Raw genomic sequence first — 113,276 nt, forward strand, 5'->3', positions numbered from 1 at the left:
TCAGCTTGACCGTGACGCCCGGCCGCGTCGCCACGAAGCGCGCGATGACCGGAGGCAGCCAGGAAATGCTCGGCCCCGGGTGGCTGGCGATGGTGAGCGAGCCGGCCCGGGTTTCGTGGATGTCGTGCGCCGTGCGCGACAGCTGGGCGTGCCGGTCCAGCACCTCGGCGACCTCCCCGACCAGCGCGATGGCTTCGGCCGTCGGCGTCAGCCGGCGGTGCTCGCGAACGAACAGCGCATAGCCCACGGCCTCTTCCAGTTTGTTGAGCAGGGTGCTGACGGCGGGCTGGCTGATGCCCAGAACCTGTGCGGCAAGGGTGGCGGAGCCGCGCTCCATGACGGTGCGAAAGACCTCAAGCTGCCTGATTTCGAGCATATCCATATGAATCTATTATGGATTGAAAACCCAGCAAAATCAATGGATCGAAAAACACGGCGCGGCGAGGATGGCACGCAGATTGCAAGGTAGATTCAACTTCAATATGTGAGCCGTGATGACGTCCGACGCAGATTTCCCCAACCTCCTCATGTCGGCCCGCGGCGTCGTCAAGACGTTTCCCGGCGGCAAGCCGGTGCTGCATGGCATCGACTTTTCCGTGGCCCGCGGCGAAGTCGTTTCGCTGATCGGCTCCAGCGGCTCCGGCAAGACGACCCTGCTGCGCTGCCTGGCGATGCTCGAGACGCTGACCGAAGGCGAGGTGTTCGTCGAAGGCCAGCGCGTCGCCTGCCCCAAACCCGGCCGCGACATCGCCCGGGCCGCCAGGGCGGTGCGGGCCGACGTCGGCATGGTGTTCCAGCAGTTCAACCTGTGGCCGCACCTGTCGGTGATGGAAAACGTCATCGAGGCGCTGATCCGCGTGCGCCGCATGGACCGCGACGCCGCCGTGAAAAAGGCCGAGCCGCTGCTCGACAAGGTCGGCCTGCTGGGCAAGCGCGACGACTACCCCAGGCGCCTGTCCGGCGGCCAGCAGCAGCGCGTGGCCATCGCCCGCGCGCTGGCCATGACGCCCAAGATCCTGCTGTTCGACGAGCCCACCTCCGCGCTCGACCCCGAGCTGCGCCAGGAGGTGCTGCTGGTGATGCGCGAGCTGGCCCGCGAGGGCATGACCATGCTGGTGGTCACCCATGAGATGGGCTTCGCCAGCGACGTCTGCTCGCGCGTGGTCTTCATGGATGCCGGGCGCATCGTCGAAGACGCGCCACCGGGCCAGTTCTTTTCCGCGCCCGCCACCGAGCGCGCCCGCAGGTTCCTCAGCCAGCTTTCCTCCTGAATTCCTCCGTCCGAATTTCCTACCGAATTTCTTCCCGAAAAGGCTTCGCCATGTCCATCTCCTCCCCAGTCTCCTTCCTGCGCAAGACGGCCCTCGTGCTGCTGGCGGGCGCCGCCGCGCTGTCCGCCGCGCCGGCGTCGGCCCAGCAAACGCAGTCGCGCCTGTTCGAGATCACCAAGAGCAGGAAGCTTCCCGTGTGCATCTACCCGCTGTACTACGCCATCTCCTTTCGCGACACGAAGACCAACGCGCTGACCGGGCTGGACATCGACATGGCCAGGGAGCTGGGCAAGGAGCTCGGCGCCGAGGTCGAGTTCGTCGAGTCCGGCTTCGGCACCTTCATCGCCGACCTGCAATCCAACAAATGCGCGATCGGCATGTTCGCGCTCGGCGTGACCACCAAGCGCGCGCAGGCGGTCGAGTTCAGCAAGCCCTACATGAACGCGTCGGTCTACGGCGTGGTGCGCAAGGGCGGCAAGGTCAAGACCTGGGCCGACATCGACAAGCCCGGCGTCAAGGTGGCGGTCCTCCTGGGCAGCTACATCGAGACCTACATGAAGGGGTACCTGAAGAAGGCCACCATCGTCTCCATCCAGCCGCCGGCGACCCGCGAGGCCGAGCTGTCGGCCAACCGCGCCGACGTGATCCTGGTGGACTACCCGACGGTCCTGCGCGTGAAGCAGGAATTCGACTGGGCCCAGAGCGTGGAGCCGCCGAAAAAGCTGGCCCCGACCCCGGTCGCCTATGCCATTCCCCAGGGCGACCAGATCTGGCTGAACTTCGTCAACCAGTTCATCGACATCACCAAGATGGACGGGCGGCTGGCGGCCATCGCCAGGAAGTACCAGCTCGACGGCAACGTCGCGCCCTGAGGCAAGCCGGCCATGCACTACGCATTCCGCTGGGATGTCATCCCCAACAACCTGGACTTCCTGCTCTCCGGCCTCGGCCAGACACTGCTGATCTGCGCGTGCACGCTGCTCGCCTCCATCTTCGGCGGGCTGGCCATCGCGCTGCTGGACATGTCGCGCCACCGCGCCCTGCGCTGGTTCGGCATGGGCTTTGGCGAGGTCATCCGCAACACGCCGATCCTGGTGCAGATCCTGTGGGTGTACTACGTGCTGCCGATGGTGTTCGACATCTCCATCGACGCCCTGCCGGCCGCCATCATCGCGCTCTCGGTCTACTCCTCGGCGTTCCTGTCGGAGGCGTACCGGGCCGGCATCCAGGCGGTGCCGCTGGGCCAGCGGGAGTCGGCGCTCGTGCTGGGCATGAGCCCCTGGCACACCTTCCACCGCATCGTGCTGCCGCAGGCGGTGCGGCTGACCCTGCCGGCCATCGCGGCCAACTTCGTGCAGCTCATCAAGTACTCGTCGCTGGCCTCGGTGATCTCGGTCAGCGAGATCACGCGGCGGGGCATGGAGCTGTCCGCCACCGCCTTCCGGCCGCTGGAGATCTTCACCTTCATCGCCGTCGTCTATTTCGTCATCTGCTGGCCGCTGGCCATGGCCATCCGGCTCTGGGAACGGCGCCTCGCGCATCAATGAACATGCAAAATCAATCGGAAATCCAGGCTGCCCAAGCGCTGGAGAGCGAACTGCTCGCCGCCGTCGCGGCGCGCCGGGACCTGCTCGTCGACATGACCCGCGCGCTGGTGGCGGCGGCGTCGCCCAATCCCCCGGGCGACGTGTCCGCCGCGGCGCACGCGGCCTTCGGCCTGCTGAGCGCGATCCCGGGCGTGGCGATCTCGCGCCACGAGACCGCGCCCGGCATCGTCAACCTGGTGGCCCGCATCGACAGCGGCAAGCCCGGGCGCCGGCTGGTGTTCAACGGCCACCTGGACACCTTCCCCATCGGCGAGGACCTCGGCTGGACCGTCCCGCCGCTGGGCGGCGTGGTGCGCGACGGGCGCCTGTACGGCCGCGGCGTGTCGGACATGAAGGCCGGCATCGCCGCGTCGATCGCCGCCGCCACGGTGCTGGCCGAGCGCCGCGGCGACTGGTGCGGCGAGGCCGTCGTGACCCTCGCCGGCGACGAGGAAAGCATGGGCGTCCTCGGCACGCAGTGGCTGCTGGACAACGTGCCCGAAGGCCGCGGCGACGTCATGGTCAGCGGCGACGTGGGCTCCCCGCTGGTGGTTCGCTTCGGCGAGAAGGGCCTGTTCTGGATCGAGATCAGCGCCACCGGCGAGCCGGCCCACGGCGCCCACGTGCACAAGGGCGTCAATGCCATCGACCGGCTGCGCGTCGCGCTGGACGCGGTCAAGCGGCTCGAGTCGCTGGCCGTCGACGCGCCCGCCGAGATCGGGGCGGCCATCGCGGTGGCGGCCCCCGTGTCCGAGCCGATGTCGGGGGCCGGCGAGAGCGAGGTGCTGCAGCGTGTCACCGTGAACATCGGCACCATCGACGGCGGCGTCTCGCCCAACCTCGTGCCCACGCTGGCCCGGGCCCAGGGAGACATCCGCCTGCCGGTCGGCGTCAGCACGCGGCAGGTCATCGAATGCCTGGACCAGTGGCTGGGTCCGATGGAAGGCGTCAGCTGGAAGGTGGTCCAGCGCTACGAGCCGAGCTTCACTTCACCGGACCATGAAATCGTCCGGCGCGCCTTGTCGGCATCCGCGCGGGTGACGGGCGGCGCGCCGGTGGCCAACATGCGCGTGGGCGCCTCGGATGCGCGCCTGTACCGCGCGGCCGGCGTGCCGACCGTCGTGCTGGGCTGCACGCCGCATGGCATGGGCGGGCCCGACGAGCACGTCTACATCGACGAGCTGGTGAGCGTCGCGCAGATCCACACGCTGATCGCGTTCGGCTACCTGGGCCAGGCCGCCGCGGCATAGCCGTTCCGGCAGCGGGGGCGGCACGAACCGCGGTCCCCGCTACTGCGGCGCCAGCGGCACCAGCTCCACCCGCTCCCGGCTCTCCTTTTCCACCGCCTTGCGCGAATAGACCAGCGGGAAATACTCGCCCCTGGCCCACAGCGGCGCGAGGTCGCGGTAGTGCGGGCTGGCCGGGTTGCCCGACTGGCCCGGCGTGTTGATCACGCGCGAGGCGTCCCAGTTGCCCACGTCCAGCACCATGCGGAACGACGCGCCGGCGGTGAGCTGGAAATCGCTGTTGCGATAGCTGGTGTTCATCGGCGTGAAGGACGAGCCGCCGATGGGGCCGGCGTTGACGTCGTAGCGCTGGCGCGCGGCCGCGTCGAGGATCGGGTGCAGCGGGTGGTCGAACACGGCGGCGTGCAGCTTGCCCCATTGCCAGGCCCTGGGGTCGGGGCCGAGCTTGCGCTCCACCTCGGTCATGGCGCTCTTGAGCGAGCTCACGATGGCCTCGTTGCGGCGCTCCAGCGGCATCCACGGCTCGGGCCGCTCCAGCACCGCCAGCACGCGGCTGGCGTCGCCGTAGCCGGCCAGGCGCGCGCCGTCCGGCGAGAGCGCCGCGCGCACCACGGCCGGGCGCAGGTACTTGCTGAACCACACCTCGAACAGCGCCGCCGGCGCGCTGTCGGCGCGCTCGTTGCCGTCCCAGCCGCGCAGCAGGTCGAGGCCGCGCTGCGCCTGCGCGTCGTCGCTGCGCACGTTGGCCAGCACGGCCACCGCGCGCAGCGCGGGCAGCGAGACGGTGTCGTTCTGCCAGGCCATGCTGTCGGCCAGCGACGAATGCGCGTTGGCCGCGACCAGGCTCTTGAGCCGGCGCGCGCGCGCGGTGTCGCTCCACTCGTAGCCGATGCCGAGCCGGGCGGCGGGATGCCTGGGCGGGATGTTGTTCTCGTTGGCCGTCACCACGTAGCCCGCGCTCGGGTTGAAGGCCCACGGCAGCTCGTCCATGTTGCGGTAGCCGGCCCATTCGTAGCGGCCGTCGCCGGGCACCGGCATGAGGCCGTCCCAGTTCGGGCGGATCGGCGTCAGGCCGCCGGGCAGCCAGCCGATGTTGCCGTCGCGGTCGGCGTAGACCTGGTTCTCGCCGGGCGCGCCCCAGCGGTTCATGGCGGCGCGGAACTGGTCCCAGTTCTGGGCGCGCATGTAGTCCATCGAGCCGAAGTACGGCGCCATGCCGAAGTCCAGCCACGCGGCGCGCAGCACGTAGGCGCGGCCGCTCTTGGCGTCGGCGTACAGCACCGGGCCGTGGCGGGTGAAGTCGATGCCGACCTTGCGCGGCGCGGCCTCGCCCTTGACGGCGATGTCCTCGGTCACGGTCTCCATCGGCTCCCAGCGGCCGCGGTAGCGGTACTCGCGCGGCTGCGCCGGGTTGGTCTCGTAGACGTAGAGGTCTTCCTGGTCCATGTAGAAGCGCGTCAGGCCGAAGCCCACGGTGTCGTTGTGGCCGATCGAGATGCCGGGCAGGAACGGCTCGCCGGCGCCGATCACGGACAGTCCGGGCGCGTTCAGGTGGCTGATGTAGCGCAGGCTCGGCGCGCCCTGCGCGCGGTGCGGGTCGTTGGCCAGGATCGGGCGGCCGGTGGCGGTGCGCGCGCCGGCGATGACCCAGTTGTTGGAGCCGAGGCTGCGCGCGGTGTCGCTGTTGCTGTCGAGCACCGCGTAGAGCGCCTCGTGCGGGATGTCGCCGGCCGCGGCCGAGGTCCACCACTCCTTGGGAAAGCGCGGCGCGGCGGTGGCCAGGTCGTAGGCGCGGCGCAGCTCGGCCACCGGCAGCGCGCACGGGTCCAGGCCCTCGGGCAGCCGGGGCGTGACCGGCGGGTCCAGCTCGCGGCGCACCCAGTCGGCGCGCACCGCGTCGGGCTTCACGTGGCAGTAGATCTGCGCGCGGTCGATCTCGCCGGTGAGGTTGAGCGTGAGGCCGTGGTGGCGGATGCGCACGATGTCCTCGGCGCGCCAGCGCGCGGGCTTGTAGTTGAGGATGCGGAATTCGGGCGGCAGCAGCTCGGGGCGCGCCTCGGTCTGCGCCACGAAGGCGTTCACGCCGGCCACGAAGGCCTCGGCCACGCGCTTGGCGTCGGAGCCGTAGGCCAGCCACTCGCGGTACATGTCGCCGCGGAACAGCACCGCGCGCGCCATGCGGTCGCCCTCCACGTAGGCCGCGCCGAAGTCCCTGGCCATCTCGCCCAGGCCGCGCTTGCGCCACAGGTCGATCTGCCAGAGGCGGTCGCGCGCGGCCATGAAGCCCTGCACGTAGAAGGCGTCGTACAGCGTGCCCGCGTAGATGTGCGGCACGCCCCAGCGGTCGATCAGGATGCTGGCCGGCTTCTCCAGCCCGGCCACCTGGTAGCGCTCGGTGCCGGATGCCGCGGCCGCGTTGTTGGCCGCCGCCGGCACGGCCTGCGCGGCGCCGGCGCCCAGGACGGCACTCAGGCCAAGGACGGCGGCAAGGCGGCGGGCACGGCGGACCATCTGGAATCTCCTCGGAATGGCGGGAACTGCATGCTGGGCGGCGCGCCCGGCGCGCGGCGAAATGTCGCCAAGGATAGCGGAAGACGGCACGCGCGGGCGAAATCCGGCGCGGTGCCGGGCCCGCGCGGCAGGCCCCGGCGGGCCTTGCGCGCGGCTTGTGCGCGGCTTGTGCGCGATGTTTTATCCCGCAAAACTTTGATGCAGCGCAGAATGACGCCCCGCGTCCGGGCGTCTATAACCTGGGAACCGGTTTCACTCCCCGAAACTACCCATCCCGGAGCCTGTGCGTGACGGTCCCCACGACCTCCCTCCAGAAAGCCTGCAAGCTGCTGCGCGCGCTGTCCGACCCGCGCAATACGCGGCTGACCGACCTCGCCGCGGTCACGGGCGTGGACAAGGCTTCGGCGCTGCGCCTGCTGGACACGCTGGCGGCGGAGGGTTTCATCGCGCGCGACGCCGACACCAAGGCATTCTCGCTCGGCCCCGAATGGCTGGCGCTGCGCGCGGCCAGCGTGCGCCGCATCGACCCGCGCGCCGCCGCGCGGCCCGCGCTGATCCGGCTGGCGCAGGCGTTCGAGGACACCGCCATCCTGTCGGTGCCGAGCGGCTGCGAGTCGGTCTGCCTGGAACTGCGCCCGGGCACCTTCCCGATCCGCGCCAACTATCTCGACGTGGGCAGCCGCCGTCCGCTCGGCGTGGGCGCCGGCAGCCTGGCGCTGCTGGCGGCGCTGCCCGATGCCGAGGTGGAAGCCACCGTGCGCGCCATCGCGCCGGCGCTGCGGCGCTATCCGCGCATCGACGGCGCGCTGCTGCTGCGCGAGGTGCAGGCCACGCGCGCGCGCGGCTACGCGGTGCTGCTCGACGTGGTGGTGGAGCGCATGGGCGGCATCGCCATCGCGCTGCCCGGCCCGGACGGCTACCCGCTCGGCGCCATCAGCATCGCCGCGCTCAACGAGCGCATCACCGAACGCGAGCCGGCGCTGGCGCGCGCGCTGCGGCGCGAGGCCGAGGCCGTGTGCGCGGCCTGGCTGCCGGCGGCGCAGGGCGGCCCGGCCGGATCATCCACCGCGCGGCGGCCACGCAAGGCCGGCGCCGCGCGCGTCCAACCACAACCGGAGGCATAGCGCATGCGCTGGAAACAACGACCGCAGGGATCCAACTGGGGCGATTTCGGGCCCGACGACCAGCTCGGCCGCGTCAACCTGATCGGCCCCGAGCAGGTCCGCAAGGGCGCGCTCGAAGTGCAGGCCGGGCTGTCGTTCTGCCTGTCGCTGCCGCTCGACTACCCGGGCGGCAACAAGCTCAACCCGCGCCGCCACCCGCCGGTGCTGCGCCCGACCTTCCGCGACGACATCCCCTACGTGAACTTCCCGCTGGCCAAGGTCGATGCCGCCGCCACCGACGTCATCAGCGACGACCAGGTGCTGCTGTCGCTGCAATACTCCACGCAGTGGGACTCGCTCGCGCACGTGGGCGCGCTGTTCGACGCCGACGGCGACGGCCGCGCCGAGCGCGTCTACTACAACGGCTACCGCGCCAACGAGCACATCGTCGGCCCGGTGGACTACGCCGAGGACGACCATTTCGCCGCGCACGCCTGCGGCCACGAGCACAGCGAGGCGCGCGCGCTCGGCATCGAGAACTTCGCCGTGAAGGGCATGCAGGGCCGCGGCGCGCTGGCGGACCTGGCGCACCACTACGGGCTGGACTTCCGCAACGTCGGCTACGACGACCTGATGCGCGTGCTCGAAGCCGACCGCGTGGAGGTGGAGCGCGGCGACATGCTGCTGCTGCGCACCGGCTTCGCCGAGGTGGTGCTGTCGATGCGGCGCGAGCCCGACGAGAACGTGCTGCACCACGCCTGCTGCGCGCTCGACGGCCGCGACAACCGCCTGCTGAACTGGATCACCGATTCCGGCATCGCCGCGCTGATCGCCGACAACTACGCGGTCGAGCGCTACCCGGCGCTGCCCGCGCCGGCCGGCGAGACGCACCACCCGCTGCTGCCGCTGCACCATCACTGCCTGTTCAAGCTCGGCCTGCCGCTGGGCGAACTGTGGTACCTGCAGGAGCTGGCCGCGTGGCTGCGCGCCAACCGGCGCGCGCGCTTCCTGCTCACGGCGCCGCCGCTGCGGCTGCCGGGCGCGGTGGGCTCGCCCGCCACGCCGATCGCGACGGTCTGACCGGACCCGCGCCTCAAGAAATCAAGAAAAACACGGGCCATGCAGGCCCCACGCTGGAGGAGACAACCATGAACCGCAACCATCCGTGGCTGCGCCGGCCGCTCGGCGCGCTGGCGCTGGCCGCCGCCCTGCTGTGCGGCGCCGGCCAGGCCGTGGCGCAAGCCGCCAAACCCGGCATTTCCGACGACGAAGTCAAGATCGGCCTGATCCTCGACATGAGCGGCCTGTATGCCGACGTGACCGGGCGCGGCAGCGCCGTGGCCGCGCAGATGGCCATCGACGACTTCGGCGGCAAGGTGCTCGGCAAGAAGATCGAGCTGGTCGTGACCGACCACCAGAACAAGGCCGACATCGCCGCCAGCAAGGCGCGCGAGTGGTTCGACACCGGCCACGTCGACGCCATCCTCGACGTGGCGGCCTCCGCGCCCGCGCTGGCGGTGCTGGAAGTGGCCAGGCAGAAGAACCGCATCGTGGTGTTCTCCGGTCCCGGCACCGAGCGCATCACCAACGACCTGTGCACGCCGGTGTCGGTGCACTACGCCTACGACACCTACGCGCTGGCCAACTCCACCGCGCGCGCGGTGGTGCAGCGCGGCGGCAAGACCTGGTTCTTCCTGACCGCCGACTATGCCTTCGGCCACACGCTGCAGGAGTCCGCCACCGCCGTCATCAACGAGACCGGCGGCAAGGTGCTGGGTGCGGCGCGCCACCCGATCGGCGCCAGCGACTTCGCCTCCTACCTGCTGCAGGCGCAGGCCAGCAAGGCGCAGGTGGTGGGCCTGGCCAACGCCGGCGGCGACTCGGTCAACGCCATCAAGGCGGCCAGCGAGTTCGGCCTGACCCGCGGCGGCAACCAGCGCATGGCCGGGCTGCTGCTGTACATCAACGACATCCACGCCATCGGCCTGAAGACCGCCTCCGGGCTGCTGCTGACCGAAGGCTTCTACTGGGACATGAACGACGCCACGCGCGCATGGTCGCGCCGCTACTTCGACAAGCTCAGGAAAATGCCGAACATGAGCCAGGCCGGCACCTACTCCTCCGTCATGCACTACCTCAAGGCCATCCAGGCCGCCGGCACCGACGAGACCGCCGCCGTGATGAAGCAGATGAAGGCCATGCCGATCAACGACTTCTTCGCGAAGAACGGCCGCATCCGCGAGGACGGCCGCATGATCCACGACATGTACCTGTTCGAGGTCAAGACGCCGGCCGAGTCCAAGTACCCGTGGGACTACTACAAGCTGCTGGCCACGGTGCCGGGCGACCAGGCCTTCATCCCGCCGGCCAGGTCGCAATGCCCGCTGATGAAGCGCTGAACGGAACGCCCATGCTCAATCCCGCTTACCTGCGCGGCGCCGGCAATACGCGCTTCGGCCGCATCGAAGGCAGCACGCCGCTGACGCTGATGGCCGCCGCCACCGATGCCGCGCTGGCCGACGCCGGCCTGGCGCGCGCCGACATCGACGGCGTGCTGTGCGGCTACGCCACCACGCTGCCGCACCTGATGCTGGCCACGCGCTTCTGCGAGTACGCCTCGCTCGATCCCGCCTACGCGCACGGCGTGGCCTCGGGCGGCGCCACCGGCGGCGTGATGGCCATGCTGGCGCGCGAGCTGGTGCGCGCCGGGCGCTGCCGCCACGTGCTGGTGGTGGCGGGCGAGAACCGCCTGAGCGGCCAGAGCCGCGACCAGTCCATCCAGACCCTGGCCCAGGTCGGCGAGCCGGAGATGGAGGTGCCCAACGGCGCCTCGGTGCCGGCGTACTACGCGCTGCTGGCCTCGCGCTACCTGTTCGAGACCGGCCTGCGCGCGGACGACCTGAGCGGCTTCGCGGTGCTGATGCGCGAGCACGCGGCCGGGCATCCCGACGCCCACCTGCGCGAGCCGTTGACGCCGGAGGCGGCGCGCGCCGCCCGGCCCATCGCCTCGCCGCTGCGGCTGTCGGACTGCTGCCCGATCTCCGACGGCGCGGTGGCGGTGGTGATCTCCGCCGAGCCCGGCGGCGGCCGGCCGGTGCGCATCGCCGGCGCCGGGCAGGCGCACCGCCACCAGCACCTGAGCACGCTCGACAGCGTGCTCGCCACCGGCGCGGCCGACGCGGCGCGGCGCGCGCTCGGCGAAGCCGGCAGCACGGTCGCGGAGGTCGATTACCTGGCGATCTACGACTCCTTCACCATCACGCTGGCCATGCTGCTCGAGGAACTCGGCGTGGCGGGGCGCGGCGAATCGCCCGGGCGGCTGGCCGCCGGCGACTTCGGCCGCCACGGCGCGCTGCCGCTCAACACGCACGGCGGGCTGCTCGCGTTCGGCCACTCGGGCGTGGCGGGCGGGCTGATGCATCTTGCCGAAGCCGGGCGGCAGCTCGCGGGCAAGGCCGGCGCGCGGCAACTCCCGCCGCGCAGGCGCGCGCTGTTCCACGCGGACGGCGGCGTGCTGTCGTCGCACGTGAGCCTGGTGCTGGAGGCGCAATGACCACGCCGCTCGCCAGTCCCCTTGTCTTCTCCCCCACTTCGCGGGAGAAGGCAGCAAACCACCTGCAACGCATAGCGCCACCGCAAGACCAGCCATGACCACCGACCAAGCCGACCATCCCTACCAGTCCGGCCTCGATGCCGGCATCGTGCGCTACCAGGCCTGCGACGACTGCGGCGCGTGGCAGCCCTTGCAGCGCCACGCCTGCCGCGCGTGCGGCGGCACGCGCCTGGGCTGGCGCGACGCGGCGGGCACCGCCACCATCCACTCGGTCACGGAGGTCGCGCGCGCGCCGACCGATGCGTTCCGCGCGCTGGCGCCCTACACGCTGGTACTGGCCACGCTCGACGAAGGCCCGCGCGTGATGGCGCATGCCGAGCCCGGCGTGGCCATCGGCGAGCGCGTGCGCGCCGGTTTCCTGCGGCACGGCGAACGCACGTTGCTGCGCTTCCTGCGCGAATAGCACGCGGCGCGCGCCGGCCGGCGCGCGGCGCTTCCATCACAACCGAGGAGACCGACATGAACCGAACCTTGCCGCTTCGGCGGCCCGCGCTCGCCCTGCTGGCGGGCGCCATCGCCCTCTCGGGCGCATTGCCCGCGCCGCCGGCGCGGGCGCAGGCCTGGCCCGCCAAGCCGGTGCGGCTGATCGTGCCGTACCCGCCGGGCGGCCCCACCGACATCGTGGCGCGCGTGGTCGGGCAGAAGCTGGCCGACCAGCTCAAACAGCCGGTGGTGGTGGAGAACCGCCCCGGCGCGGGCGGCAACATCGGCGCGGAAGCGACCGCCAAGTCGGCGCCCGACGGCTACACGCTGCTGGTGGCCACCACCGCGCACGCGATCAACATGACGCTGTTCAGCAAGCCCGGCTACAGCACGCAGAAGGATTTCGCGCCGGTCTCGCTGCTCACGCGCGGGCCGCTGGTGCTGGTGACGGCGCCGGCCACGCCGGCCGGCAGCGTGGCCGAGCTGATCGCGCTGGCCAAGGCAAAGCCGGGACAGGTCAGCTTCGCCAGCTCGGGCAACGGGCAGTCCACCCATCTTGCCGCCGAGCTGTTCAACAGCATGGCGGGCACGCGCATGACCCACGTGCCGTACAAGGGCAGCGCGCCCGCGCTGACCGACGTGATGGGCGGGCAGGCCACCGTGATGTTCGACACCATGCTCTCGGCCATGCCGTTCGTGCGCGACGGCCGGCTCAAGGCGCTGGCGATCACGGGCGCGGCGCGCTCGCCCGCCGCGCCCGACCTTCCCACCGTGGCGCAGGCCGGCCTGCCCGGCTACGAGGCCACCGCGTGGAATGCGCTGCTGGCGCCGGCCGGCACGCCGCCCGCGGTGGTCGGCGCGCTCAGCAGCGCGCTCAAGACCGTGCTCGAGCAGGACGATGTGCGCGCCAAGTTCGCCACGCAGGGCTTTGCCGCCGAGTGGACCTCGCCCGCCGCCACCGGCCAGTTCCTCGCCCGCGAAATCGACAAATGGGGCAAGGTGGTCAAGGCCTCCGGCGCCACCATCGACTGACTCTCCCGCTTCTCTTTGCTGCCACGCCGCAATCCACCATGAACCAGACCCTGCAAGCCCTGCTGGCGCCGCGCTCGATCGCGGTGATCGGCGCCTCCGACCACATCCACAAGATCGGCGGCCGGCCCATCTACTACATGCGCGAGCACGGCTACGCCGGCAAGCTCTATCCGGTCAACCCGCAGCGCGACACCATCCAGGGCCTGCCCGCGTTCGCCTCGCTCGACGCGCTGCCCGAGGTGCCCGAACTGGCCATCATCGTGGTGGGCGGCGAGGCGGCCGTCGCCGCCGTGCGCGACTGCGCGCGCCTGGGCGTGGCCGCGGCCATCGTCATCGCCTCGGGCTTCGGCGAGGCCGGCGCGGAAGGCCGCCGCCAGCAGGACGAAATGGTGCGCGTGGCCGCCGGCGCCGGGCTGCGCCTGGTCGGCCCCAACAGCCAGGGGCTGGCCAACTTCGGCACCGGCACCATCGCCAGCTTCTCCACCATGTTCATCGAGGTGCCGCCGCAGGACGGCCCGGTGGCCGTGGTCAGCCAGAGCGGCGGCGTGTGCGCGATGGTCTACGGCCTGCTGCGCGGGCAGGGCATCGGCGTGCGCCACATGCACGCCACCGGCAACGAGGCCGACCTCACCGTCAGCGAACTGGCGCTGGCCGTGGCGCACGACCCCGACGTGAAGCTGATCCTGCTGTACCTGGAAAGCCTGACCGACCCGGCCGTGCTGGCCGAGGCCGCGGCGGTGGCGCGCCGGCGCGGCGTGCCGATGGTCGCGGTGAAGGCCGGGCGCTCCAGCGCGGGCCAGCGCGCGGCGGCCTCGCACACCGGCGCCATCGCCAACGAGGACCGCGCGGTGGGCGCCTTCCTGGCGCGCCACGGCATCTTCCGCGTCGACGACGCGCACGCGCTGGCGCGCTGCGCGCCGCTCTACCTGCGCGGCTGGCAGGCCGCCGGGCGCCGGCTGGTGGTGGTCAGCAACTCGGGCGCGAGCTGCGTGATGGCCGCCGACGCCGCCGAGCCGCTCGGCCTCGCGCTGGCGCCGCTGTCGGCCGCCACCCAGGCCGCGCTGGCCGAGCGCCTGCCCGGCTTCGCCGCCACCGCCAACCCGGTCGACGTGACCGCCGCGCTGCTGACCAACAGCGGCCTGTTCGGCGACGTGCTGCCGGTGGTCGCCGCCGACCCCGCCGCCGATCTGGTGCTGCTCGACATCCCGGTGGCGGGCATGGGCTACGACCTGCCGCGCTTCGCGCGCGACGCCGCCGGCTTTGCCGACAGCGCCGGCAAGCCGATCGCCGTGGCCGCGTGGCAGGCGCCGGTGGCGGCCGCGTTCCGCGCCGCCGGGGTGCCCACCTACGCCAGCGCGGCCGACGCGCTGGCCGCCTTCGCGCAACTGGCCACGCACCAGCGGCAGTTGCGCGAGACCGCGCAGGAAGACGGCGCGGCGGCCGCGCACCGGCCGCCCGCGCGCGCCAGGGCCCGCGCGGCGGCGGACGCACCGGCGCAAACCCTCAGCGAAGCCGCCAGCCTGGCGCGCCTGGCCGCGGCCGGCATCCCGGTGGTGGCCCACAAGCTGTGCCACGGCGTGGACGAAGCGGTGGCGGCCTGGCGCGAATTGAAAGGCCCGGTGGCCGTCAAGGCCAGCTCGCCGCAGGTGCCGCACAAGAGCGAGCACGGCCTGGTGGCGCTCAACTGCAACGACGAGCACGCCGTCGCGCACGCCTACATCGTCCAGACCGACATCCTGCGCAAGATGGGCGCCGCCTGCGAAGGCGTGGTGGTCGCGCGCATGGAGCGCGGCCAGCGCGAATGCATGGTCGGCGCGCACTGGGACCCGGTGTTCGGGCCGGTGGTGGTGGTCGGCGACGGCGGCAAGTACGTCGAGGTGCTGCGCGACACCGCCGTGCTGCTCGCGCCCTGCAGCGAAGCCGCGGTGGCGCGCGCCGTGGCCGGCCTGCGCATCGCGCCGCTGCTGGCCGGCGTGCGCGGCGAGAGCGCCGTGGACGTGGCCGCGCTGTGCCGGATCGCCGCGCGCGTCGGCCGGTTGATGCACGAGGCCGGCGGCGCCATCCGCGCGCTCGACCTCAACCCGGTGATGGTGAGCGCGGGCGGGGCGGTGGTGGTGGACGCGCTGATGGAGGTGGCGGGCTGAGGCGCGATGCGGGCGGCAGGCCCGCGTCGGAGCAATCCGATTCCGGCCATTGTCAAATGCGAACAGACCGGATTTTCCGTTGCTTGCCGCGTGCATCGGGCCGCGTCCGCTCATTAGAATGAGCGGACGATTCAGTCCGGATGCACGCAATGGAATTCACCGCCGGGGAAGTTCCCCACCAACTCATCCTGTTCGGCCCGCCGGGCACGAGCAAGAGCCATACCGCGCTGCACGTGCTGGCCGGCGTGCTGGGCGTGGACAAGGACGACATCTTCCCCGTCACCTTCCACCCCGAGTTCGGCTACGGCGATTTCGTCGCCAGGCTGATGCCCATGTCGCGCCGCGACGGCGGAGTCAGCCGGATCGAATACAGCGTTCACGCCGGGCCCTTCATCGAGGCGCTGGGCCGGGCATACGCGGCGCCCGACAGGAAGATCCTGCTGCTGATCGACGAGATCAACCGCGGCAACTGCGCCGAGATCTTCGGCGACGTGTTCCAGCTGCTCGACCGCAATGACGATGCCTGGTCCAGCTACGAAGTGATGGCGTCCGAGATCGTCATGCAGGCGCTGCGCGACAAGTTCGACGGCGCCGGCAGCGGCGACGGCAACGTCGCGGCCGTGTACGGGAAGAAGAAGCTGCGCCTGCCGCCGAATCTCCATCTCGTCGGCACCATGAATTCGAGCGACGAATCGGTGTATTTCATGGACACGGCATTCAAGCGGCGCTGGCACTTCCAGTTCGTGCCCGTGGATTTTGCCACGGTGCCGGCAACGCAGAAGGCCGCGCTGCTGGAAAACGGCACCATGCCGGCGCCGGACTGGGAGGCGTTTCTCACCGCGCTCAACCGCTTCATCGTGGCCAAATGCCAGGCGGCCAAGCTCGACGACAAGCTGGTCGGGCCGTGGTTCATCAAGGCGCGCAGCGCGGGGCGGCTGGTGGACAAGTATCCGGCGGATCTGGATGCGTTGAAATCCCTGGCGCCGAAGGTCACGATCTATCACAAGGGCGCGGACTACAGCCGCCAGTTCGACGATCTGTTCGACGCGTTCGCGGACCGGCTCGATGCCGGCCCGCGCGGCGCCGTGCTGGATTTCGCCGGCTACGATTCCACCTCGACCCGCAGGATCGGCAAGATCCCGTTCGAGCCGAGCTCGCACTACTACTACGCCAGGAAAACGAAGCCCGCGACGATGGAAGACGGCCAGCTCGTCATCGAGGATTTCGTCGAGGCGCTGGGCCAGCTCGCGCTGGCGCCCCGCATCAGCCGCCACGACATCGCCGGCAAGCTGTGCCTGTACCTGTGGGACAACGTGTTCGACCGCGACCGCCGCCCGCTGTGCGAGGTGATCGGCTGCGGCCGGGAAGCGCTGCGCACCTTCGGCGATTTCGCCGGCAAGGTGGACGCCTTCGTCGGCGGGATCATGCGCGACTACGGCGAGCGGCCGGAGACGGCGGCGGCCGCCGGCGCCACGAGCGCCAGCAACGACGAGGACCGCGGGAACGACGAGGACGACGAGGACGGCGAGGCGGAAGCGGCGGCCGATGCTTGATTTCTCCACGCTGACGGTCGAGGCGGCCGGCGGCTACGTCGGGCTGGAGCGCAGGCAGGGCCGGGCCGTGCTGCGCCTGCCGTACCACCTGTCGCACCTGGAGCGCGAGCCGGTGCGCGCGCTGGCGATGCTCTACAAGGTGCTCGGCGTGTTCAGGACCACGGACAAGGCGGCCGGGCGGCTGGCGCCGGTGGACGGCATCGAGCACAACGGCGCTTCGGTCCGGGGCACGCGGGACGAAGGCGTGTCGTTCCATGACACGCTGGGGCTGGAGGCGCTGTTCCAGGCCTTCGATCCGCTCGGCCTGCTGAGCCTGGTCGAGCGGCGCGGGCGCACCAGCCGCGTCGACTACGGCAAGCTCCACCGGCATCTGCATCGCGCCGTCTATCTCGACGACGGCGCGCCGTTCGTCGAATACGCGAGCGGCCCGCGCCGCGAGCTGCGGCTGGCCGCGCACGATCTGGTCGGGCTGTACTGCTTCGTCGCCGGCGATTTCTACACCGGCTTCCTCGACCTCGCGCCCGGGCAGGCATGGGGCGACTTCAGCGGCGAGGCGCTGGCGCAGGCCGCCGATTTCCGCCACCGCTTCCTGCACGCGGACAGCGGCCTGTTCGGCGGCGACGCCTTCGTCGCCACCGACACGCGCGAGCGCCTGCGCGAGATCCTCTTCCGCATCGAGCGGCAGACCCCGTTCAAGAGCCAGGTCTTCCTCACGCTGTTCGACGGCCTGCGCCGCTACCTCGAGCAGGGCTGGCTGGCCGACCGCGACGACGGCATGGTGTGGGGCATCGGGGATTTCTGGTCGGTGTGGGAGTCGGCCTGCCTGGCGCACGCGCTCGCGCGGCATGCGCCCGGGGACATCTTCACCTGCGACTACCAGCACCTGCCCGCGGCATTGCTCACACGCGAGCGCGAGCAGGCGTGGCAGGCCAGCCGCGAGGCGGTCTTCGCGCGGAACGAATACCGGCGCCGCCCGGACCTGGTGGTGCGGCGGGACGGCGGCTATCGCATCGCCGACTTCAAATACTATGCGGAGCTTGCCGCGCGCCGGCCGAAGCCGGACGGCGCCGCGTCGGCCAGGCAGGTGGCGGACTTCGACAATATCGAGCTCTACGGGCTGCTGCTGCGCGACCATCTGCATCGCACCGGCCAGCCCGGCGCGGCGCGGGTGGCGCTGGAATTCTGGCTACCGGCGGCGGCGCGCCACGAGCGCGCCTTCACGCGCGCGCCGGCGTGGTCGCCGCCGCTGCGCGTGGTGGGCCAGCCCGTCGCGGCGCTGCTGGACGACTACGCGAAGCTGTTCCGCGTGCAGCCCGCGCGGCGGTAGCCGCGCGCGGCGTCAATACACGTCGCGCCGGTAGCGGCCTTCCTCGCCCAGGCGCAGCAGCGCCTCCTCGCCCAGCACTTCGGCCAGCGCGTCGTTGACGCCGCCGGCCATGCCCTTGAGGCTGCCGCACACGTAGATGGCGGCGCCGTCTTCCACCCACTCGCGCAGCGTGCCGGCGTGGGCGCGCACGGCGTCCTGCACGTAGCGCAGCGCGCCGCCGTCGCGCGAGTAGACCAGGTCCATGCGCTCCAGCACGCCGCCCGCCTGCCACGCGGCGAGTTCGTCGTGGTGGAAGGCGTCGTGCTGCGCGGTGCGCTCGCCGAACAGCAGCCAGTTGCGGTGGCGGCCGGCGGCGGCGCGCGCCTTGAGGTGGGCGCGCAGGCCGGCCAGCCCGGTGCCGTTGCCGATCAGGATCAGCGGGCGGTCGTCGGCGGGCGGGTGGAAGCCGCGGTTGGCGCGGATGCGCAGCGCGATGGCGGCGCCGGGCGCGGCGTGCTCGGTCAGCCAGCCGGAGGCGAGGCCGAGGCGGCCGTCGTCGTGGCGGGTCTGGCGCACCAGCAGTTCGAGGCGGCCGTCGGCGGGCAGCGAGGCGATCGAGTATTCGCGATGCGGCAGCGGCGGCAGCGTGTCGACCAGCCGCTGCGGCGCCACGCCGGCGAGCGCGGCGAGGTGCGGCTCGGGCAGCACGATGCGGGTGGCGAGCGCCTGCGCCAGCGTGGCGTCGGCGCCGTCGCAGCGCACCGGCGTGGCGCCGTCGAGCCTGAGCTTGCCGAGCACGCGCGCGACCTCGGCCGGCGACAGGCGCGGGCCGATCTCGGCGATGTCGCCGGCCTGCCAGCCCGGCGCGGGCGCGCCGGCGGGCGGCGCCAGGGCGAGGTGGAAGGCCGGCGCGCCGGGGCTGCCGGCGTTGAGCAGGCGGCGCTCGGCCAGTTGCCAGTCGGCGTAGCGCGGCTTGTCCCAGTCGGCGATCTCGACGCCGCCGCCGAGCGCGCTGAGGTGGTTCTGCCAGTGGCGCAGCGCGCCGGGGTCGCCGTTGTCGACCTCCACCATGTCGAACAGCGCCTGCGCGTGCTGGCGCTGCAGCCACGCCGAGAGCGCGTGGCCGAAGGCGCAGAAGCTGGCGTAGCTGCGGTCGCCGAGCGCGAGGATGCCGTAGCGCAGCTCGCGCAGGCCGCCCGCGCCGGCGGCGGCGCTCAGGCGGCGCGCGAAGCCGGCGGCGCTGTCGGGCGCGTCGCCCTCGCCGGTGGTGCTGACCACGAACAGCACCTGCGGGCAGCGGGCCAGGCGCCCGGCTTCCACCTGGTCGAAGGACAGGCATTGCGCGGGCACGCCGGCGTCCTGCAGCGCCTGCGCGGTGTGCTGCGCGACCTGCCCGCCAAACCCGCTCTGGCTGGCGTAGATCACCAGCGTGGCGCCTTCGCGCGGCGCCGGCAGCGCCCGCGCCAGGCGCGCGCGGTGCCGGCCGATCACGGCGGTGCTCAGGCCGAGGTAGGCCAGCGCCACGCCGGCCGCCATGCCGGCGCGGCTGGGGGCGAGGAAACCCAGCGCGATGCCGGCCAGCCCGGCCGCCGCGCCGAGCGCGATCGCGACGCGCAGCACGCGGAGCCGCCGGGTGGTGCGGCTGGCGCTGTCGGCGCCGTCCGCGCCGTCGGCGGGATGGCGCCGGGGCGGCGCGCCAGCGGGCGCGTCGATCGGCAGGGAGGAGGCGCTATCGGGCGTGGTCATGCCAGCATGGCCGCGAAGGCCGGGGAGAGTCGTTCATCGAAGCCGCCGCTGCGGCGGACCAGGAAGCGCGCGGCCAGCGCGTGGCGGCGCGCGAACACCATGCCGGCTTCGGGGCCGAGCACGGTCAGCGCGGTGGACAGCGCGTCGGCCATCATGCATTGCGCATGGAGCACCGTGACCGAGGCCAGCGCGTGGCTGGCGGGATAGCCGGTGCGCGGGTCGAGCGTGTGGGCATAGCGGCGCCCGCCGCTGTCGAAATAGCGCCGGTAGTCGCCCGAGGTGGCCACGGCCAGGCCGTGCAGCGCGACCAGCGTGGCGGTGCCCGCCGAGGCCTCGGCGGGCGGCGTTTCCAGCTCGACCCACCACGGCAGGCCGTCGGGCTTGACGCCGTGGCCGCGCAGCTCGCCGCCGACTTCCACGAGGTGGCTGGCGACGCCCTGCGCGTCCAGGTAGCGCGACACCGCGTCGACGCCGAAACCCTTGGCGATGGCGCAGAAATCCAGCCGCACGCCGCCGGGCTGGCGCGCGCGGCGGTGCTGCGCGTCGAGCTCGATGCGCTGCCAGCCGCACCGCGCGCGCGCCTGCTCGATCTCGGCCAGCGCCGGCGCCGTGTCGCGGCGCGGCGCCGGGCCGAAGCCCCACAGGTCGACCAGCGGGCCGGCGCTGGGGTCGTAGGCGCCGCCGCTGTCGCGCGCCACCTGCAGCGCGGCCTGCAGCACGGCGAAGCAGTCTTCGGGCAGCGCCTGCCAGGTGCCGGGCGCGGCGCGGTTGAAGCGGCTGAGGTCGGAGCCGGCTTCCCAGTTGCTCATCTGCGCGACCACCTGCGCCAGCACCGCGCGGATGCCGGCGCCGAGCGCGGCGGCGTCCGGCGCGCGCGCCGGCGCGGCCCACGCCACCGACCACGTGGTGCCCATGCTCTCGCCGTGCAGCCGCTGCACGCGCGCGGCGGCATCGGGCGCGGGCGGCGCCGCGCCGAGCGAAACGGGAATCAGGACACGCTGCATGCGGGTGAACTTGCTCAAGACGGGACTGCGAAAAACGCAAAAAGCCCGCTGGGGGCCTGTGGCTTGCGCGGGCCGCCGGACTTGCGCCGGGCGGCCCGCTCGGGCGGAGCGCTGCTTACTGCGGCAGCACTTCCACGGTGGCCGCGTAGCTGGCGCGGCGGGTCTTGGCTTCCTTGACGGCGGCCTTGTCGTCGCGCACCTCGGCTTCCATCCAGTACATGCCCGGCGCCGGCCACTTGACGCTGAACTTGCCGTCGGCGTCGGTGGTGAGCGCGATCTCCTGCAACTGGTCGCGGTAGCGGATGCCGCCCGGCACCACGGCCACCTTGACGTTGGCGGCGGGCTTGCCGTCGAGCAGCAGGCGGAAGCTGGCGGCGTCGCCGGCGACGAGATCGTTCGGGTGCGTGACCGGCGCCAGCTCCAGGCCGACGCCGGTGGTCTGCAGCACCCTGGCGCTCGGCTTGCCGGCGGTGACGAAGGCTTCCACGCGGCTGTCGGCCTGCGTCACTTGCAGGTCCTGGGCGCCGGCCGGCACTTCCTTGGCGAAGGTCTCGGCCGTGCCGCGCCAGCGCTTGGTCTGGCCGTTGCCGTCCTTGTAGCTGGCGAACAGGCCGCGGTTGACCACCGCCACCTTGTAGGTGCCGGGCTGGGTCAGGTGCACGTCGAAGGTGCTGCGGTAGCGGCCGGTGCCGGCGTTCTCGACCTTGGCGGCGGCGCCGTCGGGCGCGGTCACGGCGAGGTTGTCCAGGCGCAGCGGGAAATGCTCGAAGTAGAACAGGTCGTTCGACACGGCGGCGTCCACGGTCACCCACGGATCGCTGCCCGACAGCACGGTGGCCGACGGCAGCAGCCACTGGCGGTGGGCGTGGGCGGCCAGCGGCATCAGCGCGGCCAGGGCCAGCGCGGCGGCGCGGACGGACAGTTTGGTGGCGATAGTCTTCATCGTCATGCTCCTAGAAGTGCGGCCAGAGATCGGAAACGGAATAAGGCGGGCGGGCGGGCGCGCGGGCGCGTCAGGGCTTGAGGTCGACCGTGACGGTGCCGAGCTCGTGCGCGCCCGCGGCCTTGGCCGAGGCGGCCGCCTTGGGCGGCCACGCGAACGGCACGCGCAGCAGTTCGCGGCCGCCCACTTCGCGCGCGGCCTCGACCACCAGTTGGTAGTCGCCGGCCGGCAGCTTGCCCAGCGGCGCCTTGCCGTCGGTGAAAGTGAGCGTGTGCTCGCCGGCGGCGCGCGTGGCGCCCGAGATGCCGTCGGCCGGCATCTGCATGTCGCGCCCGGCCTTGCGCCACCACTGGCGCATGTCCTTGAGCCACTTGGTGCCTTCGCCGTCCTTGTGCTTGACGTCGTACCAGACCGCCAGCGTGGCGGCCGGGCTCTGGTCGGCGCGCTCGATCCAGATCGAGACGTAGGGCTTGTGGTATTCCGCGACGTTCAGGCGCGGGATCTCGACCTTGACGTTCATTTCGGCCGCCACGGCCGGCGCGGCGAACGGTGCCGCGGCGAGGCCGGTGAGAGTGACGGTGAGCAATCGGCGCATAGCGAAACCTCGTTGTTAGCTGCTGAAGGTGAAGGTGGAAAGCGTTGAAAGCGGTTGAATCCGGTTGCGGGCGATGACAGGCGCCTGGAAGGCCCGCGCGTTCAGTGAATGAACAGCAGGGCCAGCACCAGCGGCGCCGCCAGCCCCAGGCCGACCAGCGGCCACGTCGCCATGCGCCCGCCCGCGTGCAGCTTGAGCAGGAACAGCCCGGTGACGCTGAAGATCAGGCAGGCCGCGGCGAACACGTCGAGGAACAGGCTCCAGGCGCGGCCCGTGTTGCGGCCCTTGTGCAGGTCGTTCAGGTAGGAGATCCAGCCGCGGCTGGTCTGCTCGTACTGCGCCTCGCCGCTGTCCAGCGCCAGGCTGACCCAGGCGTCGCCGCCCGGGCGCGGCAGCGCCACGTAGACCTCGTCGCCCGACCACTCGGCCTCGCGGCCGGCGGCGTCGATGTCCAGCGTGCCCGCCAGCCACGCCGCCAGCTGCGGCGGCACCGGGCCCTTGTCGCCATGCTTGACCTGGCGCAGCGCGTCGGTCAGCGCGGCCGGCGCGTTCGCCGTGCGCGTGACCACCTTCGGTTTTGCCTCGATCTGGCCGGCGTGGTTGAGCGTGAATCCGGTCACGGCGAACAGCAGCATGCCGATCAGGCAAAGCGCCGAGCTGATCCAGTGCCACTGATGCAGGTGTTTGAGCCAGAAGGCCCGGCGTTGCTGGCCCGCGCCCAGCGTGGTTTCGGTCATATCGGTGTTCCGGCGCGCGGCAAGCTCCCCGTGCCTTCCTGGGTGGCGCCCGTGGGGCCGCCTCGTCCGGCGCGCGCGCGTCGCGCCGCCATGCAAGGTGACGCTTCAGGCAAACAAGCCGAAAGGATAATGGTTCTCATTTGAAACCGCAATGGCTGGCGGGACAGGATCGGTGACAACCGGATTACAGGAGCTTACAGGGTGCCGGCGAGAACACATCGGGATCGTTTGTGCGGCAGTGCACACTTACCCTGTACCCCGCCGCGAGGCTTGATGCACTTGAGGAAACCACCTAGTCGCGCCGCGTCAAGTTTGGCTTTGCAGCAGCCGTTATGGCGTCTGTGGAGTGAGTCGATATCTAAAAAGACGAGGAGAGGAAAACATGCTGGCGCGTCTTAGCCTGAGGAAGAAACTGCTGTTGCCGTTGCTGCTGAGCTGGCTGTGCCTGCTCGGCCTGACGCTGTGGGATGCCTGGCAGATGCGCGACCTGCGCCTGGAGGAACGCAAGCTGGACCTGGTCCATGTGACCGATACCGCGCTGTCGGTGGTGCAGGAATACGAGGCGCTGGGACGCAGCGGCAAGCTGCCGATGGAGGAAGCGCGGCAGCAGGCGCTGGACCGCGTGCGCGCGATGCGCTTCGGCGAGGACGGTTATTTCACGCTGATGCATTCGGACATGGTGGTGGCGATGCACCCGTTCAAGCCGGAGATGAACGGCAAGAACATGAGCGACCTCAAGGACCCCGACGGCACCTACCTGTTCCGCGAGATCGCCGCCATCGGCAAGGGCGTGGGCCACGGCTACGTGCATTACCTGTGGGCCAAGCCCGGCGCCGAGGCGCCGCAGCCCAAGCTGAGCTACGTGGCGATGTTCAAGCCGTGGGACTGGAACTTCATCGCCGGGGTCTACCTGGACGACATCGACGCGGCCTTCCGCCATGCGCTGCTGAAGTCGCTGCTGTTGCTGCTGGCCATCGGCACCGTCATGACGGTGGTGGTGATGCGCATCGCCAACGGCCTGCACAGGCAGCTTGGCGGTGAGCCGGCGCTGACTTCGCAGATCGCCGCGCGCATCGCCGAAGGCGACCTCGCCGGCGAGGTGCGCACCGCGCAGGGGGACCGCCACAGCGTGCTGTTCGCCATGCAGCAAATGCAGGGCCGGCTGACCGGCGCCATCGGCAGCATCCGCGGCTCGGCCGACTCGATCGCCAACGCGGCGCGCGAGATCGCCGCCGGCAACTCGGACCTGTCGCGCCGCAGCGAGGAGCAGGCGGCCTCGCTGGAGCAGACCGCGGCCAGCATGGAGCAGCTCACCGGCACCGTGCGCCAGAGCGCCGACAACGCGCGCCAGGCCAGCCGGCTGGCCGAGGGCGCCTCGGAGATCGCGGTGCGCGGCGGCGAGATCGTCGGCCAGGTGGTCAGCACGATGGGCGAGATCAAGGCGGCCTCGGGCAAGGTGGTGGACATCATCGGCGTGATCGAGGGCATCGCCTTCCAGACCAACATCCTGGCGCTCAACGCCGCGGTGGAGGCGGCGCGCGCCGGCGACCAGGGCCGCGGCTTCGCGGTGGTGGCCGGCGAGGTGCGCAGCCTGGCCCAGCGCAGCGCCACCGCCGCCAAGGAGATCAAGGGGCTGATCGGCAACTCGGCGCAGCGCGTGGACGACGGCGCGGCGCTGGTGGAGACCGCCGGCCAGGCCATGCACGAGATCGTGGAAGCGGTCAGGCGCGTGACCGACCTGATGGGCGAGATGCGCGCGGCCACCGAGGAGCAGACCGGCGGCATCGAGCAGGTCAACCAGGCGGTCACGCAGATGGACCAGATGGCGCAGCAGAACGCGGCGCTGGTGGAGCAGGCGGCCGCCGCCGCGGCCTCGCTGGAGGACCAGGCCGACGCCCTGCACAAGGCGGTCGGCGCGTTCCGGCTGGCGGGGGCCTGACGGCAGCGGCGGCGGATCGGACGGCAAATCGGGCCGCGCAATCAAGCCACGCAATCAAGCCACGCAATCAGGCCGCGTAGACGGCCTCGAACGACTTGAAGCCCTTGACTTCGATCGGGTTGCCGAACGGGTCGTAGAAGAACATGGTCCACTGCTCGCCGGGCTCGCCCGCGAAGCGGACCTGCGGCTTGAGCACGAAGTCGATGCCGGCGGCTTCCAGGCGGTCCGCCATCGCGCGCCAGTCGGGCAGCAGCAGCGCGATGCCGAAGTGCGGCATCGGCACGAGCTTGTCGCCCACGCGGCCGGTGCACGCGGTGGTCAGCGGCTCGCCGAGGTGCAGCGACAACTGGTGGCCGAAGAAGTCGAAGTCGACCCAGGTCTGGGTGCTGCGCCCTTCGGTGCAGCCGAGCACCTTGCCGTAGAAGCGGCGCGCCTCGTCGAGGTCGCGGATGTTCAGGGCCAGGTGGAATACGCTTTGCAGCGCGGTGACGTTATCGGAAGGCATGGTCGGGCAAGCTCATCAAGTGGAATGGTTCAGACAGAATTGTCGCAGGGCCGCGGGCATCTCGACCGGCCTTTCCGAGACCTTGTCGACCCAGACCCAGGTCACGCAGGCGCTCGCGTATGCCGCGCCCGATCCCGCGTCGGCGATCTCGAAGGTCAGGCCGACGCTGCTGCGGCCGACGTGGCCGCAGCCGACGCGGATGTCGAGCTCGCACGGATAGCCGACCGGCGCGCGGTACACGCAGCCGAGGCTCGCCACCACCGGCATCATGCCGGGGGCCTCGCGCGCCAGCGCCAGGCGCGCGGCGAGCTGCATGCGGGCTTCCTCGACATAGCGCAGGATGGTGACGTTGTTGACGCGGCCGTCGGCGTCGAGGTCGCCCCAGCGCGCCGCCAGCCGCAGCGTGAACAGGGCCGGCGGCGGCGGCGCGCCATCGTCGGCCAGCTTCAGCATGGCGCGCCCGGCGCCGCCGCCGGCATGGCGCGGCGCCGCCTCATACGATGCCCGCCTCGCGCAGCGCGGCGATCTCGGCCGCGCCGTAGTGCAGCTCGCCGAGCACGGCGTCGGTGTGCTCGCCGCGGTCCGGCGCCGAGGTCCGCACGCGGCTGGGCGTGCGGCTGAGCGTGAACGGCTGGCCGACCACCTCCACCGTGCCGAGCCGCTTGTGCTCCACCGGCTGCGCGATGCCCAGGTGCCGGACCTGCGAGTCGGCGAACACCTCGTCCATCGTGTAGATCGGCCCGGCCGCCACCTGCCCTTCTTCCATCGCCGCCAGCCATTCGGCCGAGGTGCGCTGGCGCGTGATCTCGGACAGCTCGGCGTTGAGCGCGTCGCGGTTGTCCGAGCGCCCCTGCTCCGTGCTGTACGGCTCGCGCTCCATCAGGTCGGGCCGCCCCAGCGCCTTGCACAGCCGCAGGAACATGGCCTGCTCGCCGGCCGCGATGTTGATGTGCCCGTCGCGGGTCGGGTACACGCCGGTGGGGATCGAGGTCGGATGGTTGTTGCCGGGCTGGGTCGGAATCTCGCCGAGGAACAGCCAGCGCGCGGCCTGGAAATCCAGCATGGCGATCATCGACTGCAGCAGCGACACCTGCACCCACTGGCCCTGCCCGGACGACTCGCGCTCCAGCAGCGCGGTCATGATCGCCATCGCGCAATAGAGCCCGGAGCCCACGTCGGCCACCGCGATGCCGGTGCGCATCGGCCCGTGCGCCGGGTCGCCGGTGACGGACATCAGTCCGCCCATGCCCTGCACGATGTGGTCGAAGCCCGGCCGGCGGGCGTAGGGGCCGTCCTGGCCGAAGCCCGAGATGCTGGCGTAGACGATGCGCGGATTGATCTTGCGCAGCGACTCGTAGTCGATGCCGAGCCGGAACTTCACGTCCGGGCGGAAGTTCTCGGCCACCACGTCGGCATTCTTGACCAGCTCGTAGAAGATCTCCCGGCCCTTCGGCTCCTTCAGGTTGATGGTGAGCGAGCGCTTGTTGCGATGCAGGTTCTGGAAATCGGGGCCGTCGCGCAGGCCGCCCCAGCCGTCGCTGACCTCCATGTGCTCGGGGCTCTCGATCTTGATCACGTCCGCGCCCCAGTCGGCGAACTGGCGCACGCAGGTGGGGCCGGCGCGCACGCGCGTGAGGTCCAGCACGCGGAACCGCTTCAGCGGCCCTTCCCTGCCCGCGGACTGGCCGGCGGGTTGATCCACTGGCTGGCCGGCCGACTGCGGCGCGGCATGTGGCTTGATTTCGGCATTCGCGTTCATCTCGTTGCCCTCATTTTCCGGTGAAGGCCGGCGCGCGCTTCTGCGCGAACGCGGCGCGGCCTTCCTTGTAGTCGTCGCTGCCGAAGCACGTGTCGATCAGCGCCTGCGCGGCCGTCATGTCGGTGGCGCGCGCCGCCGCCTCGAGCTCCAGGTAGGCGCGCTTGATCGCGCGCAGCGTCAGCGGCGCGTTGGCGGCCACGGTCTCGGCGTAGGCCAGCGCGTGGCGCTCGATGTCGGCCAGCGGCACCACCTCGTGCACCAGGCCCATCGCCAGCGCTTCCTGCGCGTTGTAGCGGCGCGCGCTGAAGAAGATGTCGCGCCCGCGCGCGGGGCCGACGATGCGGTTGAGCCGGATCTGGCCTTCATAGCCGTAGCCCACGCCGAGGCGCCCCGCCGGAATGGCGAAGCTGGCGGTGTCCGAGCAGATGCGGATGTCGCAGCTCGCGGCGAAGTCCAGCCCGCCGCCGATGCAATAGCCCTTGATCAGCGCGATGGTCGGCTTGGCGCACTGGTAGATCGCGTCGTAGGCGCGCTCGCTGGTCTGGTGGTAGTGGTGGTTCTGCGCGGCGCTGTCGCGCACGGCGCCGAACGCCGAGATGTTGGAGCCCGCGGCGAAGGCCCGCTCGCCGGCGCCCTGCACGATCACCGCGCGGATCTCGTCGTCGTCCTCGAACGCGCGCATCACGCCGGGCACGGCCTCGGCCATGTCCATCGAGATGGCGTTGTGCTTCTGCGGGTCGTTGAAGACCAGCCAGCCGATGGCGCCGCGCTTGCTGGCGACGATCTTTTCAGTCTGCGTGTTCATGTTGCCTCTCGTGGCTGGCCGCCGGCGCGCCGGCGGCGGATTGCGGTTCGGACTTGCCGGCGGGCGCGGGCTGGGCCAGCTGCACCAGCAGGCTGAGGCTGGCGTCCACGCTGGCGCGCGCGCCCTCGGGCAGGATCAGCGTGGAGCTGGCTTCCTGCACGATGGCCGGGCCGGCGATGGCCTGCCCCACGCCGAGCGCCTCGCGCTCGTAGACCGGCACCTCGGCGTACTGGCCGCGCCCGCCCAGGTACATGCGGCGCGTGCCGCGCGCGGCCTGCGCGCCGGAGATCGACGCCATCTTCACGTTCAGCTCGCTTTCCTGCGGCGTCACCGACACCGCCACGCGGATGTTGACGATCTCGATGTCGCCGGCCGGCGGCACCTGGCCGAAGGTCTGCAGGTAGCTGCGCAGGAAGGCATCGCGGATGGCCTGGTAGGTGGCGGCGCCGTAGGGGCCGGCCGGCAGGTCGGTGATGACCTCGAAGCCCTGGCCGGCGAAGCGCAGGTCGGCCGCGCGCTGCCTGGCCGCGCCGCCGCTCTGGCCCGGCAGCGTGGCGTCGATCACGGCGCAGGCGTCCTGCTCGATGCCGCGGTAGGCCTGCTCGAGCGCGTCCCAGTCGACGCGCTCGAGCGTCCAGCCCACGCTGAGCATGCGGTCGATGCGGGCCGGCGCCATCAGCAGGCCGAGCGCCGACGCCACGCCCGCGCCCGGCGGGCACAGCACGCGCTCGATGCCGAGCCGGGCCGCCACTTCGCAGCCGTGCAGCGGGCCGCCGCCGCCGGTCAGCAGCAGCGCGAACCTGCCGGCGTGGTGGCCGCGCTCGGCCACGTGCACGCGCGCGGCAGCCGCCATGTTCTCGTTGACGATGGAGTAGATGCCCCAGGCGAAGTCTGCCACCGACAGCCCCGAGGCCTCGGCCAGCGGGCGCATCGCGTCCTCGGCGCGGGCCACGTCGATGGTCATGGTGCCGCCCGCGAACGAAGCCGGGTCGAGGAAGCCGAGCACCAGGTTGGCATCGGTCACGGTCGGCTGCGTGCCGCCGCGCCCGTAGCACGCCGGCCCCGGCGTGGAGCTGGCGCTCTCGGGACCGACCTTGAGCAGGCCCAGCGCGTCGAGGTGCGCGATGCTGCCGCCGCCCGCGCCGATCTCGATCAGCTCGATGGTGGAGATCGACAGCGGCAGGCCGCTGCCCTCGGTCAGCCGCTTCTCGCGGCTGGCCTCGAAGTGGTGGGCGATCACGGGCACGCCGCCGTCGATCACCGCCAGCTTGGCGGTGGTGCCGCCCATGTCGAACGCCAGCACGTCGCCGATGCCGGAGCGCGCGCCGAAGAACGCGCCGGCCAGCGCGCCCGCCGCGGGGCCCGACTCGAGCAGCTGGATCGGCACGCGCTTGGCTTCCATCACGTGCGTGAGGCCGCCGTTGGACAGCATCATGAACAGCGGCGCGGCAATGCCGAGCGCCCCGATCTCGCTGGTCAGCCGGTCGAGATAGCCGTCGGCCAGCGGCTTCACGTAGGCGTTGGCCACGGTGGTGGAGGTGCGCTCGTACTCGCGGATCTGCCGCGACACCTCGGACGAGATCGACACGAACAGCTCGGGGTACGCCGCCTGGATCGCGGCGCGCGCCATTTCCTCGTGGACCGGATTGGCGTAGGCGTGCAGGAACACGATGGCGATGGAGGTCACGCCCGCGGCCGCCAGCCGGCCGGCCTGCGCCACCGCCTGGGCCGGGTCGAGCGCCAGCTCCACGCTGCCGTCCGGGCCCAGACGCTCGTCGACTTCGAGCCGCAGGCTGCGCGGCACGATCGGCCTGGGCAGCTCGATATGGAGGTCGAACAGCTCGTACTTGTGCTCGCGCGCCATCTCCAGCGTGTCGCGGAAACCCGCGGTGGTGATGAGCCCGGTGAGCGCGCCCTTGCGCTCGATCAGCGCGTTGGTAAACAGCGTGGTGGCGTGGATCACGCGATGGACGTCGGCGAACGCCATGCCTTCGCGCCCGAACAGCGTCTTCACGCCGCGGATCACGCCTTCGTACGGCGCGCTCGGCGTGGTCAGCTCCTTGTGCGAGACCGAGGTCTTGCCCACGCTGTCGTAGACCACGATGTCGGTGAACGTACCCCCGATGTCGATGCCGAGGGAGTAGCTTGCTGCTGTCATTGAGTTTCCCCTGTTTGCTTCAGGTGCTTCATGTGCTTCGTATGCTTTGGATGCCTGGCGTGGCGCGCCTCGGGACACGCTTCGGGACACGCCTCACGGCGCGCTGACGTAGCCGTCGAGCCGGTCGCGCTCGCGCAGCGCGTCGTCGCGCTCGGCGGGCGGGCCGAAGCCGCCTCCGCCGGGCGTGAGCAGCTCCACCGCCTGCCCCGGCGCGAGCACGTGCTGCACCTTCGGGTTGACCGCGACGCCGTCGATGAGCACCGCGCCGGGCTTGCCCGGCTCGCCGCCGTCCAGGCCCTGCGCCGCCGCCTCGGCGCGCGTGCGCTCGGCCATGAAGCTGACCACGATCGGCGTGCGGTTGCGGTTCTCGAAGGCGATCACCTGGCCGGTGCCGCCGCGATGCTTGCCGGCGCCGCCGCCGTCGGCGCGCAGCTCGCGCCTGAGCACCCGCAGCGGCGACATGCGCTCGATCATCTCCACCGGCGTGGACGAGATGTTGCTCGGCCAGGACAGCACGTTGGCGCCGTCCTGCTTGTGCGAGCCGCCGTAGCCGCCGTTCATGAAGAACAGGTTGGTGAAGGGCGTGCCGCTCTCGCGCACGCCGGACAGGTTCACGCACCACAGCGGCGAGCCCACCGCGGCGATGGCGCGCTCGGGCATGGCCTCGGCCAGCGCGCCGATCACCATCATCGGCACGAAGTGGCCGATCAGCGCGCGCGCGCCGCCGGCCGCGGGCGGCTTCGAGTTGAGGATGCAGCCCTCGGGCGCGGTCACGCGGATCGGCGCCATCACGCCTTCGTTGTTGGGCACGTTCGGCAGCAGCACCGCGCGCAGCCCGTAGCAGGTGTAGGCGATGGTGTAGGCCAGGCAGACGTTGATCGAGCGCGGCACCTGCGCGTCGGTGCCGGTGTAGTCGACCGTGATCTCGCCGTCCTTGACCGTCATGGTCAACTCCAGCCGCACCGGCTGGTCGAGCCCGTCGCTGATCGCCGTGCGGCGGTACACGCCCTCGGGCAGGCGGCGGATCGCCTCGCGCATGGCCTGCTCGGAGCGCGCGTGGATCTCGCCGGCCAGCTCGCCGAGCGAATCGAGCCCGCGCTCGGCCATCAGGTCGAGCACGCGGGTCTCGATCATGCGCAGCGCGGTGAACTGCGCGAACAGGTCGCCCATGACCTGGTCCGGCTCGCGCACGTTCTTGCGCAGGATGGCCTCGAAGGTGGCGTCGATCTCGCCCTTGCGCACCACCTTCATGATCGGGATCTGCAGGCCTTCCTCGAACACCTCGCGCGCGTCGGCCGAGCGGATGCGCCCGCCGATGTCCGGCGCGTGCGCCACCGAGCCGGCCCAGCCCACCACCACGCCGTCGCGGAAGATCGGCTTGGCCACCGAGATGTCGGGCAGGTGCCCGGTGCCCTGCCAGATGTCGTTGGTGATGAGGATGTCGCCCGGCTCCAGCGTGTGCAGCGGGAACGCCGCCAGGAAATGGCGGATGGTGCGCGGCATCGTGTTCATGAACGACGGAATGCTGTTGGTCGCCTGGGCGATCGAGGCGCCGTCCGCGGTGGTCAGCACGCACGCGAAGTCGTTGGACTCGCGCACGATGGTCGAGAACGAAGTGCGCACCATCGCGGCGGCGGCCTCGTCGACGATCGAGATCATGCGGGTCCACAGCAGCTCCAGTGTGACCGCGTCAAAGCGTTGACTCATTTTTTTCCCCTGGCGCGGCGGCGCCATCGTGGTGCCGCCGCAGGTTGGTTGACACAAATCGAATGTACCGATTTAGACTATGTATTCCCAATGCTGTTTTGCCGGTACGGTATTCCAGATGAACATAGACTCGCCGCCCGACCGCGCCGCCCCCGCCAGGCCGGTCACTACCGCCACGCTCAAGATCCACGAGCTCGAGGCGTTCCGCGCCGTGATGCTGCGCGGCACCGCCACCGAGGCCGCCGTGCTCATGCACACCACCCAGCCGGTCATCAGCAAGCTGATCGCGCGCTTCCAGCACAGCATCGGCATCCAGTTGTTCGAGCTGCGCAAGAGCCGGCTGGTGCCGACGCCCGAGGCGCACATCCTGTTCAAGACCATCGAGCGCACCTACGTGGGCCTGGACCACGTGGCGCAGGCCATCGCCGAGCTGCAGGGCGGCCACAGCGGGCGCCTCATCATCGGCAGCCTGCCCTCGTTCGGCATGGGCCCGCTGGCCGGCATCACCGCCGAATTCCTGCAGGCCGAGCCCAATCTCGAGGTGCTGATCGAAACCGTGAACTCCAGCCTGATCCGCCACAGCGTGGTGTCGGGCAAGGTCGACCTGGGCATCGCGCTGAAGTCGGTCGATACCGCCGGCGTGCGCGCCGAGCCGCTGGTCTCGGTCAACACCGTGTGCGTGATGGGCAAGGGCCATCCGCTCGGCGCCAGGCGCGAGATCGGCGTGGCGGACCTGCGCGGCCAGCCGCTGATCCTGCCGTCGCGCGACAGCGCGTCGCGCGCGGCCATCGACCAGGTGTTCGGCGAGGCCGGCATCACGCCGCGCGTGATCGCCGAGACCTCGTATGCGATGACCATGTGCCTGCTCGCCATGCAGGGCAACGGCGCGGCGCTGGTGAGCCCGTTCGCCGCCATGCACCTGCGCAAGGCCGGCCTGGTGGTCAAGCGCTTCGTGCCGCGCATTCCGGTCGAGCTGCTGCTGCTCACGGCGCTGGACACCTCGCCGTCGCGCATCGCGGCGCGCTTCATCGAGCGCATGCACCGCTCGCTCGACCGCTTCGAGGAAGTCTGGGGCTGACACCGGCATGATGCGCGGCGCCGGCATCAGTTCGCCACGATGTGCGCTTCCTTGATGACCTTGCCGAACTTGGCGGTCTCGGCGGCGATGAAGGCATTGGTGGCGCTCACGTCCTTGTTGCCGGGAATCACGCCCATCTCCGCCAGGCGCGGCTGCATGTCGGGCGCCTGCATGATCTCGCGGATGTCGTGGTTGAGCTTGCGCACGATGTCGTCGGGCGTGCCGGCCGGCGCGGCGATCGTAAACCACGCGGTAAACACGTAGCTCGACAGGCCGTCCTCGCCGATGGTCGGCACGTTGGGCAGGCTGGCGGCGCGGCTGGGGCCCGTCACCGCCACCGCGCGGATGGCGCCCGAGTTGATCAGCGGCAGCGCGGTGGGCAGGTTCTCGAACATCATCTGCAGGCGGCCGCCGACCAGGTCGGTCAGCGCCGGGCCGCTGCCCTTGTACGGCACGTGCGAGATCTTCGCGCCCGACTGGTACTTGAACAGCTCGCCCGCCATGTGCGTCGACGAGCCGTAGCCGGCCGAGCCGAAGAACAGCGTGTCCGGGTGCGAGACGCTGTCCTTGATGATGGCCCCGGTGTCCTTGAGCTTCACGTTCTTCGAGACCACCAGCACGTTGGGCATGGCCGCCAGGATCACGATCGGCTTGAGCTCGGTCGACGGGTTGTAGTTCAGCTTCGGATAGACCTGGTACGTCGAGTGGATGCCCATCGTGCCGAACAGCAGCGTGTAGCCGTCCGGCGCCGAGCGCGCCACGTTCTCGGCGCCGATGTTGCCGCCCACGCCGGGCCGGTTGTCCACCACCACGGTCTGGCCGTATTTCTCGCTGAGCTTCTGCGCGAGCAGGCGGCCCAGCACGTCGGCCGAGCCGCCCGGCGCGAGCGGCACGACCAGCCGGATGGACTTGTTCGGGTAGCCCTGCGCCGATGCCGGACAGGACGCGAGAATGCTGATCGACGCAATGAGGGCCAGCGCTATCTTCTTCATGGTTTCGCCTTGATGTGTGAGTTGCCGGGGAAAACCCGCGCGCGGCGCGGCGGGATTTCCGCTTCGGATGCGATCGATCTGGCGCGGGCCGGCGGCACGCGGCTTCCGGATTCGGTCCGGTATCTCGCGATCTGCGAAGCAATATATGGACGCACCCGGTGGCTGCCCAATTCTTTTAGGCGCGCAGGGTATGTCGCGCGGATATGCGCTCCGGCGCGCTGCCCGCATGCGGTGCGGCGCGCCGGAAATACCGCACCAGGAGAGGGCGGCGCGGGCGGCCCGCGCCCGCAATAGGTGCCGCCGGAACACGCGCCGGCGCGGCGGGAAAGCCGCTTTGCGCGGCCCGCGGCGAGGTTACGGCAACGCCGGCGCGGCGGCGTCGCCCGCCATCAGGTGGCGCGCCAGCAGGCCCGCGTGCGGCGTCAGCGCGGCGAAGTCGCGCGCGCACAGATGCAGCTGCCGCAGCGCCCACGGCTCCGACAGCGGCAGCAGCGCCAGCCCCGGGCGGCGCAGTTCCGCCGCGGAAGCTTCGGAAAGAACCGCGATGCCGACGCCCGCCTCGACCATCGCGCCGACATCCGCCACGCTGCGCAGCCGCACGCGATAGGCAAGCTGGCGCCCGAGCCGCGCCGCGCGCTCGCCGAGGTGGATCTCCAGCGCGGCATCGGCCAGTCCCACGAAAGGCTCGCCGGCAAGGTCGGCGAACGCCACGCGCGCCTGCCGGGCGAGGCGGTGCGCGCCGCTGGCCGCCACCACCAGCTGGTCCTGCGCGAGCAGGCGCGTCTGCAGCGCGGCGAGGTCGGCGATGTCCGCCACGATGCCCAGATCGGCGCGCCCGTCGGCAAGCGCGCGCACGATCTCGCCGCTGGGCTGCTCCTCGAGGTCGACCGACAGATCGGGATACGCCGCCAGGAAGCGGCGCAGGCGGCTCGGCAGCAGCGCGGCCAGCGCCGCCGTGTTGGACAGCAGCCGCACGCGCCCCTTGAGGCCGGTGGCGTAGCTGCGCAGCTCTCCGCGCATCTGCTCCACCTGCCCCAGGATCAGGCGCGCGTGCCGGACCAGCACGTCGCCGGCCGCGGTGGTGTGCACGCCGCGCCGGGTCCGCTCCAGCAGCGGCGCGCCCAGCGCGGCCTCCATGCCGGAGACGCGCTCGCTCGCGGAGGCCAGCGCGAGATTGGTGGCGCGCGCGCCGCGGGTCAGGCTGCCGTGCTCCACGACGCTGAGAAACAGGCGCATGTCGGTGAGGTCGAAGCGCATCGTCGTTGCCTTTCCGGATTTCGGTTGAACCGAAGCCTAGCACCGGAATTGCCAGATTGCGCGCGCGCCGGCGCCCGCCTACGATGCCTGGCATGGACGCTACCCTGCTGCTCTCGCTTGCCGGCCTGACCGCCGGCGCCATGAACGCCCTCGCCGGCGGCGGCTCGTTCGTCAGCCTGCCGGCCCTGATCGCGGCCGGCGTGCCATCGGTTCAGGCGAATGCTTCGAGCACGGTCGCGCTGTTTCCGGGCGGCCTCGCCAGCGCGTGGGCCTACCGCGACGACCTCGGGCCGGTGGGCACGGTGGCGCTGCGCCCGCTGCTGCTGACCACGCTCGCCGGCGGCGTGGCCGGCGCCGTGCTGCTGCTGTACACACCCGCGAAGACCTTCGACTTCGTGCTGCCGTGGCTGCTGCTGGTGGCCAGCCTCGCGCTGTCGTGCGGGCGCCGGCTCGGCGAATGGCTGCGCCGGCGCGCGCGCATCCGCCCGGCGGCGGTGCTCGCGGTCCAGTTCGGCCTCGGGGTCTACGGCGGCTACTTCGGCGGCGCCGTCGGCATCATGATGATGGCCGTCTGGGGCCTGCTCGACAGCCGCGACCTCAAGAGCCTGAATGCGCCGCGCACGCTGCTGGTCAGCGCCGCCAACATGATGGCGGTGGTGATCTTCATGGCCGCGCGCGCGGTCCACTGGCCCAGCACGCTGGTGATGCTGGCCGCGGCCACCGTGGGCGGCTACGTGGGCGCGCAGATCGGCCGCCGGGCGCCGGCCCGCGTGGTGCGCGCGGTCACGCTGGCGCTCACCGCCGGCATCACCGTGGCGTTTTTCGCGCGGGCTTACCTGCCCGGGTATTTGTAAGCGGGATCGGCGCGGGGGGGTCGGGCGCCTGCGCGAGCAAGGACGCCCGGCAGTGGAAAAATGCCTTCCGCGCTACCTCGGCTGTCCGGGCACGATGCCTGGCGCCGGCCGGCTCGTAAAAAGACGACAGCCTCGCGCGAGAAATCGGATCGTTTTTTCCAGCGCCGTCTTTATGTTTTTCTTTTTCCGGATTCCCGCAACCATTTTTTTATTTTCATTTTCGATGCGCCGGTAAAAGGCCAATTTGCACCATTGGCGTGACGCAATACCGCCGCACGGCAGCGCGGGCATTTTTCGGGTGCAGCACGGGGGAGGGATTTCCCTTATCCGCACCAGCGCGGCGCATCGCGGAAGTGCGTGGAAATACGGCCGGCATCGCCGCCGGCGAACTGATATAACGGCATGGAATATCAGCGGCCGCAGGATTGATTATGGCCGTCCAAATGCAGCTTTTAGACTCTCCCTCAACGGTAGCAACGGCGCTCCGTAGTCCGTGGCCGATAGTGGAGGAGATTCGAATGAGCAGCGAACTGACAGCGGACGTGCGAACGCGCGGCACCGCCAGGCGGGAAGAGATCAAGGTAGTCGTGGGCGCGTGCGTCGGCACCGTGCTGGAATGGTACGACTTTTTCCTTTACGGAAGCCTGGCGATTTTCTTTTCGTCACATTTCTTTCCGGCCGGTAATTCGACTGCCAGTTATCTGGCATCGCTGGCGACATTTGGCATCGGCTTTATTATCCGGCCACTCGGTGCCGTCGTATTCGGCCGCTTCGGCGACAAAGCCGGGCGCAAGGCCACCTTTCTCGCCACCGTGGTCTTGATGGGAATCTCGACGGCGGGCATCGGCCTGCTGCCTTCCTACGAAACCCTCGGCTGGGCATCCCCCGCCATCCTCGTCGTGCTGCGCTTGCTGCAAGGGCTGGCGCTGGGCGGCGAGTACGGCGGCGCGGCCGCCTACATCGCCGAACACACGCCCTCGGGCCGCCGCGGCTACGCGACCGGCTGGCTCCAGACCACGGCGACCTTCGGCTTCCTGCTGTCGCTCGCGGTCACGCAGATCTGCCGCGGCTGGATCTCGGCGGAAGACTTTGCCGCGTGGGGCTGGCGCGTGCCGTTCCTGGCCTCGCTGCTCCTGCTGGCCGTGTCGACCTACATCCGCACGACGCTGTCGGAATCGCCGGTCTTCAAGCGCATGAAGGCGGAGAACCGGACCTCGAGCGCGCCGCTGCGCGACAGCCTGATGGTCGGCCAGAACGTGCGGCGCATGCTGGCCATGCTGTTCGGCGCGCAGGCCGCCGTCGGCGTGGTCTGGTACACCTGCAACTTCTACGTGCTGTATTTCCTCACGTCCACGCTGAAGGTGCCGGCCAGCGACGCCTACGGCTACCTCGTCGTCGCGCTGATCTTCTCGCTGCCGCTCTACGTGTTCTTCGGCTGGCTGTCGGACAAGGTCGGGCGCAAGTGGATCGTGCTGATCGGCTGCGGCATGGCGGTGCTGACGTTCATGCCGATCTTCTCGCAACTGAGCAAGGCCGTGAATCCCGCGCTCGCGCAGTTCCGGCAGTCCGTCGCCATCCGCGTGGTCGCCTCGGACTGCTCGGGCGGCCTGTTCTCCGATGCCGGCACGCCGTGCGACAAGGCGCGCGACTTCCTGACCCAGGCCGGCCTGTCCTACCGCGTGGAGCCCGGCCTGGCCGGCGAGCCGCTGGTCACGTACGTCGGCGACGCGCCGCTCAAGGGCTTCGACGCGAAAGCCTACAAGGAGGCGCTGGCGGCCGCGGGTTATCCGGGCGCCGCCGACGACAAGGCGATCGACCGCCCGGCGATGTACGCGCTGCTGTTCCTGCTGATGATCTGGGGCGCGATGGCCTACGGCCCGATGTCCGCCTATTACGTGGAACTGTTCCCGGCGGCCATCCGCTACACCTCGATCTCCATTCCGTACAACATCGGCGCGGGCTACTTCGGCGGGCTGGCCCCCTTCATGTCGACCGCGCTCGCCGTCAGGTCGGGCGACGTGCTGGGCGGCCTGTGGTACGCGATCGTCGTCGGCGGCGTCTCGGTGGTCCTCGGCATGTTCCTGCTGAAGGAGACCAAGGACGTCGACGTGAACCAGTGACGCGAACCCGTGAAGCGGCATTCCCGGCATTCAACCCATCGGAGCAACTCCATGACGCAGTCCAGTCAGGCACGACTAGTGCAAGGTAAGGCCACGCCACGCGGGCGATTCCCGCACGTGGTGCGCGCCGGCGATTTCCTCTTCGTCTCGGGCACCAGCTCGCGGCGGCCGGACAACAGTTTCGCCGGGGCGTCGGCGGACGAATTCGGCACCGCGTCGGTCGACATCCGGCAGCAGACGCGCGCGGTGATCGAGAACATCCGCGACATCCTGCGCGCGGAAGGGGCCGACCTGCGCAATGTGGTGGAGATCACCGCCTTCCTGGTCAGCATGCACGACTTCGGCGGCTATAACGAAGTGTATGCCGAGTACTTCGACGAGGGCGGCCCCACGCGCACGACGGTGGCCGTGCATCAGTTGCCGCACCCGCTGCTGACCATCGAGATCAAAGCCATCGCCTACGCCCCGCGCGCGCAGGCGCAGTGACCAAGCCAGGAAAAACCGGAGAAGACAATGCTGCAGTATGGTGCGCCCTTCAATTTCGGCAGGTGGATCGACGAACACCGGCATCTGCTGAGGCCGCCGGTCGGCAACCGGCAGGTCTGGCAGGACGCCGACTTCATCGTGACGGCGGTCGGCGGCCCGAACCTGCGGACCGACTATCACGACGATCCGCTCGAGGAATTCTTCTACCAGATCGAGGGAAACGCCCACCTGAACCTGATGGTGGACGGCCGGCGCGAGCGCGTCGACCTGCGCGAAGGGGACGTGTTCCTGCTGCCGCCGCACGTGCGCCATTCCCCGCAGCGGCCCGAGGAGCGCAGCGTGTGCCTGGTGATCGAGCGCCAGCGCCCGCAGGGCGCGCTGGACGGGTTCGAATGGTACTGCCCGCGCTGCGACAGCCTGATCCACCGCGTCGAGGTGCAGTTGCGCAGCATCGTCGAAGACCTGCCTCCCCTGTTCGAGGCGTTCTACGCATCGGAGGAAAAGCGGCATTGCCGCAGCTGCGGCACCCTCCACCCCGGCCGCGGCGCCTAGCCCCCACAACTCCGGACCAAGGCATATCACCATGACAAGCATCGCGATGGCCGGCCTGACCACCAGGCAGAAGTACTGGCTCATCACCGGCAGCGTCGGCCCGCGCCCCGTCGCGCTGGTGACCACGCTGGGCGGGGACGGCGTGTGCAACGCCGCCCCCTACAGCGCGTTCAACTACATGGGCGAAGACCCGCCGCTGTTCGCCATCGCGGTGGACCGCTACGGCGACGAAAGCCACCGGCCCGGCGAGGCCAAGGATACGCTCACGAACATCCTGGCGCGGCAGGAATTCGTCGTCAACATGGTGGACGAACCCATCGTGGAACAGGCCGTGCGGTGCGGCAGCGACTTCCCCGCCCATCTCTCCGAGGCGGAGGCGGTGGGCTTGTCGCTCGCGCCGTCGCAGGCGGTGGCGGTGCCGCGCGTCGCGCAGGCGCCCATCGCCTGGGAATGCAGGCTGTACAAGGTCTTCGCGTTTTCCGCGCAACGCTCGATCGTGTTCGGCGAGATCGTGGCGATGTACGTGCGCGACGCGCTTTTCGACGAGCAGCGGCTGCGCATCCGGGTGGACGAGTTCGCCCCGGTCGGGCGGCTGGGTGGACCGAACTATTGCCGCACGTCCGACCGCATCCGCATTCCGGTGCCGACCTACCTGCCGTCGGTCGGCGCGGCAAGAGAATGAACGCCGGCCGCGAACGGGCCAGGCCCGCCGCGGCATTTCCCTGAGGTGACGTCCGAGGTGGCGATGCCATGCACATTCATCCGCTGACGCAAATCCGGCTGAGCCGCAGCCTGAAGCTGAGCCAGTTGCTGGTGTTCGACCGGGTCATCGAGACCGGCTCGATCCTGCACGCGGCCAACGACATGGGACTGACCCAGCCCGCGGTCACCAAGATCATCCAGGAGCTGGAAGCCGGCGTCGACGGCGCGCTGTTCGCGCGCTCGAACCGCGGCGTGGTGCCCACCGACCTCGGGCTGCTGCTCGCGCGCCGCGTGAAGTCGCTGCTGGCCGAGTTCCGCTACATGACCGAGGAGATCGACCAGTTCCGCTTCGGCACGGCCGGGCGCGTGGTGGTGGGGACCATGATCGCCGCCTCGGCCCATCTGCTGCCGTCGACCATCGCCAGGCTCAAGGAGCGCTCGCCGGACGTGGTCGTCACGGTGCGCGAAGGGCCCACGGCCCAGCTCTTTCCGGCGCTGGCCACCGGCGAGGTCGATATCGTCGTCGGCCGCCTGCCGGAGCGGGAGCTGCCGATTTCCGAGGCGTTCCCACTGACCCACCAGGCGCTGTTCGAGGACCTGCTCGACGTGGTGGTGGGCAGCGCCAACGACGCCGTCGGGCCGTCGGTCACCTCGCTGCACGAGCTGGGCCGGCATCCGTGGATCCTGCCGACGCCGGATTCGCCGCTGCGCTACTCGGTGGACCGCATGTTCCGCAATGCCGGCATCGAGCTGCCGCGCGACCTGGTGGAGTCCATGTCGGTGCTGACCAACCTCGGGCTGCTGCTGACCACCAACCGCATCGCCGTCATGCCGCGCGTGGCGGCGCGGCAATTCGTGCAGGCCGGCCTGCTGCGCACGCTGTCCATCGCCGAGCTGGGCGCCTTCGGGACGGTGGGCTACTCGGTGCGCGCCAACAAGGACCTCACGCCGGCCTGCGAGGTCTTCATCCAGTGCCTGAGGGAAGTCTCCGGACACGACGAAGCCGGCTGACGCCCCCCCCCGCCCTTCCCGCGGCGGCGGCCGCGATACCGATCTTGAACGTGCCATTCCCGGCCGGCAGGAAGGGCCGCGCTTTGCCCGTTTTTCCCGCAGTACCGAAGCGACCGCCCGCCACCCGGGACCACACCGGGGCGCGCCGCGCCTCGCGCAAGTCCACACCCGAGCCACACGGAGCCATCCGGAGCCATCCGGAGCCACACCGGCCCCCATACCAAGAAGGAGAGAAAGTGAAACTCAAGCAAGCCATCTGCGCGAGTCTCGCGCTTGCGCCGGCCGTCGCGCTCGCGCAGTCCGTCACGCTGTACGGCGTGATCGACACCGGCATCGAATACGTCAACCACGCGGACGCGGGCGGCCACGGGCTGGCGCGGATGAACAACCTGTCGGGCACCGTGCCGTCACGCTGGGGCATGCGCGGCACCGAGGATCTGGGCGGCGGGCTGAAGTCCGCGTTCGTGCTGGAATCGGGTTTCGCGCCCGATTCCGGCGTGTCGAACCAGGCCGGGCGGCTGTTCGGCCGGCAGGCCTGGGTGGGGCTCAGCGGCCCCTGGGGCCAGGTCGCGCTGGGCCGCCAGTACACCATGCTGTTCTGGGCGACGCTCGACCCGGACACGCTCGGCCCGAACACGTTCGGCACCTCGTCGCTCGACAGCTACATGGCCAATCCGCGCACGGACAACGCCATTTCCTACAAAGGCACCTTCGGCGGGCTGACGCTCGGCGCCACCTACAGCTTCGGCCGCGACGCGGCTCCGGCCGGCACGCCGTGCGCGGGCGAGAACGCGGGCGACCGCAATGCCTGCCGCGAATGGTCGGCGCTGATCGGCTACGGCACCGGCGACTGGGGCGTCTTCGTCGCCTACGACTCGCTGCGCGGCGGCGCCGGCGCGGCCGGCGGCCTGACCAGCAGCGCGAGGAAGGACGACCGCCTCTCGCTGAGCGGCTTTGCCAACGTCGGGCGGGCCAAGCTCGGCGGCGGCTGGATACGGCGGGACAACGACGGCAACCCGGCCACGCCGCACAGCGACCTCTGGTACGGCGGGCTGTCCTACGCCGTGACGCCGGCCTTCAGCATCGACGGCGAAGTCCTGTTCCTGCGCTACCACGACAGCGCGAACAAGGCCTGGCTGTACGCCGCGCGGGCCAACTACGCATTCTCGAAGCGCACCTCGGTCTATGCCACCGCCGGCTTCATCGACAACGGCGGGCAGCTCGCGCTGTCGGTCAGCTCCGGCGCCACGCCGGCCGCCACCCCGGGGGCCGGCGGCAACCAGCTTGGCGCGATGGTCGGCATCAAGCACATCTTCTGAGCGCGGCCCTGCCCGGCCCGTTATTCCACGCCCTTATATCAGCCGCCCAACGATTGATTATTCAACGCCGGGCGGCGCTCCTAAACTTGCCTCACCACCAGTTCGCAGGAGTATCCATGGAAGACTACGCAGCGGTCGCGGAGAAATTGCCCAGGCAATTGCGCAATTTCGTCGACGGGGAGTTCGTCGATCCGGCCAGTTCGTTTCCCAAGCTCAGCCCCGTCGATGGGCGCGAGCTCTGGCGCGTCGCCGAGGCCGACGCCGCCACGGTCGACGCCGCGGTGCGCGCGGCCCGGCGCGCCCAGCGCGGGCCGTGGCGCAGGTTCACGGCGGCACAGCGGGCCGAAGCCCTGCACCGCATCGCCGACGGCATCCAGGGCCGCTTCGACGAATTCGTCGCCGCCGAGGTGGCCGACACCGGCCGCCCGGTCGAACAGGCCAGGACGCTCGACGTCGCGCGCGGCATCGCGAACTTCCGCACCTTCGCCGATCTCGCCAGCACCGCGCACGGCGAGTGCTTCGAGTCCACCGGCGCCGACGGCACGCATCTGCTGAACTACGTCACGCGCAAGCCGCTGGGCGTGGTCGGCGTGATCTCGCCGTGGAACCTGCCGCTGCTGCTGCTGACCTGGAAGGTCGCGCCCGCGCTGGCGATGGGCAACGCCGTGGTGGCCAAGCCGTCGGAGGAGTCGCCGGCCAGCGCGACGCTGCTCGCGGAGGTCATCCGCGACGCCGGCCTGCCGCGCGGCGTGTTCAACCTGATCCACGGCCACGGCCCGAACGCGGCCGGGGAATGGCTGACCAGGCACCCGGAGATCGACGCCATCACCTTCACCGGCGAATCGCGCACCGGCAGCACGATCATGAAGGCCGTGGCCGACGGCGTGAAGAACGTGTCGTTCGAGCTGGGCGGCAAGAACGCCGCGGTCGTGTTCGCGGACGCGGATTTCGACGCCGCGGTGGCGGGCGTGCTGCGCTCGAGCTTCACCAACGCGGGCCAGGTCTGCATGTGCACCGAGCGCGTCTACGTCGAGCGCCCGATCTTCGAGCGCTTCGTCGCCGGGCTGAAGGCGGGCGCCGAGGCGCTGCGCGTCGGCTCGCCCTACGTGGCCGGCAACACCACCGGGCCGATGATCTCGGCGGCGCACCGCGACAAGGTGCTGGGCTACTTCAGGCTCGCGCGCGAGGAAGGCGCGAGCGTGGTGACCGGCGGCGGCGTGCCCGACTTCGGCGACGACTGCGACCGCGGCGCGTTCGTGCAGCCGACGATCTGGACCGGACTGCCCGACAGCGCGCGGTGCGTCACCGAGGAAGTGTTCGGTCCCGTCTGCCACGTCGCGCCGTTCGACACGGAGGACGAGGTGGTGGCGCGCGTCAACGACAGCAAGTACGGCCTGGCGGCGAGCGTGTGGACCACGCACCTGGCGCGCGGCCACCGCGTCGCGCAGCAGATCGAGACCGGCATCGTCTGGGTCAACGCCTGGTACGCGCGCGACCTGCGCACCCCGTTCGGCGGCGCCAAGCTGTCGGGCTTCGGGCGCGAAGGCGGACGCCACTCGATGGACTTCTATTCGGAGCTGACCAACATCTGCGTGACGGTGGAATAAGGTCGAACAAAGGTCGAACAAGGTCGAATAACCATGGCACATCAACAACCGCTGCAAGGCATCGCCGACGCGCTCTGGCAGGCCCACGCCAGCCGTCCGTTCAGCCCCGCGCTGCCCGTGCGCGAGGCAATCGCGGAAATAGGCGGCATCGCGCTCGACAATGCGTACCGCGTCCAGCAGATCAACATCGCGCGCCAGGTGGCCGCGGGCGCGCGCCGCGTGGGGCGCAAGATCGGCCTGACGTCGAAGACCGTGCAGGCCCAGCTCGGCGTGGACACGCCGGACTTCGGCACGCTGCTGGACACCATGGCGTACGGCGACGGCGAGGAGATCCCGTTCGCCCGCGCGCATCAGCCCAAGGTGGAGGCCGAGATCGCGCTGGTGCTCCAGCGCGACCTGCCGCACGCGCGCCACACGGTGGCGGACATCATCGGCGCCACCGCCTACGCGCTGCCCGCGCTCGAGATCGTCGGCAGCCGCATCGCCAACTGGAACATCCGCCTGCTCGACACGGTGGCTGACAACGCCTCGGGCGGGCTGTTCGTGCTCGGCACGCGCCCGGCCGGCCTTCACGCGCTCGACCTCGTGCGCTGCGGCATGTGCATGGAGCGCGGGGGCGAACAGGTCAGTGTCGGCGCGGGCGCCGCGTGCCTGGGCAACCCGCTCAATGCCGCGGTCTGGCTGGCCGACACGATGGCGCGCGCCGGCGAGCCGCTGCAGGCCGGCGACATCGTGCTGACCGGCGCGCTCGGCCCGATGGTCGCGGCCGCGCCAGGGGACGTGTTCACCGCGCGGATCGAAGGCCTGGGCGAAGTGCGCGCGGCTTTCTCGCAATGACCGGAGTAGCTATCGTGAACGACAAGACCAGATTACCCGTTGCCATTATCGGCTCCGGCAACATCGGCACCGACCTGATGATCAAGGTGCTGCGCCACGCGCGCCATCTCAGCATGGCCGCCATGGCCGGCATCGACCCCGCCTCGGACGGCCTGGCCCGCGCCGCGCGCCTGGGCGTGGCCACCACGGCGGGCGGCATCGACGGCCTGGTCGCGATGCCGGAATTCCGCGGCGTGCGGATCGCGTTCGACGCGACCTCCGCCGGCGCGCACGCGCGCCACGCGCAAGTGCTGGCCAGCCACGGCGTGACCGTGGTCGACCTGACGCCGGCGGCGCTCGGGCCGTTCGTGGTGCCGTCGGTCAACCTCGACGCGAACCTCGATTCGACCAACGTCAACATGGTGACGTGCGGCGGGCAGGCCACCATCCCGATCGTGCGCGCCGTCTCCGACGTGGCCAGGGTCCACTACGGCGAGATCGTCGCGTCGATTTCGAGCCGCTCGGCCGGGCCGGGCACGCGCGCCAACATCGACGAGTTCACCGAAACCACCTCGCGCGCCATCGAGATCATCGGCGGCGCCACGGTCGGCAAGGCCATCATCATCCTCAACCCGGCCGAGCCGCCGCTGCTCATGCGCGACACGATCTATTGCCTGGTCGACGCGGACGCGGACACGGCGCGCATCGAAGCCTCGATCCACGCCCAGGTGCGGCGCGTGTCGGCCTACGTGCCCGGCTACCGCCTCAAGCAGGCCGTGCAGTTCGACCACGTGGAGCTGCCGGCGCGCTTCGCCAGGACCGGCGCGCCGGCAGCCGGCATCAAGGTCGGCGCATTCATCGAGGTGGAGGGCGCGGCGCACTACCTCCCCGCGTATGCCGGCAATCTCGACATCATGACGTCGGCCGCGCTGCGCACCGCCGACCAGATCGCGGCAAGGCGGCTGGCCGCCTGAAGGAACACACCATGACCGACAACACCAGGAACATCTACGTCTCGGACGTGACGCTGCGCGACGGCATGCATGCCGTCCGGCACCGCTACACCGTGGACCAGGCCGTGCACATCGCGCGCGCGCTCGACGAGGCCGGCGTGGACAGCATCGAGGTCGCGCACGGCGACGGCCTGGCCGGCTCCAGCTTCAACTACGGGCTGGGCGCGCACACGGACTACGAATGGATCGCCGCCGTGGCAGGCGCCGTGCGCAAGGCACGGGTGGCGACGCTGCTGATCCCGGGCATCGGCACCGTGCACGACCTGCGCGAGGCCTACGAGGCAGGCGCGCGCGTGGTGCGGGTCGCGACGCACTGCACCGAGGCCGACATCTCGCGCCAGCACATCGAGCACGCGCGGGCGCTGGGCATGGATACCGTGGGCTTCCTGATGATGAGCCACATGACCACGCCCGGACATCTCGCCACGCAGGCCAGGCTGATGGAAAGCTACGGCGCGCAGTGCATCTACGTGGTGGACTCCGGCGGCGCGCTGGACATGCGCGGCGTGGCCGAGCGGTTCCGCGCGCTCAAGGCGGTGCTCGACCCGGCCACGCAGACGGGCATGCACGCGCACCACAATCTCTCGCTCGGCGTCGCCAACTCGATGACCGCGCTCGAGGAGGGATGCGACCGCATCGACGCCTCGCTGGCCGGCATGGGCGCCGGCGCCGGCAACGCGCCGCTGGAGGTGTTCATCGCCGCGGTGGACCGCTTGGGCCTGCCGCACGGCTGCGACGTCAGGAAGCTGATCGACGCCGCCGACGACCTCGTGCGCCCGCTGCAGGAGCGGCCGGTGCGCGTGGACCGCGAAACGCTCGCGCTCGGCTACGCCGGCGTCTACTCGAGCTTCCTGCGCCATGCGGAGGCGGCCTCGGCGAAGTACGGCATCTCGGCGTTCGACATTCTCGTCGAGCTTGGACGGCGGCGCATGGTGGGCGGCCAGGAGGACATGATCGTGGACGTGGCGCTCGACCTCGCCCAACGCAACGAACAGCAACCGGCGAGGGCGGCATGATCGACATCGAAAACGCGGCGCGGCTGGTGGACGAGGCGGCGCTGAACGCGACGGCCGTGCGGCAACTGACCGCGGGCGACGACTTTTCCGTGGCGGACGCCTATCGCATCCAGCGCGCCTCGGTCGAACGCCGCGTGCGGCGCGGCGAGCGCCGCATCGGCATCAAGCTGGGCTTCACGAGCCGCGCCAAGATGATCCAGATGGGCGTGTCCAGCCTGATCTGGGGCTGGGTCACCGACGCCATGCTCGAAGCCGACGGCGGCGGGGTCGACCTGAGCCGCTTCATCCATCCGCGCGTCGAGCCCGAGGTCTGCTTCCTGACGCGGCGCGCGATCGACCGGCCGCTCACGGCGCTCGAGGCGAAGGACTATCTGGAGGCCGTCGCGCCGGCCATGGAGATCATCGATTCGCGCTACCAGGATTTCCGCTTCACGCTCGAAGACGTGGTGGCCGACAACTGCTCCAGCGCCGGCCTCGTCGTCGGCGCCTGGGCGCGCGATTTCGACGGTCTGCGCAACGCCGGCGTGATCCTGCGCGTGGACGGCCGGGACGTGCAGATCGGCTCGACCGCCGCCATCCTCGGCCATCCGGTGCGTGCCGTGGTGGAAGCGTCGCGCCTGGCCAGCGAGTCGGAGACGGCGCTGCCGGCCGGCTCGCTCATCATGGCCGGCGCGGCGACCGCCGCGCACGCGCTCGCGCGGGGCAGCCACGTGCAGGCGGTAGTGAACGGCGTCGGCGAGGTCGAGTTCACGACCCGGTAGACGATTCGATTGTGTAGCCCCATCACCAGTGAAGGCATAGCCTGACCATGACCTTGCGAATTGACATGCACTCCCACTTCTTCCCGACCATCTCGCGGGAGGAGGCGGCACGGATCGACCAGCCGGGCGTTCCCTGGCTGGCGGTCGACGACGGCGGCGAGACCGGCATGATCATGCTCGGCGACCAGGCCTTCCGGCCCGTCGAGCGGCCCTTGTGGGATCCGGCGCGGCGCCTCGAGCAGATGGACCGGCAGGGCATCGACATCCAGTTGATGTGCGCGACGCCCGTCATGTTCGGCTACCGCTACGCCGCGGCGACGGCGCTGCAATGGGCGCAGCGCATGAACGACAAGGCGCTCGAACTCTGCTCGGCGGCGCCGGCGCGGCTGATGGCGCTCGCGCAGGTGCCGCTGCAGGACGTGGACCTCGCCTGCCGGGAGGCGTCCCGCGCGTTCGCGCAGGGCCATCGCGGCGTGCAGATCGGCAACCATGTCGGCCCGCGCGACCTCGACGACGACGCGCTGGTGCGGTTTCTCTGCCATTGCGCGCACGAGGGCATCCCGGTGCTCGTGCATCCGTGGGACATGATGACCGACGGCCGCATGAAGCGCTGGATGCTGCCGTGGCTCGTGGCCATGCCGGCCGAGACCCAGCTCGGCATCCTCTCGCTGATTCTCTCCGGCGCGTTCGAGCGCATCCCGCGCTCGCTCAAGCTGTGCTTCGCGCACGGCGGCGGCAGCTTCGCCTTCCTGCTCGGGCGGGTCGACAATGCCTGGCGCCATCGCGACATCGTGCGGGAGGATTGCCCGCGCCTGCCGTCGTCCTACGTCGACCGCTTCTCGGTGGACAGCGCGGTGTTCGACGAAAAGTCGCTGACGCTGCTGGTCGACGTCATGGGGGAGGAACGGGTCTTGCTGGGGTCCGACTACCCGTATCCGCTCGGCGAGCAGTCGATCGGGGCGCTGGTGGAAAACCACGGCGGCCTGAGCGAGCGGGCCAGGCGCCGCATTCTCGGCGGCAATGCCGCCGCATTCTTCGGCCTGCCCGCGCCGGCGCGCGCGGGCGGCTGATCCAGACCGACCCAGACCGATTCATTCAGACAAGGAGAGCCACATGCTGCCGCGCGGTCCACACAAGGAGGAGTTGCTGCAATGGGTGCGTCGCCTGTGCGACGCGATGCGTTCACGCCCGCTCGACGAGTCCCTCGAAGCGGACCTCAACAAGGCGTTCGGCGCGGGCACCGCGCCATACGAGGCGATGTGCCGGCTGCTGAAGCTGGGCGTCGAGGAAGGCTGGGCGGGCTACGTCGAGATCGACGGCGCCGCGTACCGGCGCGGGCGCATCGCCGAGCCCTCGCCCGACACCGCCGGGATGAGCGTGGAGAGCGGATTGCTGCGCGACGTGAAGGGCCAGTACCACTGCCACACGCGCGGCGAGATCAACATGATCATCCCGCTGGAGCCCGACGCGCAGTTCTGCGGGCACGGCGCGGGATGGCGCGTCTTCGCGCCGATGAGCGAGCACTTTCCCACCGTCGACGGCCTGGCCCTGATGATGTATTTCCTGCCGGGCGGCGAGATCGAGTACCGGCCGCCGCCGGCCCGATGACGGCAACCTTTGTCCAGGAGTATTCGTGACCATCAGAATTCTTGCGGTGAGCGGCAGTTCGCGGCGCGGCTCGCTCAACCAGAAACTGCTCGACGTCGCGGCGCGCGGCGCGCGCGGCGCGGGCGCCGCCGTGACGCCGGTCCGGCTGGCGGACTACGCGCTGCCGCTCTACGACGGCGACCTCGAGGCCGACCAGGGCGTGCCCGCCGCGGCCCGGCGCCTGCAGGCGGACTTTGCCGCGCATGACGCCTTGCTGATCGCCACGCCGGAATACAACGGCGGTTATGCCGCGGCGCTGAAGAATGCGCTCGACTGGGTGAGCCGCCCGCGGCAGGACGGCACCTCCGGCGTCGCGCTGCTCGCCGGCAAGGCCGCGGCGCTCGTTTCGGCATCGCCGGGCCAGCTGGGCGGACTGCGCTCCCAACTGGCGCTGCGCACGGTGCTGGACAAGCTCGGCGTGCTGGTGCTCCCCGATGCGTTCGCGCTCGGACTCGCGCACGAAGCATTCGACGACGCGGCGGAGCTCAAGGACAAGGCGGCCGAGAAGGCCGTCCTCCATGTCGGCGCGGCGCTGTGCCGGACCGCGCGGCGCCTGGCGGCGGGGGGCTAGTCCGCCCGCCCTGGCCACTTCCGATGCCGCCGGGCGCGTACATCGGCGCCTTGCGCGTCGCGGCTTCGGCCGTGGACTCCACGACGAAGGCCGCCAGCCGTGCGCCGGGCCGGCGGACCGAGGCGCCGTGGCGGGTCAGCGCGGCTTCGAGCATTTCCACGATCGCCCGCGACACGCGCCAGAGGTGGCGGACCCCGGTCCCACCCGGCCTCGCCCGCCTTTTTTCAGACAAGCCGCAAATTCTTCTTGTAATGAGATTAATTCCCATTTACTATGGCATCACTGTCTGACGCGAGGCAAGCAGCACCGGCCCGACAGGCAGTAGGAACACCGCAGAAGCAGCAGCAGGAAGTAGCAGCACGCAGCAAGGCCGGCGGCAAGTCCGCGGCCAACCGAATTTTCGATGTGGCGCGCAAGCGCGGCATCCATCACCGTCTTTTGTGGGGACCGCTCCGTACCGCGGAGCGTTTGGCAGTAGCCAGTCACCGGAAGATCGGGAAAGCAACCAGACCCCGCTTTCCCGATCGCGTCTTCGGCCGACAAGCCAAGCCATCTTTTTATTCCGCAAGCCGTGCCAGCACGTCTTGCAGCCAGCGGGCGGCCTTCCGTGCAGGATGCCGCCCGCTGCATTCCTGCGGTCTGGACAGCGTACGCTCGCGCGAAGCGCGCCGCGGCGCGGCCGGCCGGAGCACCACCATTTCCGATCGATGCGCCCGCATGGGCGCGAAGCCGCAGCATGCTGATGCCTCCAGACAGTACCGACCCGATTGACCTGAAGCGCGCCGGCCTCAAGGCGACTTCCCCGCGCGTGCGCGTGCTGGAAGTCTTCCGCGCCAGCGAGCGCCGCCATCTCAGCGCCGAAGACGTCTACCGCATCCTGCTGGCGCAGGACGTGGATGCCGGCCTGTCCACCATCTACCGCGTGCTCAACCAGCTGGTGCAGGCCAACATCCTGCTGCGCCACAGCTTCGAGGCCGACCACGCGGTGTTCGAGCTCAACGAGGGCGGCCACCACGATCACCTGATCTGCGTGGCGTGCGGCCACGTGGAGGAATTCCGCGACGAAGCCATCGAAGCCCGCCAGCGCGAGGTGGCTTCCGCCAACGCCTTCGTGCTGCGCGAACACATGCTGGTGCTGTACGGCCTGTGCCCGAGATGCCGGGCCGACAAGGCCATCAACTGACACGGCCGCCGGTTCCCCGTCCTCCGTCACCCGGAACCTCGGCCCCTGCCCGGCTGCGCCCGCCGGGCCGTAACCGGAGTCCGACATGGATCGCCAGATCAAACCCCTGCCCGAACTCAAGCGCCTGCTGAGCCACTGGCTGCGCGAGCAGCCCGGCTGCCAGGATTGCCAGCTGCGCGCGGTCTGCGTGCACCGCCCCGACCACACCGGCTGCAACTGGAGCGCCGAGGTCGACTTCCCCGACCGCAGCGACGAAGAAGCGGTCAGGAGCCTGCCGCTGGCGCGGCGGGTGGTGGTCAGGGTGCGGGAGCGCTTCAACGTCGAGGGCATCGGCGCCGGCCGGCTGACGCCGACCGCGTAGCCTTCGCGTTTTTTTGCACGGCGCGCGCCGCCCACGCGCGCCGCGTCCGGCTAGAATCCCGCACTGCCCCGTGCGTGCAGGACGGGATCCACAATATCGAGCCGGACCACCAATGCCCACCATCCATGCGCCGCGCCGCGCGCTCCTGGCACTCGCCCTCACGCTCAGCATGCCGGCCGGCTGGGCGGCGGACGGCGCCGCCGCGGACCAGACCGCTCCCGCCAGCAACTGGAAGATCTCCGCCGGCCCCGGCGTCTACGTGGCCCCCGACTTCCCCGGCGCACGCAGCACGCTGGTCTACCCGATCGTCTACCAGGACATCGACTACGGCGGCCGCTTCTTCTCGCGCGGCTTCGACCTGCTCGGCGTGTATGCGCTCAACAACGACATCTGGCAGATCGGCGCGGACTTCCAGTTCGACCCGACCTGGCGGCGCAGCAAGAACGACCACCGGCTCGACGGCCTCGGCGACGTCAACATGACCATGCGCGCGCGCGCGTTCGCGCAGGCGCAGGTGTCGTTCATCACCTTCTCGGCCGACGTGGCGCAGGACATCGCCGGCCAGGGGCAGGGCCTGGTCGCCAACGGCGACGTGCTGTTCAGCCTGCCGGCGGGCAAGTGGCTGTTCACGCTGGGCCCGGGCGTGACCTGGACCAACGGCAAGTACATGCAGACCTTCTTCGGCGTGACGGCGGACCAGAGCGCGCGCTCGGGCCTGCCCGCGCACGCGGTGGGCGCGGGGCTGCGCGAGTGGCACGCCAACGGCATCGTCACCTACGAGATCTCGCACAACTGGTCCGCGCTCGGCTCGCTGACCTTCGCCCGGCTGGAGGGCGACGCGGCCAGCAGCCCCGTCACCGAGCGCCGCCAGCAATGGACCGCGATGGCGGCGCTGACCTACCGGTTCCGCTGACGCGGCGCCGCGCGGGCCGTTGGGACCGTCAGGGCCGTCAGGGCCGCCCCGGCACCGCGGGCGCCACCGCCACGGCGGGCGCCGGGCGCAGCACCAGCCACACCGCCACGCCGATCAGCGCGCCGCCGGCGGCATGCGCCCACGACAGCTGCTCGTGCAGGAACAGCGCGCCCCACACGATGCCGAACGGCGGGATCAGGAAGGTCACGGTCAGCGAGCGCACCGGCCCCAGGTCCGCGATCAGCCGGTAGTAGAGGATGTAAGCGATGGCGGTGCAGAACATGCCCACGCCGAGCATCGCCAGCCACACGCCCGGCCCGGCGGCCGGCAGCGTGTTCTCGCGCCACAGCGCGGCAGCGCAGAACGGCAGCAGGAACAGCGCCGCGCCGAACATGCTGCCGGTGGCCACCAGGCGGCTGTCGAGCCCGCCCTGCGCGGTGATCCAGCGCCGCGCCAGGAAGCCGGCCAGCCCGTAGCAGGCCGTCGCCACCAGGCAGGCGGCGGCGCCCAGCAGCACCTGCGGCGTGAACGCCACCGGGCCGGTGCGGGTCAGCACCGCCACGCCGGCCACGCCGAGCACCACGCCGCCGGCCTTGTTCAGCGTCAGGCGCTCGCCGAAGCCCACCGCCCCGATCAGCACGCCCATCAGCGGCGTCATCGCGTTGAACACCGCCGAATAGCCGGCCGGCAGCCACAGCGCCGCGAACGCATACATGACGAAGGGGATGCCCGAGTTGATCACGCCCAGCGCCATCACCGCGCGCCACTTGCCGCGCATGTCCCAGCGCACGCGCATCAGGGCCAGGCAGGCCAGCAGCGTCAGCGCGCCGATCAGCACGCGCAGGAAGGCCGTCGTGAACGGCCCCAGCACCGGCGCGCCGATGCGCAGGAACAGGAAACTGGCGCCCCAGATGGCGGCCAGGGACAGCAGGCGAAGCAGATCGGTGGGTTTCATGGCGGGGTGGAAGGCCGGGATGCCCGGATTAGACGCGGGGCCGCGGCCGGCCGCAAGCTGCTTTCGGACATGTTCCTGTCCGGAAAAGACAGCGTGAAGTTATCTATTGAACACAATTTGCGCAACTTTAGAGGCGGAGGAGCCTCTCGATCCCCTCGGAAGGGGGGTGACGCAAATCCGGCGTGACAAGCCGCGTTAAGTTATTTTAAAATCTGATCTGCGCCAGAGTTAATTGACCCCTCCGACGCATTCCCGACAAGCCGCCACGCTCGTGGCGGCTTCTTTTTTTTGCGGCGCGTGGACCACAACTATAAATCAACGTCAACCGCAATGCGAGATCCCGCGTTTGCACCGTCATGAAACGACAGTTCCTTGGCTTGCTCGCCCGCATCTACGTCCTCCAGTTCGCCGTCGAGGTCCCGGCCACCGTGGCCATGCTCGCCGAAATGCTGATGGAGTACGGCTTCCAGGTGGATATCGGCTCCGTCCGCCCGCTGCTGCGCGCGCTGCAGATGGACGGCTACATCGAAAGCGTGCTGCGCGACGGCATCGGGCGGGTCTACCTGATCACCGAACGCGGGCGCGAGGAACTGCGCGCCAGCCGCGCGCACGTGGACGATCTCTACCGCCGCCTGCACTCGCGCAACGATCCCTCCGAAGCCTCCAACGGCTGACCCGCCGGCCGTTCTCCCCTGCCGCGCCGCGTTTGCCGCGATACCGTCCGTACCCGTTTCTGCGTGGCCACGCGCGCCGGCGCCGGCCCGCCTCCGACGAAAAAAGCCCGGACGCGGCAGCGCCTCCGGGCTTTTTTTCGTCGGCGGGCCGGTCAGGCCGCCTTACTTCTTCTCGGCCTTGCCTTCGTAGCGCTTGCTCCACTCGGCCAGGATGCGGTCGCGGTTGGTGCTGGCCCAGCCGAAGTCGTTCTTGATCAGGCGCTTCTCGTAGTCGGCCGGCAGCAGCGCATCGGGCTTGGCGATGCCGGGAATGGCCAGCACCGCGAAGTTCTTCTCGTACAGCGCCATCGCCTCGCCGGAGGCGGAGAAGTCGGCCAGCCTGCGCGCGGCTTCCAGGTTCCTGGTGCCCTTGACGATGGCGGTGGCCTCGATGTCCCAGCCCAGCCCCTCGGACGGCAGCACGATGTCGATCGGCGCGCCTTCCTTCTTGGTCTTCATGGCGCGGTACTCGAACGCGATGCCGATCGGGAACTCGCCCTGCGCGGCCATCTTGCACGGCTTGGAGCCCGAATGCGTGTACAGGCCGATGTTCTTGTGCAGCGCGTCCATGTAGGACCAGCCCTTCTGCTCGCCCATCATCTGCAGCCACGCGCTCACGTCGAGGTAGCCGGTGCCGGACGAGGCCGGATGCGGCATGACGATCTTGCCGGCGTACACCGGCTTGGTCAGGTCGGCCCACGAGGCCGGCTTGGGCAGGCCCTGCTTCTGCGCCTCCACGGTGTTGAAGCAGATCGCCGCGCCCCAGACGTCCATGCCGACCCAGGCCGGCGGGTTGGCGGCGCTGCGGTATTGCGCCTCCACCGCCGCCAGGTTCTTCGGCGCGTACGGCTGCAGCATGCCTTCCTTGTCGAGGATGGCCAGGCTGGAGCCGGCCAGGCCCCAGATCGCGTCGGCGCGCGGCGCGGCCTTCTCGGCCAGCAGCTTGGCGGTGACGATGCCGGTGGAGTCGCGCACCCACTTGATCTCGATGTCCGGGTTGGCCTTCTCGAAGGCGGCCTTGTAGGCGGCGATCTGGTCGGCCTCGAGCGCCGTGTAGACGGTCAGCACGGTGTTGGCATGGGCGGCGCCGGCCAGCAGCGCGAAGGCGGCCACGGCGGTGGCGGTGCGGAACGGATGAGGCATGGTTTCTCCTTGGGATGCGTGCGGATGCGGTGTTGCGGGTTCGGAAATCCGGGCCGGCCGGTCAGTGCGCCGGCGCGCGCCACGCCTGCGTGCGGCGCAGCCAGCCGCGCGCGGCGCCGAGCAGCAGCAGGCAGGCCAGCGCCGAGGTCAGCAGGATCAGCGTGGACATGGCCGCGGCGGACGCGGTGTCGCCGGCGTCGTCCATGTTCAGCACGGAGATCGCGGCCAGCACGGTGTCGGGGCTGTAGAGGAAGACCACCGCCGACACCGTGGTCATGGCCGAGACGAACAGGTAGCGGAAGATGTCGAGCAGCGCCGGCAGGCAGACCGGCACCGTGACGCGCCAGCAGGTCGCCAGCGGCGCCACGCCGAGCGACAGCGCCGCGGCCTCGAACTCGCCGTCGAGCTGGCGCAGCGCGGCGGCGGCGGTGAGGTGGCCGGTGGTGTAGAAATGCGCCACGTTGCAGAGCACCAGCAGCGTCATGGTGCCGTACAGCGCGTGCAGCGGATTGGCCGGCGCGTTGAAGAAGAACACGTAGCCGAGGCCGAGCACCAGCCCGGGCACCGCCATCGGCAGCATGAAGCCGGCGCGCAGCGCGCCGTGCAGCCAGGCCGGCCCGCGCGTGCGCTCGGTCAGCCAGGCGCCGAGGAAGATCGCCGCGGTGCCGGCCAGCGCGGTCAGCGCCGCCATCTTCAGGCTGTTGCGGTAGGCCAGCCAGCCGCCGCCGTCCATGTTGTCGAAGTCGTAGTGCGCCAGCGTGAGCTGCAGGTTGTACGGCCACAGCCTGACCAGCGAGGCGCCCACCGCCGCGGCCAGCACCAGCAGCAGCGCGCCGCCCACGGCCAGCACCACCAGCAGGCAGGCCGCGTCGCGCAGGCGGTCGCGGCCCGGCACGTAGACCTGCGCGCGGCTCGACATCTGCGCGCGCTGGCGGCGCTGCATGGCGACGTCCACGCCGAAGGTCAGCAGCGCCGGCAACAGCAGCAGCATGCCGATCAGCGCGCCGCGCGCGAACTGCTGCTGCCCCACCACCGCCTTGTAGGCCTCCAGCGCCAGCACCGGATAGCCGCCGCCCACCACCTTGGGCACGCCGAAATCCGTCACCACCAGCGTCAACACCAGGCAGGCCGCGCCGAACAGGCCGTGGCGCGCGCCCGGCAGCGTCACCGTGAGGAAGGTGCGCCACGGCGACGCGCCCATCGCGCGCGCGGCCTCGTACAGGCGCGCGTCGGCCAGCGAGAGCGCGGCCATCAGCACCATCAGCGCGTGCGGGAACGTGTAGAAGGCCTCGCCCAGCACGATGCCCCAGAAGCCGTAGATGCCGCCGGCGCCGAAGGCGCCCTTGAAGATGCCCTGGTTGCCGAACAGGTAGACCAGCGCGATGCCCGGCAGCAGCGACGGCGCGAACAGCGGCAGCAGCGCGATGCCGCGCCACAGCGGCTTGAGCGCGACGCGCGAGCGCTGCAGCGCGTAGGCGAAGCCGAACGCCAGCGGCACCACCAGCGCGGCCACGGTCAGCGAGACCGCCAGGCTGCGCCCGAGCAGCGGCACGAAATTGGGATTGGCGGCCAGCTCCGCCATGCGCGCGGGCAAGGCCCAGTTGCCGGCCTGGTCGAACCATGCCTGCCCGAACAGCGCCAGCAGCGGCAGCGCGAGCGCCACCGCCAGGCCCGCCAGCCACAGCCACTTCATGCCGGCCGGCGCGCCGTGGGCGAGGCGCCGCGCCAGCCCGGCGCCGCCGGCGCGCCCGGCAGGCGCGGCCGCGGCGGCGGCCACGGGTGCCGCGCGCGTCATGCGAACACCTGCAATGCCTGGCTCGGCAGCGCGACCCAGAACTTGTGGCTGCCCGGCGCCGGCAGCAGGTGGCGCTGCTCGCGCAGCACGTCGGCGAACAGCGTGATGCCGGGCAGGCGGTCCGCGGCCAGCATCAGCCGGTAGCGGCTGCCGAGATAGGTCTCGTCGACGATGCGCGCCAGCAGGCGGTTGGGCTCGCCCTCGGCCGGCTGCAGCCTGACCGCCTCGGGGCGGCAGCACAGCCGCGTCGCGTGCTCGGGCGCGGCGCCGGCGCACGCCGGCGACACCGCCAGCTCCACCTCGCCCACGCGGAAGGTGTCGCGCCCGCTGCGCCGGCCCGCGAGCCAGTTGGCCTGCCCGATGAACTCGGCGACGAAGGCCGAGGCCGGGCGCTCGTAGATCTCGCCGGGCGTGCCGGCCTGGGCGATGCGCCCGCCGTCCATCACCGCGATGCGGTCCGCCATCGCCATCGCTTCGTCCTGGTCGTGCGTGACCATCACGGTGGTGACGTTCAGGCGCCGCTGCAGCTGGCGCAGTTCCAGGCGCAGATGCTCGCGCACGCGCGCGTCGAGCGCGGACATGGGCTCGTCGAGCAGCAGCAGCGAAGGCGCCGGCGCCAGCGCGCGCGCCAGCGCCACGCGCTGCTGCTGGCCGCCGGAGAGCTGGCCGGGGAACTTGCGCTCGCTGCCGTCCAGGCCCACCAGCGCCAGCATCTCGCGCACGCGCGCGTCGCGGTGGACGCGGCCCATGCCGCGGCCCGGCAGGCCGTAGGCCACGTTCTGGCTCACCGTGAGATTGGGGAACAGCGCGTAAGACTGGAACAGGATGCCGTAGTCGCGCGACTGCGGCGGCAGGCCGGTCAGCTCGCGCCCGCCGGCATGGATGCGGCCCGCGTCCTCGCGCTCGAGGCCGGCGATGATGCGCAGCAGGGTGGTCTTGCCACAGCCCGACGGGCCCAGCAGGCACAGCAGCTCGCCCTGCGCCACCGACAGCGACACGCCATCCAGCGCCTGGAAACCGCCCGCCCCTCCGAAACGCTTGCTGACCTGCTCGACCGCCAGGAACGCGCGGCCCGGCGCGGACTCACCTGCTTGCATGAATACCCAACCCTTGATGCCATGATGACAGGGGGGCATGTTAGGGACGGCGCGTGCCAGTCATGTGGCAGCCGGGCAAAGAATGCCGATGCGGGTATTGGCGGATTTGCGGGGCGGATTTGCGGGCGGATTGACGGGTGAATCGACGAGCGGACTGGCGAACGAATTGACGAACGGATCGGCGAACGGATCGGCTGGCCGGCGCCCTACCCGTTCGACGCCACGCGCGCGGGGCGCGCCTGCATGGTGGCCTCGCCGCCCGCCGCGCAGATCTCCATCAGGCCACCGAGCGGCACCGCCTGGCAGAACAGGTAGCCCTGCACGGCATCGCAGCCGCGCTCGCGCAGGAAGGCGAACTGCGCCGGCGACTCCACGCCCTCGGCCACCACCTGCAGGTGCAGTTGATGGCCGAGCGCGATAATGGCGGCGGCGACGGCCTGGTGGTGCTCGTCGTGCGCCACGTCGTCGACGAAGGACTTGTCGATCTTGAGCTTGTCGATCGGCAGCCGCGTCAGGTAGCTCAGGCCGGAATAGCCGGTGCCGAAATCGTCGATCGACAGGCCCACGCCGAGCGCGCGCACGCGCTCGAAGGTCTCGATGGTCTTGCTGCCGCCCTCGATCAGGATGCCCTCGGTGACTTCGATGGTCAGCGCCCGCGCCGGCAGCCCTGCCGCCTCCAGGCACTGCTTGACCATCGCGGGAAAGCCGGCCTGGCGCAGCTGCAGCGGCGAGATGTTGACCGCCACCTCCAGCTCGCGGCCCAGCTTGCCGCGCAGCTGCTGGATCTCGCGGCAGGCGGTGGCCAGGATCCATTCGCCCAGCGGCATGATGAGCCCGCTCTGCTCGGCGATCGGGATGAACTCGGCCGGCGGAATCACGCCGCGCTCGGGCGTGTCCCAGTGGATCAGCGCCTCCACGCCGGTGATGCGCAGCGTGGCGGCATCGACGATGGGCTGGTAGCGCAGCCGGAACGCGCGCGCGGCCAGCGCGCGCCGCAGCAGGCCCTCGATGGTGAAGCGCGCCATCGACGCCTCCGCCATCTCGCTGGAGAAGCGGCACAACTGCGCGCCGCCGCCGCGCTTGGCGGCGTACATGGCGGCGTCGGCGTTCTTGAGCAGGTCGGCGAGGTTGTCGCCATCGTCGGGGCACAGCACCATGCCGATCGACGGCGTCAGGCGCAGGCGCTGGCTGCCCAGGCGCAGCTCCTCCGACAGGCGCGCCAGGATCTTGGCCGCGACCAGCTCGGCCTCGCTGTCCTGGGCGATGGCGTCGAGCACCACCACGAACTCGTCGCCGCCCATGCGCGCGACCAGGTCGGCGTGGCGCACGGCGGCCTTGAGGCGGTCGGCGACGATGCGCAGCACCTCGTCGCCGATATGGTGGCCGAGCGACTCGTTGATGCGCTTGAACTGGTCCAGGTCCAGCAGCAGCAGCGCGATGCGCTCGCCCTTGCGCAGCGCGCGCTGCAGCACCAGCTCGGTACGCGCGTGCAGCTGGGCGCGGTTGGGCAGGCCGGTGAGCGCGTCGTGGTGCGCCAGGTGGCGGATGTACTCGTCGGCGCGCTTGCGCTCGGTCAGGTCGTGCGCGATGGCCAGATAGCCGCCGCCGTCCAGCGCCGCGCCCGGCCCCGGCGCCGGCGCGCCCGGCAGCGCGGTGAGCGTCAGCTGCACCGGCAGGCGCGAGCCGCCCTTGCGCACGTAGGTCCATTCCTGCTCGTCGGCCAGCCCCAGGCGCGCCTTGCCGGTCACGGCCGGCAGGCCCGCCGCGACCGGCTCGCCCAGCTCGCTGGTGAGCGCCGCGGCGCGCGCGGCCACCTCGTCGGCGTCGAGGAAATCGAGATAGCGCATGCGCCCGGCCACCTCGCTGGCCTGGTACCACAACATGCGCTGGCCGGCGCGGTTGATGCCCGTCACCAGCCCGTCGCGGTCGAAGGTGATCACGCACAGCGCGGTGTGGTCGAGCACGCGCGAGGTGCGCTCGGCCTGCTCGGCCGCCGCCAGCTCGGCGCGGCGCACCGCGCTCAGGTCGGTGACCGTCCACAGCACGCGGCCGGCGCCGGCCGCCGGCACCGGCGTGGCGGTCACGCGCGCCGGGAACACGGTGCCGTCGGCCTTGCGCGCGGCCGCGTCGAGCCGGCCCTCGGGGGCGCCCGCGGCCAGCGCCGCCGCGTCCGGCAGCAAGGTGGCGATGGCGACGCCGGCGAACTGGTCCGCCGCCTTGCCGAACATCGCCGCGGCGGCGGCGCTGGCGGTCTGGATGTGGCCGCCGGCATCGCACACGATGAAGGCGTCGGTGGCGCTGGCCAGCCCGGCGCGCTGCAGGGCGCCGTCGGACTGGCGCGCCTGGCGCGCCCGCGCGGCCAGTTGCCAGGCGCGGCGCTGCTGGCGCGACAGCACCAGCACCAGCCAGGCCAGCAGTGCCGAGACCAGCACGCCGCCGGCCAGCACCAGCCAGGCGCGGCGCGGCCGGTGCGCGGCCTCGAAGGCGGGCGTGGTGGCGCCGTGCAGGGTCCACACCCGGCCGCCGAAGGCCAGGTCGCGGTCGGCCGCGATCTGCGGCGCGGGCGCGCCGGCCTCGGGCTCGGCGTCGCCGGCCAGGAAGGCGGCCGGCGTGGCGTCGCGCCCGTCGTAGAGCGCCAGCGAGAGCGCGCCGGCCGCCGGCAGGCTGACCCCGCGCAGCAGGTCGTCGAGCCGCAGCGAGGCGTAGACGTAGCCGGCCACCGCCTGGCGCCGCTGCGCGGTGGTGTTCAGCGGCATGCCGTTGGCGTACACCGGCATGTAGAGCACGGCGCCGCGCTGCGGCATCTGCGCCTCGCTCTCGCGCACCAGCTCCAGGCGCGTGGTCAGGCGCGCCTCCCCGCTGTCGCGGGCGGCGTCCACCGCGGCGCGGCGCGCCGGATCGGACAGGATGTCGTAGCCCAGCCCGCGCGTGATGCGCCCGGCAAACGGCTCGACGAAGACGATCGGGGCGTACAGCTCGCGCGCGCCGCGCGGGTAGACCTCGAACACCGGCAGGCCCTCGCGGCGCATGGTCTCGCCCAGGCGCTCGAGGTCGCGCGCCGCGGTCAGGCGCGCGAAGCCGATCGAATGGGTGCCGGCCGGCAGGTCGTCGATCTGGGCGGTGTACAGGTAGCTGCGCCACTGCGCGCGCGTGGCGTTGGGATCGGCCGCGAACAGGCCGGTGGTGCCGCGCAGCAGTTGCTCGTTCTCCTGCAGGCGGCGCTGCAGGGCGGCGTGGACCGGCGCGTAATAGCCGTCGAAGTCGGCGCGCGCCGCCTCGCGCTCGAGCGCGCGCATGGCGTGCCAGGCACCGCCCGTGGCGAGCGCGCCGGCGGCCGCCGCCAGCAGGGACAGCAGCACGGGCGAAAGTGAGGGCAGTTTCATGTATGGTCCTGGCGCGGATGGAAGCCCTCGGAGCCTCGCCCTGCCGCTGCAGGGCTACGAGGCACTATACCTTGGCGGCCGGGCCTCGCCCAGCCCCGGCGCGCCCGCGCAACGTGCGGCGCCACACGCACACGCGCGGCGGCCGGCGCGCGCGCATGCCGGACTCGCGCCCGGCCGGCGCTTGTGGTAGGGTTGCCGCACCCGCAACCCTGTCGTAGCCGGATTTCCCGGCAGCCCAGCGGGGCCGGCCGGCCGCAAGGCGCGTGCCGCCCCCCGACTCCGCCGGCTCGCATGTCATTCGTTTCGCTTTCCCTGAAAGCGCGTCTCGCGCTGATCACCACGGCGCTGGCCGCCGTGCTCGGTACCGGCATCGTGCTGGCCTCGCTCCATTACGCCCACAACGACCTGCGCGCCGCGCTGCAGGACCAGCAGGACTCCATCGTCAAGCTGGCCGCCAGCCAGCTCGACACCGCGATGGAAGACCGCATCACGCTGCTGTCCCACCTCGCGCCGCAGCTGGCGGACCAGCTGACGCTGCCCACCCCGGCGCTGCGCCGCCTGCTGGACAGCCGCATCCCGATCCCCGGCACCTTCAACTCCTACATCATCGCCGACGCCCAGGGCCGCATGCTGGGCCAGCCGGGCGTGCCGGTCAGCATCGCCGACCGCGACTACTTCCGCGAGGCCGCGCGCACGCTGGAGCCGGTGGTCTCGGCGCCGATCCGCGCCCGCACCAACGGCACCACCGGCGTGCTGGTGACGGTGCAGATCCTCTCGGCGCAGGGCGAGTTCCGCGGCCTGCTGGGCGGCTGGCTGAACCTGGCCAGCGCCAACTTCCTGGTCGAGATCACCCACAACCGGCTCGGCACCACCGGCTTCTACTGCCTGGTCTCGTCCGGGCGCGCGCCGGTCTACGTGCGCCACCCCGATCCGGCCCGCGCCATGCAGCCGGCGCGCGCGCTGGGCGACACCTGCGGCGCGGACAACCGCAACGGGCGCATCGAGTTCCTCTGGCCCGAGCGGCCGCTGATCGCGCGCTACCTGATGGAGAGCACCGGCTGGGAGCTGGTGGCCGTGCTGCCCGCGCAGGAGGCCTTCGAGCCGCTGCACGCCATGCAGGCGCGCTTCCTGTGCCTGGCGCTGCTGGCGCTGGCGGGGGTGGCGCTGATGATCTGGCTGACCGTGCGGCACCTGCTGGCGCCGCTCACGCGCCTGCGCCAGGTGGTGCGCGAGAGCGCCCACGACCTGGCCGCCTACGAGCGCCTGCCGGCCCAGCAGCACGACGAGATCGGCGACCTCGCGCGCGCCTTCGGCCAGCTCATGCGCGACCTGCGCGAGCGGCGCGAGCAGCTCGACCTGAGCGAGCGCCAGCTGCGCGCCGTCACCGACACGCTGCCCGCGCTGCTCGGCTTCATCGACACCGAGGAGCGCTACCTGTTCAACAACGCGGCCTACGAGCGCACCTTCGGCATCCCGCTCGACAAGCTGCGCGGCATGACCGTGCGCGAGGTCGTGGGCGAGACCCGCTACACGCGCGCGCGGCCGTTCCTGCAGAAGGCGCTGGCGGGCACCGCCGTGACCTTCGAGGTGGAGGACAGCGATCCCGAGTACCGCTGCATGGAAACCAGCCTGCGCCCGGAATGGAATGCCGACGGCAGCCAGGTGATCGGCGTGCACGTGCACGTGCAGGACGTGACCCAGCGCAAGCTGGAGACCATGCGGCTGTCGCGCATCTCGCGCCTGGACCACCTCACGCAGCTGCTCAACCGCAGCGCGTTCGAGTCGCTGCTGCAGGCGGCCATGACGCGCAGCCGCGAAGGCGGCCGGCTGATGGCGCTGCTCTACCTCGACATGGACCGCTTCAAGGCCGTCAACGACTTCCACGGCCACATCACCGGCGACCTGCTGCTGCAGGCGTTCGGGCGGCGCCTGCAGCGCTGCGTGCGCGAGCGCGACGCGGTGGCCCGGCTCGGCGGCGACGAGTTCGCCGTGGTGCTGGAGGACATCGGCGCCGCGGCCAACGCGCGGCGCATCGCCAACGCCATCGTGATGTCGGTCAGCCGGCGCTTCTTCATCGACGGCGTGTTCGCCGACGTGGACGTGAGCATCGGCGTGGCGCTCTACCAGGGCGCGCCGATGCCCGACCAGGAACTGATGCGCCAGGCCGACACCCTGCTCTACCGCGCCAAGGCCGCGGGCCGCGGGCGCTTCGAGATCGGCCCGCCCGAGCTGCTGCCGCAGGACGCGGGCGGCGCGTGGCCGCAGGATACGCCGGACCTCTAGGCGCGGCGGCCTCGCCCGCGTCTCTGGCCTCCGCGGCCTCTGTGGCTTCTGCGGCCTCTATTCGCCCTCGAACGGCACGTGCTTGCCGTCGCGCGACTGGTAGCCGAGCTTGGTGTCGGCGCCCATCATCTTTTCCCAGGCCACCATCGCGTCGGCCACGGCGTTGGGCTCGCCCTTGAACACCAGCACGTCGTTGCCGCAATTCGGGCACTGGCCGCCGAACACGGCGTCGATGCCGCGCAGGTTGGGCGCGTCGATGGCGTCGAAGGTGCCGAAGGCGGTCTTGCACGCGCCGCACACCAGTTGGGCGGGCCGCAGGGCCGCCAGTTTTGCGCGGGCCTGCTCCGCGCGCGCCGCCTGGCTGCCCCGGCGTTTTGCTTCACCCATGATTCACTTCCTTCGCGCGCGCCGGCTGGCGCGCGCTTTCTCCAAGCATTGATATGGCCGGCGGCGCCGCTCAGAACGGCAGCGGGCCGACCGCGGATTGCGGCGGCACCGGCGGGAACGCGATCGGCGCGGTCTGGCGTTGCAGCGCATAGCGCACATAGACGCCGGCGTACCACTGGCGGTAGTCGCGCGCGTTGTCGAGCCCGAGCAGGCCGCCCACGTAGAGCTGCTGCGCCGCCTGGTACTCGGCCGATCCGACCAGATTGTAGGCCAGGCCGGTCTTCGACTGGCCCTGGTAGACCGCGCTGGACGAGCTGGTCAGGTTCCGGCCGTTGGCCGTGGCCATCGCCGCGTTGGCCGCCGACTGCGCCGCGGCGTCGGTCGGGAAGTAGTTCGAATCGTCCTCGCGGAAGGCTTGCATGCCCAGCGCGCCGCGCACGTGGTAGGCCAGCCGGCCGCTGCGCCCGGTGAGCGACAGCGGCACCGTCACCGCGAAATAGGTCTGCGGGCTGAAATAGCCGCCCTGCCCGAAGGTGAAATAGCGCAGGTTGTCCGCGTAGCCCATCGAGGTGAAGTTCACCCCGCTCATGAGGCGCTGGTCCGGCTTGTCGATCACGCGCAGGTAGAAGCCGCCGCCGCCTTCCCAGCGCGTGTTGCGCTTGACGTCGTGGCCGGTCAGCAGGCCATAGCCGCCGTAGCCGTACAGGCCGAAGAAGCCGTCGTCCCAGCCGAGGTCGGCGCGCGCGCTGCTGTTCATCACGCCGCCCCATTGCAGGCCGGTGCGCTCGTCGCGCGCGCCCGCGTAGGACAGCAGGCTGTCCGTCACCGGCCGGCGCGAGGCGCCGAGCGACAGCGTGGCGCGCTGCGTGAGCGGCAGGTTGAGCCTGGCGCCGGCATTGACGTCGGTGTAGCGGAAACCCAGCGGCGTGCTGCCGACGTCGGCGGTGAAGCGCTCCGATTCGTAGGCCACGCCGAGCGCCACGCCGAAGGCGTTCTGCGGGCCGGCCGAGGCCGACCGCAGCGGCGCACCGGCCAGGTTCACGGGCGCGCCGTTCACGCCGTAGGCCAGCGGGCCGCCGCCGAAGCGCGAGGCGCTGTTGAAGTCGGCGCCGACCGAGCCGCTGTCCAGCGCCACCGGGGTCACGCGCGCCGCCAGCTTGCCGTTGCCGGCGGCGATCTTGGCTTCGGCCACCACCTGCATCTCGGTGAGCTGGCTCATGCCGGAGTCGCCCGTGCGCCCGCGCAGCATGGGGCCGCCGGCGAGCGTGCTGGCGCGCTGCGCCTCGATCTCGCCGAGTTCCTGCTGGGCGGTGCGGGGGCCGGTCGGGCTGGCCTGCGAGTCCGCGTCGGCCAGCCACGGCGCGCGCGCCTGCGCGCCGAACGGCTGGCGCGCGGGCACGGCGGCAGCGGGTTCGGCGACAGCGGCCACGGCGGCGGGCGCGGCCTGCGCCGGGTACTGGTTCGGGTACTGGGCCGCCGGATATGGCACCGGGTATTGCGCCGGAGCCGGAGACGCGTACTGGGCATCCTGCGCCGCGCCGGTGGCGCGGCTGGCCGCGGTGGCCTTGCCGCGCGTGGCGGTGGTGGCTGCGCGCGCGCGCAGCGGCGCGGGCACCTGTTGCGGATAGTAGGCCTGCGGCTGCTGGGGCATGGGCGCCGCGGCTGGCGCGCTGCCGGCCGGCACCGGGATATAGGGCTGGCCATACGCCTGGCCGCCGGCGCCAGCCGCCGGCGCGGCCTGCGCCACCGTGGGCGCGGGCACCGCGAGATACGGCGCCTGCGAGCCGGGCGGCGGCAGTTGCGAGACCGCGCGCTGGCCCGGCAGGCCGACGAAGGGATTGGACGGCACGCGGTCGAACCCGGCGGCGCCCGCGCGCGCGCCCGGCGGCGCGCCGGCGGCGGCCTCGGCCGCCACCGCGGCGCGGAAGTAGTCCGCCGCGCGCGAGGTCTTGCCCTCGGCGCGGTAGAGCCGCCCGGCGGCGGTCAGCACCTTGGGCGACTTTGGCGCCTGCGCCAGCGCCATCTGCAGCGTGCCCTCGGCCCAGCTGAATTCCTTGGCGGCGGTGGCGGTGCCGATCGCGGCCAGCATCAGGTCGAGGTTGCGCGGGTCTTTTTCCAGCACGCTCTCGTACAGCGCGAGCGCCTGCTTGTTGTCGCCGGCCTGCGCGTACATGCGCGCCAGGCTGGCGCGCACGGCGCCGTTGCCGCCGCGCTCGGACAGCGCCGGGGCCAGCATGTCGTAAGCGGCCACGAGGTCGCCGCTCTCGGTGAGCGCGTCGGCCTGGCGCACGATGTAGGCCACGCGCAGGTCGTCGTAGTCCTTGCGCTGCTGCGGGTTCAGCGCCGCGCCGGCGAGCTGGCGCAGCACGCCGGCCAGCTCCACGTCCTGGCGGGTCTTGAGCAGGATGGCGGCGTATTGCAGCTGCATGCCGGCGTCGGGCCGCGGCGTGCGGCTCATCACGCTGCGCATCAGCGCCAGCGCGCGCGGCTCGTCGCCGGCGTCGGCATAGGCCAGCGCCAGCGCGCCGAGCTGGTCGGCGTCCTGCTGCGCGTAGCGTTCGGCGTCCTGCAGCACGGCGCGCGCGGCGGATTGCTGGCCGGCGGCGGCCAGGCCGCTGGCGCGCTCGGCCTCGGCATGCACCCACAGGCGGCGCTGCAGGGTGCCCATGTCGCGCGTGCGGCTCTGCGGCGGCACGCGCTCGAGCGCGTCGAGCCCGGCCTGCCATTCGCCGGTCTCGGCGCTCAGCAGCGCGCTGGCGTAGAGCGCGTCGGGCATGTTGGGGTTGGACAGCAGCAGGCCGTCCATGATGCTGCGGGCCTGTTCCTTGAGGCCCATCGACGCATAGGCGCGCGCCGCGTCGAGGCGCACCCACGGGTTGGTGGGGTCGGCCGCCATCGCGTCTTCGAGCGCGCGCCGCGCGCCGGCGGTGTCGCCACGCTGCAGGGCCGCGCGCGCCTGGCCGCGCGCCTCGTCGGCGCGCAGCCTGCCGAGCGAGCCCACTTTCTCCTGCTGGGCCGGCGTCAGGTCCTGCACGATGGCGAGCGCCTCGGCGCCCTTGTTCTGCGCCGACAGCACGCCCACCAGCCCGCGCGTGGCGTCTGGGTTGTCGGGCTGCTGCTTGAGCACGCGCCGGTAGGCGGCCTCGGCCTGCGCGTACTGGCCGTCCTCGGCCATCACGTCGGCCAGCGCCACCTGCGCGGACGGCTCGCGCGCGTCGAGCTTGACGGCGCGCTCGAGCAGGCGGCGCGCCTCGGCGCGGTTGCCGCCGTTGCGCGCGGCGGTGGCCTGCTCGGACAGCAGCCAGTAGGTGGCGCTGTTCTGCGCGCTGCGGTAGCGCGTGCCGGCGCCGCGCCGGGCGGCCTGGTCGAGGAAGTCCACCGCCTCGGCGAACTTCTCCTGCTTGAGGCGCAGCACGCCCATGCCGCCGAGCGCGTCGGCGTCCTCGGGGCGCTGCGCGAGCGCGGCCTGGAAGCGTTCGCCGGCGCGCTCCAGGTCGCCGGCGTCCAGCGCGTCGAAGCCCTGCTGCACGATCTGGCGCGCCGGGTTGGCGGCGGCGCCGGCACCGGCGCCGGCCGCGCGGGTGGACTCCTGCTGCTGCTGCGCCTTGACCGCGTCGAGCTTGGCGCGGATGGCGGCGTCGTCCGGATGGCCGGCCAGCCAGGCCTGGTACAGCGGCGCGTCGGCCGGGCGCCCGCCCAGCCAGGTCAGCGCGCGCTGCCAGCTCTGCGCGGCGGGGCCGGCCACGTCGGTGCCCTTCGAGAGCGCCTCGAGCTGGCGGATGCCTTCGCGGCGCGTGGACTCGCGGTAGGTGAGGTGCTGCGCCAGCGCGAGCTGCGCGCGGTTGTCGGCGGGGTTGGCGCGCGCCAGCTGCTCGAGGCCCTTGCGCGCCGCTTCCCAGCCCTGCGCGGTGCCGCCCAGGGTCTGGTAATACTCCAGCGCGAGATCGCCCTGCGGCACGGCGCCGCCGGCGGCCTGCTGGTAGCGCCTGACCGCTTCCTCGCCCTGGCCGCTGCGCGCGAGCTGGCGGGCCTGCTCGATCTGCTGGCTGGTGCCGCCGCCGCTGATGATCTGCGTCAGGCGCGCGATCTGCGGCGAGCCGGGCTGGGCCTTCTTCAGGCGCTCGAGATAGGCGCGCGCGCCGTCGGCGCGGCCGGCCTCGGCCTCGGACACGCCCATGCCGTAGAGCGCCTCGGGCTGGCTCGGGTTGAGCCGCAGGATCTTCTGCCACGCTTCGGCGGCGCGGTCGCCGCGGCCGCGCTCCTGCCAGTACTTGCCCTGGTCCACCAGCAGCTTGACCGGGTCTTCCTGCGCGGCGGCGGCGGTGGCGAACGCGGCCAGCAGGCTCAGCGCGAGCGTCTTCGCGCGCCGCCTGCCGGCGGCCTGCCCGCGCGCCGCGGGCATCGTGCGTCCGTTCATGGCCGGGCGCTTGCGGTTCTGCATGTCTTCTCCCACTCCAGCTCCAGTTGGCCCGAGGGCGCGAACCGGTAGCGGCCTTCGGCAAAGCCGAGGCCGAATAATCCCAATACGGTGTCGTAGTACGTGGCCGCGGACTTGCCGCCGGCGGCGTCGAGCATGGTCTCGGCGCGCGCGCGCTGCACCGCCGCGGCCGGCGAGCCGGCGGCCTGCAGGAACGGCACCAGCGCGGCGGAGAAGCCAGCCGGGCCGTCGCCTTCGAGCGCGCCGCCGTCGGCGTGCATGCGCTCGGGCGGCGCGGCGCGGCCCGCCATGCGCTGCGCGTGCGGCGCCAGCGCCTTCATCAGCGCGCGGCCCGCGGCGTCGCCGCGCGGCGTCATGCCGGCCCACAGGTAGACGCGGATGGCGTCGTAGCTGCTCACGTCGCCCTTGACCGGGTCGGTGAGAAAGCCGGTGCCGCCCTGGTCGGCGCGGTAGGCGGACCAGTCCGGCACGATGCCCTGCCTGGCCACCGCTTCGGCCAGCCGGCCGGCCTGCGTGGCCAGCGTGCCCCACGGCCCGGACGGGTCGGCGCCGGCCAGCCGGCGCAGCAGCGGCACCGGCAGGTAGCTGGCATTGAGGCGCCACTGGCGCGGGCCGTCTTCGCTGCCCTCGGCAAACCCCTGCGGGGCGGGCAGCAGCATGGCGCCGAAGCCGGGCAGCGACGCCACCTCCTGCTGCGCCGCCAGCTTGAGCAGCGCGCGCGCCTGCGTGGCGTAGCGCGGCTCGCGCCACAGGCGCGCGGCCTCCAGCAGCGCGAACGCGAACCACAGGTCGGCGTCGGAAGCGGCGTTGGCGTCGATCACGCCCCACGAGCCGTCGCCGCGGCGGCCCCACTGCCACGCGGGCAGCTTGTCCTGCAGGCTGCCGGCGCCGAGGTTGGCGATGCTCCACTGCCACAGGCGGTCGAAGGTGGCGCGGTCGTTGGCGACCAGCGCGAACACCATGCCGTAGGACTGGCCTTCCGAGGTGCTGTGCTGCTCGCGCGTGGACGGGTCGAGCACGCGGCCGTCGGCTTGCACGAAGCGCGCCAGGAACTGCTGGTACAGCGGCCACGGGCAGGGCGCGGGCGCGGCCGCCGCGGCGCCGGCCCAACCACCCAGCGCGCCCAGCGCGCCCAGCGCCGGCAGACCCGCCAGCCAGCGCCGGCGCGACCGGTTCACCATCATTGCACCCCCTGGTTGCGCCGGTTGGCGCGCGCGCGCAGCGTCAGGAACAGCAGCGTCGCCAGCAGCAGCGCGGCGGCGCCGGTCATCAGCACCAGCGCCAGCGGGCGCCGCGACAGCCACCATTCCACGTAGGTCCACGGCGCCAGCCTGCCCACGTAGTAGTTCTGCTCGGCGGCCAGGCTGTCAACGTCCTTGCCGTGCACCAGCGCCAGGCTGCCCTGCACGTGGACCACCTGGTCGGGGTCGAGCAGCGCCTCGGTCATCGCCTGCAGGCCCTGCGGCGCGTTGCTGACCAGCGCCACCACGCTGCGCCCGGAGGCCAGCGGCGACTCGAACGCGCTCAGCGCGGCGTCGGTGCCGGCGCTGGTGAGCGACAGGCGCGTCTCGACCGGGCGGTCGCGCGTGACGTCGGCGCCGTTCCACCAGCCCGCCACGGTGGACACGATGTCGGACATGGTGAAGCGCTTCTCGTTGCCCGCCAGCGAAACCGGCATGCGCTCGGCCCACTGCGTGAACAGCGGCTGGTTCTGCGTGGTGCCGATCACCAGCAGGTCGCGCGCGGCCTGCTGGGCGACCTGCGCCGCGCCGGACACGGCCACGCCGGTGGCGGGATAGCCGGTGGACTCGCCCATGCGGCCCATCAGCGTGAGATAGGCCGTGTAGTCCTCGGCGCCGGGCTTGTCCGGCAGGATCACCGCGGTCTCGGACAGGTCGGCCAGGCGCGTGAACGGGAAACCGCTGTTGCCGAACACGGCCAGGTCCGGCAGCGCGATGAAGTGCGACAGGCCGGTGATGTCGATGGTCGAGTCCGGGTCGATGGCACCCTTGACGTTGTCGAGCATCACGTCCTTGCAGGCGCCCTGCTTGAGGTAGTCGTAGTAGAAATGGAACTGCAGCTGCGACTGCGCGGGCAGCATGAACAGCGGCAGCGCGATGCGCTCGTGCACCGGCACCGAGCCGTCCGGCAGCACCTTGGCCAGCAGCTGGCTGGCGCGGCCGTCCTGGTTCTTGAGCGCGCGCAGCGGATAGGCGCGCAGGAACTGGCGGTTGACGTTGACGTTCAGGGTGGACTTGTCCACCACCGGGCGCGGCGTGTAGCGGTAGTGCAGGTCGATCGGGATGCCCTTGTCGCGCCAGCCGAACAGGTCCGGCGGCAGGCGGAAGTTCACGCGCACCAGGTCCGGGTTGTAGCCCGAGACGTTGAGGTCGCGCACCTCGGTCAGCTCGCCGAAGCGCACCGGGCGGTCGCTGCGGATCCAGTTGGGCGCGTCGTAGGGCACGCGCGGCGCGACCTCGTCGAAGCGCGAGATGGTGGCGCTCTGCCCGGACAACGCGCGCGCGCCCAGCGTGAGCGCGCGCGCGGCGGTCTTGAGCTCGGCGCTGTCGCGGCCCATCACCAGCAGCAGCTTGGCGTTGGCGTCGCCCGGATTGGGCACCACGGCCAGCGTCGGGCCGCCGATGGCGGGCAGCGCCACGCCGGCGGGCTTTTCCTCGCCGGTGACGAACACCACCGCGTTGCCGCTGGCCGGCACCTGGTTGAGCAGCGCGCCGAACGACGCGCCGCGGTAGCCGGCCAGCGCGCCGAACCACGACGACACCGCGCCCGCGGCCTCCAGCGTGGCCGCCGACGGCGCGCCCGCGAACACGAACGGCAGCCGCAGGCGGCCGACGTCGCGGCGGTCGAAGAACGGCAGCGGCAGCAGCGACAGCTCGTTGGCCAGCGCCACCGGCGCCACGGTCAGCTCCAGCACGCTGCTGTTGCCCACCGTGGCCCACAGGCTGGAATGGAACGGATCCTCGCAGTCGGTGGTGTAGTGGCCGACCAGCTCCAGGTTGAGGCGGTTGAATTCCGTGATCAGGCGCGGCTCGATGGCGAGGTCGCGCTCCTGGCTGGTGCCCGCGCCCTCCTTGGGCACGGGCACGCTGGCGGCCACTTCGCCGTTGACCATCACGTTGATGTGCGACAGCGCCGGGATCAGCGCCGGCGAATAGGTGTAGCGCAGCTTGAGCCGGGCGGCGGTCACCACTTCGTCGGCGCGGATCGAGAACGGCACGCCGTTGATGGCGTCCACGCCGCGCAGCTGGAACGGCGCGTCGGCGCCGAGCTGCTTGAGCGTGAACTGCACCGTGCGGCTGGCCGCGCGCGGCGCGGTGGCGGCACCTGCGGCGCCGGCGGGGATGGCGGTGGCCGCCGCGGGCGCCGGCGGGACCACGGTGTCGCGGCTGGTGTCCGGCAGCGTGGCGCGCTGGGCACCGGCGGGATGCGCCGCCAGCAGGGTGAAGGCGAGGATGGCGCCCAGGCGGGTCAGCGCGGGCAGGCGTGGTTTATGGTTCAGGCGCATTCGTCTCTTGAGCCGGTGGTCCGTGGCGTGTGTGCCGGGCCGGGCCCGGGCAGATGGTCAGTTGGTGGAGGCGCCGGGCTCGGGGCGGCGCAGCAGCCGGCGCATCTCGCGCCCGAGATGGAACATCATGTTGTGGAAGCCGAGCATGCCGATGCGCAGGATCTGGCCCGCGGCCAGCCCCGGCGCGTCCAGGCGCTTGCGGCCCCAGGAGCCGACCCATGCGTCGGCGCGCGCGAAGGTGCACTGGATGAAGGCCATCTCGTCGCGCGGGCTCATCTCGCCCAGCACCAGGCCGGTGTGCGACTCGCCCTGGAACACCACCTTGGCGGGGAACATGTGCTCGTCGTCCTGCAGGTACAGCGAGATCTGCACCGGCTCGCCCACCGTCGCCGTGACGCCCGGCGGCAGGCGCATGCCGATGCCGCCTTCGGCGAAGTCGATGGTCTCGCACACGGTGGTGCGGCCGTCGGCGAAATGCAGCGTGGCCGGCAGCGTCATCGCCACGCGGTGCGCCACGCGGATCTGCCGCGTCTCGCTGGCCACGGCGATGGAGGCGCCGAGGATGACGAGGTTGTAGCAGGTCCAGATCAGGTTCAGCACTACCGTGGTGGCCTCGAACTGGTTCCACAGGAACAGCCGCAGCAGACCCACCCCGATGCCCAGCAGGTTGAGCAGCAGCAGCACCAGGTAGGGCCGCGAGATCTCCCAGTCGAAGTAGGCTTCCTCGATCACCCCGCCCTTGGGCGTGACGTTGAACTTGCCCGCGGCCGGGTTGAAAAAGGCCACCAGCACCGGCCGCATGATGTACCACGCCAGCACCGACTCGTAGACCTCGTTCCAGAACGAATGGCGGAACTGGCCCTGCACGCGCGAGTTGGTCATGTTGGCGTGCAGCAGGTGCGGCAGCGCGAAGGTGGCGATGGTCAGCGCCGAGGCCTGGATCACGTGCGCGCCGAACAGCAGGTAGGCCAGCGGCGCGGTCAGGAACACCAGCCGCGGCAGCCCGTAGAAGAAGTGCAGCATGGCGTTGAGGTAGCACATGCGCTGCCAGATCGTCAGCCCGGGGCCGAGCAGCGGGTTGTCGAGCCGGCAGATCTGCGCCATGCCGCGCGCCCAGCGGATGCGCTGGCCGACGTGCCCGGACAGGCTCTCGGTGGCCAGCCCCGCCGCCTGCGGGATCGCCAGGTAGGCGGTGCCGTAGCCCTTGCGGTGTAGCTTGAGCGCGGTGTGCGCGTCCTCGGTCACGGTCTCCACCGCGATGCCGCCCACCTCCAGCAGCGGCGCGCGGCGGATGATGGCGCACGAGCCGCAGAAGAAGGTGGCGTCCCACAGGTCGTTGCCGTCCTGCACCAGGCCGTAGAACAGCTCGCCCTCGTTGGGCACTTCCTGGAACGTCTGCAGGTTCTTCTCGAACGGGTCGGGCGAGAAGAAATAGTGCGGCGTCTGCAGCATGGACAGCCGGCGGTCCTTGAGGAACCAGCCCATGCAGATCTGCAGGAAGGAGCGCGTGGGGATGTGGTCGCAGTCGAAGATGGCCACGTACTCGCCATTGGTGTCCTTGAGCGCCTCGTTGATGTTGCCGGCCTTGGCGTGGCGGTTGTGGTTGCGGGTCACGTGGGTGACGCCGACCTTCTCGCAGAACGCGCGGAATTCCTCGCGCCGGCCGTCGTCGAGCACGTAGACGTTGATCTTGTCGCGCGGCCAGTCCAGCGACATGGCGGCGAACACGGTGGGCTTCACCACCGAGAGCGGCTCGTTGTAGGTGGGGATGAAGACGTCCACGGTCGGCCAGGTGGCGCTGTCCGCCGGCATCGGCACCGGGCGGCGCTGCAGCGGCCACGCGGTCTGGAAGTAGCCCAGCATCAGCACCGTGAAGGCGTACAGCTCGGCCAGCACCAGCCCGATGCCGAACACCGCGTCGAACAGGCCGCCCAGGCCCACGGTCTCGGTCAGCCGCCAGTACATATAGCGGCTGGAGGCGATCACCGACAGCACCACCATCACCAGCGTGGCGAGATGGCCCTTGAGCCGGTTGAGCCATACGGCAAGCGCGAAGCACACCGCGGCGAAGCCCACCTGCTGCCAGAAGTCCAGCGGCACGGTGGCGACCAGCGCGAACAGGCACAGCGCGACCACCAGCGCCAGCACGCGCATCGGGATGCTGTCCCACAGCGGCATCTCGACGAAGGCGAGGCCCAGGCGCCGCGCCGTGGCCGACAGCGCGTTGGGGCGGGTGGCCGCCGGCGCCGCGGCCTTGCCGGCGGCGGCGGCGGCCTTGCCGGCAGCGGTCTTGCGGGATCTGGCGGGCTTCACGCGGCTTCTCCATGTGCGGCCAGCGCCTGGCGCAGCCGGTCGGCACAGCGCAGCAGGTCGTGCGTGGCCTGGCTGTGGGGGTTGTATTCGAGCACGCTGCGGTCGTAGGCGAGCGCCTCGGCCACGGCCTGGTCCTGGTGGACCACGCCGAGCACGCGCTCGCCGAGCTGGGCGCGCAGCGTCTGCACCACGTCCTTGCCGAGCTGGCGGCTCACGTCCACCTGGTTGATCACCAGCACGTGGCCCACGTAGTCGGGCCGGCCTTCGCAATACGTGCGGATCAGGTCTTCCATCAGCGGCAGCGCGGCATAGGAGGCGGCATCCGGCAGCGCCACCATCACGCACACCTGCGCGCACGACAGCGCCTGGCGCATGTAGGGCGAGGGGCCGGGCGGGGTGTCGATCACCACGATGTCGTCGTGGCCCAGGCCCAGCGCGCCGAGCTGCGCGCGCAGCCAGCCGGGATGGGTGACGAGATGCGCTTCGAACGCCGAGCGGTCCGCCTCGTTGAGCGCGCCGAACGGCATCACCAGCGCGCTCGAGCGGCCGCGGTACAGGCTGGGCTCCCACGGCTCGCCCGCCAGCGTGGCGCGCGCGTGACCGCCGACTTCCTGCGGCGGCATGCCGAAATGCAGCCGCAGCGCGTTCTGCGGGTCCAGGTCGACGGCGAGCACGCGCTCGCCGGCGGCGGCCAGCGCCTCGGCAAGGTTGGCCGACAGCGTGGTCTTGCCCACGCCGCCTTTGGCCGATACGACGGCAATGATTTTCACGAGCGGTTCAGCCGGTCTAGGAATGAGCGTCGTCCGGGCGCGCGTTCGGCAGCCGGGGCCGGTTCCGGGCGGCCTTCGAGCCGCGCGAAGATCCGCGACAGCTCGGTGCCCGCGGCGGGCGCCGGCGAGGCAAAGGGCGCGGACGGCACGGACGATATGGACGGTATGGACGACAAGAGCGGCGCAGGCGGGGCGGGCGGCGGCGCCGGCTCCCAGGCCGGCGGCTGGAGCGGCGCGGCCACGGCCGGCGCCGCTTCGGCCGCGCGCGCCGGCGGCGGCGTGCCGCCGGGGGTGCGGAAGCGCGGCTCCATCGCTGCGGCAGGCGCCGGCACGGGAGGCTTGCTAATCACTTTTTCCACGGCAGCGACCGGCGGCTCGGCCGGGGCGCGCCAGAACGGCGCGGCCGCGGCGCCGTCCTGCGCCGGCGCGCCGGCCGGCTGCACCGGCGGCACCGCGGCGGCGCGGTCCACCCGCACGGACGACAGCAGCGGCCAACGCTCGCGCGCCTGCGCCGCCTCGTCGTCGCGCACGATCTCCTGGTAGGCTTCCGCCTTGCCGCCAAAGCGCTCGAACAGCTTTGACAGGTCGTCTGACTGACTCATGATTGTTGCTCACACGGAAAGAAAGTGGCCCGGCGCCTGCGTTCCGGGCCTGGGCGCGCGTCAGCGGCCGAAGCGGAATTCCACGCTTCCGGTCGCGTCCATCGGCGTGCTTTGGCTGACTTTCAGGGATTCGGATGAGCCCAGCATGCGGAACCACTGCTGGTACGCCCCTTCCAGGAACGCGGCAGACCAGCCATCGGCTGACTCGCCCAGCGCCACTCTGAGCGGCGCGCAGTAATGCCGGATCATCAGCGCGCCGCCGGCGTCCTCGATGCTGGCCCAGCCCCAGTCCACGTCCAGCCAGATCTGGGCGATCGCCCGCTCGAATTCGGCCAGCGTGGCGCAGGCCCCCGGGTCGAAACGTTGCGCGAAACGCACACCGACGCGCCGCATCATCGCGCGCAGGGTGGCAGGATCCGTCACCTCGGCCAGTTCTTCGGCGAGTGCGGACAAAACGTCACGCCATTGCGAGGAGCAATGCCGCTCGCTCAGATACTGCAGAATTGCCTGATTCACACCCAAAAACCCCGTTCAGATTCCCAATTATCGTTTTTTGTATTGTGAAGCTCATTTTCAGTCCAAGGTATGTCCGGCGGCAAATGCTGCGCGCGCAACGGCCTCCCTGGAGCGAACCATGTTTCATCTCTACAACAAACGAACCACCCCTTAGGGTCCATGCCATCCCGGTCACGGACCGGGCCGGACGGCCCGGGCGCCCGCCACATCGGAACAGTCTTAGCAGACTGACAGCTTACGAACGCCCCGGGAAGTCTCCCCCCGCCGAAGCGGGGAAAGCCTCGCCGGTGATCTGGAAGGCACCGGCCGGCGGTGTTTTGGGGTGGGGAGCGGGGTTGCGGCGGGGTTGCAGCGGGATCGCGGCGGGAAGGACGCCGGGCGGGACCCTGCGCCGCCGGAGCCACCGCCGGCGGGAAGACCCGCGCGCGGCGGAAACGACGAGGCCAGTCGCGCGGACTGGCCCCGGGATGCCGCGCGCGGGCGGCGCGGCGTGGAAGGCAGGAAAGGCCGGCCCTCCCGCGGCGGAATCAGGCGGTCGCCAGCACGCTGGCGATGGCCTGCGCCACCGCCGCGACGTTGCCCTGGTTCAGCCCCGCCACGCACATGCGGCCCGAGCGCAGCAGGTAGACGCCGTGCTTGTCGCGCAGCACGTCGACCTGCTCCGCGGTCAGGCCGGTGTAGGTGAACATGCCGCGCTGGGTCAGGTAGCGCGACAGCGCCTCGCCGCCGACGTGCGGGCGCAGGTTGTCGTGGATCAGCCCGCGCATGGCGGCGATGCGGCCGCACATGGCCTTGAGTTCTTCCTCCCACTGCGCGCGCAGCGCGGGGGAGCCCAGCACCCGGGCCACCACGCGGGCGCCGTGGGTGGGCGGGTTGCTGTAGTTGGCGCGCACGGTGCCGGTGAGCTGGCCCAGCACGCGGCCGGCCTCGTCGGCGTCGCGGCAGACCACGCTCAGGCCGCCACAGCGCTCGCCGTACAGCGAGAAGTTCTTGGAGAAGGAATTCGCCACCAGGCACGGCACTTCCTGCGCGGCCAGTTCGCGCACGGCGAACGCGTCCTCGTCGAGGCCGGCGCCGAAGCCCTGGTAGGCCATGTCGACGAACGGCAGCAGGTCGTTGGCCTTGAGCAGCGCGATCACCTTGCGCCACTGGTCCTGGTCCAGGTCCACGCCGGTGGGGTTGTGGCAGCACGCGTGCAGCAGCACGATGCTGCGGCGCGGCAGCTCGCGCAGCGCCGCCATCATCGCGTCGAAGCGCAGCCCGCCGGTGGCGTCGTCGTAGTAGGGATAGGTGTTGACGGTGAAACCGGCGCGCTCGAAGATCACGCGGTGGTTTTCCCAGCTCGGGTCGCTGACCCAGACCTGCGCCTGCGGGAACGCGCGGCGGAGGAAATCGGCGCCGACGCGCAGCGCGCCCGAGCCGCCGAGCGTCTGCAGCGTGGCGATGCGCCCGGCCTTGCGCGCCTCGCACTGCTCGCCGAACACCAGCGCCTGGACCGCGTCGCGGTAGGCGGCGTTGCCCGCCATCGGCAGGTAGGGGCGCGGGCCGAGGTCGGCCAGCAGCTCGGCCTCGGCCTGCGCCACGGCCTTCATGACCGGCAGCCGCCCCGCATCGTCGAAATAGATGCCGATGCTCAGGTTGACCTTGTCGGTGCGGGGGTCGGACTGGAAGCTCTCGTTCAGCGAGAGGATGGGATCGCCTGGGAAGGCCTCGATGTGTTCGAACATGGTGCGCTCAGTGGGTGGTGCGACGAAGATGCAGCCGGCATTGTAGGACAGGCGCCAGGCGGCCGGGGCGGGGCGCCCCGGCGCTCGCGCTCAGACCTTCAGCGTGCCGCGCTCGATCTGGTCGCGCTCCAGCGACTCGAACAGCGCCTTGAAATTGCCTTCGCCGAAACCTTCGTCGCCCTTGCGCTCGATGAACTCGAAGAACACCGGGCCGAGCGCGGTCTTCGAGAAGATCTGCAGCAGCAGGCGCGGCTTGCCGCCTTCGGTGGTGCCGTCGAGCAGGATGCCGCGCGCCTTGAGCTGCTCGACCGGCTGGCCGTGGCCCGGCAGGCGCTTGTCGAGCGCTTCGTAGTAGTAGTCGTTGGGCGCCGTCATCAGCGGCACGCCGGCCATCTGCAGGTTGTCGATGACTTCGATCAGGTTGTCGGTCAAGAAGGCGATGTGCTGGATGCCCTCGCCGTTGAAGGCCATCAGGAATTCCTCGATCTGGCCGCTGCCCTTGGACGATTCCTCGTTGAGCGGGATGCGGATCTTGCCGTCCGGCGCCGTCATCGCCTTGGAGGTCAGGCCGGTGTATTCGCCCTGGATGTCGAAGTAGCGGATCTCGCGGAAGTTGAACAGCTTCTCGTAGAAATGGGCCCAGTAGGCCATGCGGCCGCGGTAGACGTTGTGCGTCAGGTGGTCGATCAGGCGCAGGCCGTGGCCCGGCGGGCGGCGCTCCGCGCCTTCGACGAATTCGAAGTCGATGTCGTAGATGGACTTGCCGTCCTCGAAGCGGTCGATCAGGTACAGCGGCGCGCCGCCGATGCCCTTGATCGCGGGCAGGCGCAGCTCCATCGGGCCGGTGGCGATTTCCACCGGCTGCGCGCCCAGTTCCAGCGCGCGCTTGTAGGCCTTGTGCGAGTCCTTCACGCGGAAGGCCATGCCGCACGCGCTCGGGCCGTGCTCGGCCGCGAAGTACGCCGCCGGGCTGTGCGGCTCGCGGTTGACGATGAAGTTGATCTCGTTCTGGCGATACAGCAGCACGTCCTTGGAACGGTGGCGCGCCACCAGGCTGAAACCCATCTGCTCGAACAGCGGTTCCAGGAGATTGGGCGTGGGCGAGGCGAATTCCACGAATTCGAAGCCCATCAACTGCATCGGGTTTTCAAAGAGGTCTGCCATGATCGGGGGCCAGATGAACGGGGGAAGGGGGCGGCGTCCGGCAAGCGGCGAAGGCGGCGTGGCTGCCGCGCGGGCCCGCGGGACGTCTCTGTCTTGGTCCATGTTCCTGCCGGTGCGCCGGAGACTGCAACGCCGTCAACAGGACCATAGGTTGCAGAGAGTTTATTGGCTAGCCCGGGGAATGTAATAGCGAAATCGGGAAGGGATAACCCTATTGTCCGCCATGAAATAGCGCCGATATTTTCGATTTGAGCATGGAAATGCGCGTCCTGTCCCGGCCCGCGGTCCGCGCCTGCGCGCATGGCCCGCGCCGGACGAACGCCGGGCAGCCCTCCGCGCCCGCTCCGGAAACCTCGAAGCGTACCCGTTTCTGCGTGCTGGTCTTGCGCCGCCGCGCGCGGCGCCGGATCGCGCGAACGCGCGCCGCCAGACCGCCCGCATGGCCACCTGCGCGGGTGGCGCATTGCGCGCCGGGGGCGGAAACGGACCGCGCCGCGCCCGCGCCGGCGGCAAAGCGTACCCGTTTCTGCGTGCGGTCAGTGCGTGCTCAGCCGATCGCGCCGCCGCCGACCACCAGCACCCTGGCGTTCTTGAAATCGGGAAACATGGCATGGCTCCTTGAGAAAGCGAAACGAAAGCAAGACGAGGAAAAAGCGCGCCGATGCGCGGCGTGGCGCATCGCAATCGCAATCGCATGCCGTCGATTATGGCCACTGCGCGGCGGCCGATCATCCATGCCGGATTGGAAGCACTGTTGGCAGGGATTTGATAATGGGCCGGCGCGGCGCGCCCAGGCACGGCCCGCGCCAGCACGCACGCCGCGCCGCCGCTACAATGCTGCGGTGCAGCTTGGTCCCGTCCGGGGCCGCTGGCGCATCGCCTCGACCGCTCCAAGACTCCCTTCCGCCATGAAGCCCCTCCTGCTGGTCCTCAACCACGTCCAAGACGAACACCTCGGCTGGATCGCCGAGCAATACGAAGTGCTGTACGCACCCGACGACGCGGCCCGCGCCGCGCGCATCCGCGCGGACGGCGCGCGCATCCGTGCCGTGCTGACCATCGGCTCGGTCGGCCTGAGCGCCGCCGAGATCGACGCGATGCCGGCGCTGGAGCTGGTCTGCGCGCTGGGCGCGGGCTACGAGAACATCGCCGTGGCGCATGCCCGCGCGCGCGGCATCGTGGTCGCCAACGGCGCCGGCACCAACGACAGCTGCGTGGCGGACCACGCCGTGGCGCTGCTGCTGGCCACGGTGCGCGCGCTGCCCGCGCTGGACCGCGCCACGCGCGCCGGCCAGTGGCGCACCGAGCTGCCGCTGCGGCCCAACGTGTCGGGCAAGCGCCTGGGCATCGTGGGCCTGGGCACCATCGGCCGGCGCATCGCGCAGCGCGGCCTGGGCTTCGACCTGGAGGTGGGCTATCACAACCGCTCGCCGCGCGAGGACGTGCCTTACCGCTATTTCGGCGACGTGGGCGCGCTGGCCGAGTGGGCCGACTACCTGGTGATCGCCACGCCCGGCGGCGCCGGCACGCGCCACCTGGTGGGCGCCGAGGTGCTGGCGCGGCTCGGGCCGCACGGCTTCGTGGTCAACATCGCGCGCGGCAGCGTGCTCGATACCGCCGCGCTGGCGGCGGCGCTGCGCGCGGGCCAGCTGGGCGGCGCCGGCCTCGACGTCTACGAGACCGAACCGGAACCGCCGGTGGCGCTGTTCGACTGCCCCAACGTGGTCCTGACCCCGCACGTGGCCGGCTGGTCGCCGGAGGCCATCGATGCGTCGGTGCGGCAGTTCGTCGAGAACAGCCGCCGCCATTTCGCCGGCGAGCCGGTGCTCACGCCGGTCGGCTGAAGCCGGCCCGCTCAAGGCCGGCCCGCTCAGGCCGCGGGAAACACCACGCGCACGCGCAGGCCCGGCGCCGCGTCTTCCAGCAAGACGCGCGCGCCGTGCGACTGCGCGATCTCGGCGACGATGGCCAGGCCCAGCCCGCTGCCGCCGGTGGGCGCCTCGGGCACGCGATAGAAGCGGTCGAACACGCGCTCGCGCTCGGCAGCCGGGATGCCGGGGCCGTCGTCGCGCACCACCAGCTCGACCGAGCCGGCGCCGCCGGTAGCGGCCACGTCGACCTTGCCGCCGGGCGGCACGTAGCGCAGCGCGTTGTCCACCAGGTTGGTCAGCAGGATGCGCAGCGCGTCCGCGTCGCCGCACACCAGCGCCGGGCCGGCCGCGCCGTCGGCATCCACGCCGAGGTCGATCCCGCGGTCGAGCGCGGCCTGGGTCATCTCGGCCACCACGCCGCCGGCCAGCGCGCGCAGGTCCACCGGCTCGTGCGCCGGCGCCGCCGCGCCCGGCTCCTGCCGGGCCAGCGTGAGCAACTGCGCCACCAGGTGCGTGAGCCGCTCCAGGCCCTGGCGCAGCTTGCCCACGGCTTCGCGGCGCGCCTCGGCGGAATCGGCGCGCTCCACCAGTTGCGCCTGCAGTTGCAGCGCGGCCAGCGGCGTGCGCAGCGCGTGCGCGGCGTCGGCGACGAAGGCGCGCTGGGTGTCGATGGCGTGCGACAGGCGCGCCAGCAACTGGTTGAGCGCCTCGGTCAGCGGCGCGATCTCGTCGGGCATGCTGGTCACGGCCAGCGGCGAGAGCGCGTTGGCGTCGCGCTGGCGCACCCCGGCGGCGATCTCGCGCAGCGGCCGCAGGCCGCGCCCCACCGCCACCCACACCAGCCAGCCCAGCAGCGGCAGCAGCAGCAGCAGCGGCGTCACGGTGCGCAGCGCCATGCGCGCGGCCACCTCGCTGCGCGCCGACATGGGCTGGGCGATCTGCACCACGGCCGGCCCGAGCTGCACGCTGTAGATGCGCCATTCGCCCTCGTCGGTGCGCACGTTGGAAAAACCGAGCTCGGCGCGCTGCGGCAGGCGCGGATGCGCCTGCGACAGGTACAGGCTGCGGCCCGAGCCGTCCCAGATGTGGATCACCACGTCCTCGTCGGCGTGGAACAGGCTCGCGCCCGGCTCGGGCTGCGCGAACGAGGGCATCACCGGATCGGCGAACTGGCTGGGCAGCGCCGCCGCCACCTGCTTCATCTGGTAGTCGAACAGCGCGTTGGCCTCCTGGCGCGCCTGGCCGTAGATCAGCGCGGTGGCCATCAGGATGCCCGCCAGCAGGCCGAGCGCCAGCCACCACAGCAGGGTCTTCTGGATGGAGCGCATCAGGCCGGGTCTCCGGGCGCGGCGGCCTCCGGCCTGGGCACCACGTAGCCCACGCCGCGGATGTTGCGGATCAGCGCCGCGCCGAACTTCTTGCGCAGCGCGTGGATGTAGACCTCCACGGTGTTGCTGCCGACCTCGTCGCCCCAGCCGTACAGGCGCTCCTCGAGCTGCGCCACCGACCACACCTTGCCGGGGCGTGCCAGCAGCGCGGACAACAGGCCGAACTCGCGCGCGGACAGCCTGACCGGCTCGCCGGCGAGCGTGACCTCGCGCGTGACCGGGTTGAGCACGATCTCGCCGTAGCGCAGCAGCGGCTCGGCGCGGCCCTGCGCGCGGCGCACCAGCGCGTGCATGCGCGCGGCCAGTTCCTGCAGGTCGAACGGCTTGACGAGGTAGTCGTCGGCGCCGGCGTTGAGGCCCGCCACGCGGTCGGCCACGGCGTCGCGCGCGGTCAGGATCAGCACCGGCGTGGCCACGCCGCGCGCGCGCAGCGCGGCCAGCACCTCCAGCCCGGAGCGGCGCGGCAGGCCCAGGTCGAGCAGGATCAGCGCGTAGCAGTCCTCGCCGTCCGGCCCGCCCTGCTGGGTCGCCGCGGCCAGGCCCGCCTCGCCGTCCTGCACCCAGTCCACCGCAAAGCCTTCCTGGCGCAGCGCCACTTTCACGCTGTCGCCGATCATGGCGTCGTCTTCCACCAGCAATACACGCATGTTCAGGTCCGCATCAGGCCGGGTTGGCGCGCGCGCCGTGCGCCAGCGCGTCGGCCAGCGCCTGCGCCAGGCCCGGCAGCGCGGGGAAGCCGGCGGTAATCACGTAGACGGGCACGCTCTCGAGGTAGGCGCCCATGCGGCCCTTGGCGACGAAGCGCGCGTTGAAGGCCGACGCGCGCAGCGCCGGCACGAAGCGCGGCACGATGCCGCCGCCGAGGTAGACGCCGCCGCGCGCGCCGAGCACCAGCGCGACGTCGGCCACCACCGAGCCGAGCAGGCCGCAGAACACCGCCAGCGCGCGCCGGCACAGCGGATCGCCGCGCACCAGCGCGCCGTCCGTGACCTCGGCCGGATCGAGCCGGCGCGCCGGGGGCGTACCCGTTTCTGCGTGCAGCGCGGCATGCGTGAGCGACAGCCCCATGCCCGACAGCAGGCGCTCCGCCGACACGCGGCCGAAGGCCTGATGCGCGGCGCGCCAGGCGATCCATTCGTCGTCGGTGTCGGGCATCAGCTCGATGTGGCCGCCCTCCCCGGCCAGCGCCACGGCCGGGCCGGCGCGCGCCGGCACCAGGCCGGACACACCCAGCCCGGTGCCGGGCCCGACCAGCGCCAGCGGCGCGTGCGGCACCGGCATGCCGGCGCGCAGCGGCGCCACGTCCTGCGGGCCGAGGTGCGGCAGGCCGAGCGCGAGCGCGGTGAAGTCGTTGAGGGCCACCAGCAGGTCCAGCCCGAGCGCGCGCTGCATCTCCGAGATCGAGAACGCCCAGGCATGGTTGGTCAGCTTGACGCGGTCGCCCGTCACCGGGTTGGCGAGGCCGACCGCGGCATGGCGCGGGCGCGCGGTGCCGGGCGGCAGGCGGTCGAGGTAGTGGCGCATGGCGGCTTCGAGCGAGGCGAAGTCGGCCACCTTGAGCGCGGTCACGGGGCCGATGCGCTGCGGCGCGGTTTCCAGCGCGAAGCGCACGTTGGTGCCGCCGACGTCGCCGAGCAGGCGTGGGAAGCTGGGCATGGTATCGGGCGGCATCAGGCGGAAAAGACGTCGGTGCCGTGGCGGTGCCGGCTCATCACCAGGCTGACCGGCAACGCCGGGGTCGGCCCCTGGCAGGCGCGCGCGAACACGGCGGCCTTGGCCGCGCCGGCGAACGACAGGAACACGCGCTCGGCCGCCAGCAGCGCCGCGAGGTTGAGCGTGATGCGCGCGTGCGGCGCCGCGCGCGGATGGGTGACGAGATAGCCCGGGCGCGGCTCGGACAGCGCGTGCTCCAGTTCCGGCGCCTCCGGGAACAGCGAAGCGGTGTGGCCGTCCTCGCCCATGCCCAGCACCACCACGTCGGGCTGGCGCCAGGCCGCGTTGAGGCGTGCCACGGCGCTGGCGGGATCGGCCGCCTCGGCCTCGCTGTTTACCAGCGGCACGAAGGCGGCGCTGGCGGCGGCCTCGCGCAGCAGGTGGCGGCGCACCAGCGCGCCGTTGCTGTCCTCGTGGTCCGGCGGCACCGCGCGCTCGTCGACCAGCGTGACGGTGACCGCCTCCCAGCGGATGGTGCGGTAGCGCAGCCGCTCGAAGAAGGCCACCGGCGAGCGCCCGCCCGACACCGCCAGCACCGCCCAGCCGTTGACGCCGATGGCCAGTTCCAGCGCATGGCCGACCGAGATCGCCAGCGCTTCGGCCAGGTCCATCTCGGAGGTATGTTCGAAGCGTCGCATGCGGGTCTCCCGTGGGTTGGTCTGCCTGCGGCGCGGCGGCGGGTTGCCGCGCGGCCGCGCCTGCCTGTCGTCGGCTGCTGCCTGTCGCCTGCCGCCGTCCTGCGCGGTGCTCACACCTCCTCGTGCCACAGCGCGCCGTCGCGCGACATCAGCGCCGACGACGCGGCCGGGCCCCAGGTGCCGGCGGTGTAGGGCTTGGGCGGCACCGTGCTTTCCTCCCAGGTGTCGAGGATCGGCTCGACCCAGCGCCACGCCTGCGCCTGCTCGTCGCGGCGCACGAACAGGCCCAGCCGGCCGCGGATGACGTCGAGCAGCAGGCGCTCGTAGGCGCCCGCGCGGCGCACCTTGAACGAGTTGGCGAAGTCCAGGTCGAGCGAGGTCGGCGTGAGCGCCACCGTGTCGCCGGGCTGCTTGACCAGGAAGTACAGGCGGATGCTCTCCTCGGGCTGCAGCCGGATCACCAGCCGGTTCTGCGGCGAGAGCGTGAGCGGGCGCGGGAAGATCGCGTGCGGCACGTCGCGGAAGTGGATCACGATCTCCGCCACGCGCGACTGCATGCGCTTGCCGGTGCGCAGGTAGAACGGCACGCCGGCCCAGCGCCAGTTGGCGATCTCGGCCTTGATGGCGACGAAGGTCTCGGTGCGGCTGTCGGCGGCGATGCCCTTTTCCTCGAGGTAGCCCGGCACCGGCTTGCCGCCGGCGGCGCCCGCGCGGTACTGGCCGCGCACGGTCTTCTCGGCCACGTCCTGCGGCAGGATGGGCTTGAGCGCCTTGAGGATCTTGATCTTCTCGTCGCGGATGCTGTCCTCGGACAGGCTGGTGGGCGGCTCCATCGCCACCATGCACAGCAGTTGCAGCAGGTGGTTCTGCACCATGTCGCGCAGCGCGCCGGTGCCGTCGTAGAAGTCGCCGCGCGTCTCCACGCCGAGCTCCTCGGCGATGGTGATCTGCACGTCCTGCACCCACTCGCGGCGCCACAGCGGCTCGAACAGCGCATTGCCGAAGCGGATCGCCATCAGGTTCTGCACCGACTCCTTGCCCAGGTAGTGGTCGATCCGGTAGATCTGGTCCTCGGCGAAGAACTGCGCCACCGCCGAGTTGATGGCGTCGGAGGATTGCAGGTCGTGCCCCAGCGGCTTTTCCAGCACGATGCGCACATTGCGCTGGTTGAGCCCGGTTCGCGCCAGTTGCTCGCAGATGGGCACGAAGATGTGCGGGCCGGTGGCGAGATAGCAGACCACCACCTCGGGCGCGCGCTGCAGGACCGTGCGCGCCAGCGTGTCGAAGTGGCCGGGCTCGCGCGCGTCGACCTGCACGTAAGCGATGCGCGCGAGAAAGGCGGCCCAGGCCTCGGGCGGCGCGTGCTCCAGGCCCGGGCGCACGCTCTGCTCCAGCGAGCCGGCGTAGTCCGCGGTGCTCAGCGGGTGGCTGCCGGTGGCGAGGATGCGGGCATTGGGGTGCAGCAGTCCGGCGCAATGCGCGTCGAACAGCGCCGGCAGCAGCTTGCGCCGCGCCAGGTCCCCGGTGCCGCCGAACAGCACCATGTCGAAATCGGGCATGCTCACCCTGAGCTCCTTGTCGTGACCAGCGTGATGGCGGCGCGCGGGCCCCGCCGGGGTCCGCCGTCCGCCGCGCGCCACCTGTCGTGGCGGCGCGCGGCACCGCGTGAGTTCCGGCAAGTTTACGTGAGTCGCCGCCGCTTGGCGAGGCTGGCCGGGGCTAGGTGCCCAGCAGGTCCACCCACAGCGTGCGCGCGTGCAGCTGGTAGCTGCGGGTGGCCTCGATCAGCGCGCGGCGCGGCGCCGGGTCCATGATGGCCTCGGGCAGCAGCGGGTCGCGCACGATGGCGCGGATGATGGCGCGGCCCACCAGCATGCTCTCGCGCGCGCCGGCGTCGGGCGCCATGCGCGCGAGCTTGGCGCGGCTGCGGTCGAGCTGCGCCAGCGCGCGGCGGTAGGCCGACTGCAGCGCCGGCACGTCCCACAACTGCACCATGCGCGTGGCGGTGTCCACGTCGAACTCGCGGCCCACGAACAGCAGGCTGGCGCCGGCCATGCCGAGCCGCGCCAGCTTGGCGCGCATCGCGGTGGCGCCGCCGGCGAGATTGTCGGGCCGCACGTTGATGGCCGCCGCCAGGGGCCGGAAGCCGCACAGCGCCAGCGCGCGCGCATGGTGGCGCCAGGCGGTCTTCTCGGCGCGCGCCACGGCCGCGTCCTGCACCACCAGCCAGCCGCCGTTCCACTGCTCCAGCCGGCTTTCCTTCTCGAACCAGTGCTCCACCTCGTTGTAGACCGGGTTGCCTTCCGGCACCGCGGCGTAGCAGCCGCGTTCGGTCTTGACGATGCGGCCCTGGCGCTGCAGGCGCGTCAGCGCCACCCGCACGCTGGGCGTGCCGATGCCCATGACCTCGGCGCCGCGCGCCAGCGCCTGGACCGGCAGCGTGCGCTCCGGATGGCCGAACAGCAGGTCGATCACCAGGTCGGTGGCCGAGGGCTCGCGGATCTCTATCTCATGCATGGACGGAAAAGGCGGCGATGGAGCGGGCATTGGCGGTCGCTCGGGGTCGTGGGGCCGTGGGGTATACGAGAAATATTTCTTCGCCTGACATACAAATATGATTCAACGAAATATCTGGTTTGCTCGACAAAACACGGAAACCGCCACTTTGGCACAACTTTGCTAACTTCACCCATCGAGGATGCGCGCATGGACAGCACCGCCAGCCCCCATGTCAGGACCGAGACCGACGGCCCGGTCTTCACCGTCATCCTGGACCGCGCCGACAAGCGCAACGCCGTGGACGGCCCGATGGCGCTGGCGCTGCGCGCGGCCTTCGCGCATTTCGAGGCCGACCCGGCGCTGCGCGTGGCGGTGCTGTGGGGCGCCGGCGGCCATTTCTGCGCCGGCGCCGACCTGGGCGCGGTGGGCGACCCCGCGCGCCGCCACGAGCTGGACCCGCGCGGCGGCGGCGCGGGGCCGATGGGGCCGAGCCGGATGGCCTTGTCCAAGCCGCTGATCGCCGCGGTGAGCGGCTACGCGGTGGCCGGCGGCCTGGAGCTGGCGCTGCTGGCGGACCTGCGCGTGGCCGAGCGCGATGCCGTGTTCGGCGTGTTCTGCCGGCGCTGGGGCATGCCGCTGATCGACGGCGGCACGGTGCGGCTGCCGCGCATCGTCGGCATGGGCCGGGCGCTCGACATGATCCTGACCGGGCGCGCGGTGCCGGCCGGCGAAGCGCTGGCGATGGGCCTGGCCAACCGCGTGGTGGAAAACGGCCAGGCGCGCGCGGCGGCCGAGGCGCTGGCGCGCGAGCTGGCCGCGTTCCCGCAGCGCTGCATGCTGGCCGACCGCGCCTCCGCCCATGCGCAGTGGGACCTGCCGCTGGCCGACGCGCTGCGCGCCGAAGGCGCGGGCGGCGTGCCGGTCGTGCTCGAGGAAGGTATACCCGGCGCGGCGCGCTTCGCCGGCGGCGCCGGGCGGCACGGCAAGTTCGCGGACTGAGCGCGCGCGGCGCCCGCGCGCAAACCCGGGCGTACCCGTTTCTGCGCAAAAAGATCCATGAAAACAACGGCGAAGAAACCAGCCCGTGACGGCCGCCACGCCTGGACCTGTCTGCGCGGCGCGGCCCGCGCATGGCCGCTGTGCCCGGGGAACGCCGCATGACGTATACGCTGGGTATACGCAGGTAAACCGCAAGTAAGCGCCCTCGGCGCGAGGTGGCGGCATCGTGCGCCGGCGCGCCGGGCACATGCCGACATCGCGTCATGCCGACGGTGAACCGCGGCACGCCCGCCGTCATGTGACGCCAAGCGCCGACCGACCCGCTCTTGTATGCTACGGCTATTGCCGCCGACGCCGATCGAGCCTCTCATGAGCCACAAATCCCGGACCCTGCTGCAGTCGATCTTCAGCCACCCGCTCAGCAACAACATCCACTGGCGCGAAGTGGAGACCCTGCTGCAGCAGCTTGGCGCGACGGTCGAGCCCATCCAGGGCGCGCGCTTCCGGGTGGTCCTCAACGAGCATGAGTTCTACCTGCATCATCCGCACCACGGCAACGTCTGCGCCAAGCAGGAAATCAAGCACCTGCGCGATTGCCTCACGGCCGCGGGCGTGAGCCCGCCCGGCGACGACAAATAGCATCGGGAAAAACAACAAGCGCGGGATGGGACCACCGCAGGCCCTCCCCGCGCCGCGCATCGCATTTCACCATCTCACCATTTCAGCCAACCGGATCTTCCCCCTTCATGACCGAGCATTCCGCTTCCTCGTCCGCCGCCTTGTCCGCCGCCTTGCCCGCCACCCTGTCCGATTTCCCGATCACCCGCAAATGGCCCGCGCAGCATCCCGGGCGCATCCAGCTCTACTCGCTGCCGACGCCCAACGGCGTGAAGGTGTCCATCATGCTGGAGGAAACCGGCCTGCCGTATGAACCGCACCTCGTGCGCTTCGACGCCAACGACCAGATGTCGCCGGAATTCCGCTCGCTCAATCCCAACAACAAGATCCCCGCGATCCTCGACCCCGATGGCCCGGACGGCAAGCCGCTGGCGCTGTTCGAGTCCGGCGCGATCCTGCTCTACCTCGCCGACAAGAGCGGCAAGCTGATCCCGCAGGACGCGGCGGGCCGCTACGAGACCATCCAGTGGCTGATGTTCCAGATGGGCGGCATCGGCCCGATGTTCGGGCAGCTCGGTTTCTTCAACAAGTTCGCCGGCAAGGACTACGAGGACAAGCGCCCGCGCGACCGCTACGTGGCCGAGGCCCGGCGCCTGCTGGGCGTGCTCGAAACCCGCCTCGCGGGCCGCGCGTGGATCATGGGCGACCAGTACACCATCGCCGACGTCGCCACGTTTCCGTGGGTGCGCAACCTGATCGGCTTCTACGAGGCGGGCGATCTGGTGGGCATCCAGGACTTCCCGAACGTCACGCGCGTGCTGGAAGCGTTCGTGGCGCGGCCGGCGGTGGCGCGGGGGCTGAATATTCCGAAGCGGGATTAGGCAGGCGCTCGGCATACCGCAGGAAGACTGACCCGCCGGACCCCGGCATCGCCCCAAGAAAAAGCCCGCGCCGGCGTCATGCCGGGCGGGCTTTTCGTTCACCTCGCGTTGGCCGCTATGCGACCGCTTGCGCCACCTTGGCCGGCACCGGCGCGTAGTGGTCGAACTGCATGCCGAAGCTGCCGCGTCCCGAGGTCAGCGCGCGCAGGCTGCCGATGTAGCCGAACATGCCGGCCAGCGGCACGTGCGCCTCGATCACGGCGGCGCCGCCGCCCTGCTGCGACTGAGCGCGCACCACGCCGCGGCGGCGGTGCAGGTCGCCGATCACGTCGCCGACGTGGTCGGCGGGCGCGCTCGCTTCCACCGCCATGACCGGCTCCAGCACCACGGGCGCGGCGGCCCGCGCCGCTTCGCGCATGGCCGCCGCCGCCGCGGTCTCGAAGGCCAGCGCCGAGGAGTCGCGCTCGTGATGGCTGCCGTCGAGCAGCACCGCCCTGAAGTCCACCAGCGGATGGCCGGCCACCACGCCCTGCGCGGCGGCGCGGCGGATGCCGGCTTCCACCGCGGGCACGTACTCGCGCGGCACCGCGCCGCCGGCGATGCGGCTCTCGAAGCGGATGCCCTCGCCGCGCGGCAGCGGCTCCACGCGCAGCAGCACCTCGGCGTACTGGCCGGGGCCGCCGCTTTGCTTGCGGTGCAGGTAGCGCGCTTCGGCCGCGCGCGTCAGCGTTTCGCGATAAGCCACCTGCGGCCGGCCTACCGTCACCTCCACGTTGAAGCGCGCGCGCAGCTTTTCCAGCGTGACTTCGAGCTGCAGCTCGCCCATGCCGGACAGCAGCGTCTGCCCGCTTTCCGGGTCCTGCCGCAGGCGCAGGCTGGGGTCTTCCTGCACCAGCGCCTGCAGGCCGCGCGACAGGCCGGCCTGATCGGCATGGGTGCGCGGCTCGATGGCGACGTCGATCACGGGCTCGGGCGCGTCGATGCTTTCCAGCACCACGGGATGCGCCGGATCGGTCAGCGTGTCGCCGGTCACGGTGGCCTTGAGGCCAGCGATGGCCACGATGTCGCCGGCCACGGCCACGCCGCGCTCCTGCTTGCTGTCGGCATGCATCTCGTACAGGCGCGCCACGCGCTCGCGCTTGCCGCTGCCGGCGTTGAGCACGGTGTCGCCGGCGGCCACGCGGCCGCGGTAGATGCGCACGAACGTAAGCGTGCCGTGCGCGTCGTGCACGACCTTGAAGGCGAGCGCCGCCAGCGGCTGGGCCGGGTCCGCGTCCAGTTCGGGGCGCGCCACGTCGGCCGGCGCCGGCAGGTAGCCGGTGACGGCGTCTAGCAGCGGCTCCACGCCCTTGTTCTTGAACGCGGAGCCGGCCAGCACCGGCACCGCGGCGCCGGCCACGGTCACGCGGCGGATGGCCGCGCGCAGCGCCGCCGCATCCGGCTCGCGGCCGGCGAGGTAGCCTTCCAGCATGGCGTCGTCGTGCTCGGCCAGCGTCTCCAGCAGGCGCTGGCGCCAGGCCGCGGCCTGCTCCGCCATCTCGTGCGGCACGGGCTGCGTGGCGTAGGCCTGCCTGCCGGCGCCGTCCGGCCACAGCAGCGCCCGCATGGCGACGAGATCGACCACGCCGGCGAAAGCGGCTTCGCTGCCGATCGGCAGTTGCAGCACCAGCGGCACCGCGCCCAGGCGCTGCTCGATCATGCCCGCCACGCGCAGGAAATCCGCGCCGGTGCGGTCGAGCTTGTTGACGAAGGCGATGCGCGGCACGCGGTAGCGGTCGGCCAGGCGCCAGTTGGTCTCGGTCTGCGGCTCCACGCCGGCCACGCCGTCGAACACCACCACGGCGCCGTCGAGCACGCGCAGCGAGCGGTTCACCTCGATGTTGAAATCGATGTGGCCGGGCGTGTCGATCAGGTTGATGCGGTGGCCGCGCCAGGCCACGGTGGTGGCGGCGCTGTTGATGGTGATGCCGCGCGCCTGCTCCTGCGGGTCGAAGTCCAGGGCGGCGGCGCCGTCGTGCACTTCGCCGAGCCGGTGGCTGGCGCCGGTGTAGAACAGGATGCGTTCGGAGGTGGTGGTCTTGCCCGCGTCCACGTGGGCGATGATGCCGATGTTCCTGACGATGCCGTTGTCGTTGTCGTTGTTGTTGAGTGCCTTGCGTTCCATGATGGGCTGCCTTTGCGAAAACACCCTGGCGGGTGCGTGCCGGCCAGGGTGTTGTCGGTGTCCCCGGCGGGCGGTCTGTGCGATGCCCCGGGACTGCGGATGGCAGCCAGGGGGCTATGGAATCGCTTGCGGGGCGGCGCCGGCATGCCGCATGCGGCACGCAGTGACATCGATGGCGGCGACAGCCGATGCCGTTACCACGCCAAGGGACGAGCGCAAGCTCCCGTTCCCTTGGCCGGTTTGAATCGTGGCGATCAGCTTGTCGTAGGTACGCATGGCGTGTGAAATGGTGGCGAAGTGCAAAAACAAAACCCCGGCGGGCCTGCGGGGCCGTCCGGGGTTTGTGCATGCTTCGCGTTCCCCGGAGCGGCCTGCCAGCCTTCCGGGCGCGATGCTCGGAAGACTAGACGTGAATGGCCAGCAGCACGCGATCACCGTGCGGTGCCGCGGCAAACGCGGCAAACCCTGCGAAGGGCGCGGCGGTGCGTCGGGCTGCTTGTTTCATGTTGTCCGGACTCCAGAGAATGGCGAGCAGTCTAGCACCGTTGCATGAAACGTGCAGGGCGCGTGGCATGCGTGCAGCGCCCGGCAAAGTGCACTAGGCTGGAAGCCGAGGACACCCCGCAGGAGATCCCCATGCCAAGCCATCCCGTCCTGGAACGGGTCACCGCCCGCATCGTCGCGCGCAGCGCCGCCACCCGCCAGGCCTACCTGGCGCGCACGCGCGCGCTGGCCGGACAGAAGGTGGAACGCGCGCACCTGTCCTGTACCAACCTCGCGCACGGCGTGGCGGCCATGCCCGAGCAGGCCAGGATCCGGCTCAAGGCGCAGGAGCGGCCCAACCTCGCCATCGTCTCGTCCTACAACGACATGCTGTCCGCGCACCAGCCGCTGGCGGCATATCCGCAATGGCTCAAGGAGGCCGCGCTCGAAGCGGGCGGCACCGCGCAGTTCGCCGGCGGCACGCCGGCCATGTGCGATGGCGTGACGCAGGGGCAGGACGGCATGGACCTGTCGCTGTTCTCGCGCGACGTGATCGCGCTGTCGGCGGCGGTGGCGCTGTCGCACCAGATGTTCGACGGCGCGCTGTACCTGGGCGTGTGCGACAAGATCGTGCCGGGGCTGGTGATGGGCGCGCTGTCGTTCGGCCACCTGCCCGCCGTGTTCGTGCCGGCCGGGCCCATGACCACCGGCATCGGCAATGAGGAAAAGGCGCGCATCCGCCAGCAATACGCCGAGGGCAAGATCGGCCGCGCGGAGCTGCTCGAGGCCGAGAGCAAGTCGTATCACGGCCCCGGCACCTGCACCTTCTACGGCACCGCGAACTCCAACCAGATGCTGATGGAGATGATGGGCCTGCATCTGCCCGGCACCGCCTTCGTCAATCCCGGCACGCCGCTGCGCGAGGCGCTCACGCGCGAAGCCGCGCGCCAGGCGCTGCGCCTCGTGCACGGCGGCGAGCGCTACACGCCGGTGGCCGACGTGCTCGACGAGCGCGCCTTCGTCAACGGCATCGTGGGGCTGCTGGCCACCGGCGGCTCCACCAACCACACGCTGCACCTGGTGGCGATGGCGCGCGTGGCGGGCATCGTGCTGGGCTGGGACGATTTCGCCGAGCTCTCGGAAGTGGTGCCGCTGCTGGCGCGCGTGTACCCGAACGGCAGCGCCGACGTGAACCAGTTCCAGGCCGCCGGCGGCCTGCCGGTGGTGATCCGCGGGCTGCTGTCGCTGGGCCTGCTGCACGACGACGTGACCACGGTGGCCGGCACCGGCCTGGCCGACTACACGCGCGAGCCGGTCCTGCGCGACGGCAGACTGGTGTGGATCGACGGGCCCGCCGCGCCGCTGGACGACAGCATCGTGCGCGCCGCCGCGCGGCCGTTCGCGCCCGAAGGCGGCATCAAGCTGCTCGACGGCAATATCGGCCGCGCCGTGCTCAAGATCTCCGCGGTCAAGCCCGAGCACCACGTGGTGGAGGCGCCGGCGCTGGTGTTCCACACGCAGGACGCGCTGATCGATGCGTTCAAGCGCGGCGAGCTGGAGCGCGATTTCGTCGCGGTGCTGCCGTGGCAGGGGCCGGCCGCCTGCGGCATGCCCGAGCTGCACAAGCTCACGCCCACGCTGACCGTGCTGCAGGGGCGCGGCTTTCGCGTGGCGCTGGTGACGGACGGCCGCATGTCGGGCGCCTCGGGCAAGGTGCCGGCGGCCATCCACGTCTGCCCCGAGGCGCTGAACGGCGGCGGCATCGCGCGCGTGCGCGATGGCGACCCGATGCGCGTGGACGCGCATGCGGGCGTGCTGGCGGTGATGGTGCCGCAGGCCGAATGGGACGCGCGCGACATCACGCCGCCGGACCTGTCGGCCAACCGGCACGGCGTGGGGCGCGACCTGTTCGGCGGCTTCCGCAAGCACGTCGGCTCGGCGGAAGAAGGCGCGTGCGCGCTGTTTGCCGACGAGGGCTGACGGCGACGGGCGTGGCGCGCGGCGCCGCGGTGCCGTGTGGCGGGGCCCGCGTCAGCTCAGGCGCTGGGCCGCGGGCAGCGCCGCGGGCTCGGGCCGGGCGCCGTCCGGCACGCGCACTTCCTGCACCGGCACGGCGAGCGGGCAGCCGGCCGCTTCGAGCGCCGGCTTGATGCGCTGGTAGAAGGCGAAGCGCACGTTCCAGTAGTCGCCGGCAGTGGTCCAGCAGCGCACGTTGAGCGTGACGCCCTGCGCGGCATAGTTGACCACCATGACTTCGGCCGCGGGTTCGGGCAGCACGCGCTTGTCCGCCGCGAGCATGGCGCGCAGCGCGTCGAGCGCGGCCTGGATGTCGGCACCGAAGGTGACGGTGACTTCGATGTCGAGCCGGCGCGTGGGGTTCTCGCTGTAGTTGGTGATGGCGCTGCCCCAGATCTTGCCGTTGGGCACGCGCAGGCAGACGCCGTCGAAGGTGGTCAGCTCGGTCATGAACAGGCCGGTCTCGCGCACGGTGCCGGCCACGCCCTGCGCGTCGATGTACTGGCCCACGCGGAACGGCCGCAGCAGCACCAGCATGATGCCGGCGGCGATGTTCTGCAGCGTGCCCTGCAGCGCCAGCCCGATGGCCAGGCCGGCCGCGCCGAGCATGGCGACGATGCTCGCGGTCTGCACGCCGAACTGCGACAGCACCAGCACCACGGTCAGCACGCGCACGATCCATTGCGTGACGCTGGCCAGCATCGGGCGCAGCGTGGCGTCCACGCTCGGCCGGTCGAAGGCGTGCAGGATGGCCGCGCGGGCGCGCCCGGAGATCCACCAGCCCAGGATCAGGATGACGATGGCGGCGATGCAGTTCAGGCCCTGCTGCACGGCGAGCTGCGCGAGATAGGTGCCGGCAGCTTCCAGCTTCTGCGGGTCGATGAAGTTGAGGTTCATGGCGATCGGCTCCGGCGGAGAAAACAAGGACAAGGACAAAGATCGGGACAAGGCGAAGCGCAATGGGAACGCGCCGGGCGTACCCGTTTCTGCGTGCCCCGACAGCGCGCAAACCCGGGCGCAAACCCGGCGCCACGGCGCGCCGGTTTCGCGCGGCGCGGCACCGGGACCTGCCCGCGATGGCCCGACCGGATGTCGGACGATCACCGGCAATGGCTCGATATTGCGGATGTATTCAGGACAGAAGCGCGGCAGTGAGGTTCCCCGCGCGGCCGCGCGAGGCGCGCGCGAAATAACGCCAGCTAGCGCCAGCCCTTGTCGCGCAAGGGCTGGCGCCGCGTCGAAAAATTTCGCCGGAGGTCAGGCCGATGGCGTGCGGGCCGGATGCCCGCGGGCATTCGCGGCAGCGCCGCCGCATGGGACCGGCGGCACGCAGAAACGGGTACGCTTTCGCGTCTGGAAGGGATTCGAAAGGGATGCGCGGCACGGCGCGCGGCGCCGTGCCGGGAGCCCGCGGCGGCCGGCTCAGGCGGCCACGGGATGGTCGTGCAGGCGGTCGCGCTCGGCGAGCGAGGGGAACAGGCGCATCCATACCGCCACCACCACCAGCGTGCCCAGGCCGCCCAGCAGCACCGCGCCGACCGGCCCGAGCAGCGCCGCCGTGACGCCCGACTCGAACTCGCCCAGCTGGTTGGATGCGCCGATGAAGACCGAGTTGACCGCGCCCACGCGCCCGCGCATGTCGTCGGGCGTGTCGAGCTGGACCAGCGTGGAACGCACCACCACGCTGATCATGTCGGAGGCGCCGAGCATGACCAGCGCCACCATCGACAGCGGCAGCCAGCGCGAGACGCCGAACACCATCGTGGCGACGCCGAACACCGCCACCGCGCCGAACATGATGCGGCCCACGCGCCGGTTCATCGGATGGTGCGCCAGCCACAGCGCCGTGGTCAGCGCGCCGATGGCCGGCGACGAGCGCAGCAGGCCGAGGCCCCACGGGCCGGTGTGCAGGATGTCGCGCGCGTAGATCGGCAACAGCGCGGTGGCGCCCCCCAGCAGCACGGCGAACAGGTCCAGCGAGATGGCGCCGAGCAGCACCGGCCGGCTGCGGATGTACGCGATGCCCGCGAACAGCGTGGCAACGCTGACCGGCGTGTTGTTGCGCTGCACGAGCTGGCGCAGCTTGAGCGCGCTCACCAGGCAGGCGGCGATGGCGAACAGCGTGGCGCTGATGGCGTAGACCACGCCGGGGCCGGCCACGTAGGCGAAGCCGCCCAGGGCCGGGCCGATGATGATGGCGGTCTGCACGGCCGAGCTCGACATGGCCACCGCGCGCGGCAACTGGCGCGCCGTGACCACGCTGGGCAGCAGCGCCTGCAGCGTGGGCGTCTCGAAGGCGCGAGTGGCGCCGATCAGGGCCACGAAGACGAAGATGTGCTCGCGCGTGATCCAGCCCTTGAGGCTGGCCACCGCCATCGAGACCGCGATCAGCGCTTCCAGCGTCTGGCACGAGCGCACGATCACGCGCCGGTCGAAGCGGTCGGCCACGTGGCCGGACATCAGCAGCAGGACCACCGAGGGCAGGAACTGCACCAGCCCGACCATGCCGAGCATGAAGGGGTCGCGGGTGAGGTCGTAGATCTGCCAGCCCACCGCCACCGTGAAGATCTGGTAGCCGATCGTGGTGCACAGGCGGGCAAACCAGAACAGCCGGAACGAAGGGTCGCGAAAAACGGAATCCGGCTCGGCGGCCGGAACGGTGGCAGGGGTCGACATGGATGGCGGCAAGGACGGGAAAGTCGGCGGGGCACGCAGCAAGGCCCCACGCGGCGGAACGTAAAAAAGCGCCTGAAGCTGCCCTTTCCCCCGGAACGAGCCTGGGAGCGGGCCTCCTGTCTGGCCTGATGCTTGATTCCGCAAGCTTTGGATTCTATCCGAGCGGGCCGCCGCATGCAGCCGCATGCGGCAAGTTCTATGTATCGAATCTGACACAATAGCGCCGCAGTGACGATATCGGCACCTGCGACGTGCCCTGCGGCGGCGACCGGACCGCCCCCAGACCCGCTTCCGCCAGCGCAAGCCGCGACGCCGCGGCAGCCTGCGCGCGCGGAACGTCAGACGATCTCGCGCGTCTCGCGGAACTCCACCTTCGGGAAGCGCTCCTGCGTCAGGCGCAGGTTGACCATGCTCGGCGCGAGGTAGACGTGGTCGCCGGCGCCGTCGAGCGCGACGTTGTGGCCGGCCTTCTCGATCAGCTTCTCGATCTCGGCCGGGTCGCCCTTGAGCCAGCGCGCGGTGGCGCATTCGTGCGATTCAAAGATCGCGTCTACGCCGTATTCGTGCTCGAGCCGGTGCGCCACCACGTCGAACTGCAGGATGCCCACGGCGCCCAGCACGAGGTCGTTGGAGGCGATCGGGCGGAACATCTGCGTGGCGCCTTCCTCGGCCAGCTGCTGCAGGCCCTTCTGCAACTGCTTGACCTTGAGCGGGTTGTTCAGGCGTGCGCGGCGGAAGAACTCGGGCGCGAACGAGGGGATGCCGGTGAACTTGAGCGGCTCGCCCTCGGTGAACACGTCGCCGAGGCGGATGGTGCCGTGGTTGGGCACGCCGATGATGTCGCCCGAATACGCTTCCTCGGTGGTGTTGCGGTCCTGCGCCATGAAGGTGATGGCGTTGTTGATGGCGACCGTCTTGCCGGTGGACACGTGCAGCAGCTTCATGCCGCGCTCGAAGCGGCCCGAGCACACGCGCACGAAGGCGATGCGGTCGCGGTGGCGCGGGTCCATGTTGGCCTGGATCTTGAACACGAAGCCGGTGAACCTGGGCTCGTCCGGCTCCACCACGCGGGTCTCGGTGTTGCGCGCCTGCGGCGGCGGGGCGAGCTCGCACAGCGCGTCGAGCAGCGACTGCACACCGAAGTTGTTGATGGCCGAGCCGAAGTAGACCGGGGTCTGCTTGCCGGCGAGGAACGCGTCCTTGTCGAACGCATGCGAGGCGCCGCGCACCAGTTCGATCTCGATGCGCAGCTCCTCGGCCTGGCTGCCCAGCATGCGGTCGAGCTCGGGGTTGTCGAGCCCGTCGACCATCGCGGAGGTGCCCTTCTCGCCGTGCGGGTCGAACAGTTGCACGCGGTCGTCGATCAGGTGGTACACGCCGCGGAAGGACTTGCCCATGCCGATCGGCCACGTCATCGGCGCGCACTGCATCTGCAGCACGTCTTCGATTTCGTCGAGCAGCTCGATCGGCGAGCGGCCTTCGCGGTCGAGCTTGTTGATGAAGGTGAGGATGGGCGTGTCGCGCAGGCGGCAGACGTTGAGCAGCTTGATGGTCTGCGCTTCCACGCCGTTGACCGAGTCGATCACCATCACCGCGGAGTCCACCGCGGTCAGCGTGCGGTAGGTGTCCTCGGAGAAGTCCTCGTGGCCCGGGGTGTCGAGCAGGTTGACGATGTTCTCGCGGTACGGGAACTGCATCACCGACGAAGTCACCGAGATGCCGCGCTGCTTTTCCAGCTCCATCCAGTCGGAGGTGGCGTGGCGGTCGGCCTTGCGCGCGCGCACTTCGCCGGCGACCTGGATGGCGCCGCCGAACCACAGCAGTTTTTCGGTCAGGGTCGTCTTACCCGCGTCAGGGTGCGAAATGATGGCAAAGGTGCGACGACGCGCAATTTCGGATACGAGCGAGCTCACGGCGGTGGATTCTGCAAACGGAAGATGGAAAGGCCCGGGGCGCAGCGGGCCGGCGCCAGGGGCCGGCGGGACCATCAGCTCGAGGTCGGGGCGCCGGGCACTGCGGGCATGCACGAAGGGAATCGGGCGGTATTTTACCGGTTCGCGGGCGCGGCGGCGCGCGGCGCGGCCTGCGCGCCCGCGCCCTGGCCGCGCAGGCTGCCGAATTGCAGCGCGTACTGGCGCGTCAGCTCGGCCCCGAAGAAGAAGATTTGCGCCGAGTAATACACCCACAGCATCAGCGCGACGACCGAGCCGGCCGCGCCGTAGGAAGACGCCACCGCGCTGTTGCCGAGGTACAGGCCGATCAGCCGCTTGCCGGCGGCGAACAGCAGCGCGGTGATGACGGCGCCCATGATGACGTCGCGCCACGCGATGCGCGCATTGGGCAGCATCTTGAAGATCACCGCGAACAGCAGCGTGACCACGCCGAACGAAAACGCGGTGGAGAGCACGTCGGCCACCGGCGCGAACCAGGACTGCGTCCACATCTGGCCCCAGAAGCGGTCCACCACGGCCAGCGCGGCGTTGACGATCAGCGACACCAGCAGCATGAAGGCCAGCACCAGCACCAGGCTGAACGACAGCAGCCGCGCGCGCAGCAATTGCTGCCAGCCTGCGCCCTGCGGCGCCGGCGCGGCCCAGATCTCGTCCAGGCTGCCCTTGAGCTCGGCGAAGGCGCTGGTGGCGCCGACGAACAGGATGCCGGTGGCGATGGCGGCGGCCAGCCCGCCGCCGCCGGCGCGGTGGGTGGCGGCCAGGATCTCCTGGATGGCGGCCGCGCCCTGCGCGCCGACCAGGCCGTCGATCTGGGCGAAGATCTCGCCGCGCGCGGCCTCGGCGCCGAAGAAGATGCCGGCGATGGAGATCACCAGCACCAGGATCGGCGCGAGCGAGAACAGCATGTAGAACGACAGCGCCGCGCCCTTGCTGGCGGCGCGGTGGGCCACCCAGGCGCGGACCGAGGCCCCCACCACGCTGGCGGTGCGCGCGGCGGTGTGGCGGTCGGGCAGCCAGCGGCCCGGGCGCGGCCGGGGCGCATCGGCGTCCAGGGGGCGGCGGGGCGCATCGGCGGGATTCACGCGCGGGTCCGGCGGGGAGGTGGCCATGAGGACGGCACGGGCTACGCCGGCATGGTTAGCGCTCCTTGCGCAGGCCCCAGACGAGCGACACCGCGAACAGCACAAGGAAGACGATGAAGAGCAGCTTGGCTACCTGGGCCGCCCCGGCGGAAAGGCCGCCGAAGCCGAACAGCGCGGCAATCACGGCGACCACGAAGAAAAGCACGGCATAGCGCAACATGATGAGACTCCGGCAAGGCTTCTCCCGTTTTTGCATGTGGCCGAAAGTCCATGATACAGCCGCCCGCGCGCTTTGCCCAAGCGCGCGCGCAGCGCGCCAGCGGCTAGACTGGAACCGGAAGGCAGGCGGGCGGCGGCCACGCCGGGCGCCGTCCTTCCGGCCGTCTTTCCCGAATCCAGTCAGAAGGAGGCACCATGAACCGGACCACCGCGCACTGCCTCGGCATTGCCGTCTTCCTGGCGCTCGGCGTGCTTGCCGCCACCGGCTGCGAGCGCAGCCAGCCGGGCCCGAAGCCGATCTCCGGCGGCATGGCCGAGCAGGCCAGCGCCGCGCCGGCACGCTAGGCGCGCCGCGCATCCACGCCGCGGCACGGCATGCGCGGGGCGCGATGGCGGCGCGGACATCGCCGTTGCCCCCGCGCGCCATCCCCGCGCCCGCGCCACTTCACGCACCCTCCGCAAGCGTCCGGCGTACCCGTTTCTGCGTGAATGAAACGGTCGGCCACCGTGCGCGCTGGCCGCCGGCGCGCCTGTTACAGCCCTGCAACCAACGCCGGGCCGCCAGCGCGGCCCCGCGCGGGCGGACTCCCTGCCGGACACGGCAAGCCGCGCGGGCGATCGGCCGCCGAAAGCCGCCGCCGGCGCGGCCGGCGGCATGTTTCAGTACCGCAACCAAAGCGTCCCCCCGTTCGGGGGGAACTTCCCCGCGTGCTTCCGCGCCGCCCGCAAACCGGCCCCGGTGCTGGCTTTGCGCGGATTGGCATGCTTGTCGCTCTGTGCCCGGCAGGGAGACATAAAAAAATGACGCGACGAGTCCTACAACGCGGGAGTGAGTTCTGCCATGCGTCAGCCGCCTGCGCGTATGACGGCACGAAGGCGATCGCATCGGCTGGCGCGGCCCGCGCCGTCGGTGTTGCAGCTTTTGTCGCCGCCCTTGCTCCCCTCTGCGCGATTGCCGGCACAGGCGACATCGTCGTTCTGCGCAGCGTCGAGCCGCGTATTGCCTATCGCGGCATTCCGCAGGGGGACATGCCGATAGCCGCCGCTGTCGAGCCGTTTCCGTCCCAGCGCTTCCAGCAATCCGCCGCCGCCGTGGCGAGCGACCTGACCGACAGCGACCTCGCTGCCGCGGTGGGCCGCAGCGCCGCGGGCGGCGCCGCGCCCGCTGCCGGCCAGGCGGTGCCTGCGCGCCGCGCCGGCCTGCCGGCCCAGGCCGAAGGGCTGGCCGCGGGCGTCACCGCCGCCGGCGTCGCGGGCGGCATTGCCGGGCAGGTAACGCAGGCCACCGGCGGCGCGAGCGGCGCCTTGCTGCGCGGGCTCGCGCCGCTGGCCACGGGGCTGCGGCCATGACACCGGCGCGCGCCATCGCCTGCGCCGTGCTCGCGCTGGGCGGCATGCCGGCGCACGCGCAGGTGGCGGGCGCGCAGGTGGCAGGCGCGGACAACGCCGGCATCGGTCCGGGCGCGCTGGCCGGCGTGGCCGGGCGCGCCGCCGTCAACGTGGCCGCGGGCAGCGGCAACGCGCAGAGCAACCAGGCCGCGATCTCCACCGCCACCGCCGCGGTGCAATCGATGCAACGTGCCGGCGCCACCGCGCCCGCGGCCGGCGCCGCCAGCCAGATCGGCGGCGGCGCGTTTGCCGGCGCCAGCGGGCTGATCGCGGCCAACGTGGCCAGCGGCAACGGCAACCTGCAGAGCAACGCGGCGGTGCTGGCGCCGTCCGCCGCGGTGAGGATCGAGGCGATCTCGGACGGCCTGCTGGCCGCCGCATCGGCAGGCGGGAGCCGCCCGGATTCAGCGGGCCGCGCGCCGGGACCGCGCGAGGCAGTCATCCAGCCGGATGCCTACCGCAACGCCAGCGGCCTGGTGCAGCTGAACCAGACGGCGGGATCGGGGAACGTCTCGTCCAACGTTTTTGTGCTCCGTCCCCCGGCGGGCACTTTTTTCTAGCAAGGGAAGGAGAAGATCATGAAAACGAGAATGCTCGCCATCGCAGCGATGGCCGCGCTTTCCACCAGTGCATTCGCCGGCGGGTTCAGCTACTTCGATCGTCCCGACGAGGCCGACATCTTCAACCAGACCGCCATCAGCAACGACATCTACGTGCGCGGCTTCGGCTTTGCCTGGGGCGACATCCGCTTCAAGTCCGAATCGGGCGCGGTGGTCGACAGCCAGCAGAGCGCGCGCGGCAACGGCGTGCGCATCGGCCCGTCGAATAATGCCGCGTCCGGCGGCGGCAGCGCGCTGGTCAACGCGCAGGGCAATATCGGCGTGAACGTCTCCGCCGGCGCCGGCAACGGCCAGTCCAACCAGGCCGCGCTGGCGAGCATCGACGCCGCCGACGTGTTCGCCTCCGCGCAGGTGTTCTCCAGCCAGAAGACCGGCGGCAACGGCGTGCGCATGGCCGGCGCCGCCAACAGCGCCACCCTGGGCGACGGCATGCTCGCCGGCGCCAGGGGCAACGTCGGCGTGAACATCGCCGCCGGCGCCGGCAACCTGCAGAGCAATGCGCTGGCGGCCTCGGTCAACACCGGCGGCGGCACCGGCCGCGGCGGGCAGCCGGTCGGCGTGCTGGCCAAGGCGAGCGCGTCCAATGACCAGTCCACCTACGGCAACGACCTGTCGATGTGCGGCTGCCGGCCGAGCAACACGGCCTCGCTGGCCGGCGGCGCGCTGGCCAACGCGGTGGGCAACATCGGCGTGAACATCTCCGCCGGCGCCGGCAACGCGCAGAGCAACGGCCTCGCCATTTCCACGGCGACGCACTGAGCGCGGCGCCGCGGCATGGCCGCATTGCGGCCGCGGTACGAAAGACGCGGCGGCGGAGCCGGGCACCGGGGGGTACCGGCTCATCCCGCCCGAGGGAGGAAACGAGATGCGCGCGCTATTTCGCGTGACCGGGGCAGGCCTGCTGCTGGCCGCCGCCTGCGGCGCCAGCGGGCAGGGCACGATGACCATCAACCTCGATGGCCAGGCCATGCTCAGGAAGCCGGTCAGGAGCATGCTGGAGATGCGCTACCAGAACGTGATGCGCCAGCAGCTCGACTTCAGTTGCGGCGCGGCGGCGGTGGGCACACTGTTGCGCTACGGTTACGGCTTCGACCTCGCCGAGCCGAAGATCGTGGAGGACATGCTGCGCATCTCCGATGCCGACACCGTGCTCAAGAACGGCTTCTCCATGCTCGACATGCGCAACTACGTGGAGACGCTGGGGCTGCGCGGACGGGGCTTCCGCGTGGACTACGGCGCGCTGCGCCAGCTCCGGATCCCGGTCATCACGCTGCTCGACGTCAACGGCTACCTGCACTTCGTGGTGGTGCGCAGGGCCATCGACGGGCGCGTGTTCGTGGCCGATCCGGCGCTGGGCAACCGCATCATCAGGGAAGAGGATTTCGCCGCCAACTGGAACGGGCTGGTGTTCGCCATCGTGGGCCGCCCGTTCGATGCGAACTCGCCGCTGCTGGACTTCACCGCGCCGGCCCTGCGCGAGCGGACCAACGCCGCGCTGGCTGGCGGCATGGTGCCGGCCGCGCTCGATTTCGGCCTGATCCGCATGGACTATTTCTGACATGGCCACCGCGCTGCGCCTGTTCTGCCTGACCTGCGCCGCCGGCGCGGCGATGGCTGCCGCGCCGGCGGCGCGGGCGGTTTCGGCCGCCGACGACGCGGCCGCGATCGTCGGCGCGGCGGCGCGGGCGGAGCCGGTTGCCGACGACGAACTGGCGGGCGCGCGCGGCAAGTACCTCGGGGCCAGCCTGGTCAGCGGCTTCATGGTGGAAATGGTGTCGCGCTGGCAGAACGACAGCGCGGTCGCCACCGCCACCGCGCGCGTGGCGGCGGCCAACCTGGCCGCGGGCGCGGCGGCGGCGCAGGCCAGCGCGAGCCTGTCGGCGCGCGTGCAGAGCCTGGGCGGCGGCACGGTGCAGGGCAACGGCGGCGTGGCCAGCGCCGCGGTGCAGGCCGCGGGCGTGGGACAGGTGACGCAGATCGCGGGCGACGGCAACTCGGTGCGCAACGTCAGCACCATCACCACGCAGACCGCGCCGCTCGCGGCGCCGGCGGCTGGCGGCAACGGCACCGCGCCGCAGGTGGCGCAAGCCAACGGCATGACGGCCAGCGCGGCGGTGAGCCCCGGCGGCGGGGTCTCGGTGGCGATCCGGTCGGCAGCCGGCAGCGCGACGCAGAACGCGCAGGGTGGCGGCCTGATGCAGGCCGCGCGCGTCACCGGCGACGCGCAGCAGGTGCTCAATCTCACCAACATCACGCTGCAAGTGCAGCAACTGACGAACCGGCAACTGACGCAAACGAGCATGCGGGACGCACTGGCGGCGATCGCATCGATGCGACGATAATCGCTGCATGCGGGGGGGGGGGCGCACCCGCTTGACGCGTGTTCAGATTTCCGGGGGGAAAGATGAAGACCGAATTCGCTGTGCTGGGAACCCTGGCGGGAACCCTGCTCTCCACCGGCGCGTGCGGGCAGGTCGGTGCCCAGGCGCCGGGCGCGGACGAGCGGATCGAACGATTGACAAGACTGGTCGAGCAGCAGGAGCAGACCATCAGGACTCTCGAGCGGCGCCTGGACGAGCTGGAAATGGCCGGGGCGCGCGGCCGGGGGGTCGTGGAGGGAACGGGGAGAACCGGGGAAACGGGGAGCAGTGCCGAGGGGAACGCCGGCGGCGGCATGGCCGCTGCGGGCGTTCCCTCCCTGGCACAGGACGCCGCGCCGGCCGCGCCCGGCAACCTCGCCGGCGGCGCCGGCACGCCGGTGGTGGGTTCCGACGCGCGCGCGACGCAGCAGCAGGCGCGCGTGCAGAGCAAGGACCTGGTCTACCAGACCGAGCACGCGCCGCTGTTTGAGCGGCGCCTGACCATCGACAGCGGCTTCGTCTACAGCTACTACGACCGGCGCGCGCTGTCGCTCTCGGGCTTTCTCGCGCTCGACGCGATCTTCCTCGGCACCATCAACCTGAACCAGACCAAGTCGCACACGCTCACCTACGACACCATCTTCCGCTATGGCCTGACCGACCGCATGTCGATGGACTTCGACCTGCCGGTGACGTACCGCAACACCAACTTCATCTCGGGCGGCGCGGGCGGCTCCGCTGCCAGCCTGTCCGACGCCACGCTCAGCACCACGGCGCTGGGCGACATCAGCATGGGCGTGTACTACCAGTTCCTGCGCGAGAGCGGCGCGGCGCCGGACGTGGTGGGCAGCGTGCGCGTGCGCGCGCCCACCGGGCGCTCGCCGTTCGGCATCAAGCTGGTGTCGGCCGACCCGAACAACAACAACCTCAACGTCGCCGCGCAACTGCCGACCGGCAACGGCGTGTGGGCGGTCACGGCGGGCCTGTCGCTGCTCAAGACCTACGACCCGGTGGTGCTGTTCGCCAATGCCAGCTACACCTACAACATCAGGCGCTCCGTGAGCGACATCTCGTCCGTGCAGGGCGAGGTCGCGCCGGCCGACGTGAAGCTCGGCGACACCATCGGCTTCGGCGGCGGCCTGGCGCTTGCGCTCAACGACCGCACCTCGATGTCGCTGGCCTTCAACGCGGCGCTGTCGGGCAGCACGCAGGTCACGACTGCGGGCGTGACGCAGACGGTGGTCGGCAGCCGCGCCAACGTGGCGACCATGACGTTCGGCTTCAACCACGTCATCACCAAGGGGCTGTCGGTGAGCACCGCGTTCGGCATCGGGCTGACGCCGGACGCGCCGAACTATACGGTGTCGCTGCGGTTTCCTTATACGTTCTGAGGGGATGGGGCGGGAGAGAAAAAACGGGGCCCCGGCGCGGCGGGATTGCAGACGGCAGGCGGCGCCTGTCGCCGAGGGTTTGCTCCCCTCTCCCATGAAATGGGAGAGGGGAGACCACAAGCGGCAAGCAAATGTTGTCGGCAACCTGTACGCGCACCGCAGCCCGCCTGATCCCCGTCGCCCGCAGCCCGCTATTCCCCCGCCCCCGGCCTCGCCTCGATGCGGATGTTGTGCTTGTGCATCAGCCGGTAGAGCGTGACCCGCGAGACGTTGAGCTCGCGCGCGGCGGGCACCACGTGGAAGCCGTGGCTCGCCATCACGGTGCGGATCGCCTCGCGCTCGGCTTCCTCGCGGATGGCGTCGAGCGTCTTGCGCGGGGTATCGGTGCCGCCGTGCAGTTGCAGGTCTTCCGCGGTGATCTTGCGGTTGTCCGTCATCACGATGGCGCGCCGCACCCGGTTGATCAGCTCGCGCACGTTGCCGGGCCATTCGTACTGCATCATCGCCTGCGTGGAGCACGGCGAGAAGCCGCGGATGCGCCGGTGCGCCTCGTGCCCGTGCTCGGCGAGCACCGCGTTGGCCAGCAGCAGGATGTCCTCGCCGCGCTCGCGCAGCGGCGGGATCGACAGGGTCAGCACGCACAGCCGGTGGAACAGGTCGGAACGGAAGCGCCCGTCGGCCTGCGCCGCCACCAGGTCCACGTGCGTGGCCGAGATGATGCGCAGGTCCAGCGGAATCGACTGGTGCCCGCCGAGCCGGGTGATGGTGCCTTGCTGCAGGAAGCGCAGCAGCGCGACCTGGCTCTCCAGCGGCAGGTCGCCGATTTCGTCGAGGAACAGCGTGCCGCCCTGCGCCTGCTCGATCCAGCCGATCTTGCGCTGGTTGGCGCCGGTGAACGCGCCCTTCTCGTAGCCGAACAGCTCGGACTGCACCAGGTGCGGCGGAATCGCGCCGCAGTTGATGGCCACGAACGGTCCCTTGCGCCGGCTCGATGCCTCGTGCACGGCCTGCGCCGCCAGCTCCTTGCCGGTGCCCGATTCGCCGGAGATGAAGACCGGCGCCTCGTTGTGCGCCACCTTGGCCAGCGAGCGGAACATCGCGCGCATGGCCGCGCATTCGCCGATCATCGGGCCATGCCCGATCAGCTCGTGGCTGCGTGCGCCGTGCAGGCACGCCATGCCGTGCGCGTGCTTGAGCGTGTAGAGCAGCTCGCTGAACGAGAACGGCGTGCGCACGTAGTCCACGCAGTAGTCGCGGATCAGCCGGCGCACGCGCTCGTCCTCGAGCATGCGCGAGGAGGTGATCGCCACCCACATCACGTGCAGGTATTGCAGGCTCTGCTCGAGCTGCGCGAGCTCGGCGTCGCTGTACTCGCTTTCGAGATCGAGCACGCCGGCCATCGGCGCGCTGCCCCGCACCACGCGGCTCAGGTCGCGGATCTGCTGGATGTGGCGAATCTCCCAGCCAGACCCGAACTGGGCCGGATCGAATCCATAGGGTTCATGGCGCGACACGACCAGCACCTGTGCGGTGCGTGTCGCCACCTTGCACAGTCGGTCCATAGCGTTCTCCCTGCCGTTGGGCATCTTGGCTACCCGGGCTTGCGCGTCGGCCTCGCTGAGGTGCGGGCTTTGCGCGTGGCCAAGCCGGGGCGGTTGGGGGAGGTCCCCCATGCGCAACGTGGGCATTACGGCCTGGACAGACTGCGGGACTGCTCGCCGAGGATGGCGTCGTGCTCGCCACCGGCCTGGAGCTGCTCGCGGATGCGCCGGCGTACCTGGTCTTTCTCGCGCAGCAGTTCGTCGCGCGGCGCCTCGGGGGACTGGCCGGAGTATCGGTAGTAGAGCGTCTTGTAGGTAAGCTGGCTGAGGATCCATTCCTGGAGCAGCGAGCGCTGGCGCGAAAGCTCGCCCTCGAGCGAACGCTGGCGCAGCAGCAGTTGTTCGATGGCGGCGCGCACGTGGGACGGCAGCGCGCCATCCTGGCTGAGGAAGGCTTCGACGGCGCTGGCGGCCGGATCGGTGCGCTCGGCGATGCGATGTCGGCGCGGCGTTTCGGCGGCAGCCTCTCCGAGGGCTGCCCAGGCGCGATGAATGGAAAGACTGGCGGACTCGCTGATGGGCCCCATAGCGGGTCGCCGGATTTCTCCTGCATTCATGATGTGATCCCCGTTGAACAACACCCCCGGCACTACACGTTCGCGATTACCACTTATCTTTCATCTTGTTATTTGCTTTCTTGTCGAGGCATGCGTGTATCCGCATGCTCCCTTCGTGGTGGCGAAGCCATCTGGACGATGGTCTGGTCGGTCATTCAGTCCTTGCCCGTTCTGCCGACGGCGGACTCTTCTTTCTGTGGTTATTCCAGATAATGCGTTGCGCCAGACGGCGCCACTCCGGAACGCCGGAGTCAAGAAGGGGCGCCTTGAAGCGCCCCGCTATTTGCCACGACTCTAGTTCAGTGCATTTGCGGCGGTTTGTCCAGCCCTCAGTATGGGGACTCACGCCAATATCATCCTTTAGTATGAGCCCGCTTCCATACACTGCCTGGCCTGACAGGTAATTAGCCACTTACATTGTGCGCAGAAACGGGTACGGGCCGGCGTTGCGCGCATGCACGCCGGCGGCGGTTCAGGCACGCAGAAACGGGTACGGCATCGCGCCGGGCGGCGCGGAGCGCGCGCATCGGGACCACGCAGAAACGGGTACGCCCGGCTCGCCAGCCTCTCGTTCGCGCCCTGCCGGACGAGGCCGGCCGGATCAGTGGCCGGGCAGGTAATAGAACTTGAAGACGAACACCGCGGCGATGATCCACACCATGACCGGAACGGTCCGGGCGCGGCCGGTCAGCAGCTTGAGCCCGGCGTAGGTGATGAAGCCGAACGCGACGCCGTTGGCCACCGAGTAGGTGAACGGCATGCCCAGCGCCGTCAGCACGGCCGGCACGACTTCGGTCGCGTCGGACCAGTCCAGGTCCACCAGTTCGCGCAGCATGAGGCAGGAGACGTAGAGCAAGGCGGGCGCCGTGGCATAACCGGGCACCGTGCCGGCCAGCGGCGAGATGAACAGGCAGGCAAGGAAGAGCACTGCCACGGTCACCGCCGTCAGGCCCGTGCGCCCGCCGGCCTGAACGCCCGAGGCGCTCTCGATGTAGGCCGTGGTGGACGAGGTGCCGAGCAACGAGCCGGCCATGATGGCCGTGCTGTCCGCCATCAGCGCCTTGTTCAGCCGGTCCATCTTGCCGGCCTTGAGCAGGCCCGCGCGGTTGGCCACGCCCATCAGCGTGCCGGTCGCGTCGAACAGTTCCACCAGGAAGAACACCAGCACCACGTTGATGATGCCGATGGAAAGCGCGGCCGAGATATCGAGCTTGAGCAGCGTGGGCGCGATGGACGGCGGCGCGGAGAACACGCCGTGGAAGGCGTTGTCGCCCACCACGAAGCTAAGCGCGGTGGTCAGCAGGATGCCGATCAGGATCGCGCCTTTGACCTTGAGGTGGTCGAGCGCGACGATGGCGAAGAAACCGACGATGGCGAGGATGGCCGGCGTCCGGTGGAGATCGCCGATCGTCACCAGCGTGGCCGGGCTGGCCGCCACGATGCCCGCGTTCTTCAGCGCCACGATGGCGAGGAACAGGCCGATGCCCGCGGTGATGGCAATGCGGATCGAGTGCGGGATGCCGTTGACGATGGCCTCGCGCACGCGCAACAGCGTCACCAGCAGGAACAGGCAGCCCGAGATGAACACCGCGCCGAGCGCGGCCTCCCACGGAAAGCCCATGCCCTTGACCACCGTGTAGGCGAAGTAGGCATTCAGGCCCATGCCCGGCGCCATCGCGATCGGGTAGTTGGCGTAGAAGCCCATGATCAGGGTGCCGATCGCGGCCGCCACGCAGGTGGCCACGAACACCGCGTCCTTGGGCATGCCGGCGTCGCCCAGGATGCTCGGGTTGACGAAGATGATGTAGGCCATCGTCAGGAAGGTGGTCAGCCCGGCCAGCAGCTCGGTGCGGACGTCGGTCTGGTGCTCGCTCAGCCTGAACAGCCGCTCGGCGAGCGACGGGCTGGCGGGCACCGCTGAACGGCTGCCAATGGGTTCCGGTGTCGGCATGAAGGCTCCTCTTGTCCTGTTGCGTGGCGATGCTTTGTTTCGGGCTGACGCCGGCGGCGGGCGGGGCGCGGCCGGCCGGTCTTACTGGTCTGACTGTCCGGCATATTCTCCCCGGCGGTCGCCGCCGGGGAGAATAGCTGGCATACAAAATATGTGATGGCCTTGCCGGCACCGGCGGTGAATCCGGGCCGGCATCCAGAATCACCCTACCTTGACGCTGGCGCTAATCCACCGTATAAACCCCGCTAGATTCAAGCGACGAGGCAACAGCACATTCGTTAGCCACCGTCATGGTACTTCCGTTGTCCATGGTGTCCTTTCCTTGAGTTGCTTTGCTGGATATGCGTGAGCTATCCGTTTCTTTTTAAATTTTTGTCAGGAAAAGCAATACCATGCAAACCGGTATCGTTAAATGGTTCAACGACGCCAAGGGCTTCGGTTTCATCAAGCCGGACGCTGGCGGTGACGATCTCTTCGCACACTTCTCTGAAATCCGCGCGGACGGTTTCAAGTCGCTGCAGGAAAACCAACGCGTGTCGTTCGAAGTCAAGAACGGCCCGAAGGGTCTGCAAGCTGCGAACATCACGCCGCTGTAAGCAGTAGACTGGCACTCCGCCTGGAGTGCGACCCAGTCGAGAAACCCCGCCTTCCGAGGCGGGGTTTTTTTTGCCCTGCGCGGGCGGGCGAGGCTAATTCTCGCCATCGGTAGCAGGGCACGGCTCGCGCTTCCTGCCGCGTTCCGAAAGCCACCAGCACGGCAAAGGGCAGCCCGCCTTTTCCTCCGCCCCCCATCCCGCCGGACCCACCCGGAAATGTGCTGACTGCTCCGCAGAAACGGGTACGCTTCCGTGCGGGCAGGAGTGTCGTCTCCCTGTCTCGAGCCACGCCTCGGTGTTCGCAGAATTGGGTACGCATCGGCTTCGCCCGGCGCGGCCGCCTGTGCCGGACCGCGAAATCCGCGGCCCCCGCATGCGCAGAAACGGGTACGCAAAGCCCCTCTTAAGCCATCACAGGCCGGCTTTTCACATCGCTCCCGTGCCGGATATGCCCGCAGAAATGGGTACGCTTCCGGCCAGCGTGGCGGCCTTTCGTGACTAACCGGCTCCCTGGCTCGAGCAACCGCACGTCCCGCTGACGTATTGGTGCAACGCAGAAACGGGTACGCAATGCGAATTCGCAGCACCCCACCCGTTTCCGTCTGTGCGCAGAAACGGGTACGCCAGGCATGCGTTTCGGGGCGATTTCGACCGTCCAGCGCTCCCTCGCCTGGTTTCCCCATCCTCCTCCCGGACCTTCGCCATCCCATTTTCTTGGCATGGCAATGAAACGGGCGACAGCCCGCAGAAATAGGTACGCCCCGATGCCTGCCATCGCATGGCAAACGTTCGCAGAAACGGGTACGCCACATCGTGAAGCCGTCCCGACATCCGACACCGACATTCCAGGCCACGCTCCATTACCCCGCAGAAATGGGTACGGAGACGTATACCCTTTTGCAGCCTATGAGATATCGAGTGCAAGCACTCGCTTTTTGGCTAAAGCTTATGTATAATGGCAATGGGAAATTCCACACCACCCGGCCCTTGGGAAAGCATTCGCAGAAACGGGTACGGAAGCGACCGAAATGCATGGTGGAATGTCTCGCAGAATTGGGTACGCTTCGATCCTGGTCCCGAGTAATTGATGCTTTCGCAGATTTGGGTACGCCGCAGAAACGGGTACGCATGGCCGGGACTATCAGGGTCGATGGCACGTCGCTTCAGGGCGCCCGCAGAATTGGGTACGCAAATGGAACGCCGGGCGCCCGAATGACGCAGAAACGGGTACGCTGCACCGCAACGGCGGCGTGAAAAAGCCGGCTCCGAACCCATTTCTGCGGGGATAACTTCGTGTGCCAGGCGTGTTTACCCCGGCGCGAGACGTAAACGGCACCCCGCCCGCAGAAACAGGTACGCTTTTGGCCCCTGCCGCTGTGGAAAAGCCTGTGGGAACAGTGAGTTATCCCCGCAGAATCCGGTTCGCGCTTTGCGCTGAAACGGGTTCGGTATACCGCAGAATCTGGTACAGCACTTCGCAGAATCGAGTACGGTTCCACGCAGAATCGGGTTCGCGGAGGGTGTTTTTCCGTATACGGATCAATGGCTTGAGAGCCACGTATACGGTTTACGAGTAGTTAACCCATACGCTTATCGTTTACTGGTAGTTGAGGTCCGGGCATCCGTGGACAACCCTGCCGGGTTGCCCACCGCTGTCCGCCCCGCAACCAGTCATGAGACCCACCTACCCCAAAACAAGCGGGCTAACAGGAAATTCGCCTACCGTACCTGTTTCTGCGTGACAAGGCTGTTTGCTTCGCGTAAAAAGTCGTGTATTCCGAAGCACGCCAATATGCCCATCAAACGCACCCAGACCATCCTGGGATCTCATGGCCCAGCCGACATGGACCATGAACCATCCCGCATCATCGTTCCCGGCGACGAGAACAGTCTGGTTCCGTCCGAGAAATTCCAGCGCCTGTTCGATGAGGCGCAGGCTATGGAGCGGGAAGATGCCTGGCAGAGCGGCGAGGTCGGCTTCCTGAGCCGGGCCAGCGTGCAGGTCACGCTTCCGTACCGCGCGCCGAAGGGCGCGCCTCCGGTCTGGACCCGGACCAGCGGCAATATTTCGCTGATGATCCAGCCCGGCTACTTCACGCAGCAACGATCCGAGAAAGCGAGCAATGGACGCCAGAAGCTGGTGTCCGAAACCGTTTCGCTGGGCTATCCCTACGGTTCCTACCCGCGCCTGATGCTGGCCTGGATCGGCAAGGAAATCATGGCCAAGAAGAAGCGCGGCGAGTTTACCGGCACGGTCGAGGACCGGCGCATCTCGCTGGGCAATTCGCTGTCGGAGTTCATGTACAACCTGGGCATTCCGATGGCCACTGGCGGCAAGCGCGGGACCATGACGCTGGTGCGCCAGCAGATGATCCGGCTGTTCTCCGCCACCATCGCGATCGTCCAGAACAAGTCCACGCCGGCGCAGAACCAGAATCCCAATCACGAACCGCTCTCGATCGACCGGGTCGGTTATCTGCTGGCCGACCAGTTGTCGACCTGGTGGGACCCGATGCAGCCCGGGCAGGGATCGATGTTCGAGAGTTTCGTGGTGCTGTCCGAGCCGTTCTTCAACGAGCTGGTCAACCGGCCGGTGCCCGTCGACATGCGCGCGCTGAAGGCGCTCAAGCAATCGCCGTTCGCGCTCGACGTCTACTCCTGGCTGACCTATCGTTTCTTCACCATCCAGCGCCGCACCGAGATTCCGTGGGAAGCGCTGCAAATGCAGTTCGGCACCGAAACCGAAAGCGAGCGCAAGTTCCGCGCGCTGTTCCGCAAGGCGCTCAAGGATGTGCTGGTGGTCTACCCCGGCGCCAAGGTGGATGCCGACTCGTCCAAGGCGCTGATCCTGCAG

96 protein-coding genes (2 of these 96 cut by a window edge) are annotated in these 113,276 nt (G+C 70.8%); 50 read left to right on the plus strand and 46 right to left on the minus strand.

Annotated features, from left to right (window positions below; all coding sequences use genetic code 11):
* Positions 1–382 carry the beginning of a LysR family transcriptional regulator gene (locus KF708C_RS11905; RefSeq protein WP_020203760.1) on the minus strand. Its footprint begins 518 nt before the window's first position, so only the first 382 of its 900 coding nucleotides appear in the window; the start codon lies at positions 380–382; the stop codon falls past the left edge of the window.
* Positions 383–494: 112 nt separating this feature from the next.
* Here KF708C_RS11905 and KF708C_RS11910 point away from each other — a divergent pair, with 112 nt between their 5' ends.
* The 4 genes from KF708C_RS11910 to KF708C_RS11925 are packed head-to-tail and all read left to right on the plus strand — an operon-like array spanning position 495 to position 4,107.
* Positions 495–1,271: an amino acid ABC transporter ATP-binding protein gene (locus tag KF708C_RS11910; RefSeq protein WP_059411952.1), complete on the plus strand. Its 777-nt coding sequence runs from the start codon at positions 495–497 to the stop codon at positions 1,269–1,271.
* Positions 1,272–1,321: 50 nt separating this feature from the next.
* Entirely contained in the window at positions 1,322–2,143 is an 822-nt protein-coding gene (locus tag KF708C_RS11915) for an ABC transporter substrate-binding protein (protein ID WP_020203762.1), read from the plus strand.
* 12 nt (positions 2,144–2,155) lie between these two features.
* Positions 2,156–2,818 carry an amino acid ABC transporter permease gene (locus tag KF708C_RS11920; protein WP_059411953.1) on the plus strand — a complete coding sequence of 221 codons (663 nt, stop codon included), beginning with the start codon at positions 2,156–2,158 and terminating at the stop codon, positions 2,816–2,818.
* Between the two features lie 2 nt (positions 2,819–2,820).
* Positions 2,821–4,107, plus strand: a complete 1,287-nt coding sequence (locus KF708C_RS11925; RefSeq protein WP_231586460.1) for a M20/M25/M40 family metallo-hydrolase — start codon at positions 2,821–2,823, stop codon at positions 4,105–4,107.
* 39 nt (positions 4,108–4,146) lie between these two features.
* Here the strand turns inward: KF708C_RS11925 and KF708C_RS11930 are convergent, their stop codons facing one another.
* Positions 4,147–6,615, minus strand: a complete 2,469-nt coding sequence (locus KF708C_RS11930) for a penicillin acylase family protein (protein WP_059411955.1) — start codon at positions 6,613–6,615, stop codon at positions 4,147–4,149.
* A gap of 287 nt (positions 6,616–6,902) precedes the next feature.
* Between KF708C_RS11930 and KF708C_RS11935 the strand changes: the two genes are divergently transcribed.
* The 9 genes from KF708C_RS11935 (at position 6,903) to KF708C_RS11975 (ending at position 17,810) form a co-directional block, all read left to right on the plus strand.
* Positions 6,903–7,739: an IclR family transcriptional regulator gene (locus tag KF708C_RS11935; RefSeq protein ID WP_020203766.1), complete on the plus strand. Its 837-nt coding sequence runs from the start codon at positions 6,903–6,905 to the stop codon at positions 7,737–7,739.
* Positions 7,740–7,742: 3 nt separating this feature from the next.
* Positions 7,743–8,798 (plus strand): cyclase family protein, encoded by a 1,056-nt coding sequence (locus KF708C_RS11940; protein WP_020203767.1) that lies wholly within the window; start codon positions 7,743–7,745, stop codon positions 8,796–8,798.
* A 68-nt stretch (positions 8,799–8,866) separates the two neighbouring features.
* Positions 8,867–10,117 carry an ABC transporter substrate-binding protein gene (locus KF708C_RS11945; protein ID WP_156173798.1) on the plus strand — a complete coding sequence of 417 codons (1,251 nt, stop codon included), beginning with the start codon at positions 8,867–8,869 and terminating at the stop codon, positions 10,115–10,117.
* An 11-nt stretch (positions 10,118–10,128) separates the two neighbouring features.
* Entirely contained in the window at positions 10,129–11,271 is a 1,143-nt protein-coding gene (locus KF708C_RS11950) for a thiolase family protein (RefSeq protein ID WP_082079521.1), read from the plus strand.
* 94 nt (positions 11,272–11,365) lie between these two features.
* A complete protein-coding gene (locus KF708C_RS11955; RefSeq protein WP_059411957.1) occupies positions 11,366–11,734 on the plus strand; it encodes a Zn-ribbon domain-containing OB-fold protein in 369 nt (122 codons plus the stop codon).
* Positions 11,735–11,790: 56 nt separating this feature from the next.
* Positions 11,791–12,786: a tripartite tricarboxylate transporter substrate binding protein gene (locus KF708C_RS11960; RefSeq protein ID WP_082079522.1), complete on the plus strand. Its 996-nt coding sequence runs from the start codon at positions 11,791–11,793 to the stop codon at positions 12,784–12,786.
* A gap of 38 nt (positions 12,787–12,824) precedes the next feature.
* Positions 12,825–14,930 (plus strand): acetate--CoA ligase family protein, encoded by a 2,106-nt coding sequence (locus tag KF708C_RS11965; RefSeq protein ID WP_059411958.1) that lies wholly within the window; start codon positions 12,825–12,827, stop codon positions 14,928–14,930.
* Between the two features lie 149 nt (positions 14,931–15,079).
* Entirely contained in the window at positions 15,080–16,483 is a 1,404-nt protein-coding gene (locus tag KF708C_RS11970) for an McrB family protein (RefSeq protein ID WP_059411959.1), read from the plus strand.
* Positions 16,476–17,810, plus strand: a complete 1,335-nt coding sequence (locus KF708C_RS11975; RefSeq protein WP_059411960.1) for a hypothetical protein — start codon at positions 16,476–16,478, stop codon at positions 17,808–17,810. Before KF708C_RS11970 ends, KF708C_RS11975 begins: the two co-directional genes overlap by 8 nt.
* Positions 17,811–17,822: 12 nt before the next feature.
* On the opposite strand, the gene KF708C_RS11980 is transcribed toward KF708C_RS11975, so the two are convergent.
* The 5 genes from KF708C_RS11980 to KF708C_RS12000 all read right to left on the minus strand — a co-directional run bounded on the left by KF708C_RS11980 (position 17,823) and on the right by KF708C_RS12000 (position 22,814).
* Complete coding sequence (locus tag KF708C_RS11980; RefSeq protein ID WP_231586461.1) at positions 17,823–19,535, minus strand: sulfite reductase subunit alpha; 1,713 nt, start codon at positions 19,533–19,535, stop codon at positions 17,823–17,825.
* Positions 19,532–20,539 carry an FAD:protein FMN transferase gene (locus tag KF708C_RS11985; protein ID WP_059412044.1) on the minus strand — a complete coding sequence of 336 codons (1,008 nt, stop codon included), beginning with the start codon at positions 20,537–20,539 and terminating at the stop codon, positions 19,532–19,534. The genes KF708C_RS11980 and KF708C_RS11985 overlap by 4 nt, the downstream gene beginning before the upstream one ends.
* Positions 20,540–20,654: 115 nt before the next feature.
* Entirely contained in the window at positions 20,655–21,482 is an 828-nt protein-coding gene (locus KF708C_RS11990) for a DUF4198 domain-containing protein (RefSeq protein ID WP_020203777.1), read from the minus strand.
* A 70-nt stretch (positions 21,483–21,552) separates the two neighbouring features.
* Positions 21,553–22,077, minus strand: coding sequence for a DUF2271 domain-containing protein (locus KF708C_RS11995; RefSeq protein ID WP_029043772.1), 525 nt, complete (start codon positions 22,075–22,077; stop codon positions 21,553–21,555).
* Between the two features lie 101 nt (positions 22,078–22,178).
* Entirely contained in the window at positions 22,179–22,814 is a 636-nt protein-coding gene (locus KF708C_RS12000; RefSeq protein ID WP_059411961.1) for a PepSY-associated TM helix domain-containing protein, read from the minus strand.
* A 382-nt stretch (positions 22,815–23,196) separates the two neighbouring features.
* Here KF708C_RS12000 and KF708C_RS12005 point away from each other — a divergent pair, with 382 nt between their 5' ends.
* The gene (locus KF708C_RS12005; protein ID WP_020423826.1) at positions 23,197–24,753 is read left to right on the plus strand and encodes a methyl-accepting chemotaxis protein; all 1,557 of its coding nucleotides are present in this window, start codon (positions 23,197–23,199) and stop codon (positions 24,751–24,753) included.
* A gap of 67 nt (positions 24,754–24,820) precedes the next feature.
* Here the strand turns inward: KF708C_RS12005 and KF708C_RS12010 are convergent, their stop codons facing one another.
* The 6 genes from KF708C_RS12010 to KF708C_RS12035 form a co-directional block, all read right to left on the minus strand.
* Entirely contained in the window at positions 24,821–25,234 is a 414-nt protein-coding gene (locus tag KF708C_RS12010) for a VOC family protein (RefSeq protein ID WP_059412046.1), read from the minus strand.
* A 39-nt stretch (positions 25,235–25,273) separates the two neighbouring features.
* A complete protein-coding gene (locus tag KF708C_RS12015; RefSeq protein ID WP_020203782.1) occupies positions 25,274–25,711 on the minus strand; it encodes an acyl-CoA thioesterase in 438 nt (145 codons plus the stop codon).
* 40 nt (positions 25,712–25,751) lie between these two features.
* On the minus strand, positions 25,752–27,017 hold the full coding sequence (locus KF708C_RS12020) for a CaiB/BaiF CoA transferase family protein (protein ID WP_020203783.1): 1,266 nt from the start codon (positions 27,015–27,017) through the stop codon (positions 25,752–25,754).
* A gap of 10 nt (positions 27,018–27,027) precedes the next feature.
* The gene (locus KF708C_RS12025) at positions 27,028–27,822 is read right to left on the minus strand and encodes an enoyl-CoA hydratase (RefSeq protein WP_020203784.1); all 795 of its coding nucleotides are present in this window, start codon (positions 27,820–27,822) and stop codon (positions 27,028–27,030) included.
* The gene (locus KF708C_RS12030; protein ID WP_059411962.1) at positions 27,806–29,980 is read right to left on the minus strand and encodes a hydantoinase/oxoprolinase family protein; all 2,175 of its coding nucleotides are present in this window, start codon (positions 29,978–29,980) and stop codon (positions 27,806–27,808) included. Before KF708C_RS12030 ends, KF708C_RS12025 begins: the two co-directional genes overlap by 17 nt.
* A 93-nt stretch (positions 29,981–30,073) precedes the next feature.
* On the minus strand, positions 30,074–31,687 hold the full coding sequence (locus KF708C_RS12035) for a hydantoinase B/oxoprolinase family protein (protein ID WP_197090349.1): 1,614 nt from the start codon (positions 31,685–31,687) through the stop codon (positions 30,074–30,076).
* Positions 31,688–31,805: 118 nt separating this feature from the next.
* Between KF708C_RS12035 and KF708C_RS12040 the strand changes: the two genes are divergently transcribed.
* Positions 31,806–32,765 (plus strand): LysR substrate-binding domain-containing protein, encoded by a 960-nt coding sequence (locus KF708C_RS12040; protein WP_020203787.1) that lies wholly within the window; start codon positions 31,806–31,808, stop codon positions 32,763–32,765.
* A 26-nt stretch (positions 32,766–32,791) separates the two neighbouring features.
* Here the strand turns inward: KF708C_RS12040 and KF708C_RS12045 are convergent, their stop codons facing one another.
* Together KF708C_RS12045 and KF708C_RS12050 are read right to left on the minus strand one after the other, a co-directional pair.
* Positions 32,792–33,757 (minus strand): Bug family tripartite tricarboxylate transporter substrate binding protein, encoded by a 966-nt coding sequence (locus KF708C_RS12045; protein ID WP_020203788.1) that lies wholly within the window; start codon positions 33,755–33,757, stop codon positions 32,792–32,794.
* Positions 33,758–34,111: 354 nt separating this feature from the next.
* Entirely contained in the window at positions 34,112–35,014 is a 903-nt protein-coding gene (locus KF708C_RS12050) for a LysR substrate-binding domain-containing protein (protein WP_059411964.1), read from the minus strand.
* A 92-nt stretch (positions 35,015–35,106) separates the two neighbouring features.
* Between KF708C_RS12050 and KF708C_RS12055 the strand changes: the two genes are divergently transcribed.
* The 19 genes from KF708C_RS12055 to KF708C_RS12145 all read left to right on the plus strand — a co-directional run bounded on the left by KF708C_RS12055 (position 35,107) and on the right by KF708C_RS12145 (position 51,946).
* Complete coding sequence (locus tag KF708C_RS12055) at positions 35,107–35,868, plus strand: sulfite exporter TauE/SafE family protein (RefSeq protein ID WP_059411965.1); 762 nt, start codon at positions 35,107–35,109, stop codon at positions 35,866–35,868.
* Between the two features lie 60 nt (positions 35,869–35,928).
* Complete coding sequence (locus tag KF708C_RS35605) at positions 35,929–36,129, plus strand: hypothetical protein (protein WP_156173801.1); 201 nt, start codon at positions 35,929–35,931, stop codon at positions 36,127–36,129.
* A 257-nt stretch (positions 36,130–36,386) separates the two neighbouring features.
* Positions 36,387–37,988, plus strand: coding sequence for an MFS transporter (locus KF708C_RS12060; RefSeq protein ID WP_020203791.1), 1,602 nt, complete (start codon positions 36,387–36,389; stop codon positions 37,986–37,988).
* Between the two features lie 51 nt (positions 37,989–38,039).
* Entirely contained in the window at positions 38,040–38,474 is a 435-nt protein-coding gene (locus KF708C_RS12065) for a RidA family protein (protein ID WP_059411966.1), read from the plus strand.
* 27 nt (positions 38,475–38,501) lie between these two features.
* Complete coding sequence (locus KF708C_RS12070; RefSeq protein ID WP_020203793.1) at positions 38,502–39,026, plus strand: 3-hydroxyanthranilate 3,4-dioxygenase; 525 nt, start codon at positions 38,502–38,504, stop codon at positions 39,024–39,026.
* 31 nt (positions 39,027–39,057) lie between these two features.
* Complete coding sequence (locus KF708C_RS12075; protein ID WP_020203794.1) at positions 39,058–39,708, plus strand: flavin reductase family protein; 651 nt, start codon at positions 39,058–39,060, stop codon at positions 39,706–39,708.
* A 68-nt stretch (positions 39,709–39,776) separates the two neighbouring features.
* Positions 39,777–40,739, plus strand: coding sequence for a LysR family transcriptional regulator (locus tag KF708C_RS12080; RefSeq protein ID WP_059411967.1), 963 nt, complete (start codon positions 39,777–39,779; stop codon positions 40,737–40,739).
* A 236-nt stretch (positions 40,740–40,975) separates the two neighbouring features.
* Positions 40,976–42,058 carry a porin gene (locus tag KF708C_RS12085; RefSeq protein ID WP_059411968.1) on the plus strand — a complete coding sequence of 361 codons (1,083 nt, stop codon included), beginning with the start codon at positions 40,976–40,978 and terminating at the stop codon, positions 42,056–42,058.
* A 116-nt stretch (positions 42,059–42,174) separates the two neighbouring features.
* Positions 42,175–43,665: a 2-hydroxymuconic semialdehyde dehydrogenase gene (locus tag KF708C_RS12090; RefSeq protein ID WP_020203797.1), complete on the plus strand. Its 1,491-nt coding sequence runs from the start codon at positions 42,175–42,177 to the stop codon at positions 43,663–43,665.
* A 33-nt stretch (positions 43,666–43,698) separates the two neighbouring features.
* Positions 43,699–44,502 (plus strand): 2-keto-4-pentenoate hydratase, encoded by an 804-nt coding sequence (locus tag KF708C_RS12095; protein WP_020203798.1) that lies wholly within the window; start codon positions 43,699–43,701, stop codon positions 44,500–44,502.
* Complete coding sequence (locus KF708C_RS12100; protein WP_059411969.1) at positions 44,499–45,455, plus strand: acetaldehyde dehydrogenase (acetylating); 957 nt, start codon at positions 44,499–44,501, stop codon at positions 45,453–45,455. Before KF708C_RS12095 ends, KF708C_RS12100 begins: the two co-directional genes overlap by 4 nt.
* An 11-nt stretch (positions 45,456–45,466) precedes the next feature.
* A complete protein-coding gene (gene dmpG / locus KF708C_RS12105; RefSeq protein WP_059411970.1) occupies positions 45,467–46,510 on the plus strand; it encodes a 4-hydroxy-2-oxovalerate aldolase in 1,044 nt (347 codons plus the stop codon).
* The gene (locus tag KF708C_RS12110) at positions 46,507–47,271 is read left to right on the plus strand and encodes a 2-keto-4-pentenoate hydratase (RefSeq protein ID WP_059411971.1); all 765 of its coding nucleotides are present in this window, start codon (positions 46,507–46,509) and stop codon (positions 47,269–47,271) included. The genes dmpG and KF708C_RS12110 overlap by 4 nt, the downstream gene beginning before the upstream one ends.
* A gap of 47 nt (positions 47,272–47,318) precedes the next feature.
* Positions 47,319–48,341, plus strand: a complete 1,023-nt coding sequence (locus KF708C_RS12115; protein ID WP_059411972.1) for an amidohydrolase family protein — start codon at positions 47,319–47,321, stop codon at positions 48,339–48,341.
* Between the two features lie 43 nt (positions 48,342–48,384).
* Positions 48,385–48,879, plus strand: coding sequence for a 4-hydroxylaminobenzoate lyase (locus KF708C_RS12120; protein ID WP_020203803.1), 495 nt, complete (start codon positions 48,385–48,387; stop codon positions 48,877–48,879).
* Between the two features lie 25 nt (positions 48,880–48,904).
* The gene (locus tag KF708C_RS12125) at positions 48,905–49,489 is read left to right on the plus strand and encodes an NADPH-dependent FMN reductase (RefSeq protein ID WP_059411973.1); all 585 of its coding nucleotides are present in this window, start codon (positions 48,905–48,907) and stop codon (positions 49,487–49,489) included.
* Between the two features lie 736 nt (positions 49,490–50,225).
* Positions 50,226–50,672: a ferric iron uptake transcriptional regulator gene (gene fur, locus KF708C_RS12135; RefSeq protein WP_020203805.1), complete on the plus strand. Its 447-nt coding sequence runs from the start codon at positions 50,226–50,228 to the stop codon at positions 50,670–50,672.
* Between the two features lie 85 nt (positions 50,673–50,757).
* Complete coding sequence (locus tag KF708C_RS12140; RefSeq protein ID WP_020203806.1) at positions 50,758–51,033, plus strand: hypothetical protein; 276 nt, start codon at positions 50,758–50,760, stop codon at positions 51,031–51,033.
* A 112-nt stretch (positions 51,034–51,145) separates the two neighbouring features.
* Positions 51,146–51,946, plus strand: a complete 801-nt coding sequence (locus KF708C_RS12145; RefSeq protein ID WP_020203807.1) for a MipA/OmpV family protein — start codon at positions 51,146–51,148, stop codon at positions 51,944–51,946.
* Between the two features lie 37 nt (positions 51,947–51,983).
* On the opposite strand, the gene KF708C_RS12150 is transcribed toward KF708C_RS12145, so the two are convergent.
* The gene (locus KF708C_RS12150; protein ID WP_059411974.1) at positions 51,984–52,901 is read right to left on the minus strand and encodes a DMT family transporter; all 918 of its coding nucleotides are present in this window, start codon (positions 52,899–52,901) and stop codon (positions 51,984–51,986) included.
* Positions 52,902–53,257: 356 nt separating this feature from the next.
* Here KF708C_RS12150 and KF708C_RS12155 point away from each other — a divergent pair, with 356 nt between their 5' ends.
* Complete coding sequence (locus tag KF708C_RS12155; RefSeq protein ID WP_029043783.1) at positions 53,258–53,575, plus strand: PadR family transcriptional regulator; 318 nt, start codon at positions 53,258–53,260, stop codon at positions 53,573–53,575.
* Between the two features lie 162 nt (positions 53,576–53,737).
* Here KF708C_RS12155 and KF708C_RS12160 read toward each other — a convergent pair whose 3' ends face one another.
* The 4 genes from KF708C_RS12160 to KF708C_RS12175 form a co-directional block, all read right to left on the minus strand.
* The gene (locus tag KF708C_RS12160; RefSeq protein ID WP_020203810.1) at positions 53,738–54,757 is read right to left on the minus strand and encodes a putative 2-aminoethylphosphonate ABC transporter substrate-binding protein; all 1,020 of its coding nucleotides are present in this window, start codon (positions 54,755–54,757) and stop codon (positions 53,738–53,740) included.
* A gap of 61 nt (positions 54,758–54,818) precedes the next feature.
* Positions 54,819–56,552, minus strand: coding sequence for a putative 2-aminoethylphosphonate ABC transporter permease subunit (locus KF708C_RS12165; RefSeq protein WP_059411975.1), 1,734 nt, complete (start codon positions 56,550–56,552; stop codon positions 54,819–54,821).
* Positions 56,549–57,649 (minus strand): putative 2-aminoethylphosphonate ABC transporter ATP-binding protein, encoded by a 1,101-nt coding sequence (locus KF708C_RS12170; RefSeq protein ID WP_020206403.1) that lies wholly within the window; start codon positions 57,647–57,649, stop codon positions 56,549–56,551. Before KF708C_RS12170 ends, KF708C_RS12165 begins: the two co-directional genes overlap by 4 nt.
* Positions 57,650–57,855: 206 nt before the next feature.
* A complete protein-coding gene (locus KF708C_RS12175) occupies positions 57,856–61,032 on the minus strand; it encodes a bifunctional diguanylate cyclase/phosphodiesterase (protein WP_082079524.1) in 3,177 nt (1,058 codons plus the stop codon).
* A 291-nt stretch (positions 61,033–61,323) separates the two neighbouring features.
* Here KF708C_RS12175 and KF708C_RS12180 point away from each other — a divergent pair, with 291 nt between their 5' ends.
* A complete protein-coding gene (locus KF708C_RS12180; protein WP_059411976.1) occupies positions 61,324–63,315 on the plus strand; it encodes a sensor domain-containing diguanylate cyclase in 1,992 nt (663 codons plus the stop codon).
* A 57-nt stretch (positions 63,316–63,372) separates the two neighbouring features.
* Here the strand turns inward: KF708C_RS12180 and KF708C_RS12185 are convergent, their stop codons facing one another.
* From KF708C_RS12185 to KF708C_RS35610, 11 genes are all read right to left on the minus strand, one after another.
* Positions 63,373–63,702, minus strand: coding sequence for a hypothetical protein (locus KF708C_RS12185; RefSeq protein ID WP_059411977.1), 330 nt, complete (start codon positions 63,700–63,702; stop codon positions 63,373–63,375).
* A 70-nt stretch (positions 63,703–63,772) separates the two neighbouring features.
* Positions 63,773–68,143, minus strand: a complete 4,371-nt coding sequence (locus tag KF708C_RS12190) for a cellulose synthase subunit BcsC-related outer membrane protein (RefSeq protein ID WP_059411978.1) — start codon at positions 68,141–68,143, stop codon at positions 63,773–63,775.
* Entirely contained in the window at positions 68,116–69,324 is a 1,209-nt protein-coding gene (gene bcsZ, locus KF708C_RS12195) for a cellulose synthase complex periplasmic endoglucanase BcsZ (protein WP_059411979.1), read from the minus strand. The genes KF708C_RS12190 and bcsZ overlap by 28 nt, the downstream gene beginning before the upstream one ends.
* Positions 69,321–71,666 carry a cellulose biosynthesis cyclic di-GMP-binding regulatory protein BcsB gene (gene bcsB / locus KF708C_RS12200; RefSeq protein WP_020206410.1) on the minus strand — a complete coding sequence of 782 codons (2,346 nt, stop codon included), beginning with the start codon at positions 71,664–71,666 and terminating at the stop codon, positions 69,321–69,323. Before bcsB ends, bcsZ begins: the two co-directional genes overlap by 4 nt.
* Positions 71,667–71,723: 57 nt before the next feature.
* Complete coding sequence (gene bcsA, locus KF708C_RS12205) at positions 71,724–73,979, minus strand: UDP-forming cellulose synthase catalytic subunit (protein ID WP_197090350.1); 2,256 nt, start codon at positions 73,977–73,979, stop codon at positions 71,724–71,726.
* Complete coding sequence (bcsQ, locus tag KF708C_RS12210) at positions 73,976–74,749, minus strand: cellulose biosynthesis protein BcsQ (protein ID WP_020206412.1); 774 nt, start codon at positions 74,747–74,749, stop codon at positions 73,976–73,978. The genes bcsA and bcsQ overlap by 4 nt, the downstream gene beginning before the upstream one ends.
* Positions 74,746–75,351, minus strand: a complete 606-nt coding sequence (bcsP, locus tag KF708C_RS12215) for a cellulose biosynthesis protein BcsP (RefSeq protein ID WP_059411980.1) — start codon at positions 75,349–75,351, stop codon at positions 74,746–74,748. The genes bcsQ and bcsP overlap by 4 nt, the downstream gene beginning before the upstream one ends.
* 60 nt (positions 75,352–75,411) lie before the next feature.
* Positions 75,412–75,867: a cellulose biosynthesis protein BcsD gene (gene bcsD, locus KF708C_RS12220; protein WP_059412049.1), complete on the minus strand. Its 456-nt coding sequence runs from the start codon at positions 75,865–75,867 to the stop codon at positions 75,412–75,414.
* A 527-nt stretch (positions 75,868–76,394) separates the two neighbouring features.
* Positions 76,395–77,594 carry an amino acid aminotransferase gene (locus KF708C_RS12225; RefSeq protein ID WP_059411981.1) on the minus strand — a complete coding sequence of 400 codons (1,200 nt, stop codon included), beginning with the start codon at positions 77,592–77,594 and terminating at the stop codon, positions 76,395–76,397.
* A 90-nt stretch (positions 77,595–77,684) separates the two neighbouring features.
* A complete protein-coding gene (hppD, locus tag KF708C_RS12230) occupies positions 77,685–78,758 on the minus strand; it encodes a 4-hydroxyphenylpyruvate dioxygenase (RefSeq protein WP_029043984.1) in 1,074 nt (357 codons plus the stop codon).
* Positions 78,759–79,305: 547 nt separating this feature from the next.
* Positions 79,306–79,494, minus strand: a complete 189-nt coding sequence (locus KF708C_RS35610) for a hypothetical protein (protein WP_156173802.1) — start codon at positions 79,492–79,494, stop codon at positions 79,306–79,308.
* A gap of 172 nt (positions 79,495–79,666) precedes the next feature.
* On the opposite strand from KF708C_RS35610, the gene KF708C_RS12235 reads away from it, so the two are divergent.
* Complete coding sequence (locus KF708C_RS12235) at positions 79,667–80,602, plus strand: 2-hydroxyacid dehydrogenase (protein WP_059411982.1); 936 nt, start codon at positions 79,667–79,669, stop codon at positions 80,600–80,602.
* Positions 80,603–80,628: 26 nt separating this feature from the next.
* Here the strand turns inward: KF708C_RS12235 and KF708C_RS12240 are convergent, their stop codons facing one another.
* The 6 genes from KF708C_RS12240 to KF708C_RS12265 form a co-directional block, all read right to left on the minus strand.
* Positions 80,629–81,957: a sensor histidine kinase gene (locus tag KF708C_RS12240; protein WP_059411983.1), complete on the minus strand. Its 1,329-nt coding sequence runs from the start codon at positions 81,955–81,957 to the stop codon at positions 80,629–80,631.
* Complete coding sequence (locus KF708C_RS12245; RefSeq protein ID WP_029043983.1) at positions 81,957–82,664, minus strand: response regulator; 708 nt, start codon at positions 82,662–82,664, stop codon at positions 81,957–81,959. The genes KF708C_RS12240 and KF708C_RS12245 overlap by 1 nt, the downstream gene beginning before the upstream one ends.
* A 13-nt stretch (positions 82,665–82,677) precedes the next feature.
* Positions 82,678–83,673 carry a glucokinase gene (gene glk, locus KF708C_RS12250; RefSeq protein ID WP_059412050.1) on the minus strand — a complete coding sequence of 332 codons (996 nt, stop codon included), beginning with the start codon at positions 83,671–83,673 and terminating at the stop codon, positions 82,678–82,680.
* A gap of 14 nt (positions 83,674–83,687) precedes the next feature.
* Complete coding sequence (gene pgl / locus KF708C_RS12255; RefSeq protein WP_029043981.1) at positions 83,688–84,368, minus strand: 6-phosphogluconolactonase; 681 nt, start codon at positions 84,366–84,368, stop codon at positions 83,688–83,690.
* Between the two features lie 110 nt (positions 84,369–84,478).
* The gene (gene zwf / locus KF708C_RS12260; protein ID WP_020204793.1) at positions 84,479–85,927 is read right to left on the minus strand and encodes a glucose-6-phosphate dehydrogenase; all 1,449 of its coding nucleotides are present in this window, start codon (positions 85,925–85,927) and stop codon (positions 84,479–84,481) included.
* Positions 85,928–86,087: 160 nt separating this feature from the next.
* A complete protein-coding gene (locus KF708C_RS12265) occupies positions 86,088–86,885 on the minus strand; it encodes a hypothetical protein (protein WP_020204792.1) in 798 nt (265 codons plus the stop codon).
* 189 nt (positions 86,886–87,074) lie between these two features.
* On the opposite strand from KF708C_RS12265, the gene KF708C_RS12270 reads away from it, so the two are divergent.
* The 3 genes from KF708C_RS12270 to KF708C_RS12280 all read left to right on the plus strand — a co-directional run bounded on the left by KF708C_RS12270 (position 87,075) and on the right by KF708C_RS12280 (position 89,365).
* Positions 87,075–87,866: a crotonase/enoyl-CoA hydratase family protein gene (locus KF708C_RS12270; protein WP_059411984.1), complete on the plus strand. Its 792-nt coding sequence runs from the start codon at positions 87,075–87,077 to the stop codon at positions 87,864–87,866.
* A gap of 369 nt (positions 87,867–88,235) precedes the next feature.
* A complete protein-coding gene (locus tag KF708C_RS12275; RefSeq protein ID WP_020204790.1) occupies positions 88,236–88,505 on the plus strand; it encodes a type II toxin-antitoxin system HicA family toxin in 270 nt (89 codons plus the stop codon).
* A gap of 107 nt (positions 88,506–88,612) precedes the next feature.
* Positions 88,613–89,365, plus strand: a complete 753-nt coding sequence (locus KF708C_RS12280; RefSeq protein WP_020204789.1) for a glutathione S-transferase C-terminal domain-containing protein — start codon at positions 88,613–88,615, stop codon at positions 89,363–89,365.
* 115 nt (positions 89,366–89,480) lie between these two features.
* On the opposite strand, the gene fusA is transcribed toward KF708C_RS12280, so the two are convergent.
* Positions 89,481–91,529 (minus strand): elongation factor G, encoded by a 2,049-nt coding sequence (gene fusA / locus KF708C_RS12285; protein ID WP_059411985.1) that lies wholly within the window; start codon positions 91,527–91,529, stop codon positions 89,481–89,483.
* 636 nt (positions 91,530–92,165) lie between these two features.
* On the opposite strand from fusA, the gene edd reads away from it, so the two are divergent.
* The gene (gene edd / locus KF708C_RS12290; protein ID WP_059411986.1) at positions 92,166–93,992 is read left to right on the plus strand and encodes a phosphogluconate dehydratase; all 1,827 of its coding nucleotides are present in this window, start codon (positions 92,166–92,168) and stop codon (positions 93,990–93,992) included.
* Positions 93,993–94,043: 51 nt separating this feature from the next.
* Here the strand turns inward: edd and KF708C_RS12295 are convergent, their stop codons facing one another.
* The 5 genes from KF708C_RS12295 to KF708C_RS34520 form a co-directional block, all read right to left on the minus strand.
* Positions 94,044–94,925, minus strand: a complete 882-nt coding sequence (locus KF708C_RS12295) for a mechanosensitive ion channel family protein (RefSeq protein ID WP_059411987.1) — start codon at positions 94,923–94,925, stop codon at positions 94,044–94,046.
* Between the two features lie 525 nt (positions 94,926–95,450).
* Positions 95,451–96,704, minus strand: a complete 1,254-nt coding sequence (locus tag KF708C_RS12300; RefSeq protein ID WP_059411988.1) for an MFS transporter — start codon at positions 96,702–96,704, stop codon at positions 95,451–95,453.
* Between the two features lie 338 nt (positions 96,705–97,042).
* Positions 97,043–98,617 (minus strand): peptide chain release factor 3, encoded by a 1,575-nt coding sequence (locus KF708C_RS12305; RefSeq protein ID WP_059411989.1) that lies wholly within the window; start codon positions 98,615–98,617, stop codon positions 97,043–97,045.
* Positions 98,618–98,751: 134 nt separating this feature from the next.
* Complete coding sequence (locus tag KF708C_RS12310) at positions 98,752–99,765, minus strand: YihY/virulence factor BrkB family protein (RefSeq protein ID WP_020204783.1); 1,014 nt, start codon at positions 99,763–99,765, stop codon at positions 98,752–98,754.
* A 28-nt stretch (positions 99,766–99,793) separates the two neighbouring features.
* Positions 99,794–99,958 (minus strand): DUF1328 domain-containing protein, encoded by a 165-nt coding sequence (locus KF708C_RS34520; protein ID WP_020204782.1) that lies wholly within the window; start codon positions 99,956–99,958, stop codon positions 99,794–99,796.
* A 194-nt stretch (positions 99,959–100,152) separates the two neighbouring features.
* Between KF708C_RS34520 and KF708C_RS36395 the strand changes: the two genes are divergently transcribed.
* From KF708C_RS36395 to KF708C_RS12340, 7 genes are all read left to right on the plus strand, one after another.
* Positions 100,153–100,302, plus strand: a complete 150-nt coding sequence (locus KF708C_RS36395; RefSeq protein WP_020204781.1) for a hypothetical protein — start codon at positions 100,153–100,155, stop codon at positions 100,300–100,302.
* Between the two features lie 456 nt (positions 100,303–100,758).
* Positions 100,759–101,307, plus strand: a complete 549-nt coding sequence (locus KF708C_RS35615) for a hypothetical protein (RefSeq protein ID WP_156173803.1) — start codon at positions 100,759–100,761, stop codon at positions 101,305–101,307.
* The gene (locus KF708C_RS12320) at positions 101,304–101,906 is read left to right on the plus strand and encodes a hypothetical protein (protein ID WP_059411991.1); all 603 of its coding nucleotides are present in this window, start codon (positions 101,304–101,306) and stop codon (positions 101,904–101,906) included. Before KF708C_RS35615 ends, KF708C_RS12320 begins: the two co-directional genes overlap by 4 nt.
* A gap of 18 nt (positions 101,907–101,924) precedes the next feature.
* Positions 101,925–102,725: a hypothetical protein gene (locus tag KF708C_RS12325; RefSeq protein ID WP_059411992.1), complete on the plus strand. Its 801-nt coding sequence runs from the start codon at positions 101,925–101,927 to the stop codon at positions 102,723–102,725.
* A 106-nt stretch (positions 102,726–102,831) separates the two neighbouring features.
* Positions 102,832–103,524 (plus strand): C39 family peptidase, encoded by a 693-nt coding sequence (locus tag KF708C_RS12330; RefSeq protein WP_059411993.1) that lies wholly within the window; start codon positions 102,832–102,834, stop codon positions 103,522–103,524.
* Position 103,525: 1 nt separating this feature from the next.
* Positions 103,526–104,308: a hypothetical protein gene (locus KF708C_RS12335; RefSeq protein WP_059411994.1), complete on the plus strand. Its 783-nt coding sequence runs from the start codon at positions 103,526–103,528 to the stop codon at positions 104,306–104,308.
* Between the two features lie 62 nt (positions 104,309–104,370).
* On the plus strand, positions 104,371–105,717 hold the full coding sequence (locus KF708C_RS12340) for a transporter (protein WP_231586462.1): 1,347 nt from the start codon (positions 104,371–104,373) through the stop codon (positions 105,715–105,717).
* Between the two features lie 191 nt (positions 105,718–105,908).
* Here KF708C_RS12340 and KF708C_RS12345 read toward each other — a convergent pair whose 3' ends face one another.
* The 3 genes from KF708C_RS12345 to KF708C_RS12355 all read right to left on the minus strand — a co-directional run bounded on the left by KF708C_RS12345 (position 105,909) and on the right by KF708C_RS12355 (position 109,826).
* A complete protein-coding gene (locus KF708C_RS12345; RefSeq protein WP_020204774.1) occupies positions 105,909–107,279 on the minus strand; it encodes a sigma-54-dependent transcriptional regulator in 1,371 nt (456 codons plus the stop codon).
* 125 nt (positions 107,280–107,404) lie between these two features.
* On the minus strand, positions 107,405–107,845 hold the full coding sequence (locus tag KF708C_RS12350; RefSeq protein ID WP_082079527.1) for a hypothetical protein: 441 nt from the start codon (positions 107,843–107,845) through the stop codon (positions 107,405–107,407).
* Between the two features lie 631 nt (positions 107,846–108,476).
* On the minus strand, positions 108,477–109,826 hold the full coding sequence (locus KF708C_RS12355) for an NCS2 family permease (RefSeq protein WP_059411995.1): 1,350 nt from the start codon (positions 109,824–109,826) through the stop codon (positions 108,477–108,479).
* A 392-nt stretch (positions 109,827–110,218) separates the two neighbouring features.
* Here KF708C_RS12355 and KF708C_RS12360 point away from each other — a divergent pair, with 392 nt between their 5' ends.
* Together KF708C_RS12360 and KF708C_RS12365 are read left to right on the plus strand one after the other, a co-directional pair.
* Positions 110,219–110,422 carry a cold-shock protein gene (locus KF708C_RS12360; RefSeq protein WP_017228340.1) on the plus strand — a complete coding sequence of 68 codons (204 nt, stop codon included), beginning with the start codon at positions 110,219–110,221 and terminating at the stop codon, positions 110,420–110,422.
* Positions 110,423–112,265: 1,843 nt separating this feature from the next.
* Positions 112,266–113,276, plus strand: the 5' portion of a protein-coding gene (locus KF708C_RS12365; protein WP_231401657.1) for a replication protein RepA. The gene runs 33 nt beyond the window's last position; only the first 1,011 of its 1,044 coding nucleotides appear in the window; the start codon lies at positions 112,266–112,268; its stop codon lies beyond the right edge, outside the window.

This window comes from Cupriavidus basilensis (genome assembly GCF_000876015.1).
GTDB classification, from domain to species: Bacteria; Pseudomonadota; Gammaproteobacteria; order Burkholderiales; family Burkholderiaceae; genus Cupriavidus; species Cupriavidus basilensis_B.

Excerpts from the sequence above, each read along its gene's own strand:
- KF708C_RS11910 (WP_059411952.1), top strand. The coding sequence starts at position 495 with ATGACGTCCGACGCAGATTTCCCCAACCTCCTCATGTCGGCCCGCGGC.
- KF708C_RS11915 (WP_020203762.1), top strand. The coding sequence starts at position 1,322 with ATGTCCATCTCCTCCCCAGTCTCCTTCCTGCGCAAGACGGCCCTCGTG.
- KF708C_RS11920 (WP_059411953.1), top strand. The coding sequence starts at position 2,156 with ATGCACTACGCATTCCGCTGGGATGTCATCCCCAACAACCTGGACTTC.
- KF708C_RS11925 (WP_231586460.1), top strand. The coding sequence starts at position 2,821 with ATGCAAAATCAATCGGAAATCCAGGCTGCCCAAGCGCTGGAGAGCGAA.
- KF708C_RS11930 (WP_059411955.1), bottom strand. The coding sequence starts at position 6,615 with ATGGTCCGCCGTGCCCGCCGCCTTGCCGCCGTCCTTGGCCTGAGTGCC.
- KF708C_RS11940 (WP_020203767.1), top strand. The coding sequence starts at position 7,743 with ATGCGCTGGAAACAACGACCGCAGGGATCCAACTGGGGCGATTTCGGG.
- KF708C_RS11945 (WP_156173798.1), top strand. The coding sequence starts at position 8,867 with ATGAACCGCAACCATCCGTGGCTGCGCCGGCCGCTCGGCGCGCTGGCG.
- KF708C_RS11950 (WP_082079521.1), top strand. The coding sequence starts at position 10,129 with ATGCTCAATCCCGCTTACCTGCGCGGCGCCGGCAATACGCGCTTCGGC.
- KF708C_RS11955 (WP_059411957.1), top strand. The coding sequence starts at position 11,366 with ATGACCACCGACCAAGCCGACCATCCCTACCAGTCCGGCCTCGATGCC.
- KF708C_RS11960 (WP_082079522.1), top strand. The coding sequence starts at position 11,791 with ATGAACCGAACCTTGCCGCTTCGGCGGCCCGCGCTCGCCCTGCTGGCG.
- KF708C_RS11965 (WP_059411958.1), top strand. The coding sequence starts at position 12,825 with ATGAACCAGACCCTGCAAGCCCTGCTGGCGCCGCGCTCGATCGCGGTG.
- KF708C_RS11970 (WP_059411959.1), top strand. The coding sequence starts at position 15,080 with ATGGAATTCACCGCCGGGGAAGTTCCCCACCAACTCATCCTGTTCGGC.
- KF708C_RS11975 (WP_059411960.1), top strand. The coding sequence starts at position 16,476 with ATGCTTGATTTCTCCACGCTGACGGTCGAGGCGGCCGGCGGCTACGTC.
- KF708C_RS11980 (WP_231586461.1), bottom strand. The coding sequence starts at position 19,535 with ATGACCACGCCCGATAGCGCCTCCTCCCTGCCGATCGACGCGCCCGCT.
- KF708C_RS11985 (WP_059412044.1), bottom strand. The coding sequence starts at position 20,539 with ATGCAGCGTGTCCTGATTCCCGTTTCGCTCGGCGCGGCGCCGCCCGCG.
- KF708C_RS11990 (WP_020203777.1), bottom strand. The coding sequence starts at position 21,482 with ATGAAGACTATCGCCACCAAACTGTCCGTCCGCGCCGCCGCGCTGGCC.
- KF708C_RS11995 (WP_029043772.1), bottom strand. The coding sequence starts at position 22,077 with ATGCGCCGATTGCTCACCGTCACTCTCACCGGCCTCGCCGCGGCACCG.
- KF708C_RS12000 (WP_059411961.1), bottom strand. The coding sequence starts at position 22,814 with ATGACCGAAACCACGCTGGGCGCGGGCCAGCAACGCCGGGCCTTCTGG.
- KF708C_RS12005 (WP_020423826.1), top strand. The coding sequence starts at position 23,197 with ATGCTGGCGCGTCTTAGCCTGAGGAAGAAACTGCTGTTGCCGTTGCTG.
- KF708C_RS12015 (WP_020203782.1), bottom strand. The coding sequence starts at position 25,711 with ATGCTGAAGCTGGCCGACGATGGCGCGCCGCCGCCGCCGGCCCTGTTC.
- KF708C_RS12020 (WP_020203783.1), bottom strand. The coding sequence starts at position 27,017 with ATGAACGCGAATGCCGAAATCAAGCCACATGCCGCGCCGCAGTCGGCC.
- KF708C_RS12025 (WP_020203784.1), bottom strand. The coding sequence starts at position 27,822 with ATGAACACGCAGACTGAAAAGATCGTCGCCAGCAAGCGCGGCGCCATC.
- KF708C_RS12030 (WP_059411962.1), bottom strand. The coding sequence starts at position 29,980 with ATGACAGCAGCAAGCTACTCCCTCGGCATCGACATCGGGGGTACGTTC.
- KF708C_RS12035 (WP_197090349.1), bottom strand. The coding sequence starts at position 31,687 with ATGAGTCAACGCTTTGACGCGGTCACACTGGAGCTGCTGTGGACCCGC.
- KF708C_RS12040 (WP_020203787.1), top strand. The coding sequence starts at position 31,806 with ATGAACATAGACTCGCCGCCCGACCGCGCCGCCCCCGCCAGGCCGGTC.
- KF708C_RS12045 (WP_020203788.1), bottom strand. The coding sequence starts at position 33,757 with ATGAAGAAGATAGCGCTGGCCCTCATTGCGTCGATCAGCATTCTCGCG.
- KF708C_RS12050 (WP_059411964.1), bottom strand. The coding sequence starts at position 35,014 with ATGCGCTTCGACCTCACCGACATGCGCCTGTTTCTCAGCGTCGTGGAG.
- KF708C_RS12055 (WP_059411965.1), top strand. The coding sequence starts at position 35,107 with ATGGACGCTACCCTGCTGCTCTCGCTTGCCGGCCTGACCGCCGGCGCC.
- KF708C_RS35605 (WP_156173801.1), top strand. The coding sequence starts at position 35,929 with ATGCCTTCCGCGCTACCTCGGCTGTCCGGGCACGATGCCTGGCGCCGG.
- KF708C_RS12060 (WP_020203791.1), top strand. The coding sequence starts at position 36,387 with ATGAGCAGCGAACTGACAGCGGACGTGCGAACGCGCGGCACCGCCAGG.
- KF708C_RS12065 (WP_059411966.1), top strand. The coding sequence starts at position 38,040 with ATGACGCAGTCCAGTCAGGCACGACTAGTGCAAGGTAAGGCCACGCCA.
- KF708C_RS12070 (WP_020203793.1), top strand. The coding sequence starts at position 38,502 with ATGCTGCAGTATGGTGCGCCCTTCAATTTCGGCAGGTGGATCGACGAA.
- KF708C_RS12075 (WP_020203794.1), top strand. The coding sequence starts at position 39,058 with ATGACAAGCATCGCGATGGCCGGCCTGACCACCAGGCAGAAGTACTGG.
- KF708C_RS12080 (WP_059411967.1), top strand. The coding sequence starts at position 39,777 with ATGCACATTCATCCGCTGACGCAAATCCGGCTGAGCCGCAGCCTGAAG.
- KF708C_RS12090 (WP_020203797.1), top strand. The coding sequence starts at position 42,175 with ATGGAAGACTACGCAGCGGTCGCGGAGAAATTGCCCAGGCAATTGCGC.
- KF708C_RS12095 (WP_020203798.1), top strand. The coding sequence starts at position 43,699 with ATGGCACATCAACAACCGCTGCAAGGCATCGCCGACGCGCTCTGGCAG.
- KF708C_RS12100 (WP_059411969.1), top strand. The coding sequence starts at position 44,499 with ATGACCGGAGTAGCTATCGTGAACGACAAGACCAGATTACCCGTTGCC.
- dmpG (WP_059411970.1), top strand. The coding sequence starts at position 45,467 with ATGACCGACAACACCAGGAACATCTACGTCTCGGACGTGACGCTGCGC.
- KF708C_RS12110 (WP_059411971.1), top strand. The coding sequence starts at position 46,507 with ATGATCGACATCGAAAACGCGGCGCGGCTGGTGGACGAGGCGGCGCTG.
- KF708C_RS12115 (WP_059411972.1), top strand. The coding sequence starts at position 47,319 with ATGACCTTGCGAATTGACATGCACTCCCACTTCTTCCCGACCATCTCG.
- KF708C_RS12120 (WP_020203803.1), top strand. The coding sequence starts at position 48,385 with ATGCTGCCGCGCGGTCCACACAAGGAGGAGTTGCTGCAATGGGTGCGT.
- fur (WP_020203805.1), top strand. The coding sequence starts at position 50,226 with ATGCTGATGCCTCCAGACAGTACCGACCCGATTGACCTGAAGCGCGCC.
- KF708C_RS12140 (WP_020203806.1), top strand. The coding sequence starts at position 50,758 with ATGGATCGCCAGATCAAACCCCTGCCCGAACTCAAGCGCCTGCTGAGC.
- KF708C_RS12145 (WP_020203807.1), top strand. The coding sequence starts at position 51,146 with ATGCCCACCATCCATGCGCCGCGCCGCGCGCTCCTGGCACTCGCCCTC.
- KF708C_RS12150 (WP_059411974.1), bottom strand. The coding sequence starts at position 52,901 with ATGAAACCCACCGATCTGCTTCGCCTGCTGTCCCTGGCCGCCATCTGG.
- KF708C_RS12155 (WP_029043783.1), top strand. The coding sequence starts at position 53,258 with ATGAAACGACAGTTCCTTGGCTTGCTCGCCCGCATCTACGTCCTCCAG.
- KF708C_RS12160 (WP_020203810.1), bottom strand. The coding sequence starts at position 54,757 with ATGCCTCATCCGTTCCGCACCGCCACCGCCGTGGCCGCCTTCGCGCTG.
- KF708C_RS12165 (WP_059411975.1), bottom strand. The coding sequence starts at position 56,552 with ATGACGCGCGCGGCACCCGTGGCCGCCGCCGCGGCCGCGCCTGCCGGG.
- KF708C_RS12170 (WP_020206403.1), bottom strand. The coding sequence starts at position 57,649 with ATGCAAGCAGGTGAGTCCGCGCCGGGCCGCGCGTTCCTGGCGGTCGAG.
- KF708C_RS12175 (WP_082079524.1), bottom strand. The coding sequence starts at position 61,032 with ATGAAACTGCCCTCACTTTCGCCCGTGCTGCTGTCCCTGCTGGCGGCG.
- KF708C_RS12180 (WP_059411976.1), top strand. The coding sequence starts at position 61,324 with ATGTCATTCGTTTCGCTTTCCCTGAAAGCGCGTCTCGCGCTGATCACC.
- KF708C_RS12185 (WP_059411977.1), bottom strand. The coding sequence starts at position 63,702 with ATGGGTGAAGCAAAACGCCGGGGCAGCCAGGCGGCGCGCGCGGAGCAG.
- KF708C_RS12190 (WP_059411978.1), bottom strand. The coding sequence starts at position 68,143 with ATGCAGAACCGCAAGCGCCCGGCCATGAACGGACGCACGATGCCCGCG.
- bcsZ (WP_059411979.1), bottom strand. The coding sequence starts at position 69,324 with ATGATGGTGAACCGGTCGCGCCGGCGCTGGCTGGCGGGTCTGCCGGCG.
- bcsB (WP_020206410.1), bottom strand. The coding sequence starts at position 71,666 with ATGCGCCTGAACCATAAACCACGCCTGCCCGCGCTGACCCGCCTGGGC.
- bcsP (WP_059411980.1), bottom strand. The coding sequence starts at position 75,351 with ATGAGTCAGTCAGACGACCTGTCAAAGCTGTTCGAGCGCTTTGGCGGC.
- KF708C_RS12225 (WP_059411981.1), bottom strand. The coding sequence starts at position 77,594 with ATGTTCGAACACATCGAGGCCTTCCCAGGCGATCCCATCCTCTCGCTG.
- hppD (WP_029043984.1), bottom strand. The coding sequence starts at position 78,758 with ATGGCAGACCTCTTTGAAAACCCGATGCAGTTGATGGGCTTCGAATTC.
- KF708C_RS35610 (WP_156173802.1), bottom strand. The coding sequence starts at position 79,494 with ATGGATGATCGGCCGCCGCGCAGTGGCCATAATCGACGGCATGCGATT.
- KF708C_RS12235 (WP_059411982.1), top strand. The coding sequence starts at position 79,667 with ATGAAGCCCCTCCTGCTGGTCCTCAACCACGTCCAAGACGAACACCTC.
- KF708C_RS12240 (WP_059411983.1), bottom strand. The coding sequence starts at position 81,957 with ATGCGCTCCATCCAGAAGACCCTGCTGTGGTGGCTGGCGCTCGGCCTG.
- KF708C_RS12245 (WP_029043983.1), bottom strand. The coding sequence starts at position 82,664 with ATGCGTGTATTGCTGGTGGAAGACGACGCCATGATCGGCGACAGCGTG.
- glk (WP_059412050.1), bottom strand. The coding sequence starts at position 83,673 with ATGCCCAGCTTCCCACGCCTGCTCGGCGACGTCGGCGGCACCAACGTG.
- pgl (WP_029043981.1), bottom strand. The coding sequence starts at position 84,368 with ATGCGACGCTTCGAACATACCTCCGAGATGGACCTGGCCGAAGCGCTG.
- zwf (WP_020204793.1), bottom strand. The coding sequence starts at position 85,927 with ATGCCCGATTTCGACATGGTGCTGTTCGGCGGCACCGGGGACCTGGCG.
- KF708C_RS12265 (WP_020204792.1), bottom strand. The coding sequence starts at position 86,885 with ATGCATGAGATAGAGATCCGCGAGCCCTCGGCCACCGACCTGGTGATC.
- KF708C_RS12270 (WP_059411984.1), top strand. The coding sequence starts at position 87,075 with ATGGACAGCACCGCCAGCCCCCATGTCAGGACCGAGACCGACGGCCCG.
- KF708C_RS12275 (WP_020204790.1), top strand. The coding sequence starts at position 88,236 with ATGAGCCACAAATCCCGGACCCTGCTGCAGTCGATCTTCAGCCACCCG.
- KF708C_RS12280 (WP_020204789.1), top strand. The coding sequence starts at position 88,613 with ATGACCGAGCATTCCGCTTCCTCGTCCGCCGCCTTGTCCGCCGCCTTG.
- fusA (WP_059411985.1), bottom strand. The coding sequence starts at position 91,529 with ATGGAACGCAAGGCACTCAACAACAACGACAACGACAACGGCATCGTC.
- edd (WP_059411986.1), top strand. The coding sequence starts at position 92,166 with ATGCCAAGCCATCCCGTCCTGGAACGGGTCACCGCCCGCATCGTCGCG.
- KF708C_RS12295 (WP_059411987.1), bottom strand. The coding sequence starts at position 94,925 with ATGAACCTCAACTTCATCGACCCGCAGAAGCTGGAAGCTGCCGGCACC.
- KF708C_RS12300 (WP_059411988.1), bottom strand. The coding sequence starts at position 96,704 with ATGTCGACCCCTGCCACCGTTCCGGCCGCCGAGCCGGATTCCGTTTTT.
- KF708C_RS12310 (WP_020204783.1), bottom strand. The coding sequence starts at position 99,765 with ATGGCCACCTCCCCGCCGGACCCGCGCGTGAATCCCGCCGATGCGCCC.
- KF708C_RS34520 (WP_020204782.1), bottom strand. The coding sequence starts at position 99,958 with ATGTTGCGCTATGCCGTGCTTTTCTTCGTGGTCGCCGTGATTGCCGCG.
- KF708C_RS36395 (WP_020204781.1), top strand. The coding sequence starts at position 100,153 with ATGAACCGGACCACCGCGCACTGCCTCGGCATTGCCGTCTTCCTGGCG.
- KF708C_RS35615 (WP_156173803.1), top strand. The coding sequence starts at position 100,759 with ATGACGCGACGAGTCCTACAACGCGGGAGTGAGTTCTGCCATGCGTCA.
- KF708C_RS12320 (WP_059411991.1), top strand. The coding sequence starts at position 101,304 with ATGACACCGGCGCGCGCCATCGCCTGCGCCGTGCTCGCGCTGGGCGGC.
- KF708C_RS12325 (WP_059411992.1), top strand. The coding sequence starts at position 101,925 with ATGAAAACGAGAATGCTCGCCATCGCAGCGATGGCCGCGCTTTCCACC.
- KF708C_RS12330 (WP_059411993.1), top strand. The coding sequence starts at position 102,832 with ATGCGCGCGCTATTTCGCGTGACCGGGGCAGGCCTGCTGCTGGCCGCC.
- KF708C_RS12335 (WP_059411994.1), top strand. The coding sequence starts at position 103,526 with ATGGCCACCGCGCTGCGCCTGTTCTGCCTGACCTGCGCCGCCGGCGCG.
- KF708C_RS12340 (WP_231586462.1), top strand. The coding sequence starts at position 104,371 with ATGAAGACCGAATTCGCTGTGCTGGGAACCCTGGCGGGAACCCTGCTC.
- KF708C_RS12345 (WP_020204774.1), bottom strand. The coding sequence starts at position 107,279 with ATGGACCGACTGTGCAAGGTGGCGACACGCACCGCACAGGTGCTGGTC.
- KF708C_RS12350 (WP_082079527.1), bottom strand. The coding sequence starts at position 107,845 with ATGGGGCCCATCAGCGAGTCCGCCAGTCTTTCCATTCATCGCGCCTGG.
- KF708C_RS12355 (WP_059411995.1), bottom strand. The coding sequence starts at position 109,826 with ATGCCGACACCGGAACCCATTGGCAGCCGTTCAGCGGTGCCCGCCAGC.
- KF708C_RS12360 (WP_017228340.1), top strand. The coding sequence starts at position 110,219 with ATGCAAACCGGTATCGTTAAATGGTTCAACGACGCCAAGGGCTTCGGT.